The sequence below is a fragment of the Cellulophaga algicola DSM 14237 genome (assembly GCF_000186265.1).
Lineage (GTDB): Bacteria > Bacteroidota > Bacteroidia > Flavobacteriales > Flavobacteriaceae > Cellulophaga > Cellulophaga algicola.
In genome coordinates, this window is sequence record NC_014934.1 from 3,170,578 (window position 1) to 3,285,920 (window position 115,343).

The 115,343-nt window shown below is 34.0% G+C and carries 92 protein-coding genes, 1 tRNA gene and 2 pseudogenes (2 of these 95 only partly in view); 33 read left to right on the forward strand and 62 right to left on the reverse strand.

Annotated elements, in window-relative coordinates; all coding sequences use genetic code 11:
- On the reverse strand, nt 1-827 hold the beginning of the coding sequence (locus CELAL_RS13725) for an amidohydrolase family protein (RefSeq protein WP_013551502.1). 2,122 nt of this gene lie to the left of the window's left edge; only the first 827 of its 2,949 coding nucleotides appear in the window; it begins with the start codon at nt 825-827; its stop codon lies off the left edge, out of view.
- A 143-nt stretch (nt 828-970) separates the two neighbouring features.
- Nucleotides 971-2,038 (reverse strand): DUF3810 domain-containing protein, encoded by a 1,068-nt coding sequence (locus CELAL_RS13730; protein WP_013551503.1) that lies wholly within the window; start codon nt 2,036-2,038, stop codon nt 971-973.
- Nucleotides 2,039-2,116: 78 nt separating this feature from the next.
- On the opposite strand from CELAL_RS13730, the gene CELAL_RS13735 reads away from it, so the two are divergent.
- The gene (locus tag CELAL_RS13735; protein ID WP_013551504.1) at nt 2,117-3,574 is read left to right on the forward strand and encodes an aminoacyl-histidine dipeptidase; all 1,458 of its coding nucleotides are present in this window, start codon (nt 2,117-2,119) and stop codon (nt 3,572-3,574) included.
- A gap of 60 nt (nt 3,575-3,634) precedes the next feature.
- On the forward strand, nt 3,635-4,402 hold the full coding sequence (locus tag CELAL_RS13740) for a M48 family metallopeptidase (RefSeq protein WP_013551505.1): 768 nt from the start codon (nt 3,635-3,637) through the stop codon (nt 4,400-4,402).
- A gap of 78 nt (nt 4,403-4,480) precedes the next feature.
- Here CELAL_RS13740 and CELAL_RS13745 read toward each other — a convergent pair whose 3' ends face one another.
- The 4 genes from CELAL_RS13745 to CELAL_RS13760 all read right to left on the reverse strand — a co-directional run bounded on the left by CELAL_RS13745 (nt 4,481) and on the right by CELAL_RS13760 (nt 8,390).
- Complete coding sequence (locus CELAL_RS13745) at nt 4,481-5,581, reverse strand: glycoside hydrolase family 5 protein (protein ID WP_013551506.1); 1,101 nt, start codon at nt 5,579-5,581, stop codon at nt 4,481-4,483.
- A gap of 94 nt (nt 5,582-5,675) precedes the next feature.
- A complete protein-coding gene (locus CELAL_RS13750) occupies nt 5,676-6,815 on the reverse strand; it encodes a peptidylprolyl isomerase (RefSeq protein ID WP_013551507.1) in 1,140 nt (379 codons plus the stop codon).
- A 10-nt stretch (nt 6,816-6,825) separates the two neighbouring features.
- Complete coding sequence (gene gldI, locus CELAL_RS13755) at nt 6,826-7,374, reverse strand: gliding motility-associated peptidyl-prolyl isomerase GldI (protein ID WP_013551508.1); 549 nt, start codon at nt 7,372-7,374, stop codon at nt 6,826-6,828.
- The gene (locus CELAL_RS13760; protein ID WP_013551509.1) at nt 7,374-8,390 is read right to left on the reverse strand and encodes a DHH family phosphoesterase; all 1,017 of its coding nucleotides are present in this window, start codon (nt 8,388-8,390) and stop codon (nt 7,374-7,376) included. Before CELAL_RS13760 ends, gldI begins: the two co-directional genes overlap by 1 nt.
- Before the next feature lie 75 nt (nt 8,391-8,465).
- Here CELAL_RS13760 and CELAL_RS13765 point away from each other — a divergent pair, with 75 nt between their 5' ends.
- Nucleotides 8,466-9,509 (forward strand): alkaline phosphatase D family protein, encoded by a 1,044-nt coding sequence (locus CELAL_RS13765; protein WP_013551510.1) that lies wholly within the window; start codon nt 8,466-8,468, stop codon nt 9,507-9,509.
- A gap of 80 nt (nt 9,510-9,589) precedes the next feature.
- Nucleotides 9,590-10,006 carry a nucleoside-diphosphate kinase gene (locus CELAL_RS13770; RefSeq protein ID WP_013551511.1) on the forward strand — a complete coding sequence of 139 codons (417 nt, stop codon included), beginning with the start codon at nt 9,590-9,592 and terminating at the stop codon, nt 10,004-10,006.
- 51 nt (nt 10,007-10,057) lie between these two features.
- On the opposite strand, the gene CELAL_RS13775 is transcribed toward CELAL_RS13770, so the two are convergent.
- The 5 genes from CELAL_RS13775 to recF form a co-directional block, all read right to left on the reverse strand.
- Entirely contained in the window at nt 10,058-13,417 is a 3,360-nt protein-coding gene (locus tag CELAL_RS13775) for a DUF3427 domain-containing protein (protein WP_013551512.1), read from the reverse strand.
- Nucleotides 13,410-13,808 (reverse strand): (deoxy)nucleoside triphosphate pyrophosphohydrolase, encoded by a 399-nt coding sequence (locus CELAL_RS13780; RefSeq protein WP_013551513.1) that lies wholly within the window; start codon nt 13,806-13,808, stop codon nt 13,410-13,412. Before CELAL_RS13780 ends, CELAL_RS13775 begins: the two co-directional genes overlap by 8 nt.
- Nucleotides 13,809-13,827: 19 nt before the next feature.
- Nucleotides 13,828-14,124, reverse strand: coding sequence for a DciA family protein (locus tag CELAL_RS13785; protein ID WP_013551514.1), 297 nt, complete (start codon nt 14,122-14,124; stop codon nt 13,828-13,830).
- Nucleotides 14,124-14,546, reverse strand: a complete 423-nt coding sequence (locus CELAL_RS13790) for a hypothetical protein (RefSeq protein ID WP_013551515.1) — start codon at nt 14,544-14,546, stop codon at nt 14,124-14,126. Before CELAL_RS13790 ends, CELAL_RS13785 begins: the two co-directional genes overlap by 1 nt.
- Before the next feature lie 506 nt (nt 14,547-15,052).
- The gene (gene recF / locus CELAL_RS13795) at nt 15,053-16,138 is read right to left on the reverse strand and encodes a DNA replication/repair protein RecF (RefSeq protein WP_013551516.1); all 1,086 of its coding nucleotides are present in this window, start codon (nt 16,136-16,138) and stop codon (nt 15,053-15,055) included.
- A 124-nt stretch (nt 16,139-16,262) separates the two neighbouring features.
- Between recF and CELAL_RS13800 the strand changes: the two genes are divergently transcribed.
- From CELAL_RS13800 to CELAL_RS13830, 7 genes are all read left to right on the forward strand, one after another.
- Nucleotides 16,263-17,039 (forward strand): tetratricopeptide repeat protein, encoded by a 777-nt coding sequence (locus tag CELAL_RS13800; protein WP_013551517.1) that lies wholly within the window; start codon nt 16,263-16,265, stop codon nt 17,037-17,039.
- A 2-nt stretch (nt 17,040-17,041) separates the two neighbouring features.
- The gene (gene ribH, locus CELAL_RS13805) at nt 17,042-17,524 is read left to right on the forward strand and encodes a 6,7-dimethyl-8-ribityllumazine synthase (protein ID WP_013551518.1); all 483 of its coding nucleotides are present in this window, start codon (nt 17,042-17,044) and stop codon (nt 17,522-17,524) included.
- 360 nt (nt 17,525-17,884) lie between these two features.
- On the forward strand, nt 17,885-18,115 hold the full coding sequence (locus CELAL_RS13810; RefSeq protein ID WP_240927747.1) for a hypothetical protein: 231 nt from the start codon (nt 17,885-17,887) through the stop codon (nt 18,113-18,115).
- The gene (gene mutL / locus CELAL_RS13815) at nt 18,115-19,968 is read left to right on the forward strand and encodes a DNA mismatch repair endonuclease MutL (RefSeq protein ID WP_013551520.1); all 1,854 of its coding nucleotides are present in this window, start codon (nt 18,115-18,117) and stop codon (nt 19,966-19,968) included. Before CELAL_RS13810 ends, mutL begins: the two co-directional genes overlap by 1 nt.
- Nucleotides 19,969-20,724 (forward strand): rhomboid family intramembrane serine protease, encoded by a 756-nt coding sequence (locus CELAL_RS13820; protein WP_013551521.1) that lies wholly within the window; start codon nt 19,969-19,971, stop codon nt 20,722-20,724.
- 6 nt (nt 20,725-20,730) lie between these two features.
- A complete protein-coding gene (locus tag CELAL_RS13825; protein ID WP_013551522.1) occupies nt 20,731-21,597 on the forward strand; it encodes a rhomboid family intramembrane serine protease in 867 nt (288 codons plus the stop codon).
- A 166-nt stretch (nt 21,598-21,763) separates the two neighbouring features.
- On the forward strand, nt 21,764-22,621 hold the full coding sequence (locus CELAL_RS13830; protein ID WP_245529632.1) for an endonuclease/exonuclease/phosphatase family protein: 858 nt from the start codon (nt 21,764-21,766) through the stop codon (nt 22,619-22,621).
- Here CELAL_RS13830 and CELAL_RS13835 read toward each other — a convergent pair.
- The 11 genes from CELAL_RS13835 to udk all read right to left on the reverse strand — a co-directional run bounded on the left by CELAL_RS13835 (nt 22,607) and on the right by udk (nt 33,119).
- Nucleotides 22,607-22,933, reverse strand: a complete 327-nt coding sequence (locus tag CELAL_RS13835) for a DUF6122 family protein (RefSeq protein WP_013551524.1) — start codon at nt 22,931-22,933, stop codon at nt 22,607-22,609. The genes CELAL_RS13830 and CELAL_RS13835 overlap by 15 nt on opposite strands.
- The gene (locus CELAL_RS13840) at nt 22,926-23,561 is read right to left on the reverse strand and encodes a WbqC family protein (RefSeq protein ID WP_013551525.1); all 636 of its coding nucleotides are present in this window, start codon (nt 23,559-23,561) and stop codon (nt 22,926-22,928) included. The genes CELAL_RS13835 and CELAL_RS13840 overlap by 8 nt, the downstream gene beginning before the upstream one ends.
- Nucleotides 23,562-23,570: 9 nt before the next feature.
- Entirely contained in the window at nt 23,571-25,271 is a 1,701-nt protein-coding gene (lepB, locus tag CELAL_RS13845; protein ID WP_013551526.1) for a signal peptidase I, read from the reverse strand.
- A 32-nt stretch (nt 25,272-25,303) separates the two neighbouring features.
- A complete protein-coding gene (gene dapB / locus CELAL_RS13850; protein ID WP_013551527.1) occupies nt 25,304-26,005 on the reverse strand; it encodes a 4-hydroxy-tetrahydrodipicolinate reductase in 702 nt (233 codons plus the stop codon).
- 5 nt (nt 26,006-26,010) lie between these two features.
- Nucleotides 26,011-26,637 (reverse strand): DUF5683 domain-containing protein, encoded by a 627-nt coding sequence (locus CELAL_RS13855; RefSeq protein ID WP_013551528.1) that lies wholly within the window; start codon nt 26,635-26,637, stop codon nt 26,011-26,013.
- Nucleotides 26,627-27,532, reverse strand: a complete 906-nt coding sequence (locus tag CELAL_RS13860) for a ParB/RepB/Spo0J family partition protein (RefSeq protein ID WP_013551529.1) — start codon at nt 27,530-27,532, stop codon at nt 26,627-26,629. The genes CELAL_RS13855 and CELAL_RS13860 overlap by 11 nt, the downstream gene beginning before the upstream one ends.
- Nucleotides 27,532-28,305 carry a ParA family protein gene (locus CELAL_RS13865; RefSeq protein ID WP_013551530.1) on the reverse strand — a complete coding sequence of 258 codons (774 nt, stop codon included), beginning with the start codon at nt 28,303-28,305 and terminating at the stop codon, nt 27,532-27,534. The genes CELAL_RS13860 and CELAL_RS13865 overlap by 1 nt, the downstream gene beginning before the upstream one ends.
- Nucleotides 28,306-28,648: 343 nt before the next feature.
- Nucleotides 28,649-30,802 (reverse strand): methylmalonyl-CoA mutase, encoded by a 2,154-nt coding sequence (gene scpA, locus CELAL_RS13870; protein WP_013551531.1) that lies wholly within the window; start codon nt 30,800-30,802, stop codon nt 28,649-28,651.
- Nucleotides 30,795-32,159, reverse strand: coding sequence for a methylmalonyl-CoA mutase subunit beta (locus CELAL_RS13875; protein ID WP_013551532.1), 1,365 nt, complete (start codon nt 32,157-32,159; stop codon nt 30,795-30,797). The genes scpA and CELAL_RS13875 overlap by 8 nt, the downstream gene beginning before the upstream one ends.
- The gene (locus tag CELAL_RS13880) at nt 32,152-32,484 is read right to left on the reverse strand and encodes an FtsB family cell division protein (protein WP_013551533.1); all 333 of its coding nucleotides are present in this window, start codon (nt 32,482-32,484) and stop codon (nt 32,152-32,154) included. Before CELAL_RS13880 ends, CELAL_RS13875 begins: the two co-directional genes overlap by 8 nt.
- Nucleotides 32,485-32,510: 26 nt before the next feature.
- The gene (gene udk, locus CELAL_RS13885; protein ID WP_013551534.1) at nt 32,511-33,119 is read right to left on the reverse strand and encodes a uridine kinase; all 609 of its coding nucleotides are present in this window, start codon (nt 33,117-33,119) and stop codon (nt 32,511-32,513) included.
- Nucleotides 33,120-33,314: 195 nt separating this feature from the next.
- Between udk and CELAL_RS13890 the strand changes: the two genes are divergently transcribed.
- Nucleotides 33,315-34,523 (forward strand): multidrug effflux MFS transporter, encoded by a 1,209-nt coding sequence (locus CELAL_RS13890; protein WP_013551535.1) that lies wholly within the window; start codon nt 33,315-33,317, stop codon nt 34,521-34,523.
- Between the two features lie 39 nt (nt 34,524-34,562).
- Here the strand turns inward: CELAL_RS13890 and CELAL_RS13895 are convergent, their stop codons facing one another.
- The 10 genes from CELAL_RS13895 to CELAL_RS22620 form a co-directional block, all read right to left on the reverse strand.
- Nucleotides 34,563-35,294, reverse strand: coding sequence for a M949_RS01915 family surface polysaccharide biosynthesis protein (locus CELAL_RS13895; protein WP_013551536.1), 732 nt, complete (start codon nt 35,292-35,294; stop codon nt 34,563-34,565).
- A gap of 52 nt (nt 35,295-35,346) precedes the next feature.
- Nucleotides 35,347-36,558: a DUF4272 domain-containing protein gene (locus CELAL_RS13900; protein WP_013551537.1), complete on the reverse strand. Its 1,212-nt coding sequence runs from the start codon at nt 36,556-36,558 to the stop codon at nt 35,347-35,349.
- A 55-nt stretch (nt 36,559-36,613) separates the two neighbouring features.
- A complete protein-coding gene (locus tag CELAL_RS13905; RefSeq protein WP_013551538.1) occupies nt 36,614-37,333 on the reverse strand; it encodes a hypothetical protein in 720 nt (239 codons plus the stop codon).
- Nucleotides 37,334-37,805: 472 nt separating this feature from the next.
- Nucleotides 37,806-39,713, reverse strand: a complete 1,908-nt coding sequence (locus CELAL_RS13915; RefSeq protein ID WP_013551539.1) for a hypothetical protein — start codon at nt 39,711-39,713, stop codon at nt 37,806-37,808.
- A 277-nt stretch (nt 39,714-39,990) separates the two neighbouring features.
- Nucleotides 39,991-41,898: an acetate--CoA ligase gene (gene acs, locus CELAL_RS13920; protein WP_013551540.1), complete on the reverse strand. Its 1,908-nt coding sequence runs from the start codon at nt 41,896-41,898 to the stop codon at nt 39,991-39,993.
- A gap of 260 nt (nt 41,899-42,158) precedes the next feature.
- Nucleotides 42,159-43,235 (reverse strand): anhydro-N-acetylmuramic acid kinase, encoded by a 1,077-nt coding sequence (locus CELAL_RS13925; protein WP_013551541.1) that lies wholly within the window; start codon nt 43,233-43,235, stop codon nt 42,159-42,161.
- 10 nt (nt 43,236-43,245) lie between these two features.
- A complete protein-coding gene (locus tag CELAL_RS13930; RefSeq protein WP_013551542.1) occupies nt 43,246-44,820 on the reverse strand; it encodes a glycoside hydrolase family 3 protein in 1,575 nt (524 codons plus the stop codon).
- A complete protein-coding gene (locus tag CELAL_RS13935) occupies nt 44,813-46,087 on the reverse strand; it encodes an MFS transporter (protein ID WP_013551543.1) in 1,275 nt (424 codons plus the stop codon). Before CELAL_RS13935 ends, CELAL_RS13930 begins: the two co-directional genes overlap by 8 nt.
- Nucleotides 46,080-47,594 carry a glycoside hydrolase family 10 protein gene (locus CELAL_RS13940; RefSeq protein WP_013551544.1) on the reverse strand — a complete coding sequence of 505 codons (1,515 nt, stop codon included), beginning with the start codon at nt 47,592-47,594 and terminating at the stop codon, nt 46,080-46,082. Before CELAL_RS13940 ends, CELAL_RS13935 begins: the two co-directional genes overlap by 8 nt.
- A 251-nt stretch (nt 47,595-47,845) precedes the next feature.
- Complete coding sequence (locus CELAL_RS22620; protein ID WP_052304001.1) at nt 47,846-48,187, reverse strand: hypothetical protein; 342 nt, start codon at nt 48,185-48,187, stop codon at nt 47,846-47,848.
- Nucleotides 48,188-48,553: 366 nt separating this feature from the next.
- Between CELAL_RS22620 and CELAL_RS13950 the strand changes: the two genes are divergently transcribed.
- Complete coding sequence (locus CELAL_RS13950) at nt 48,554-49,447, forward strand: IS1595-like element ISCal1 family transposase (RefSeq protein ID WP_013548995.1); 894 nt, start codon at nt 48,554-48,556, stop codon at nt 49,445-49,447.
- 19 nt (nt 49,448-49,466) lie between these two features.
- Here the strand turns inward: CELAL_RS13950 and nagB are convergent.
- Nucleotides 49,467-50,726 (reverse strand): annotated as a pseudogene (gene nagB / locus CELAL_RS13955) (glucosamine-6-phosphate deaminase); the annotation flags it as partial.
- 186 nt (nt 50,727-50,912) lie between these two features.
- Between nagB and CELAL_RS13960 the strand changes: the two are divergent.
- From CELAL_RS13960 to CELAL_RS13975, 4 genes are all read left to right on the forward strand, one after another.
- Entirely contained in the window at nt 50,913-51,662 is a 750-nt protein-coding gene (locus CELAL_RS13960; protein WP_013551546.1) for a DeoR/GlpR family DNA-binding transcription regulator, read from the forward strand.
- A gap of 4 nt (nt 51,663-51,666) precedes the next feature.
- Nucleotides 51,667-52,482, forward strand: coding sequence for an N-acetylmuramic acid 6-phosphate etherase (locus CELAL_RS13965; protein WP_013551547.1), 816 nt, complete (start codon nt 51,667-51,669; stop codon nt 52,480-52,482).
- A 657-nt stretch (nt 52,483-53,139) separates the two neighbouring features.
- Entirely contained in the window at nt 53,140-61,731 is an 8,592-nt protein-coding gene (locus CELAL_RS13970; RefSeq protein ID WP_013551548.1) for a T9SS type B sorting domain-containing protein, read from the forward strand.
- Nucleotides 61,732-61,859: 128 nt separating this feature from the next.
- Nucleotides 61,860-61,934: transfer RNA gene (locus CELAL_RS13975), tRNA-Pro, on the forward strand.
- Nucleotides 61,935-62,043: 109 nt separating this feature from the next.
- On the opposite strand, the gene CELAL_RS13980 is transcribed toward CELAL_RS13975, so the two are convergent.
- Nucleotides 62,044-63,030: an ISAon1 family transposase gene (locus CELAL_RS13980; RefSeq protein ID WP_013551549.1), complete on the reverse strand. Its 987-nt coding sequence runs from the start codon at nt 63,028-63,030 to the stop codon at nt 62,044-62,046.
- On the reverse strand, nt 63,017-63,370 hold the full coding sequence (locus CELAL_RS13985) for an ISAon1 family transposase N-terminal region protein (protein ID WP_013548879.1): 354 nt from the start codon (nt 63,368-63,370) through the stop codon (nt 63,017-63,019). Before CELAL_RS13985 ends, CELAL_RS13980 begins: the two co-directional genes overlap by 14 nt.
- 292 nt (nt 63,371-63,662) lie before the next feature.
- Here CELAL_RS13985 and CELAL_RS13990 point away from each other — a divergent pair, with 292 nt between their 5' ends.
- Nucleotides 63,663-64,436, forward strand: coding sequence for a glycosyltransferase family 2 protein (locus CELAL_RS13990; protein WP_013551550.1), 774 nt, complete (start codon nt 63,663-63,665; stop codon nt 64,434-64,436).
- On the opposite strand, the gene CELAL_RS13995 is transcribed toward CELAL_RS13990, so the two are convergent.
- From CELAL_RS13995 to CELAL_RS14025, 7 genes are all read right to left on the reverse strand, one after another.
- A complete protein-coding gene (locus CELAL_RS13995) occupies nt 64,437-65,252 on the reverse strand; it encodes a glycosyltransferase family 2 protein (RefSeq protein ID WP_013551551.1) in 816 nt (271 codons plus the stop codon).
- 256 nt (nt 65,253-65,508) lie between these two features.
- Nucleotides 65,509-66,195 (reverse strand): hypothetical protein, encoded by a 687-nt coding sequence (locus CELAL_RS14000; protein ID WP_013551552.1) that lies wholly within the window; start codon nt 66,193-66,195, stop codon nt 65,509-65,511.
- 12 nt (nt 66,196-66,207) lie between these two features.
- Nucleotides 66,208-66,651, reverse strand: a complete 444-nt coding sequence (locus tag CELAL_RS14005; RefSeq protein WP_013551553.1) for a hypothetical protein — start codon at nt 66,649-66,651, stop codon at nt 66,208-66,210.
- Between the two features lie 24 nt (nt 66,652-66,675).
- Entirely contained in the window at nt 66,676-66,876 is a 201-nt protein-coding gene (locus CELAL_RS22865) for a lipopolysaccharide assembly protein LapA domain-containing protein (protein ID WP_013551554.1), read from the reverse strand.
- A gap of 198 nt (nt 66,877-67,074) precedes the next feature.
- On the reverse strand, nt 67,075-68,337 hold the full coding sequence (locus CELAL_RS14015; protein WP_013551555.1) for a cation:proton antiporter domain-containing protein: 1,263 nt from the start codon (nt 68,335-68,337) through the stop codon (nt 67,075-67,077).
- Complete coding sequence (locus CELAL_RS14020) at nt 68,337-69,053, reverse strand: hypothetical protein (protein ID WP_013551556.1); 717 nt, start codon at nt 69,051-69,053, stop codon at nt 68,337-68,339. The genes CELAL_RS14015 and CELAL_RS14020 overlap by 1 nt, the downstream gene beginning before the upstream one ends.
- Nucleotides 69,054-71,420: a P-loop NTPase family protein gene (locus tag CELAL_RS14025; RefSeq protein WP_013551557.1), complete on the reverse strand. Its 2,367-nt coding sequence runs from the start codon at nt 71,418-71,420 to the stop codon at nt 69,054-69,056.
- A gap of 585 nt (nt 71,421-72,005) precedes the next feature.
- On the opposite strand from CELAL_RS14025, the gene CELAL_RS14030 reads away from it, so the two are divergent.
- The 4 genes from CELAL_RS14030 (at nt 72,006) to CELAL_RS14045 (ending at nt 86,344) form a co-directional block, all read left to right on the forward strand.
- Entirely contained in the window at nt 72,006-72,971 is a 966-nt protein-coding gene (locus CELAL_RS14030) for a bile acid:sodium symporter family protein (RefSeq protein ID WP_013551558.1), read from the forward strand.
- A gap of 323 nt (nt 72,972-73,294) precedes the next feature.
- Nucleotides 73,295-83,410 carry an Ig-like domain-containing protein gene (locus CELAL_RS14035; protein ID WP_013551559.1) on the forward strand — a complete coding sequence of 3,372 codons (10,116 nt, stop codon included), beginning with the start codon at nt 73,295-73,297 and terminating at the stop codon, nt 83,408-83,410.
- 13 nt (nt 83,411-83,423) lie between these two features.
- Nucleotides 83,424-84,380 (forward strand): PorP/SprF family type IX secretion system membrane protein, encoded by a 957-nt coding sequence (locus tag CELAL_RS14040; protein ID WP_148229680.1) that lies wholly within the window; start codon nt 83,424-83,426, stop codon nt 84,378-84,380.
- Between the two features lie 2 nt (nt 84,381-84,382).
- Nucleotides 84,383-86,344, forward strand: coding sequence for an OmpA family protein (locus CELAL_RS14045; protein ID WP_148229681.1), 1,962 nt, complete (start codon nt 84,383-84,385; stop codon nt 86,342-86,344).
- A 28-nt stretch (nt 86,345-86,372) separates the two neighbouring features.
- On the opposite strand, the gene CELAL_RS14050 is transcribed toward CELAL_RS14045, so the two are convergent.
- Nucleotides 86,373-87,359: a helix-turn-helix transcriptional regulator gene (locus CELAL_RS14050; protein WP_013551562.1), complete on the reverse strand. Its 987-nt coding sequence runs from the start codon at nt 87,357-87,359 to the stop codon at nt 86,373-86,375.
- An 82-nt stretch (nt 87,360-87,441) separates the two neighbouring features.
- On the opposite strand from CELAL_RS14050, the gene CELAL_RS14055 reads away from it, so the two are divergent.
- From CELAL_RS14055 to upp, 5 genes are all read left to right on the forward strand, one after another.
- Complete coding sequence (locus tag CELAL_RS14055) at nt 87,442-89,781, forward strand: TonB-dependent receptor (protein WP_013551563.1); 2,340 nt, start codon at nt 87,442-87,444, stop codon at nt 89,779-89,781.
- A gap of 12 nt (nt 89,782-89,793) precedes the next feature.
- On the forward strand, nt 89,794-90,510 hold the full coding sequence (locus CELAL_RS14060; protein WP_013551564.1) for a DUF4198 domain-containing protein: 717 nt from the start codon (nt 89,794-89,796) through the stop codon (nt 90,508-90,510).
- A 422-nt stretch (nt 90,511-90,932) separates the two neighbouring features.
- Nucleotides 90,933-91,232: a hypothetical protein gene (locus CELAL_RS14070; RefSeq protein ID WP_013551566.1), complete on the forward strand. Its 300-nt coding sequence runs from the start codon at nt 90,933-90,935 to the stop codon at nt 91,230-91,232.
- On the forward strand, nt 91,232-92,749 hold the full coding sequence (locus CELAL_RS14075; protein ID WP_013551567.1) for a PepSY-associated TM helix domain-containing protein: 1,518 nt from the start codon (nt 91,232-91,234) through the stop codon (nt 92,747-92,749). Before CELAL_RS14070 ends, CELAL_RS14075 begins: the two co-directional genes overlap by 1 nt.
- A gap of 91 nt (nt 92,750-92,840) precedes the next feature.
- A complete protein-coding gene (upp, locus tag CELAL_RS14080) occupies nt 92,841-93,494 on the forward strand; it encodes a uracil phosphoribosyltransferase (protein WP_013551568.1) in 654 nt (217 codons plus the stop codon).
- 36 nt (nt 93,495-93,530) lie between these two features.
- Here the strand turns inward: upp and CELAL_RS14085 are convergent.
- Nucleotides 93,531-93,959 (reverse strand): annotated as a pseudogene (locus CELAL_RS14085) (RraA family protein); the annotation flags it as partial.
- A gap of 609 nt (nt 93,960-94,568) precedes the next feature.
- Nucleotides 94,569-94,808, reverse strand: coding sequence for a hypothetical protein (locus CELAL_RS21565; protein ID WP_052304004.1), 240 nt, complete (start codon nt 94,806-94,808; stop codon nt 94,569-94,571).
- Nucleotides 94,809-95,142: 334 nt separating this feature from the next.
- Here CELAL_RS21565 and CELAL_RS14095 point away from each other — a divergent pair, with 334 nt between their 5' ends.
- The 5 genes from CELAL_RS14095 to CELAL_RS14115 all read left to right on the forward strand — a co-directional run bounded on the left by CELAL_RS14095 (nt 95,143) and on the right by CELAL_RS14115 (nt 98,800).
- Nucleotides 95,143-96,417: an Nramp family divalent metal transporter gene (locus CELAL_RS14095; RefSeq protein WP_013551569.1), complete on the forward strand. Its 1,275-nt coding sequence runs from the start codon at nt 95,143-95,145 to the stop codon at nt 96,415-96,417.
- A gap of 123 nt (nt 96,418-96,540) precedes the next feature.
- Nucleotides 96,541-96,972, forward strand: a complete 432-nt coding sequence (locus CELAL_RS14100; RefSeq protein ID WP_013551570.1) for a response regulator — start codon at nt 96,541-96,543, stop codon at nt 96,970-96,972.
- A gap of 11 nt (nt 96,973-96,983) precedes the next feature.
- The gene (locus CELAL_RS22180; RefSeq protein WP_013551571.1) at nt 96,984-97,145 is read left to right on the forward strand and encodes a lmo0937 family membrane protein; all 162 of its coding nucleotides are present in this window, start codon (nt 96,984-96,986) and stop codon (nt 97,143-97,145) included.
- Nucleotides 97,146-97,175: 30 nt separating this feature from the next.
- Complete coding sequence (locus tag CELAL_RS14110; protein WP_013551572.1) at nt 97,176-98,048, forward strand: DUF808 domain-containing protein; 873 nt, start codon at nt 97,176-97,178, stop codon at nt 98,046-98,048.
- Nucleotides 98,049-98,059: 11 nt separating this feature from the next.
- The gene (locus CELAL_RS14115) at nt 98,060-98,800 is read left to right on the forward strand and encodes an alpha/beta fold hydrolase (protein WP_013551573.1); all 741 of its coding nucleotides are present in this window, start codon (nt 98,060-98,062) and stop codon (nt 98,798-98,800) included.
- Here CELAL_RS14115 and CELAL_RS14120 read toward each other — a convergent pair.
- The 4 genes from CELAL_RS14120 to CELAL_RS14135 all read right to left on the reverse strand — a co-directional run bounded on the left by CELAL_RS14120 (nt 98,797) and on the right by CELAL_RS14135 (nt 102,597).
- On the reverse strand, nt 98,797-99,606 hold the full coding sequence (locus CELAL_RS14120; protein ID WP_013551574.1) for an SDR family NAD(P)-dependent oxidoreductase: 810 nt from the start codon (nt 99,604-99,606) through the stop codon (nt 98,797-98,799). The two genes, CELAL_RS14115 and CELAL_RS14120, sit on opposite strands and share 4 nt — an antisense overlap.
- A gap of 111 nt (nt 99,607-99,717) precedes the next feature.
- Nucleotides 99,718-100,383: a hypothetical protein gene (locus tag CELAL_RS14125; protein ID WP_013551575.1), complete on the reverse strand. Its 666-nt coding sequence runs from the start codon at nt 100,381-100,383 to the stop codon at nt 99,718-99,720.
- 10 nt (nt 100,384-100,393) lie between these two features.
- Nucleotides 100,394-100,879, reverse strand: a complete 486-nt coding sequence (locus CELAL_RS14130; RefSeq protein ID WP_013551576.1) for a hypothetical protein — start codon at nt 100,877-100,879, stop codon at nt 100,394-100,396.
- A gap of 692 nt (nt 100,880-101,571) precedes the next feature.
- Nucleotides 101,572-102,597, reverse strand: a complete 1,026-nt coding sequence (locus CELAL_RS14135) for a hypothetical protein (protein ID WP_013551577.1) — start codon at nt 102,595-102,597, stop codon at nt 101,572-101,574.
- 302 nt (nt 102,598-102,899) lie between these two features.
- On the opposite strand from CELAL_RS14135, the gene CELAL_RS14140 reads away from it, so the two are divergent.
- Entirely contained in the window at nt 102,900-103,292 is a 393-nt protein-coding gene (locus CELAL_RS14140) for a hypothetical protein (protein WP_013551578.1), read from the forward strand.
- A 105-nt stretch (nt 103,293-103,397) separates the two neighbouring features.
- Here the strand turns inward: CELAL_RS14140 and CELAL_RS14145 are convergent, their stop codons facing one another.
- From CELAL_RS14145 to CELAL_RS14205, 13 genes are all read right to left on the reverse strand, one after another.
- Nucleotides 103,398-104,210: a VanW family protein gene (locus tag CELAL_RS14145; RefSeq protein ID WP_013551579.1), complete on the reverse strand. Its 813-nt coding sequence runs from the start codon at nt 104,208-104,210 to the stop codon at nt 103,398-103,400.
- A 76-nt stretch (nt 104,211-104,286) separates the two neighbouring features.
- Nucleotides 104,287-104,700 (reverse strand): hypothetical protein, encoded by a 414-nt coding sequence (locus CELAL_RS14150; protein WP_013551580.1) that lies wholly within the window; start codon nt 104,698-104,700, stop codon nt 104,287-104,289.
- A 159-nt stretch (nt 104,701-104,859) separates the two neighbouring features.
- The gene (locus CELAL_RS14155) at nt 104,860-105,645 is read right to left on the reverse strand and encodes an SGNH/GDSL hydrolase family protein (protein WP_013551581.1); all 786 of its coding nucleotides are present in this window, start codon (nt 105,643-105,645) and stop codon (nt 104,860-104,862) included.
- 113 nt (nt 105,646-105,758) lie between these two features.
- Nucleotides 105,759-106,340, reverse strand: a complete 582-nt coding sequence (locus tag CELAL_RS14160) for a hypothetical protein (protein ID WP_013551582.1) — start codon at nt 106,338-106,340, stop codon at nt 105,759-105,761.
- Between the two features lie 239 nt (nt 106,341-106,579).
- On the reverse strand, nt 106,580-107,215 hold the full coding sequence (locus CELAL_RS14165; protein WP_013551583.1) for a hypothetical protein: 636 nt from the start codon (nt 107,213-107,215) through the stop codon (nt 106,580-106,582).
- Nucleotides 107,216-107,302: 87 nt separating this feature from the next.
- Nucleotides 107,303-107,647 (reverse strand): hypothetical protein, encoded by a 345-nt coding sequence (locus CELAL_RS14170; protein ID WP_013551584.1) that lies wholly within the window; start codon nt 107,645-107,647, stop codon nt 107,303-107,305.
- A gap of 62 nt (nt 107,648-107,709) precedes the next feature.
- The gene (locus tag CELAL_RS21570; protein ID WP_013551585.1) at nt 107,710-109,530 is read right to left on the reverse strand and encodes a leucine-rich repeat domain-containing protein; all 1,821 of its coding nucleotides are present in this window, start codon (nt 109,528-109,530) and stop codon (nt 107,710-107,712) included.
- A gap of 82 nt (nt 109,531-109,612) precedes the next feature.
- Nucleotides 109,613-110,260, reverse strand: coding sequence for a hypothetical protein (locus CELAL_RS14180; RefSeq protein WP_013551586.1), 648 nt, complete (start codon nt 110,258-110,260; stop codon nt 109,613-109,615).
- 168 nt (nt 110,261-110,428) lie between these two features.
- A complete protein-coding gene (locus CELAL_RS14185; RefSeq protein WP_013551587.1) occupies nt 110,429-110,836 on the reverse strand; it encodes a hypothetical protein in 408 nt (135 codons plus the stop codon).
- On the reverse strand, nt 110,829-111,122 hold the full coding sequence (locus tag CELAL_RS14190; protein ID WP_013551588.1) for a hypothetical protein: 294 nt from the start codon (nt 111,120-111,122) through the stop codon (nt 110,829-110,831). Before CELAL_RS14190 ends, CELAL_RS14185 begins: the two co-directional genes overlap by 8 nt.
- A gap of 138 nt (nt 111,123-111,260) precedes the next feature.
- The gene (locus CELAL_RS14195; protein WP_013551589.1) at nt 111,261-112,145 is read right to left on the reverse strand and encodes a hypothetical protein; all 885 of its coding nucleotides are present in this window, start codon (nt 112,143-112,145) and stop codon (nt 111,261-111,263) included.
- A gap of 274 nt (nt 112,146-112,419) precedes the next feature.
- Nucleotides 112,420-113,247, reverse strand: a complete 828-nt coding sequence (locus tag CELAL_RS14200; RefSeq protein ID WP_013551590.1) for a hypothetical protein — start codon at nt 113,245-113,247, stop codon at nt 112,420-112,422.
- 213 nt (nt 113,248-113,460) lie between these two features.
- On the reverse strand, nt 113,461-115,343 hold the 3' portion of the coding sequence (locus CELAL_RS14205; RefSeq protein WP_013551591.1) for a DUF6493 family protein. The gene runs 892 nt beyond the window's last position; 1,883 of the gene's 2,775 nt are visible here — the last part of the coding sequence; its start codon lies off the right edge, out of view; the stop codon is at nt 113,461-113,463.

Below are 115,343 nucleotides of genomic sequence, written 5' to 3' on the forward strand. Positions count from 1 at the left end.
ACAATCGCATATTGTATGCCATTAGCGTCTCCTATTTTATCGGCTAATAGATCATTGCCTTTGTCTTTAGCTTCAAAAATTTGCACTAAATTTTTATTAGCAATTAGAGCCTCTAGGGAACGGTCTTTAGTTTCAGATTTTCCTTGAGCATACCAGCTCATATCGCTGTACATTTGGCGCAATAGGGCAGTAGTACCCATTAATGATGTTGGATACGACTGATTTTTTATCACACTACGCTCAAAAGAAAAGTATTGTGCAGATTTATCATCTAATACACGGTTGGCATCAGTGCCATCTGTATTTAATGCGATTAAGACTCCAGTACCTCTAGCAATTCCGTCTTGAAGGTGACTGTTTACAACGCCAAATCCAGCTTCTAATAATTCTTTTGCTTTTTTAGTATCATATTTAAATTCGGTGATGCCATTTTTCTCTGGCATAATATGATCATTCCAGTAGAAACCTTCTCTTGTAGGTTCGTAGGATGCTGTTCTTCCGCTTCTAGATGGTCGCTTTGGTTTTTCAATTCCAAAATCAGAATAGATATCAATAAAAGAAGGGTAGATAGACTTTCCGCTCAAATCAATAGTAACGGTGTTTTTTGGTACCATAACTGTTTTACCAGCTTGCACTACTTTACCATTTTGGATTAAAAGTGTTCCGTTCTCAATAATTTGAGTTGGCGTTACATAAATTTTAGCGTTGGTAAAAGCCGTGTAGTTGTTGTTTTTAGATTTTACACCATCATTTTTAGGAAAATAATCTTGCGCAAATAGATAACTGCTGCACCATAGGAAGGTGAGCACGAGTAATCGCATTTTCATATATGTAGTTTTAGTTAATTAGTCTGTCTTAAAAATAAGTTAAATAGCAAGTATATGGAAAGTATCACTTTGATTTTAACAGAGTATTGGCATCCTTATATCAACTTATAAAAAAAACAGCTTTAAAATTGAAAATAGATATTTTACAACGGATATTTTTGATGATAACTTACGAGCAAGAAAACTACTTTACTATAGCTTTTAATGCCATCGTCTTGTTTATTCGCTTTTAGAAAAGAATTAAAAACCGCTTTAAATAGGGGTTCTGTTACGTTTTCATACTGCAACCAAAAGGTGTTTAATTCCTGATAATTCTGTAAAACACCAGCGTTTACTTTAGCTATTAATCTTTTAAAAAGTGCATTATCATTCTCTTTAATATTGCTTAAACAGTAACTCAATGCATACGCATATGCTGAATATTTAAATTGTATATCGTCATTATTTAAGGTTACTAAATAGCCGATTAAATTGGTTTCATTTTCTGCAGAATATCCTAATTGATGTCCTATTTCATGACCAGTAATAACCGGAAAACGGAATGCTGGAATAAGCGCGTTTACTTGGGCTTCATTGGTAAACGGATTTAGATACCCACCATAACCCATGTAACTTAAAGGGTAACTAAATAAAGATTCCTTTATACTTTTTTGATGGTAAGCTAGTATCGGATGAATTTTTTCTAAGCTTTTGTATCCTTCAATTGTTTTTTGGAAAATTTCTGTATTGGAATAGGGGATTTTTACCATTTTAGTGGTGTCTCCCGTAATAGTCATTTGGGTTTGGTTCGTTTTTATAATTAATTGTTCTACAAAAGAAATAAGTTCTTTTTTTGAAGTCTTTTCTTCTAATGCTAGTTTTTTTGAAATGGGTTCACGGTGGTAGTTGAGCCCCCAAGAAATATTAAAGGTGAAATAAGCAACAGCAAGAACCACCGCAATATTTCTTAAGAAAAGTAGTTTGTGAGAACAAATATATGTTCTTTTAACAATTAGATACCTAAGGGCATATAAAATTAAGAAGGCATACAACACATCGCCTACAGAAAAAGGAATCCATCCTATAATAAAGCGAAAAAATTTAGAAGAATAGGGGTAGATTCCTGTACTGAAATAGTTTTCAATATATTCAGGATAGTTACTTAGCCATTGAACTAGAAGAAACTGCAACGGTAGGCTTAATGCAATTACATTTTTAAATTTATTATTCATTAATCAAATTAAAAATTTCCAGTCTCAAAAATACGGTATTCTTTAAGTATCCGTATTTTTGAAGAAGATAAAAAAATTATGAGTAAAGAGATAAGACAACTAGAGCCTAAAGCTGTTTGGAATAAGTTTGCAGATTTGAATGCGGTACCAAGACCTTCAAAAAAAGAAGAACGTGTTATTGAATTCATGTTAGATTTCGGAAAAAGTTTAGGGTTTGAAACTTTTAAGGATGACGTAGGGAATGTAATTATTAGAAAACCAGCAACTAAAGGTTTTGAAAAGCGTAAGATGGTAACGCTTCAATCTCATTTAGATATGGTACATCAAAAAAATAACGATACCGTTTTTGACTTTGATACACAAGGTATTGAAATGTTTATTGCAGGTGATTGGGTAAAAGCAAAAGGGACAACTCTTGGTGCGGATAATGGTATGGGAGTTGCTACAATCATGGCACTTCTAGAAAGTACAGCTATTGCTCACCCAGCTTTAGAGGCATTGTTTACCATAGATGAAGAAACTGGAATGACAGGTGCCATGGGGTTAAAAGGAGGTGTTCTAAAAGGAGATATCTTACTTAATTTAGATACGGAAGAAGATGATGAAATAGATATAGGATGTGCGGGTGGTATTGATGTTACTGCCAAACGAAACTATAAAGAACGATCTAAACCAATGGGCGCTGTTGCTTTTGAAATTAAAGTAAAAGGGCTTACTGGCGGACATAGTGGAATGGATATTCATAAAGGTTTGGGTAATGCCAATAAATTAATGAACCGTATCTTGTATTTAGGATCAGAAAAATATAAGCTTAGCATATCAGAAATAAATGGAGGAAGTCTCCGTAATGCAATACCAAGAGAAAGTGTTGCAATAGTTTGTTTGAAAAAAGCGAATGTTGAAGATTTTCAAAAAGATTTTGAATTATGGGCGAATGCAATCAAGGCTGAAAAATTAGGTACAGAACCTAATATGGTAATTAGCTTATCTGAAGCTGAAAAACCGAAGTCGGTTATGAATTTTAAAACGCAAGCATCATTATTAAAGTCTTTATACACGGCACACAATGGCGTGTATACGATGAGTGCTGCTATTGATGGTCTAGTAGAAACTTCTAATAATGTTGCACGTGTAAAAGTAGGAGCCGGAAAAATACATATTGGTTGTTTGACACGTTCTTCTGTAGATTCTTCAAAAATAGATCTATCGAATGCTTTAATAGCAGCTTTTGAACTGGCGGGTTGTAAAGTAAGCTTAAGTGGCGATTATCCGGGATGGAATCCTAATCCTGATTCTGCTATTTTAGAGGTGCTAAAGGCACAATATAAGACGGTTTTTAAAGAAGAACCAAAAGTTGTAGCGTGTCATGCAGGTTTAGAATGTGGAATTCTAGGGCAGAATTATCCAGACCTTGATATGATTAGTTATGGTCCAACCATTAAAGGGGCACATTCTCCAGACGAACGGGTAAGTATCTCATCTGTACAGAAGTTTTGGAAGTTTACTTTAGATATTCTTGAAAATATTCCAGAGTAAATAAACCATAATTGCACTTTTAAAGTTAAATTTGAAACTTAAATAATTAAACCATAGATAATGAAAACAAGTATTTTGATGGCTGTTTTTGCTTTAGGAACAATTAGTTTACAGGCACAATTCGGTAAAATATTAAAAAAAGGAAATGTTGACGCAGGAAAAAAAATGGTAGCTGCTGCATCTCTATCTGATGAGGATATGGCAAAGTTGTCATTAGAATCTGTTGTTTGGATGGATGAAAATAATCCTGTAGGGGAAGCAGGCGATCCGTATGCAGATCGTTTGGCAAACTTGGTAAAGGGTTTTGAAAGCGAAGATGGCCTAGATTTAAACTATAAAGTATATTTAGTAGTAGACATTAATGCTTTTGCTACGCCTGATGGTAGTGTACGTGTTATGGCTGGATTAATGGATTTAATGACAGATGATGAAATCTTAAGCGTTATTGGTCATGAAATAGGGCATGTAAAATTAGGACACTCAAAAGAACGTTATAAATCTGCTTACAAAATTTCTGCAGCTAAAGATTTAGCGGTTGCCAATACAAGTTCTGGTAAAGTTTTAGCCGATGGAGAAATTGGTGGTTTCGTAGAAAATGTATTAAATGCACAATTTTCACAGACGAATGAATCAGAATCTGATAAATACGGATTTGAGTTTTTAGTACGTCATGATTTAAATTACCATGCTATGGAAGGTGCTTTTCAGAAACTAGCTTCGTTAAGTGATAATGGAGGTAAAGGTTCTTTAACTTCTTCTCATCCAGGTTCTGCAAAACGATCTGAGAGAGCTAAAGAATGGGCTGAAAAAGAAGATGCTAAGAATTAATTAGAATTCTATAGTATAGAAAAGCTCCTTACAAATTAGTTGTAAGGAGCTTTTTTTATGTGTTAATTTAACCTCTTCTTAGTAGGTAGGATTTTTTTCTAACATTTCTGAACGGACTAACTTTCCAGAAACAGTAAGCTCACTTTCAGCCCAATTTCCTGAGCCACTAGCTCCTGGTGTTAATGCAGCGGCACTCTCATTTTTATCTGCAATAGACCAATTACACCAAGAAATTTTATTTTCGTCTAAATAGCTCCACCACGTATTGGTAGACGCTTCATCAATATACCCATTTCCAGAAGCTTCTGTAACACCATACTCCGTAACAAAAATGGCGATATCATTGTTTAAAGCTATTTGCGCTATCTCTCTTAATTCTTCTTTATGGGTAGAAGCATAGTAATGTAAGGTGTACGCTACATTTGCGTCATTAATCTTATTACCTACCACTTCATCTACACGTTGAGACCAAGTTCTAGTACCACAAATAACAAGATTGTCTGGATCATACTTTCGTATCTCTGCGATGATCGTTTCGTGGTACGGTTTTAAAACTCCAGTCCATGAAACATCTAAAGGCTCATTATACGTTTCATAGATAATATTTGGTTGGTCTCCGTATTTCTGAGCAACTTCTGCAAAGAAAGCTTTAGCCTCAGGGATATGATCTTCTGCATGGTGGCTATGCCAATCTACAATTACATAGATACCAGCATTTATAGCAGCATCTATTACAGCAAATACTTTGGCTTTTTCAGTAGCAGGGTTGCTGATGTAGCCATCTGCATCCTCAACACCCATAGCAGCTCTAACTACGGTAGCATTCCAATCTGTTTGCAGCCAGTCCACCGTTCCTGTGGTGTAGTATTGTCCCATCCATTGGCTCCAAAATAAAGACATACCTCGTAGTTGAATAGGATTGTTGTTCTTATCTACAATTTTGTTTCCTGAAACACTCAGCTGTCCATAAGCTTCCACAACATTGGTAGCTGTTGCTGTATCAGTTTCAGGTTCAGGGGTGTTTTCTGGTTCGGGAGTAGCGGGTTCTTCATCCGTAGCATCTGAAGTTTCTTCGGTGTCTACAGGGTCAATAATTTCAGGCTCTGCATCGCTGCTACAGGAGACTATAAAAAATAGGCTTAAAAATACTGTTTTGAAAAGGGGAATTCTCATCATCATTATGTGTATAGGTTAAGGGCTAAAGATATAGTAAATAAAAAACACCTGCATAGTGCGGGTGTTTTTCTATTTTTTAGTAAAAGAAGGTTTTTAATTACTCCCCAATACTTACCATTTCTAAATCGAAAACTAAATCAGTACTAGCAGGTATTGGACCACGACCAGATTCGCCATAGGCTAAATGCGAGGGAATAAAAACACGTATTTTTTGACCTACTTTCATGGTCATTACAGCTTCTTTGAAACCTGCAATCATTGGTGCATCCATGCTTATTTGCATTGGCATTGGCTCATAGCCACCTTGATCTCTTCTGTTGAAGTTAAATTGGCCATATAAGGTAGATGTTTCTTCAACGTTACTATCAAACAAACGACCATCTTCAAAATAACCGGCATAATATAAATTTGCAGTCTGACCAACTTTAGGTTTATCGCCTGTTCCTTCCTCTAGCGTAAATATCTTTAAACCAGATGCAAGAGTTTTTGCTGTTTTTTTCTGACCTTCTATAGCTTCAACGAAACTAGATGTTGCAAGATTTAATTTTTCTTCGCGTTCTGCTTCTATCCTTAAGGCTTCTTTTTCTCTTACTTCTTCATCAGCAAAATATTGTTTCATTATGGCAACAGCATCAAATTTTCTAGCTTCTTTACCATTTCTGATAATTTTCACTTTGTTCATGATCACCGCATCAACAGGCTTGTTATTCTGGCCTACAGCTACATTAGCAATACTATCGACTACTTCTATTCCGCTAACAACCTCGCCGAAAACAGTATGTTTGTTGTCTAGCCAAGGTGTAGCTTTATGGGTGATAAAAAACTGACTCCCATTTGTTTTAGGTCCTGAATTAGCCATAGAAAGAATTCCTTTTTTGCTGTGGCTTAAAGAATCTGCAAATTCATCAATAAAACGGTATCCAGGGTTTCCCATTCCACTTGCTGTAGGGTCACCACCTTGAATCATAAAATCTTTCATCACACGGTGAAACGTAAGTCCGTCATAATAATTTTTACCTTTTAAGCTATCGGTCACAAAAGGATTTTTTCCTTCGGCAAGAGATACAAAATTAGCAACAGTAACTGGTGTTTTGTCAAATTCTAATTTTACAATGATATCTCCTTGTGTTGTTTCAATATCTGCAAAGATACCATCACCTAAATCTGCCGTTTTACTAGATTTACAACTGCTTACTAAAACAGTAGCTATAAGAAATAAACTAAGAATGTTTTTCATTTTTTTAAGACTATTTATTTGTTGTGTATTTATCAATTTTTAAAATCTCTACTGATGATTTAATAGGGGTATTCGGATTAATTTTATTGTCATCTCCGTGGTATCCAAAAGCCAATGAAGACGGAAAAAGAAAAGTAGCCTTTTCATTTTCTCGCAAAAGGGTAAATGTTTTTCGTAGGCCTTTAAATAAGCTAGGTTTATTCACCTTTATATGTTGTATTCCAATTTCCTTTGCAGAATAGATGGTGTCATTAGTAAGTGTCATGATGTTGTAGGTTAGTGTAACCACATCTTCTTCTTGGGGCAGGTAGGGTAAAGAATCATTTTTAGTTTCATAATAAAACCATGATCCAGTGGTGGTTGGTATATAGGTATGTGCAGTATCTTTTTTTACCAACCCAGCTATAATTTTTTCTTCTAGTGCTAAAAGGTCTTTATTACGCTCTACTGTAGATTTTATAAGTTTTGGTGTAGAAACACGAATAGGTCTGCGCGCAACAGGCTCTTCACAGCTAATAAAAAGTAAAAAAAAGGCGCTTAAATAAAACAGATATTTCATTACTTGGTTAATTCTTTTAGGTGTTTCGGTAGCAAGTTTACAAAATAGTCTGCAGTTTCTTTTAAAGATAAGTCGCTTTTTCCTCCAGCAGCATTATTATGTCCGCCTCCATGAAAATAAGCACGCGCAAATTCATTCACAGAAAAATCGCCTTCAGACCTAAATGATATTTTGATAATACCTTCCTCTTTATTTTCAATAAAAATTACGGCAAAACGTATTCCGTTTAACGTAAGTCCATAATTTACGAACCCTTCCGTATCTCCTTTTTGATATTTATAAGTATCAAGCTCGTCTTGACTTAAGGTGATATATGCGGTATTAAATTCCTCTAAAATCACCATATTTTTTAGGGCACAACCTAAAAGATGTAATCTACTAGGAGAATTGGTATCATAAACTAGATTGTGTATGCGGGTGTTTTCTGCACCTTTATCAATAAGTTCTGCAACAATTTTGTGTGTTTTACTGGTGGTAGATGAAAATTTAAACGACCCAGTATCCGTCATAATTCCTGTGTACAGGCAATTTGCAATTTCTGGCGTAATTTTAGAGGTATCGTCTAAATAAGCAATAAAATTATAAACCATCTCGCAGGTAGAACTCATCGTAACATCAGAGTAGGTTACCAAAGCATAATCAGAAGGCTCTTGGTGATGATCAATCATAATAAAAGTAGCTGTAGCTTCTTCTAAAAAAGAGTGCATTTGACCTACTCTACCTAAATGATTAAAATCTAAGGTGAAAATTAAAGTTGCTTCTGTAATTGCTTTTTTAGCCTGTGAGTTTTCTGCCTCAAAATTTAAAATATCAGCACTGCCAGGCATCCATTTTAAAAACTTTGGCGCATCATTAGGACTAATTACGGTAGCGTCTTGCCCATTGTTTTTTAGGTAATGCCAAAGTCCTAAAGTAGAACCAATAGCATCGCCATCAGGGTTTTTATGTGGTATAATAACAATTTTTTGTGGAACGCTAAGTAGCTCCTTTATTTTACTGATGTCCTCTGAATTCATGGCGACAAAGATACTATTTTATACTATAGTGGTTATATTGAAATTGCTATTTTTGTAAGGAAACAATATTTGAAAATGAAGAGATTACAAAACATATTTTATGCTGTGTTTATTTTATTCGGATTTTCCCCAGGGAAGGCTCAGACAGACACAACGGCTATAGCTACAACTAAGATGGCAGATTTTACGATTGCTTTTGGTTCTTGTAATAAAAATTCTATCCCTAATTTATTGTGGGATGATATTTTAAATACCCATCCCGATGTATGGATTTGGGGAGGTGATAATGTGTATGCAGATACGGATAACATGCAGAAGCTTCAGGAATTTTACGAAGCGCAAGAAAATGTTGAAGGATATAAAAAATTAAAGGAAAAAGTTCCTGTGATTGGTACTTGGGATGATCATGATTACGGTTTAAATGATGGTGGAGTAGAGTATAAATCGAAGAAAGAAAGTCAGCAAGTATTCCTAGATTTTTTTAAAGTACCTAAAGGGAGTCCACGTAGAGCCCAAGAAGGCGTGTATGCTGTGCATAATTATGAGACGCCTAAAGGAACTGTAAAAGTAGTGGTGCTAGATACACGTTATTTTAGAACGGCGCTTACTAAAGATACGGTAACTAAGAAAAGAACAAAACCGAATACCTATGGGGAAGGTACTGTTTTAGGAACAACACAATGGGAGTGGTTAGCGAATGAACTGAATACCAGTACGGCAGATTTTAATATTTTAGTGAGTAGCATACAGGTATTATCTAATGAGCATGGTTTTGAAACATGGGGTAATTTTCCGCATGAAGTAGATAAATTACAAAAATTGATTGCTGATTCTAAAGCAAAAGGCGTTGTGGTGCTCTCTGGAGACCGGCATATTTCTGAATTTTCAAAAACGCCTATTGAGGGGGTAGCATATCCTTTGATAGATTTTACGAGTAGCGGACTTACCCATGTGTATTCTTCCTATTCAGGAGAAGCCAATCCATATAGGGTAGGAGCGGTGGTTTCTGAGGTAAGTTTTGGTACTTTGAGTTTTAATTTTGAAACCAGTCATATTATTTTCAAAATGATAGGCGATGAAGGTAAAGTCTTGGGTATCTTGGAACAAGGGTTTAAATAATCGTTAACTTACCTTCAGTTTTTTATTAATCTATTGTAGAATGTATTTAAAATAGTACTTTTGCACAAAATTTAAAGAAAATGACAAATAGAACATTTACAATGCTTAAGCCAGATGCTGTTCAAAACGGACATATTGGTGCTATTCTAGACAAAATTAATGCTGCTGGTTTTAAGATTGTAGCTATGAAATATACGCAATTAAGCAAAAGAGATGCTCAAGCGTTTTACGCTGTTCATAGTGAGCGTCCTTTTTACGGAGAATTGGTAGACTTTATGTCTAGAGGACCAATCGTTGCTGCTATTTTAGAAAAAGATAACGCTGTTGAAGACTTTAGAGCTTTAATTGGTGCTACTAACCCAGCTGAGGCTGCGGATGGTACTATCCGTAAAATGTTTGCTACGTCTCTTGGTGAGAATGCAGTACACGGTTCTGATAGTGATGAGAATGCTGCTATAGAAGGAGCTTTCCATTTTTCTGGAAGAGAGATTTTCTAAGGAAAATAACATAAGATATATGAAAGGCTACTCAGTGATGAGTGGCCTTTTTTAGTTTAGAACTTTAATAAACTCGCCAATAACCCTCATTTCATTACTGTTGTCTTCATTGATAAGGATATTTTTAAAATTATCATTATAAGAGTTAGGTTTCAATATAATTGAATTGTGCTGCCAACCTTCTTCTGTAATAATCTTCTCACTCGTATAGGTTTTGATGGTAAAAGCAGAATTAAAATCAGGGTCTAGGGCATCTCTGTTTTCTATGAGTAAAATTTTTCCATTGCGAGAACCGGTTACGTTTTTTTTGAATAAACATATTGAGTTATTTGGAATGATCTTGTTCATTGATTCTCCTATAACTTTACATGCGAAAAATTCTTGTGTAGCAAATCTTTCTTGCACGGGAAGCAAACTGTAATCTTTTTCATCTTGCATTTCACTAAAGCTACCAGCTGCTGCGTGAAAATCATATAGAGGGATTGTGAATTCAGATACTTTTCCTTCTTCTTTTGATTTTATTTCGAAATTAAGATTATTTGGAGCGAGTTTCTCTTCTTTTACTGCAGTTATGTAATTGTATAAGTCGTCTTTTACTGGTTGTTCTAATTGAAACTTAAAATGTACGACAGGTTTACTTGATTCAGGCATTTCTGCTTGTTGGATAGAATTCTTTATAATTGATACATCTCCCATGAAGTAGAAGTCAGTTCCTTCTGCATCTTCTTTTTTTACGAATAATAATATCCGCTTTGAAGCGACTACATTTTTTATTTCTTGACTTGATAATTTTCTGTTTGACCGGGATTCCCATGCGAAAACCGATGGGGAAACGAAGTAGTCATTATACTTTATGGTGTCTTCAATATCATCAGATTTATGATAAGTTACAAAACAAGGAGTAATTTCATTTCTTGTTCTGTAACCGTATACAGTACTACTAACATCATTTTCCCAGTTCAATAATCTACAAACATCTTTACGACTATATTTATTGAAAAGAAGCAATCCATCTCTGTAATAATCTTTGTTGAAATTTTTATTGAAGGTGTGTATTGAGTAAGTTATAGAATCAAGTAAGAACTCCTTAAAAGTAGTGTTTGAAAGTAAAGTAATAAATTCATCATAAAATTTGAAAGTTCTATTTTCTATAAAAATAATTTTCTCTTCCTTTCGGATAAAGCTGAAATTAATATTTGAAATACAGGATTTTATAGTTTCAGCACTTGGTTTGTAGTGATATTTCTCAAATATCAATTCATTTAAATTTGAAATACTTAACTCGTGATTATTTAATAGTTCCTTTAGAATAATACTTTCTTCAACTCTTTTTGCGTTGTTAATTTCTTTTGAAAAAAGCTCTAATAATCCAGAAAGATTTTTGTCTAAAAATTTATCAAATGTTTTGTCTACTTTGTTGATGAAATTAAAGTACGACTTCGAGTATTCAATGAATGAGAAAGGCTCTCTCGCTTCATTGTTTACAAAGTCCATCATCATGGGAATACGTCCAATCCTACTTTTTAAATTATTGTAATCTATTTTTAGATCAGATAACAATTGCATTTTCGCTGAATCAATGGAAGCATAGATTTTTTCTTTAGTGATTTCATCAAAATTAATAGTTGATTCTCCTGGAATCATACTACTACCCTCAGAAATTAATTTTCTTATTTTGTCTTTATTAAAGGAGGTGTCTCCATATAAAGCTATTGGTATTAAATAATTATTTTTATAGTTGCCAATAAAATCAATGATTGTTAAATAATATTTGTTGTCTGTCTTTCTTAATCCTCGTCCTAATTGCTGTATGAATATTATTGCAGATTGGGTTGGACGAATCATTATGACTTGATTGATTTTTGGTATATCAATTCCTTCATTAAAAATGTCAATAGTAAATATGTAATCTAATTTTATTGCTAAATCATCACTTTCTAATAATTCAATGGCATTTGTTCTTTCCTGTTCTGAACTATCTCCTGTTAAAGCAACTGTCTTGTATCCTTTTTGATTGAATTTATCTGATAATTCTTTGGCTTCATCTTTTTTGGAGCAAAAAATTAAACCTCTTGTAATTCCATTATCAGAACCATAAAATTCAATTTTAGAAATAATTTTACTAACTCTTTCGTCGGCTGTTAAAAGTCTGAAGTCTGATTCATTTTCAAGTATTTCATCATTAACAGATAAATCTGTGACTCCATAGTAATGAAAAGGAATAAGCATATTCTCTTCCATAGCTTTATTAAGTCTTATCTCATAAGCTATATTGTGGTCATATAAGGTATAAATGTCTTTATCGTCTGTTCTATCAGGTGTTGCAGTCATCCCAAGAAGAAACCTTGGGTTGAAATAATCTATTAATCTAATATATGAATCTGCTCCAGAACGATGGGATTCATCAATAATAATGTAATCGAAGAAATCTTTTTCAAATTGTTCTAAATGGTTTGATTTAGAAATTGTTTGTACAGTTGAAAACAAAAAGTCTTTGTCAAGTTCTCTTTGTTGACCAGAGTACAGACCCATTGTTCTGGTGTCTCTAAAAATAGTTTGAAAAGTTTTCATTGCTTTTTTTGCAATGTTTAGTCTATGAACAACGAATAAAAGCTTTTTAGGATTAAAATCTTTGGCATCAAAAGCTGCTAAATAGGTTTTACCTGTTCCGGTTGCCGAAATTATAAGCGCTTTATTATTTAGTTTTCTTAAGTTTTTTAAATTCTCTAATGCTTCAGTTTGCATAGAGTTAGGAGTTATTTCTAAATTTAACTCTTTTGATAATTCTTCTTTACTTTTTTTATATACTAGCGATTGCTTTTTGTATATGTCTTCATATTTTTCAATATAAGTTTCATCTACAATTTCGCCTATTTCAAAATCATCTTGAAATTCGTTAATCACTTTATCTACTAAGGAGCTTGAGTATCTTGCTGAAACTTTCATATTCCACTCTTTATTAGTAGATAATGCGGATGAAGTTAAATTACTACTTCCAATAACTAAGTTGTAGTATTCAGAGTGCTTAAAAATATACCCTTTGGAATGTGAGTCTTCTTTGGTTATTATTTTTAATTCTATATTTTGAAATTGTAAAAGTCTTTTTAACGCTTCGGGTTGTGTGAAGTTTAGATACTGAGAAACAAGGATTTTTCCTTTTACACCTTTTTCTTCAAGTGTTTTAAATGTGTTTATTAAAGTAGCAACACCGCTTGTTGTAACAAAAGCAACAGATATATAAAAGCTTTCGCAGTTTTCTAATTCTTTAATAATAGTAGTTAGAACTTTCTTTCTAGGAATTTTTCGATTGACAAGTAGTTCTGGTTGATATAAAGCGTCGGATTCTAAGGATTTATCAATGAACCCAGTTAATAGGCTATCTCTAAAATCATTATTAAATATTTTATCCATGCTCAATTAATCTATTAACTATAGGGATATCTGCTGCTGCCCAGTCTAATTTTTTTAAATTTTCTAAAGAGAGCCATTGAGAAGAAATATGTTCATTTAACTGAATTTCACTTTTATCAGATAAACATTTGAAAACATGCATTATTAATTTGAAGTCTGGATACTGATGATTGACTGTTAAATATAGTTCATCCATAATGATTGGTATGAAGTTTAATTCTTCTTTTAATTCTCTATATAGAGCATCATTTAATGATTCCCCATTTTCTACTTTTCCTCCAGGAAATTCAAATTTTTCGGAAATATAAGTCAATTTGTTTTCAGGTCTTTGAACGCACAGAATCTTATCTTCAAAATAGATTATTGCAGCAACAACTTCTATCTCTTTCATTTCTTTTCAAATTTATAATCTATCGCAACACCAACTTCTTCACCACTTCTTTTTTTAGTTCTTCATTAAGCATGGAAATAATTTTAGATTTTCCGAGGCTTAATTCTGACCGTAAAACAGAGGAAGAGAGTGACACGAATAAGGTGTCTCCGCGTAATTCTATAGCCGTGGTATAATTATTAACGCCATTCCCCATAAGATTGGTCCATGCTTCTCTAACATCAACCCTATCTATACCTTTCTGTAGCTTGTTGGTGTCAATAAAGTCTTGTAAAGCTTCACTTAATGGAATGTTTTCTCTGCGTCTTTTAGCCATTATTTGCTAATGTTTATCGGTTCGTAGCGTTTGTAAAAGTACGTGATATTATCTTCACTAGTGACTGAAAACTGATCTTTAGAAATGGATTTTAAGGTTTCTGTCCATTCGCTAATAGCTGTCTTGTACGTTAGCAAATAAGAGTCTCCTGTATGGAAAATCGTAAAGGTCTCAGCATCATCACTTGTCGTGTAAGTGCCGCTAAAATTAGGTTTCATTTTTTTTCTAAATCCTTTTAATCCGTCTAGTTGAATGTAATCAATTGTTTCATTCACTTTATATTCTTTCTTTTGTCCGTCAGAGAGTGTTACTTTCTCAATTTCCCAATACCCGTTTAAGCCAGACAATTGCGCTTCTGTAATCTTTTCAGAACAGGAAGTGATTAGGAATAGGAATACTATGGCGCTTATATTTTTTATCATTGCGTTGCTTTTTCTAGGATTGAACTTTTTTATTTGGCATCTGTTCTCGATACTATTTTTGTTACGTTGCCCTGCACAAAAATCACTCGAACTGACATGGTTTTTTATTTTGAACTTGACACTTGCACTTGATTCTTACCCTTTTTTATTTGGCATCTGTTCTCGATACTATTTTTGTTACGTTGCTCTGCACAAAAATCACTCGAACTGACATGGTTTTTTATTTTGAACTTGACATTTGGACATGATTCCTACACTTTTTTATTTGGCATCTGTTCTCGATACTATTTTTGTTACGTTGCCGTGCACAAAAATCACTCGAACTGACATGGTTTTTTATTTAGAACTTGACATTTGGACTTGATTCTTACCCTTTTTTATTTGGTATCTTTTCTCGATACTATTTTTGTTTTGTTGCCCTGCACAAAAATCACTCGAACTGACATGGTTTTTATTTTGAACTTGACATTTGGACTTGATTCTTACACTTTTTTAATTACCATCAATTAACTCCCTAGCTTAAACATCTTATAAGATTGATGAATGTTTTTTATAACATTTTCTGTTCTGTCAGCATGTGTATCACTTATAAAGAGCTGTCCGAAATTTTCATCATTAACCAAGCTGATAATATGACTCACCCTATTTTCGTCTAACTTATCAAAAATATCATCTAATAATAAGATAGGAGTAGTGCTAGATTGTTCTTTGATAAAATGAAATTGTGCTAGTTTTAAGGCAATCAAGAATGATTTTTGTTGTCCTTGGCTCCCAAATTTTTTTATAGGATGCTCGCCCAAGTCAAAATTTAAATCGTCCTTATGGATTCCGACACTCGTGTATTGTATGGCCCTGTCTTTCTCTATGTTTTTTTCGAGTAATTCTAAAAGGTTTGTTTCCAGTATCTTACTGTCATAAATCAAAGAGACTTCTTCGTTTCCGCCAGAAATAACTTGGTATTGTTCTTTAAAGATAGGAATAAAGGTTTCTAAAAAAGCAACGCGTTTGTTAAAAATAACAGTGCCATAGGTGGTTAATTGCTCATTGTATACACTTAAGTTTGTTTTATCAAATGTGTGGTTTACCGCAAAATATTTTAAAAGCGAATTCCGTTGGCTAAGAATCTTATTGTATTTAAGTAAAGTTTGCAAGTAGTCTTTATCGGACTGAGAAATTACGCCGTCTATAAATTTTCTTCTGGTATCACTTCCTTCTGTAATTAAATCTCTATCGGAAGGCGAAATAATGACAAGAGGTAAGAATCCAATATGGTCAGAAAGCTTGTCATATGCTTTGCCATTTTTCTTGATAATTTTCTTCATGCCTTTTTTAAGACTGCAGACTATTTTTTCTTCTCGGTCTAATTTTTCGAAGTTTCCTTCGATTACAAAGAAATCTTCACCGTGTTTTATGTTTTGAGTGGCTATGGGGTTAAAATAACTTTTACCAAACGATAAGTGATAAATGGCATCGAGGATATTTGTTTTTCCAATTCCATTCTGACCAACGAAACAGTTGATTTTGCTGTCAAAATCGAAATTTTCGGAACTAAAATTCTTGTAATTTATAAGTGATAATTTCTTCAGAAACATGCTCTGTAGCCCTAATTTTTAGATTGAATAATAGATGAAGGTGCAAATTATCGAAAAATAACGAATAAGAAGCTTCCGATTTTGAATAAAAACTTTATTTTTGCCCGATTATTAAAATTAAATAATGGCTACATACAAGAAGCGAGGATATAAAGCAAAAGAAGTAAATATTGATTCTACAGACGAAGTTGAGTTCAATGAACAAGACAGTACAACGGCTGAGGTTTTTAGTACCTTAGATGAAGGTGCGAATAAAACTGAAGAGTGGGTTTCTAAGAATCAGAATTATATTCTTGGCGTTATTGGTGCAATTGCAGTAGGGGTCTTAGGATATTTAGCCTATGATCAGTTTGTAAAAAAACCACAAGAGGCAGATGCTGGGAACGAGATGTACTATGCAATGCAGTATTTTAATGAGGCTTTACAAAACCCAGTAGCACAAGATTCATTATACAATTTAGCACTTAAAGGTGGTAATGGTAAATATGGTTTAATTGATGTTATTGATAACTACGGTGGTACAGAAAGTGCAAACCTTGCTTCTTATGCAGCGGGTATGTCTTACTTAAATACTCAGAAATACCAAGAAGCTATTGATTATTTAAATGATTATACAGCTCATGATGCTATTACAGATGCTATAGCTAAAGGAGGTATTGGTGATGCATTCATGCAATTAAATCAGCCAGAAGATGCTTTAGGGTATTATGAAAAAGCGTTAAGTGCAAATACAAATGAGTATAGTACACCGATGTTTTTACAAAAAGCAGGTATCGTTGCTCTAGAATTGAATAAAAATGATGCTGCTTTAAAATATTTTGAAAGAATTAAAGTAGAATTTGCAAAATCTCCAGAAGCTAGTTTGGTAGATGCTTACATTGCAATGGCTAAAAATAAATAAGTATGGCTACAGCCAATAATAATTTATCGGTTTACGATAAAGCTACAATCCCAAATGCGAAAAATTTTCGATTTGGGATTGTTGTTTCTGAATGGAACACGAATATTACAGAAGGATTGTTTAACGGTGCTAAAGAAGCTTTATTAGATTGTGGCGCTTTAGAAGAAAATATTATCCGTTGGGATGTTCCCGGTAGTTTTGAGTTAATATTTGGTAGCAAAAAAATGATAGCAACACAAAATGTTGATGCTGTTATTGCTATTGGAAGTGTAATTCAGGGCGAAACGAAGCATTTCGATTTTGTATGTGAAGCTACAGCACAAGGCATAAAAGATTTGAATATACTGACGGATACTCCTGTTATCTTTTGTGTTTTGACCGATAACAATCTTCAGCAAGCTATTGATCGTAGCGGAGGTATACACGGTAATAAAGGTACTGAAGGCGCGATTGCGGCAATAAAAATGGCTGCCCTAGGGAGATAGTTGTTAAATATTAAGTTAGAAGTGTAGTACGGAAAGTATTACGTCAGAATATTGATTACTAATAGAACTAAGGTTTACTTCATATTTTAAATAGTATACAGAAAGGTCCTTGAGGCCAATATAAAGGTTCTAATTTGTGCTTTTTACAGCACACAATATAAGTCTAAACGAGCATGATACATAACGCTGTATTTCATGCTCGTTTTTTTTTGATGTGAATGTTAACAATTTTTAGCATTGGAATTCAGGTGGAGTCCTGTATTTGTAGTATTTTTGATGCTGAATAATAACATTCTTATCTTGAGATTAAAAGGATTTAAACTTCGAACAAATACTAGTTTTAAATACGTACCACGTTACATGGAGAACGATGGTGTGGAGAATCCTTATAAATTTGATTCTAAATTTTCCAAATATAAAGATGCATCCGTTTCTGGCGATTTTCGCGGCAGTTGGGGAGAAGCACGAAAAGCAGGGAGAACTAAAGGAAATAGAGATATTAACTTTAGACTAATTGCCATTATTGCGGTGCTGGTTTTTATAGTTTGGTGGTTTTTTGATTTTGACTTATCCCTATTTACTAGATTTTAATGGCTGACATAATTCAACTTTTACCTGACCATGTTGCAAATCAAATTGCTGCTGGCGAGGTGGTGCAACGACCTGCTTCGGTTGTAAAAGAACTTTTAGAGAATGCTATTGATGCTGGTGCAGATGCTATAAAATTGATCATTAAAGACGGTGGTAAAGCATTGATCCAAGTGGTAGATAATGGGGTTGGAATGAGCGCTACAGATGCGCGTTTGAGTTTTGAACGCCATGCAACATCAAAAATTAAAAGTGCAGATGATTTGTTTTGCTTGCATACGAAGGGGTTTAGAGGCGAAGCACTTGCTTCTATTGCTGCAATTGCACATGTAGAGTTGCTTACCAGAACAGCAACCGATGAAATAGGCGTACAATTAAAAGTTGAGGGTAGTAAAATAAGTTCTCAAGAACCAACGGTAACCCCTAAAGGAACTTCGTTTTGTGTAAAGAATCTTTTTTTTAATATTCCTGCTAGACGTAATTTTTTAAAATCTAATCAAGTAGAGTTTCGGCATATTACCGATGAGTTTCATCGGGTAGCTTTAGCGCATCCAGATATTCAATTTCATTTTTACAATAATGGGAGTGAAATTTTTCACCTTCCTAAGTCTAATTATAGACAGCGTATTGTTAATGTATTTGGTGCTAAAACTAATGAAAAGTTAGTTCCCGTAGAAGAAGAAACACAAGTAGTTAAGATTTCTGGCTTTATAAGCAAACCAGAATTTTCTAAAAAGAGTAGAGGAGAGCAGTTTTTCTTTGTAAACAATAGATTTATCAAGAGCCCCTATTTGCACCATGCAGTGGTTAGTGCTTTTGAAGGCTTAATAAAATCTGAAAATCATCCAGGATATTTTTTATACCTAGATGTAGACCCAGCTTCTATTGATATCAATATACATCCAACAAAAACGGAGATAAAGTTTGATGATGAGCATACGGTTTACGCCTTATTGCGTTCGGCTATTAAACATGCTTTAGGGCAATTTAATGTGGTACCAGCTTTAGATTTTGAAGCAGATCAGAACCTAGAGACCCCTTATAATTATAAAGCAAAGTTAGCAGAAGTACCAAGAGTCTCTGTAGATGCTAGTTTTAATCCTTTTGCAGACGATACTCCTAAAGCCAGTCATAGAGCTTCTAATTATGAGAAGCCTAGTGCTAAAGGATGGGAGAATATGTATGTTGGTTTGGAGTCTAAGGTAGGTAAAGAAGCAGATTTTAGTAGTGTAAGCTTTGAGTCTGAAACGATTACCGGGTCTATTTTTGATACAGGAACAGAAACTATAGATTCTGTTTCTACCACGTTTCAATTAAAACGTAAGTATATTGTAACTACGATTAAGTCTGGAATGATTATTATAGACCAGAGTAGAGCGCACCAACGTGTTTTGTATGAAAATTTCTTAAAAAATATTACGATAAAAGAAGGGGTGAGTCAGCAATTACTTTTCCCTTTGCAATTAAATTTTTCAATAACAGAGGTAAATATCATCAAAGAAATAATTGATAGCTTAATAAATTTAGGTTTTGCCTTTGATGCTATCGATGAAGAAAATGTTTTAATTTCTGGAGTACCTTTACTGGTGCCAGAAAGTGAAGTAGGAATGGTATTAGATCAACTTATTTCTGACTATCAGATGGATACTCCTGAAGATAGTTTCTCTCAGTCTGATATTGTGGCTAAAACCTTAAGTAAAACTTTAGCCGTAAAAACAGGGGAACAATTAGATAGTGAATCGCAATTGGCACTGGTGAATAATTTATTTGCGTGTAAGGAATTTAAGATTAGTCCGTTTAATAAACCAATATATATAACCCTTACGGGTGAAGATATAGATAAAAAATTCTTTTAAATGATTAGAATTACTGAAGCGGTAAAGCATTTAATTATCATTAATGTATTGTTCTTTGTTGCCACACTGGCCATAGGAGATCAAATGTATGAGTGGTTTGCTTTGTGGTTTCCCAAGAATGAAAATTTCCGAATTTGGCAAGTAATTACCCATATGTTTATGCATGGAGGTCCAGCGCATATTCTTTTTAATATGTTTGGTCTTTGGATGTTTGGTTCTTCCGTAGAAGAATATTTAGGGAAGAAACAGTTTCTATTTCTGTATTTTTCTGCAGGATTAGGTGCGGCGTTATTTCAACTAGGTTTTTACTATTATGAATATTTACCAATTCATTCAGAATTGATAAATCTTGGGTTAACTAGTGATCAGATCGTAGATATGATTAGTACGAATAGAACTATTGATGGATTGAGTGAGGTACAAGTCTCTAAGCTACAAGAGGCTTTTCCTATCTATAGAAATACGTACTTTGCATCTATGGTAGGTGCTTCTGGGTGTATTATGGGTGTTTTAGCAGCCTTTGGTGTTATGAAGCCTAATGCAGAATTAATGTTGATGTTTTTGCCGATACCTATAAAAGCGAAGTACTTTATCCCTGGGATTATTTTATTAGACCTCTTCTCTGCACTTTCGGGAAAATCATATTTTAGTCCTAGCAATACCGCTTTTATGGCACACGTAGGGGGTGCTGTTGTCGGATTTATTATGATGTGGTATTGGAAAAAAAATTCGTTTAATAAGAATCGTTGGGACTAATATAATATGGCAGTAGATTTAAAGTATCAGTTTGCGCGATTGAATATTGCTGAAAAGCTTATTGTAGTTAATGTAGTGATCTTTATCATTACCCGATTGGTAGCCGTACTTTTTAGTATAGAACCTGGTGTTATTGTGCATTGGTTTGAGCTTCCTAAAGATTTTGGAACCTTTATTTTACAACCTTGGTCTATCGTTACATATGCCTTTTTTCATGGTGATTTTGGTCATATTTTTTGGAATATGGTAATGCTATACTTTACAGGAAGAATATTTATGAACCTTTTTGGGGAGCGTAAATTTGTAAATGTATATTTCTTAGGTGCTATTTTTGGTGGACTCTTATTTATACTGAGTTATAATATATTCCCAGCACTCATTGGTTTAAATAATTCTTTAATTGGTGCCTCTGCTGCGGTAATGGCGGTACTTATTTTTGTTTGTACCTATACGCCAAACCAAGAGGTAAGGGTCATATTATTTAATGTAAAGCTTTGGCATGTAGGGGTAGTTTTTGTACTTATAGATTTATTTTTTATAGGTGGAGGCGTTAATATCGGAGGTAGATTATCTCACCTTGGTGGTGCATTTATCGGGTATTTTTATGCGAGCCAACTAACTCAAGGGCGTGATATTGGTTCAGGATTTTCTAAAATGTTAGATAGTATTCAAAATCTATTTAAAAAAGAAAAGAAGGCACCGTTAAAAACGGTATACAGGAAGCCAACTTCAAATGTGAAAAATACGGTAGTATCAGACCAAGTAAAACATCAAAGGCAAATAGATATTATTTTAGATAAGATTAGCAAATCTGGATACGAAAGTCTTTCTAAAGCAGAAAAAGACTTTTTATTTAAAGCAGGAAAAGAATAACTAGGTGCGTATACAGACTTTTTTTAACAAGATTTTTTTTGGACTTAACATTCTTCTTGGAATATTACTTCTGTTATCTTGTCTAGTACCTTATATTTCTATAGAAACAGTTCCTTTTATTGCTTTTTTTAGCCTAACAATCCCTATACTAGTACTATTAAATTTATTGTTTTTATTAGGTTACCTCTTTGGGAGAAACAAAAGAGCATTATTTTCTTTCTTTGTACTGCTAGTTAGTTATGTATCCTTAAGTTCTTTTTTTAAACTTCGTTTTTCTAATCCTACGGATACCACTGCAGATTTATCTGTAATGACGTTTAATGTTCGTAGTTTTAATAAAAATATGAATATAAAAAACACCGCAGTTTTTGAAGAAACTTTGGAGCTTATAACTACAGAAGATCCCGATATTATTTGTTTTCAAGAGTTTTATTACAAAAAGCAGAAAGATTTTAAGAACTATAAATACATGTATTTAGAGTATATAAAAAATCCTGGGAAAGTAAAACTTGGTTTCTATTCTAAATACCCTATTATCAATAAAGGTTTAATTAATTTTCCAGAAAGTCCTAATAATGCAGCTTTCGTAGATATAGTGGTTAAAAACGATACTGTGCGGGTTTATAATCTTCATTTAGAGTCTTTACGTGTAATCCCAGATAAAGATATTATTGCCCAAGAAGAGTCTAAGAAGCTGTATAGGAGGCTTACTAATTCATTTAAGAAACAACAACAGCAGGCACAGATAATAAAAGAACATAAAGATAAATCTCCTTATAGAGCCATAATCTGTGGAGATTTTAATGGCACGCAATATTCTAATGTCTATAAAACTATTCGAGGAGACATGCAGGATACCTTTCAAGAGAAAGGCTCTGGATATGGGAGAACATATAATTTTAGATACTACCCCGTTCGTATAGATTTTATTTTAGTGGAGGATAGTTTTAACGTGTTGTCGCATAAGAATTACAACGTAAAATTGTCAGATCATTTTCCTGTAATGACCTCATTCAATTTCTAATTGCATTAAATAACAGTCTGTAGTATCTGCAAGCATATGCAGCAAGAGTGTAATACCGAAAATTCTCGTCTTTTTAAAGAACAGTAATCCAAAATAAAAAACGATAGCCCAATATTGATGCAAAAAATGAAAGTTGATGCTACACCTATTAGGATCAAAAATTCGTGCAGCAAATAGATGATCTACATCAATTAAAATAGCCGCTAAGAGTATGATGATAGCACGAGCTCTATCTTCTTTCTTAAAAAAAATAAACCCTATGGCAATAGGTATTATAAAATGAATTCCGTAATGGATTAAAAACCTAAGCATCTAAAAAGTCAATAGCAATATGCTCTAAATACGTTAAAGCATTGGTGCCTTCATTAAAAAGTAAATCTAGAATACTTAAATTTTCTATAAAACCATTTCTGTCACCAAAAACTTGTACATAAGGTTCTAAATTTATTTTCACATTGTTTTTAGCACTAATTAAAGCACGAGCATCTATGTGGTGGCTGTCAACTGTTTTATGAAATACACTTGTATGTGTGGTGGGCATCTCTAATTGCAAACAGTCGCAAATAATCTCGATTGTTTTAAGATTAAATTCTAACAAAGAATCAAATGTATTGGTGTACAATACGGAGATTTCATCTTCATAAAATTCAAAGAATGGAGATGTTCTATAAGCTGTTTGTAGGGTTCGCCAATGTTGGCGTTGCCAAGCATACTTATTATCAATTAATACCTCTGCATATGCATTTGTTCCTTTATTTTTTCCGCTGTGTTTTATAGGAATACTTAAGGTATGAAAACCTCGGTCATTAGCTATATTGCAACGATTTCTGAAACTCTGCTTTTGGTAATTGCCAGATACCTCCCAAATAATTTCTTTCTGAGCAATAACCGCAAAATTGGTCAGGTTAAGAAAATAACCTGGATGCATTATAACCTTCATAAGTTTGTTTTATTCTTTTTTAGCTTTCTTCTTTTTTCTATAAAAATCAAAACCGAAATAAGCTACTAAAAGGATCAAGAAATATTTGAAATAGGAGGTAGGTTCACCATCACCACTCACGGTTGTGAACACGCGTTCCCAACGAACATTCCAGTTTTTAAATCCTTCTGTAAAGTGATCAATACTCATCCAGATGAATATAGGCGTACCTACTATATGGTCTTCAGGAACATATCCCCAAATTCTACTATCTTCAGATCGGTGTCTGTTGTCTCCCATCATCCAATAATAGCCTTGACTGAAGGTGTATTGGTTGGTAACAGTGCCATCAATGCTAATCTGATTGCCAGAAGCACTAAGCGTATGATGTTCGTAATCACGGATGATTTTTTTATAATACGGTAAATTTTCAAGCGTAAGCTTTACCGTTTGTCCTTTTTCAGGCAAGTACACTGGTCCAAAATTATCTACTGTGCCTTCTAAGTTTTTATTCTGAGGGAAAACAGCTGTACTTGGATTATGTTCGCTAAAACGAAGTACTTCTGTAATGCCAGATTTGCCTACTAGAGCAGCTGCTTCAGCATCGGTCATATTAAACAATGCCATATTCTTTACATTCTCTGCTTTCAGGAATGAAGCGACATTGTTGGCAGAAAAGTTACCTGTGTAGTAATTGTAGGTAGCATCAGACTTTATAAATTCAAGAGAAGTTCTAGTCTTTAAGATTTCTTCTGCTTTATCTTGTAATAAAGCTTCTTTAGCGATTCTAATAATTCCACCTGCGTAATTTTGCATTCCGCCCGCTAATTCAATTATAGTATTGTCAATTTCTTTATCCGCAATTACGGTATGGTAAAATTGTGGTTTTGCTCTATCTGAGAGTACCAATTTTTTTCCATTGATAAATACATCGCCATTTATGACAGAAAGTGAATCTCCAGGAGTACCTACACAACGCTTTACATAATTAGATTTTTTATCAACAGGCTTTATAACACCCTTGTCCTTTTTGAAAAATTGATATACCGTATCTGCAGGCCAGCTAAACACAACAATATCATTCTTTTTTACCTTTTTAAAACCAGGTAGTCTAAAATATGGTAATTGTGGTTTAGTTAGATAGGATTTGGTGCCTATCACAGGAAGGGTATCATGTACCATTGGAGCTGCAATAGTCGTCATAGGGGTTCTTGCGCCATAATGGAATTTACTTACAAATAGAAAATCACCCACCAGTAATGTTTTTTCTAAGGAAGCCGTAGGGATTACATAGGGCTGTACAAAATAAGTATGCACAATACTAGCGGCTACGACAGCAAATACGATAGAGCTAACCCATTCGCCAGCTACCGTTTTTGGTTGCAAGCTTCTGTTTTCAATATAAGTTACGTCTAGAGCGTAATTGACATAGTAGGTATAAAAACCTAAAGTAAGTAATACTAACCAAGTATCTAGTAAAGAGTTTTTACCAAAACTACGGATAGTCTCTACCCATATTACAGGAAACATTAAAAGATTAATGATAGGAATGAATAGCAAAACTACCCACCACTTTGGGCGGTTGATGATTTTCATCAATACGATTGCATTATATACAGGTATTGCTGCTTCCCAACCTTTTCTTCCGGCTTTAATATATAATTTCCAAGTTCCTAAAAAATGAATTACTTGAATAATTAGTATGAATATTAACCACTGCGTTCCGTTCATTATGTGTTTTTATTTAATGCTGTATTTTTTTGTTAATCAATGTGTAGTACGTCTTTCATAGAGAAGACGCCGTGTTTACCAACAATCCATTCTGCGGCTGTTAAAGCACCTAACGCAAAACCTTCTCTATTATGTGCTGTGTGTTTAATTTCTATGCTATCTACATGGCTTTCGTAGGTTACACTGTGTGTTCCAGGAACAGTAGCTTCTCTAATAGCTTTTATAGGTAATACGTGCTCTTTAGTAGCATCTAGTTCCCAGCTTTTATAAGAGGTATTTTTGATAATACTTTCTGCTAAAGTAATTGCCGTACCGCTTGGGGCATCTAATTTTTGAGTATGATGTATTTCTTCTAAAGAAACATGGTAATCTCTAAGATTTGCCATCATTTTGGCTAAATAGTCATTCAGCTCAAAAAATAAATTTACTCCTAAGCTAAAGTTTGATGCATAGATAAAGGCGCCATTATTTTCATTACATAAAATAACCGCATCTTCATAATGGTCTAGCCAACCAGTGGTACCACTAATAATGGGCGTATGGTTTTCTAAGCATCTTTTTATATTATTAAATGCTGCGGAAGGCTGACTAAAGTCTATAGCGACATCAATAGTAGAAAAATCAATTTCTGTATCATCAGCATCTATTTTTGCTACTATGGTGTGGTTTCTTTTTAGAGCCAAAGACGCTATCATTTTTCCCATTTTCCCATAACCAAACAGTGCAATTCTCATGTTTTTTAAAATTTTATTGTTAGTGCCATTCCATAATTTGGTTGGGCGGTAATTTCATTGTAATCTAAATAAGGTTGAAAATCTACACTTAAATCATCATCAACATTAAACTGTTTTAAGTGAGAGTCTACATTGGCATCAATAATATTTAATACATATAAGCCAATAGTAACCAAAACCATTAAATCGCGATCTCGTTGGTAATTTTCTTGTGCATTTTGTAAGTCTCCAATGTCAAATTCAGGAAACTCGTCATTCGTGAAACCAGCCTGTCTGCTTTTAAACGCCGTTCTAAAACGCTTGTAACTCTTGTTGTTAAAATCGTATGCGTAGATGCTGGCTCCTAATGCAGCATATACAATAGGTACTTTCCAATATCTTTTGTTATAGACTTGACCCAATCCAGGGATAATTGCAGAATAAAATGCTGCTTTAGCGGGTGCTAAAGGGTTTATTTCTATCCGTTTTTTAAAAACAGAGTCCTGAACAACAATACCCTGACTTTTTAAGTTGGTTTGTATGCTATCTAATTGTTTGTCTTCTTTTTGCACAGTTTTTTCCTCCTCTTGTGCGAATGTTACACAAGTAAAGCCTACAAAAAACAGTATAAAAAATATAATTTTATTCACCAAGAATTAATTTTTTAATACGCTCAAAATCCTCCTTAGAATTAAAAGGGATTGTTAATTTTCCTTTTCCTTTATCAGTAGCTTTAGCTTCAACCTTTACCGATAAGTATGAATTAAAATCATTCAAACTATTTTCAATAAAGCCTGGAGTTTTAGCTGTTTTTGGGGTGGTTTCTTTTTGGCTGGTACTAGGGTTTTGGTATTCTTTTACCGCTTTTTCGGTATCGCGAACAGATAGATTTTCGCTTATTATTTGCTCGTATAATGAAAGCTGATCATCTTTTTTATCAATGTTAACAAGAGCTCTACCGTGTCCCATACTCAGAAAACCATCTCTAATTCCGGTTTGAATAATAGGGTCTAATCGTAATAAGCGTAAATAATTGGTAATTGTAGAACGTTTTTTACCAACACGTTCACTCATTTTTTCCTGCGTTAATTGTATTTCATCAATTAGACGTTGGTAAGATAATGCAATTTCAATAGGGTCTAAATCCTGCCTTTGGATATTCTCTACCAAAGCCATTTCTAAGGATTCTTGATCGTTAGCAATACGGATGTATGCAGGGATGGTTTCTAAGCCTATTAATTTAGATGCTCTAAATCTTCGTTCCCCAGATACTAATTGGTATTTGTTAAATTCTAATTTACGTACTGTAATTGGCTGAATAACGCCCAATTCTCTAATAGATGAAGCTAATTCATGTAAAGCCTCATCGTTAAAATTAGAACGTGGTTGAAAGGGGTTAACCTCAATAGCCACTAAATCTAACTCTACAATATTACCAACAACTTTATCTGCATTTTTGTCTGATGCAGTTTTAATATCATTTTCAGGGTCTTTTAATAACGCAGATAGACCTCTACCTAATACTTGTTTTTGGGTTGCTTTCGCCATTATACTTTCTCCTTGTTTTTGTTTAATACTTCTTGTGCTAAGCTCAAATAATTTTCTGCTCCTTTACTTGAGGCATCATATTTTATTATACTTTCTCCGTAACTAGGAGCTTCACTCAAACGAACATTACGTTGGATGATGGTGTCAAAAACCATTTCGCTAAAATGCTTGCGAACCTCTTCTACCACTTGATTTGAAAGTCGTAAACGAGAATCATACATTGTTAATAACATTCCTTCAATATCTAAATCTGGATTGTGAATACGTTGTATGCTTTTAATCGTATTTAACAGCTTACCTAGGCCTTCTAATGCAAAATATTCACATTGAATAGGAATGATAACAGAATCAGCAGCTGTTAAAGCATTCAACGTAAGTAAACCTAAAGACGGCGCACAGTCAATTAAGATATAATCGTATTTTTCTTTAAGCGACAAAATACTTTTTTTCATCATATACTCCCGCTCTTCCTTATCTACCAATTCAATTTCAATCGCAACTAAATCAATGTGCGCCGGAATTAAATCTACATTAGGAGAAGTGGTTTCAATGATAATTTCTTCTGCAGTCTTCGTATGTTCTAATAGTTGGTAAGTACCTATTTCGATACTGTCAACATCAATACCTAAACCAGATGTTGCATTTGCTTGGGGATCAGCATCTATTAAAAGTACCTTTTTCTCTAGCACGCCTAGGGCTGCGGCTAGATTTACAGTTGTAGTGGTTTTGCCTACACCACCTTTTTGATTTGCTATGGCTATTATTTTGCCCATAATATAAAGTAAGTTAGGGGCTAAAATACGATTATTTACATTGCTAAAAAATGTATTTTGTTAACAGTTCGTGAATAAACGTAGCTTATAGCGTTAAAAAAAGTTAATATTTTTAGTTTGAAACATACAATATCCTAGATTTTAATAAATAACTTAAGGTATTGTATTGATAATCAAACATTTTTAAAATAAATAGAGAGATGAACGGCTAAAGCTTCATCTCTCTATTTATATAAGGGTAAATTTATTTAATTGGTTCTTTTAGTATATTCTATATTCTCAAATTTTTCATTCACTACAATATTTTTTTATTTCCAAAAGCTTAAATATTCGGGTAAACTTCCTAATCTATTAAAATTTCTAAAATCTCAATAGCCGCATCACTAATTTTGGTTCCAGGCCCGTAAATAGCAACAGCCCCTGCATCATATAAAAATTGATAGTCTTGTTTTGGAATTACACCTCCAACAACCACCATAATATCTTCACGCCCGTATTTTTTTAGTTCTTCTAGTACTTGAGGTACTAATGTTTTGTGCCCTGCAGCCAACGAAGACACTCCTAAAATGTGTACATCGTTTTCTACAGCCTGTTTGGCAGCTTCTGCTGGAGTTTGGAATAATGGACCTATATCTACATCAAATCCAAGATCAGCATAACTTGTAGCAACTACTTTTGCTCCACGGTCATGGCCATCTTGTCCCATTTTTGCGACCATTATTCGTGGTCTTCTACCGTCTTTTTTTGCAAAAATATCAGCTAGTTCCCGCGCTTTTTTAAAGCTTTCGTTATTTTGAATCTCTTTAGAATACACGCCTGTAAATGTTTTAATTACCGCTTTATGCCTGTTATAAACTGCTTCAAGAGCATCACTAATTTCACCCAATGTAGCACGTTCTCTAGCTGCTTCTACCGCTAAAGCTAATAAATTTTTATTCGTTTCGTTGTCTTCGGTTTTAGCATCTGCTTTTGCTATGGCCGCATTCGTTAATTTTAAAAGTGCAGCTGCTACTTTAGTTTCATTTCTATCTTTTCTAATTTGTGCTAAGCGTTCTAATTGTTGTCTTCGTACCTCTTGATTATCAACTTCTAAGATATGAAGCGGATCTTCTTTTTCTAAGCGATAACTATTAACGCCAATTATTTTATCCCGATTGCTATCTATTCTAGCTTGTTTTTTAGCCGCAGCTTCTTCAATACGCATTTTCGGAATTCCCGCTTCAATAGCTTTGGTCATTCCGCCTAATTCCTCAACCTCTTCTAATAAGGTCCAAGCTTTCTCTGCAATTTCATTGGTTAGCTTTTCTACATAATAACTGCCTGCCCAAGGATCTACCGTTTTGGTAACCTTAGTTTCTTCCTGAATATAAAGCTGTGTATTTCTTGCTATTCTTGCCGAGAAGTCTGTGGGTAATGCAATTGCTTCATCTAAGGCGTTGGTATGTAAGCTTTGTGTGCCACCTAAAACAGCAGCCATAGCTTCAATAGTAGTTCTGGCAACATTATTAAAAGGATCTTGTTCTGTAAGACTCCAGCCACTAGTTTGGCAATGGGTACGTAGTGCTAATGATTTATCTGTTTTAGGGTGAAATTGTTTTACCAATTTAGCCCAAAGCATTCTCCCAGCTCTTAATTTGGCAATTTCCATAAAATGATTCATTCCAATTCCCCAAAAGAAGGATAATCGAGGAGCAAATTCATCTATTTTAAGGCCAGATTTTAATCCGGTTCTTATGTATTCTAATCCGTCTGCTAAAGTATATGCTAATTCAATATCTGCAGTAGCTCCGGCCTCTTGCATATGATAACCAGAAATACTAATGCTGTTAAATTTCGGCATTTTCTTACTTGTATATTCAAAAATATCAGCAATAATTTGCATGGAGGGCGTAGGAGGGTAGATGTACGTATTACGTACCATAAACTCCTTTAGAATATCATTTTGAATAGTTCCAGATAATTGCTCCAAAGAAACACCTTGTTCTTGTGCCGCAACAATATAGAAGGCCAGGATAGGTAAAACAGCTCCATTCATGGTCATGGAAACCGACATTTTATCTAAGGGAATACCGTCAAACAAAATTTTCATATCTTCTACAGAATCAATGGCAACACCTGCTTTTCCAACATCACCAACAACACGCTCATGGTCACTATCATATCCTCTGTGGGTAGGTAAATCAAAAGCTACAGAAAGTCCTTTTTGGCCTGCTTCTAAATTACGCCTGTAAAAGGCATTACTTTCTTCCGCAGTAGAAAATCCTGCATACTGTCTAATCGTCCAAGGCCTTAAAACATACATGGTAGAATAAGGGCCTCTTAAATAAGGAGGGATACCAGCTGAAAAATTTAAGTGTTCTAAATTTTTTAAGTCTTCTTTGCTATAGGATGATTTTATATCAATTCCTTCCGCAGTTTCGAATGTACTGGGAGTTGTTATTTTTTTATCTTCAGAAGAAGTATTTAATGTGATATGTTGAAGGTCTTTTCTATTCATTTTCCAACCTTTTTTGTTCTATTGCTTCCGATAATCTTCTTTCGATAATTGGTTCTATACTGCTTTTTCTAGGCTTGTTTTTAGCAAAAGGAAATAATTCTAAATCTCCTTTCATTTTGTCTAAGCTAGATTCGTATTTATTGGTACCTACTAGAATCAATTTTTTACAATCAAATAAATCTTGCTCTTTTTGCGCGCTTTCCTTAATTTTTTTCTGAATGGTATTCGCTTTTAGCTGACTTAAGAATCCGCCTCCTTTTTCTAGTTCTTTAAAAAGTTCTAGTGCTTTATCGGCGAGTTGTTTTGTTAAGCTTTCTATATAGTATGAACCGTCTGCAGGGTTGTTAGTTTTATCAAAATAACTTTCTTCTTTGAGTATAATTAATTGGTTGCGTGCAATACGTTCTGCAAAATCATTAGATTTATGATAAATAACATCATAGGGTAAATTGCAAACTGCATCAGCACTGCCTAATATGGCCGACATGCATTCCGTTGTACTGCGGAGCATATTGGAATTATAATCATAAAGTGTTTTATTTCTTTTCGTAGTAACAGCCAAAATATGACAATTTTCGGGAGCGCCATACGCAGCTGCTAATGTTTTGTAGAGTAAACGTAAGGCTCTAATTTTTGCAATTTCAAAAAAATAATTGCTGCCAATAGCTATTTTAAAATTGATGCTGAAACTAGAGATGTTCGCTTCTGGAATTCTATTTAGATATTCATTGGCATGGGCTAAACTGTACGCTAATTGCTGTACAAGATTTGCTCCTGCATTTTGGTAATTGGTAGCATCCAGTGTTAATGTGTTTGTGTTAGCTGCAACAGCATCAAACTGTAAAAAATCTTCTTCAGAATTTGTATGCCAATTACCAGATGTTGTAAGGTGATGAATAATATCAACATTAAAATAAAATTTGGCGCCTACGCTACTTAAAAATTCATTAGCTATAGTACTGTACGTTGCAGAAATAAATTGAAAATCGAAATAAAACACGATCTGTTGGGGATCGATGTTTTTTAAGAGTAGCGCTATAGATACCTTTTCATTTGGAATGGTAAATAAAATGCTCTCAGCTCCTTTTTGTAGTGCTTTTATAGCTTTTTTGTTTGCTATTTCTTCATGACCAGCATAAATTGCTTGCGTAATACTCCAAGGTTTTAAAGGCGTGGGGATAGCATTTTTAATACAAGTATCTTCAGAATTATAGAAAGGTTTTACTTTTATACCTTCTAGAGATTCCCATACTACACATTCGTTGTAATCTTTTCCTTTTAAATCAAACTGAATTTTTTGCTTCCACTGTTGGGTAGAAACATCATTAAATTCACTAAAAAGGTTAGATTTACTCATCTTCATTGGTTTTTAAGCTATCTTCATATTCTATCAAATAGATCTCTTCGTTTTTTCTTTTTAGATAGTATTGCTCTCTTGCAAATTTTTTAAGTTCGTCTTTATTAGATAATTTTTCTATAATTATTTTATCCTTTACTATTTCATTTTGCAAGTACTCTTTAGTTTTCTCGAGTTTATTAATTTCTTTTTTCAGCTCAAGATGTATCAAATAAGAATTTGTATCAAAAAAAAGCATCCAAATAAGAAACACAGTAAGCACCAATACATACATGTTGGTGACAATAGAAAACCATTTTTTCTTTTTTAACTCCTTAATTTTCATCGAGTGTGTATCGTGAGGTTACTAAATTACACCAATTTTTCGTTTATAATACTCTTTACTATTTCTACGGCAACAGTATTATATTTATTGTTGGGAATAATAATATCTGAGTATTCTTTAGAGGGTTCAATAAACTCTTCGTGCATAGGTTTAATTATAGACTGATACTTGCTGATAGTTTCATCAAGATCCCAACCACGTTCATTTACATCTCTTTTTAAGCGTCTAATGAGGCGTTCATCAGAATCTGCATGTACGAATATTTTAATATCGAACATTTTTCTAATTTCAGGATTGGTAAGAATTAAAATACCTTCTACAATCATAACTTTTCTAGGATGTGTAGGCACCGTTTCATCTGTTCTATTGCATTCTAAAAATGAATATACGGGTTGCTGTATCGATTTACCATCACGTAAATCTTTTAAATGTTGTGTTAATAATTCAAAATCTATGGAATTAGGATGGTCAAAATTTGTTTTACGACGGTCCTGAAGTGTTAAATGTGATAAGTCGTTATAGTACGAATCTTGAGAGATAACGCCAACTTCGCCTATTGGAAGTTCGTTAATTATCTGATTTACAACCGTAGTCTTTCCACAGCCAGTTCCTCCCGCAATTCCAATTATGAGCATTTCAATGAATTTTGTGACAAAAATAGGTATTTGAAATAGAATACAAAGTACGAAATGATAAATAGGATTGTGGATAATAGCTTAAAGCATATAAAAATAAAAGCATCTTAAAATTCTAGTAATTAAACATTATTTTAACAGAAATGATTAAGTAAAAGAACCTTCTTAGACTGCGCTTATTGCTACTTTTGCAGGATGAAAAAAGTGAGTGCCAAACCTAATTTTGAATTTATTGCTTTAATGGCATCTTTAATGTCTATTGTAGCCTTGTCTATAGATGCATTATTACCGGCATTGTCTGATATTGGTGTAGCTATTAATAATGTGAATTCTACAGATCATCAGCTTTTAATTACCATGATTTTCTTAGGTCTAGGTGTAGGGCAGTTATTTTTTGGACCATTATCAGATAGTTTTGGTCGTAAACCCATTGTGTATATTGGCTTTTTCATCTTCATCATAGCAAGTTTTATTTGTGTGTTTGCTACCTCATTAGAAGTAATGATTATCGGTAGAATTTTGCAGGGTATTGGTTTATCTGCAGCTCGGACTATTTCAATTGCTATTATTAGAGATACTTATGAGGGTAATCATATGGCTAAAGTAATGTCTTTTGTTACAGCATTCTTTATTTTGGTTCCTGTTATTGCGCCGGCATTTGGAAAAATTATCCTAGAAACCATGGGCTGGGAAGCAATTTTTTATATGCAAGTATTTTTTGCATTAGTTATAGGGATATGGTTTTGGAGAAGGCAAAAAGAAACCTTACATCCAGAATATAAAGTAAAATTTACTAGTCGCGTTTTTATAAGTGGCGTAAAAGAATTGGTAAAACATAAAGAAACATTAGCGTGTACCACAATTTCTGGTTTAATAACGGGAGCCTTTTTAGTGTATTTAAGTTCCGCACAACATGTTTTTGAAGATCAATATAATTTAAAAGAAACCTTTCCTTATTTATTTGCGGCATTAGCCGTTTTTATAGGAACCTCTACTTTTTTGAACGGAACCTTAGTATTGCGGTTCGGAATGCGAAAATTGGCTTTTATAGCCCTCATTAGTTTTACTACGTTGTCTTTAGCTTATGTGGTGTTATTTTGGGGAAGTGCGAATCCAAGCGTTATTATCGTGATGATTTTTTTATCCTTGATCTTCTTTTGTTTAGGATTTATATGGGGAAATATGCGTTCTATTGCTATGGAACCAATAGGGCATATAGCGGGAATAGGCGCAGCTATCACAGGATTTATTTCTACGGTAGTTTCAATCCCTATAGCAACATTTATAGGGAGTTACGTAACCATTACCGTGTTGCCATTGTTTATAGGCTTGAGTGGATGTGGAATACTAGCCTTACTAATTTTCTTATCCTTTAGACAAGGACCATCAGAAGTGGTAATTTAAGGGTAAACCTTATCTTGTTTTTTCAGTGCGGCAAGCGTATTAAAACTGCATGCCGTCTTCACATTTGGTACTATCCCACCGTTGAACTAAGAAATTTTTGAAGCTTGTATTGTTTTGTACAGTATCACTCATCGTAAAATCACCACCATATGAGTCTTCTGATCCACACATGATCATGGTTTCGCCCCTTAATGCATATTTTTCATTGTCCTCATACATAATTATTTTTAAGGAACTAGGATCCATTCCTCCACGACAAACAACTAGGTAAGGTATGCTGATTTCTGAAATGCCATCCTCATCTATATCCGTAATGGTGGTTGCTTTCGCTAAAAATCCAATATGCCAATCTACTCCAAAACATGCTGTATAATCGTAGATTTTCCATTTTCTTTGATAAGTAGATTCTCCCTTTTTTTTGGTGAATAAATAGGCGTAGAGCTCTGCTTTATCTTGTACCATATAGTCTGTTCCATTATCCTCATAATCTTTCCAGTTAAAATGGCCTGTTACGGTTTGTATCAAAATGTTATTTCCTAATGCATCTTCCCAGTGTAACGCTTCTACAACGGTACCTCTAAAATCTAGCGTCTTAGGAATATCATCATAACTTAGCGTATCTATTTTAATTTTAGTACTAGAATTAGCACTATCCCAAATGCCCAACCACAAGTCGGGTTCTAAGGTGCTAATTTTTTCTAAATGTGTTTCTGATTGTGCGATTGTGATACTGGTAATTGTAATAAAGAATAGAGTTATGATACTTTTCATTGTACTAAGGTTGCGGTAATTATATGTATTTATAGTTGCTTAAAACTTACGTTTATGTACTGGTTTGAACAGCATCCCAATCTTGGTTTTGGTGGTTCGTAAGCCAGTTTAATGCATAATGTCTTTCATATACAACACTTGGGTTTATGCCTCCTGAGACTTCGGTGTCCTTTATTCTAGCAGCTACACAAGCCCAATTCATTCGGTACGTTTTGTCTAATTCGTCTAGAATCTGCAAAATATGTTTTGGTTGTACTAATTTTTCAAATTCTGCTCTTGAAGGCTGAAAAATGAAACTTACAATAGCGCTTACATCGCAAATTTCGTCAGGATATTTTAATTCTTCGGTTACGCCTAAGGCCCATAAGACTACATACAAGCTTTCATAGCGCCAAGTGGCGTAAGCTCTTTCTTGATCGCTTAAGGTTGCTGTGGTGTATATAAAAGTTTCATAGGGCGAAAAACTATCAATTTGCTTAGCTTCAACAGTTTTTATCAAATGTTCTTGTTCTACGCCTTCTCCTTTAGCAGCAATTACGAGTAAGGCATAGGCTCTATCTATTAGCTCTTTTTTAGTTCTAAGTATAGTTTCTGTAGAAGTGGGGGAGCAGGGTAAATTATTATTGACTTTAATACCTTTATTTTCTAAGAATGATGCTGATTTTTCTTTGCGTTCTATTTGTTCCTTGGTATAGCTTTCTGCAGGTTGATCGTGATATTTTGCATCTACATTAACTTCTAATTCTTGAATTTCACAAGCACCAGTGCTATCAATAATTAAATCTAAGTTCTTATCAGCAAAATATTGCCCGCTAGATTTTGTGAAAAGCGTATTGGGTTGTGCAAAAATAAAGGCATCTAATTCTTGTGCCATTTCTCGTAAAACAACTTCAAATTCATTAGTTATATCTGGTTCTGCCATAAAAGAAATTTCGCAGTTAGCGGACTTTACTTTATGTAAAAATTTATTTTTTATAGCTTCATTATCTGCCGGAAATGCTTGAATATAATTTACCATACCGTCTAAGTTTTGTGTAAGACTACACGTAACCTTATCTAAAGTGTAGGAAGGGTTTTTTCTTTGATGGTAGTTTATTTTTAAAGATTTAGACTTGCTGAAGAAACCCCCTTTGAGTATGGCTGTTATAGATTTATTTTCTTCCTGATCATTTAAATCAATATGAGCTTTTGGCAGGTGTTTTTTGAGCAATTCTACAATTTTCTCAAATTCTAATTTGTGGCTATAAAGGGTGCAATTTTCCATGTACTCTGTAGATTTTTTTTAATAATGTGCAGTTATCTAGGGTAAAGAGTTTGAGTTATTTTCTGAATAATCTAATTTTATTCTCCAATTCCTTAGAAGATACGTTTAATTTGTCAATGTTGTACTCTATGTCTTGTTTTGCTGTGATACGCGATATCACTAAATATTTAGAGACATGTTTTTTGGGTACTTTTTTTAGAGATATCATTAAAATATCTTGCCAATAAATAATACTTTGGTCTATAATTGTAATGCCATTAGCATCGATTAATATTCTAGTCTTATTTAGTTTTTTTTGAAAATACTTAAATGGTTTAATAATGCTGAGAATTAAACCAATTATGGCACAAATTAAGATTGCGTTAGTGGAAGATATTGAGTTAATAGTACCTTTAGCAAGAGGAAAGAGCCTTCCTATAAATAATATTATAACAAGGAAACTAAGAAGTTGATAAAAAGAAAAACTATTTTTTAATTCAATTTTTTTAGGAGCCTGAGTTTTATTATCAGGAGTTGTTTTGGGATATTCATAATATGTAACTCTAGTTTTAAACAGGTTGTCTGTAAAATTCTCAGATCTGCTTACCAAGTTTTCATGAAATAACCTTTTCTCTTGTAATAATTTATTCCTTTCTTCCTCATCAAAATTATAGTCAGGACAATATGTTTCAAAAGTAGGAGCAGCATCTGTTATGCTACAATAGATGCCCTCTTGGAGTGTATAAGTTCTATTTTTGCATACCATACAGAATGATAGTTGGTAATCTTTGCTCATGATTATAGGCTATAATGTAGTGTTAAATAGAAACAATTAATTTTTGTAAAGAGTTCATTTAATAGGATAACGCTATCTGTTAATTTTTATTTTTCTTTTTTTTTATGTTGAATAGATGCTAAAATTTAATGGTTCTTAATGATTTTTAGTCAATGTCTTTTATATACCATAGTCTAAGGCGCTCCCGTTTGTTGGTAATTGAAAGAACCGAAAATTGAACGATGGTCATTTTTTACATTAACCGTTATTCTATAGGTAGTTATGGGGTAAAACTAGGATCAAATTTTACACCAATTTTAAAAGTGCTAGGCTACGCTCTACATCATCAAAATTATACGGTATTCTTTAAAAGTTTTATTTTTAAATGGGATGGTTTTAAACTTCACTTTTTTTATTTTATTGTTCTGCTAAGACTTCGTCTAAAAAATCATCAAATTATACTTCATTTTTCTGTGCTTTTCATTTTGGTAATTTAAAAACCATAGAAATCTTGTAAGGCATTTATGCGTTTATCTAGGCTACTATTTCCGGTGTTGAGCCTACTCATTTCAGATAGGAGAATGAAGTATTCTTCTAATTTTTCTTCACTCAATCGTTTTTCTTTTTTTTCTCCAAAAATTTTTTTCTTTAAAAATAGCGCCATAGTAGGTGTATTATCAATGTCATTCTTTTTTTGTTCATGCTCTAAGTTTTTCAATAAATAATCAAGCAGTATAGCTCCATCTTCAGTAGCTCCAATCTTATAGGCTATTTCAGTGATATCCATGGTCCAATAATGTGTTTGTAAGTATAGGTCTTTAGCGTAAAACTCGATAAATTTTGATATTAATTCTTTGCATTTTTTTAGATCGCCCACCGTATAATAATGATTTAAAAGAATTTTATAGCTTGAGGCATAGCCTATCATAACAGATAACTTTGTACCTACATGCGTTTCCGTGATTTTATGAAATTTAAAGTCGTTTATTAATACGGAATAGGTTTTCTCAGCATCAATTCCTGCTAAATAAGAATCATTTTCAATGCTGTTTTGTGGTTTGCCAGTCAGCTTATATACGAAACCAGATACTTCTAAATAATGGGATAAAATTGGTATTTCGTTGAATGCGCAATAAACGGGTCTATTTTTAATATTAGCCTGTATGATATCTAATGCAAGTATTTCGCCTTGCACTAAATATTGTGTTTTAAACATTACTTTTAGAGTGTCTTGGTTCGTTATTTTAATACCTAACTGTTTTGAGGGTAATTGAGCATATTTCTTGTCTGCTTCGTATAGGGTAGTAGGGTCATTGGAATTTAATAATTTTAATATGTTTTTTAAATCTGGGAAAGGTATGGAGGGCGTTTCATTACCTATAATAATGACGTCAAGCTTTTCCAGTGCATATGTTTCTGGTGATAATGTGAATTTAATAGGAGGGGTACCCATTACGACATCATTTCTCAAATGATTTACATAGCTGCTCTGATTTAATAAACTAGTATTTATTATAGTAACATCTTGGCGGTATTTTAATTTAGCTTGGGCATACAAAAGCGGGTAAGTGTCATTATCGCCCGTGGTAAATAAAATAGCATTAGGAGCAACGGAGTTTAAGTAGTTTTTGGCGTAATCTATGAAAAAGTCGGAATAAAGGCCTTCTGGTAAAAAAGCTAAAGCCTCTTCTTCATTCTGGTAAATGCTAAGATTCAGGTATACATCAACATATTCATTATGGAGTTTGTTGCAGATTCCACCAACTATAGTAGGGTAGTTAGGGTTTTTGTGACAAAGAATGGTATAGTTTTCGATAGCCTTTTCTTCATATTTTTTATATAATTTTAATTGTTCTTCAGAAAATTGATTTTTTCCTGATTCTTGCAAATGAAATTGAACGCTAGTATCAGCAAATGCAGAACTATTATTTAATAAATGACTGGCACTACTGCTATAAGCTCTTCCAAGAGCATAATAATCAATCTCTTTGAGGTTAGATTTCTCTTCTAAAAATGTAATAACATCTTTTGGCCAACCGGTGTAACCGAAAAATGGTAGTGTATTAAATCTTTCTTTGTAATAATCAGTCAGGTAATGCTCAATATGTTGGGTATCCAAATTGCTGTCTTCTGGAAAGCTTATTTTTTTATAAGTTTTTTCATCAGCGTTCCAAAAAAGTGCTCTTCTTCCAAATTCATTCGTGTTGTAATCGTATTCTTCGATATAATATCCTTCTTTTTTTTTGACAAATCGTATGTCATCAGAATCTTGTCCTGTTCTTAAATCATAGGTAGTGAAAAAGGTATGTACAATTTTATCAAAAGAGGGAAAATTATCTTGAGCATTGGTATACTTCCCTAGAAAAATAAAACATAATAAAAGGGTATATTTTTTAATCATTAATAGCGTTTTAAAATTAGGTGTTTTAGTCCTTTTAAGGTTTGGTGCTAGAATTATGAAACATAAACTACTAGTGTGCCGCAGCACTCTGTTATTGTGAAATTTATGATTTATATGTAATTATTTTTTAAACTCTTTTTATTAGAATAGTTTTAAAACTAGATGTATGCAAGATGGCTAGAAACAACAACGGGATAATGACATTATTCATTATCCCGTTTATAAAAATATAAAAATAAATAATAAGTTCACTTATTTTCTAAACATACATAATATACTATAAGGCATCTTTGATAATCTCATCAACCACTTCTGGATTCAAGAGTGTACTGGTATCCCCTAAATTAGAAACATCCTTACTCGCAATCTTACGTAGAATACGGCGCATAATTTTTCCGCTGCGTGTTTTTGGAAGGCCAGAAACAAACTGAATCTTATCTAACTTGGCTATGGGGCCTATATGTTCTGTAATCTGTTGGTTAATTTCGTTTCGTAAATTATCCCGATCTCTAGTTTCTCCAGTTTCTTTTAAAATTACATATCCGTATAAGGCATTTCCTTTTACATCATGAGGGAAACCTACAATAGCAGATTCTGCCACTGCTGGGTGTTCATTGATTGCATCTTCAATAGGTGCAGTACCTAAGTTATGACCAGAAACAATAATAACGTCATCTACACGCCCGGTAATTCTATAATAACCTACAGCATCACGTAATGCACCATCACCCGTAAAATAATTATTTTTATATGCGGTAAAATAGGTGTCTCTGTATCGGTCATGATCTCCCCAAATTGTTCTTGCAATAGAAGGCCAAGGAAATTTTATACACAAACGGCCCTCTACTTGGTTGCCTTTAATTTCATTGCCTTCTTCGTTCATTAATGCTGGTTGAATACCAATAAAAGGTAAGGTTGCGTATGTTGGTGTCGTTGGTGTTACATAAGGGATTGGGGTAATCATGATTCCACCAGTTTCAGTTTGCCACCAAGTATCTACAATCGGACTTTTTTTCTTACCTACGTTGTTGTTATACCAGTGCCATGCCTCTTCGTTTATTGGTTCTCCTACAGAACCAAGTACTTTTAAACTTGATAAATCACGGTTTTCTACATACTCTAAATTTTGTTTCGCTAGAGCTCTAATAGCTGTAGGAGCAGTATAAAACTGACTTACTTTATGCTTTTCAATAACGTCCCAAAAACGCCCAAAATCTGGGTATGAGGGTACGCCTTCAAACATTACTGTGGTTGCACCATTCGCTAAAGGTCCATAAACAATATAGGAGTGGCCAGTGATCCAACCAATGTCTGCAGTACACCAATACACATCATTCTCACGGTATTGAAATACATTTTTAAAGGTATAGGCGGTATACACCATATATCCTGCGGTGGTATGTACCATTCCTTTAGGCCTTCCTGTTGAGCCAGAAGTGTATAAAATAAATAGCGGATCTTCTGCATCCATTATTTCAGGAACACAATCGCCATAGGCAGCATCTAAAAGCGGCTGTAGCCATACGTCGCGATCTGCTTTCATTTCAATAGGACTATTTGTTCGGTTTACTACCAATACATTTTCTATGCCTGGACATTCTTCTAAAGCTTTATCTACAATGCCTTTTAAATCTATAGATTTATTCCCGCGAAATGAACCGTCTGAGGTAACTATAATTTTACAATCAGAATCATTTATTCTGGTTGCTAAAGCATTGGATGAGAATCCTGCAAAGACAACAGAATGTATAGCACCAATGCGTGCACAAGCAAGAATGGTAATCGCTAATTCAGGAATCATAGGCAGGTAAACACATACGCGATCTCCTTTTTTAACTCCTTTCTCTTTCAAGACATTTGCCATACGACATACACGATCATGTAATTGGTAATAGCTAATATGTTGCGCTTCTTCTTCTGGGTTATTAGGTTCAAAAATAATAGCTGTTTTTTCACCTCTTGTCGTTAAATGACGATCTATACAATTCTCTGTAATATTGAGTTGTGCACCTTCAAACCATTTTACTTCTGGTTTAGAAAAATCCCAGCTTAAAACTTTATTCCATTTTTTACGCCATAAAAAATGTTCTTCGGCAATTTCTTCCCAAAAAGCTTCCGGATTACGGACAGATTTTCGGTAGACCTGAAAATATTCTTCTAAGTGTTTGATGTGATAATTACTCATTGCGCTGCCTATTTTAATTTTTTAATACTCTTTTGCGATTTTGTGCTATTGAGTATTTAGATATTTTCTAATTTTCTGTTCTTTTTGAAGTATATTTCAGGATGACTAGTAAGGCTAGTCGGTAAAGAAATCCTATCAAAGCCTTGGGGGTGATTTTATGTTATAAATTTAATTAATAAATGTATTTTAATGAAATTATACTTTAATTATTTATAAATATCTTAAGATAATAGTTTATATAAATGTAAATAGGCAAAATTTTAACTTGGCAAGTAAATAACACCGCTAGAAGAATTTCTTTTTGCACCTGTTACAGAGGCGAGAACATTTATATTTTTAGTAAGGCGAAGCACTCCCATTAATGCAAAAACTAAAGCTTCTTTAAATTCGATAATTTGTTGGGTAGGCACTACGACATGTACACTATTACCTAATTTTTCTTGTAGCATTTCTATCAGAAAAGTGTTTAATACTCCGCCACCTGTTGCTAATAATTCATTCTCAGGTTTTATGGTGTTTTGTAAAACTTCTTCCGCAATTTTAGTGCTCACATGGAGCACCATGGTATGTAATAGATTTTCTAAAGTATCTTCTGTTGCATCAATTATGGGGATTACTTCATTTACAAACCATTCAAAGCCAATAGATTTAGGGAACGGCAACTCGTAAAACGCTAATTTATTTAAGGCAGATAACATGGTTTGATTAGGTATCCCTTTTCGAGCCAATTTACCCGCGTCATCAAAATTTAGGCCTTCTTTTTTTGTAATATAATTGAGCCCCATATTCGCTAAGCCAATATCATAAGCGATTCTTTTACCATGAAAATCAAAAGATATATTGCTGATGCCTCCTAAGTTTAAACAGAAGTCATAATCATTAAAAAACAATTGATCTCCAATAGGCACTAATGGCGCACCTTGCCCTCCAAGTGCAACATCATTAGTTCTAAAATCACAGAGCACAGGAAGTCCTACTTCATTCGCTAAATGTTGACCAGAACCTATCTGAAACGTTAATCCATTTTGAGGTTGGTGGTGTGTGGTGTGTCCATGACTTGCAATGTAGTCTACCTCTAAATTATTCTCACTAATAAATACTTTTGCTTCTGTGCCAAGCCACTCGCCATAGCTATTATTAAATTTCAATAAATCTGATGCTGATAGAAAAATAGAATTCTTTAGCTTTTCTTCCATCTCGGCGGTATAAGAAACACTTTTAGTCGCTATAATTTTAAAATTCCACATAGAATTTTCTTCCCAGATGTGGCAATAAGCGAGGTCTAATCCGTCTAAAGAGGTACCAGACATTAACCCAATAATTTTATATTTTTTCATAAAACTTATTTTAACGTTTAATGGTAACAGGCGTTTTTCCTGGAGCGAGGTTATGGCCTAAAAAATGCAAGGCTGCATTCTCTTGAAATACTTCAAAATTCTGATATGCAATAACTACCGCTTTTGTGCTTTCTGTTTTAAGGTGATTTAATACATAAGGATTTCCAAAGAGATAAATCACTACATTTTTTGTTGCACTAAGGGTATTAATTAAATCTAACTGTTCTTGAGGAATATCAAATAAGTTTGCGGGTTTAGCCTTCGGCGGATAAATTGCAATCAGTACATTGTCAAATTTAGATAAATTAGCTTCGGATTGTTCTAAGTCACTAACCTTTTCAAAACTTAGTTCTTTGCCGATAGCATCAAAAAAGGCGGAGTTTTTAGTTGAACCTATTGTTAAACCAATAAAATGCTGCTTTTTGAAATCTGCGACTGAACCTTTATAAATAGTTAGACTTTCTTTGGCTATAGCTGTATTTAAATCCGAAGCATCAGATAGTGTAATTGAGGTAGCCTCTTTCATGAAAGCTTTTTCTTTTAGATGCCAAATACGTTTAAAACTTTCTTCAATTTGCTTTTCCGATGCATTTTTAAGAATAGCTTCAATACCTTCTTGTGCATATTCTGAAAAGCATAAAACATCATTTCCTGCGTCAAAAGCTAACCATTCTAGTTCTCCTTTAGTGGTGTAGTTTTTAGATATGGCATGCATATTTAGCGCATCAGAAATTACGACTCCTTTAAAATTCATTTCATCACGCAACAAATTTTTAAGCATTTTTTTTGATAGACTAGAAGGGATAGCATCTCCATCTGCTAAGGCAGGAATAGATAAATGTCCTGCCATAATACTATCAACTCCTTCATTGATTAAGTGTTGGAAAGGAAATAATTCATTCTTAAGTAATTCTTCTTTAGATTTTTCAATTAACGGAAGTCCTAAATGTGAATCTACGGCAGTATCCCCATGTCCTGGAAAATGTTTTATACAGGTAAGTACACCTTCCATTTCTGTGCCTTTGATAAATGCAGCTGCTTTTAGGGTAACGAGGTATTTATTCTCACCAAAAGAACGGTAACCTATCACTGGATTATTAGGGTTATTATTGATATCTACAACGGGAGCTAAATTCCAATGGATACCTGCAGCTTTGCAATCGGCAGCAATTTGCTTGCCTAATTTAAAGAGTAGATTTTCATTGTTTTGTATCGCTCCTAAGGTAATGGCGTAAGGGTACTGTGGTGTATTTTCAATCCGCATCGCTAAACCCCATTCCGCATCAATACTCATTAAAAGTGGGTATTTTGCAGCTTTTTGATAGCGCTGGATCAGTTTATTTAATGTTTCAAAACTGTTTTCATTATACACAATTTTCTTTTGACCTTCAAAATTAGTTGCGGCACTTGCACGACTATGAAAAAAACATAAGCTGCCAATGGCATACTCAGAAATCAGCTTTTCTATCTGTAAAATTTCTTCTTCCGTATCATTGATGAAGGCTGCGGGCATGAATAACTGTCCTACTTTTTCCTGCAAAGAAAGTGTTGTTATAGCCTTGCTATATGCGATAATATTATTCATTTTTAATGACATCTTTTTTTCCGAAATCTGCCGGATATTTTAAATATTTTAATAAAAATAAAGAGGGTAAGGCAGCAATAACAACCCACACAAAGAAGCCGCCGTAGCCTAACCAACTTTGCATAAACCCACTAATCATTCCTGGAACCATCATGCCTAAAGCCATAAACCCTGTAGCAATTGCATAGTGAGAGGTTTTAGATTTACCGTCTGCGATATAAATTAAGTACATAAGAAATGCTGCGAAACCAAACCCATACCCAAATTTCTCAAGTACAATAGTAGCAGAAACAGCAATGATATTTGTAGTTTTTGTAAGTGCCAGAATAGCATAGAAAAAATTTGGGATGTTTAGCGATAATACCATAGGGAGCATCCATTTTTTTAAACCATCTTTAGAAATTAATATTCCACCTAATATTCCGCCTACAGTAAGGGCAACCACACCAATAGTACCTAAAACAATTCCTAATTCTTTTGTCGTAAAACCAAGACCTCCTTTTTCAGGGGTATCTAATAAAAAGGGAGAAGACATTTTTACCAGTTGAGATTCTCCTAAACGATAGGTAAGAATAAATGCTAGAGCAATTGCTATCTGAGGTTTCTTAAAAAAGCTACGAAATATTTCTAAGAAGCCTTCTGGTTTTTGAATCGGTTCTTCAGATGAAGATTCGTATTTGGGACTTGCAAAAAAGTTAGCTACAGTTAGTGCGAGCATTAAGACCGCTGTTGCGGTCATCGTAATACTCCAAGCTTTTGTAGAATCGCCATATTTTTCTTCTAAAAACCCAGCGCCAAAAACAATTAATCCTTCTCCTGTAACCATAGCTAATCGGTAGAAGGTACTTCTTAACCCTACAAAAAAGGATTGTTTTTTTTCTGTTAGGCCTAGCATGTAATACCCGTCTGAAGCAATATCATTGGTGGCAGATGCAAAAGCCGCCATCCAAAAACAAGCTAGGGTAGTGGTAAAGAACATATTGGTAGGAATGGTTAAGCCAACACCAAACAATGCTATGGCGATGAGTAATTGCATGCCTAAAAACCATTTTCTTTTAGTACTTTTTAAATCTACAAGCGGACTCCAAAATGGTTTTAAAACCCAAGGGAGGTATAGTAGACTAGTATAGAGACCAATATCTTCATTACTTACCCCTAGTTTTTTATACATGATTACAGATACGGTAACCACCAAAACATAAGGTAGGCCTTGTGTAAAATATAAAATGGGCACCCAAGCCCATGCTCCTTTATCTTTTTTAATCATACGGTACGATTTGATCTAAATTTATAAAAATAGGCTGTGTTTCTTGTCCGAATTTATCAATAAATACTAACGCAATTTTCTTTTTATTTTTAAGAATTGTATTAGAAAGTGTTATAGAATTTAGAGATAACGGAATCTTAGTACGTAGTAGTTTTTTTAATTTAAGCTGATTTTTTCCACTCTTTTTAGCACCAAATGCTAATCCATATCTAAAATTCTCAAGGCCGTTAAATTGAATGTTAACGGAGGTGTTTGTCTTATGAATACGTACTATTTTAGGAATAGCAATTTTATTTCCTATACGGTTAGGTGTACTTGGGTTCAAAGCAATTTTACTATAATATTTTCTTTTTAATATGTTGACTACATCTTCATGGTCATTCATTAAGCTTTTGGCACTAAAAAATGCATTTCCTTGTATGTTAGGGGTCTTGCGACCTAATTTTATTTGATTAGGGAGTTCCTTTTTATTGTCCCAAGCTTTGTCGCTATTATTTCTAATTTTGTATGGGCCGTTACCCATATAAAGATTGGTATTTGGGCTATTTGCCGCCCACCACTCCATAATTGTCTTGTGTGAGGCAACAGGTAGAGCTATGCTCCAATAGGCTTGTGGAATAATGTAATCAATCCAGCCTTCTTGCATCCAAAGTAACGGATCGGCATAGAGGTCATCATAGGTAGTTTGTCCGGCTTGAGTATCAGAACCTCTAGAATCTGTAGCTTTATTTTTCCAAACTCCAAACGGACTTACTCCAAATTGGACCCAAGGTTTTTCTTTTTTAATGGCATAATGTGTTTTTCTAATAAGGGAATCTATACTACTACGTCTCCAATCTTCAATGGTTTGATTAGGTAATTTATACAGATTGAAAGCAGCTACATCATTAAAAGTTTCGCCAGTTATTTTATAGGGATAAAAATAATCATCAAAATGAATAGCATCAATCGTATAGTTTTTTACTATTTCATCTATAAGCGCTATCATGTGATCTTGGACTGCTGGTTCTCCAGGATTGTAATAATATTTTTTACCGTATTTTACCATCCAATCGGGATGCGTATAGTAGTCATGTTGTTCGCTTAAAAGTGTGGTGTTAAGATCAAAAGTGGCTCTATATGGATTTAACCAAGCGTGAAACTCCATACCTCTTTCATGTGTTTCAGAAATCATCCATGCTAATAAGTTCTCTTCTGTATCAGGAGCAATACCTTGTTCTCCTGTTAAATATTGTGACCAAGGTGCATAATCAGAAGGATAAAAAGCATCTCCCGCTGTTCGTATTTGAACAATGGCTGTATTAAAGTTTAGCTGGTCATAAAAGTCTAAAATTTTAAGATAGTCCTCCTTTTGCTTTTCAATAGCATCTTTACCATTTTTTGGCCAATCAATATTTACGACAGTAGCTACCCAAAAACCTCTAAATTCCCTCTCGGGTAATTTTTGTTTAAGAGCGGCGCAAGAGGTAAATAATGCGAGTAGTACTATTAAAAATATTTTTTTCATTTACGGTTTTATTAGCCAAGGTAAGATATTCTGTTTTTTTAAAAAACCCAGCACAACAGAGTTGTAACTGGGCATCTTTAAAAATCAACTCACAAAACACTATTTACTTACTATGAGGAACTCCATCGGTAGCATGTACTGTACCTGATACTATTGTTGATTGTGCAAGAAGGCCTTGCGCAAAAAAGAGCATCAGAAAAAATGAGAATGAGAGTTGCATTTTTTTCATCATAAAAGTGAGTTAGTTAATATTAAAATTTATAGCGTACAAAGCTTTCCATTGCTTCATATTCTGCAAGACCTAATGCATTGTATTTTCTTGCAGTTTCTTTATTTCTTTGCTCCGCACGTTCCCAGAATTCACGATCATCATTCCCAGGAAACATTGCTGCATCTTTTTGAGATTGGTGCTTAAAAATGGCATTCTTTTTACGTTGCATATCTTTAGGACCAATAGGAACGGTCATTTCCATATCGGCAATATCCCATTCTTGCCATGCACCACGGTAGAGCCATAAGTAACAATCTTCTATCCAGTCTACTTTATCTTTTTTAAGTTGGGCAAAAGCTTCAAATACTATTTTAAGGCACACTCTATGTGTACCATGAGGATCAGATAAATCTCCTGCAGCAAAAACTTGAGTAGGTTTTATTCTATTAAGTATGTCATACGTAATTTGGATATCTTCTTGTGAATGTGGTTTTTTCTTTACCGTTCCAGTTTCGTAAAAAGGAAGGTTTTGAAAATGTGCATTGTCTTCTTCAACGCCACAATATCTGCAAGCAGATAATACTTCTCCTTTTCTAATTAATCCTTTTATTTTCTGAATTTCGGGACTGTCTATTTCGCCGGGTTTTTTATTTTTTAAAAAGCCTCTAACTTTCTCAAATTGTACTTTTAATTCTTTAGAGGTCAGTAGCTAACTTCGTATCTTGATACTCAGTAAATATATTAAATTATGGATATTTTCAAGGGTCAAAATCTTCTAGAGTTCTCTGATTGCTTCAAAACGGACAATGATTGCAAAGAATATTTAGCAAATATTAAGTCTAAAACCCCTTTTAAATGTTCTAGATGCAATCATATAGCCTGTCAAACACGTGCTGATTTCTCTAGGCAATGTAATATTTGTAGACATACAGAATCCGCAACAGCAGATACATTATTTCACAAGGTAAAGTTTGGTGTTCGCAAAGCATTTTTTATTTGTTTTGAGATGGCTACAAGCACGAAAAGCTTATCTGCAAGTTATATGGGAGTACGTTACGGAGTAACAGAAAAAACAGCTAGACTTTTTATGCTTAAGGTCAGAGAAGCTATGTCTTCGAGTGGGAATAATCCTATGGACGGAGTTGTTCATGTAGATGAATTTGTTTTAGGGGGCAGAGAAGAAACAAAAGTTGGCAGAAGCTACAATGCTAAGAAAAAGAAGGCGGTTACAGCTGTACAGCTTACAGAAGATGGAAAGGTAAAAAGAATGTATGCTATGAAAATAGATGATTTTTCAGCACAATCCTTACAATATATTTTTGTCAACCATATCAGCCGAAACGCAAAGATTACTACAGATAAATGGAGAGGCTATAGTCCTATTGCAAAGGCTTACGACATCACACAAATAGAAAGTAATGGAGGGTTAAATTTTAAAGCGCTTCATACAATGATACATCAGGTTAAATCTTGGATAAGAACAACTTATTCTTGGGTTAGTGACAATAATTTAAATAGATATTTCAATGAATTTTGTTTTAGAATAAACAGATCTCAAAGTAAAGCTACAATATTCAATAATCTTATTGTTAAAATGGTCAATAATGATAAAATCAATCAAGCTGAATTAATAAGTAATTAACTACTGACCTCTATAATTCTTTATTATTTGGTTGCAAGTCTAGAGCGAAATCTAGAAAACGAATTACTTCATCATCAAAAACGGCTATATTTCCTGAAGTTTGGTAAGCTACATGAACATGATGGCCTTGGTCTACCAAACGTAATAATGTTCCTCCCATAGAAATAACGTCATCGTCTGGGTGTGGACTAAAAATTAAAGATGTTTTTGGGTAGGGATCTTTACGTTCTGGTCTATTGCTATCATCAGCATTTGGTTTACCACCAGGCCAACCAGTTATGGTGCTTTGTAAGGTGTTAAAGACTTTAAGGTTAATGTTTTCTGCAGAACCTATATCAGCTATTAAGCTGCCCATACCATGTTCATTGTAATCTTCGTTGGTAAGTTTTAATATAGCTTTATCTAGTTTTTCTGATAACCAAATAGTAGCTTTTTTAATTAAATCATCTGTCCAAATACAATCACTTACTAACCAAGGGTTGTATGTTCTGGTAAGTCCTGATGCAGCGGCACTATCTAAGATAAAATCACAATTGGCATGTTGTTGTAAGAAGGTCGCAGGAATAGATTCACGAATTTCTCCTTCTACGGCCTGTTTAATTATTTGAGCTTTGCCTTCTCCCCAAGCCATTAAAATAATGCGTCTAGCAGCCATAATAGTACCAACTCCCATGGTGATTGCTTTAGAAGGGACGTTTTCTAGCCCAAAAAAGTCGCTAGCGGCATCTAATAGCGTTACTCTGTCAAGTCTAACCATACGTGTTTTACTAGATAAAGAGGAACCAGGTTCATTAAATCCAATATGACCTGTTCTACCAATACCTAAAATTTGAATGTCTATTCCGCCAGATTTTTCGATATTAGCTTCATAAGCTTCGCAAAATTCTTTTACGTTTTCTATGGTTCGTGTGCCATCAGGAATATGAATATTTTCTTTTTTGATATCAATATGATCAAATAAGTGCTCATTCATAAAACGGACATAGCTATGAATAGATTCTGGATGCATTGGAAAATATTCATCTAGATTAAAAGTAATTACATTGCTAAAACTTAAGCCATCTTTATGAAATTGGACTAAGTACTCATAAACTTTGGTAGGAGTAGATCCAGTAGCTAATCCCAATACAATAGTTTTATTTTCTTTTTGTCTTTCTTTAATAAGGTGAACAATCTCTTTTGCAACATATAAGGATGCCTCTTCAGAACTATTATGAATAATAGTATTAATTTTTTCAAATTTGATAATCTCATTATCTTTTTCAAGTGTTTCCTGCATAATCTATCGTGCTTTAATTGTCTTTGGTTTACTAGTAGGTAAAACAGTATGACTCAAAAATAAACAAAAAAATTGTATTTGCTGTTTTTTGCTGTTTTTTATTTTAAATTTATTAAAATAGCAAAAAACAGCAAATATATATTTATATTTGTTGTATCTTTTCAAAGATTAAAATGATTAATTAAAATGTTAAAAGAAGAACGACATAAGTTTATTCTTAATGAAGTAGAACTGCACAACCGCATTTTACTTACAGATATTGCTGAGCAATTAGAGGTGTCTATAGATACAATTCGTAGAGATGTAAAAGAATTGGATGCAGGAGAACAATTAAAAAAAGTACATGGAGGAGCTATAGCATTGGGGTTTACCAATTATGCTACGACAAATAAAAATATTTATGCTCAGGATGATAAAATAATCATAGCAGAGAAAGCGTTGTCTTTAATAAATTCAGGAAGTACAATTCTTATTCATGGTGGAACAACCTGTTTAGAGTTGGCTAAAGCAATTCCGAATAAATTAGAAATTACATGCTTCACAACCAGTCTTGCTGTTGCGATGGAGTTATTAACTAAAAAAGGGGTAGATGTTTTATTTATTGGTGGTAGGTTGTCAAAGGATTCTCAGTTAGCTATTGGTGCTAGTGCTATTCATCAATTATCAGAAATTACTTTAGACTATAGTTTTATAGGTACAGGATATGTAGCTGTAGATTATGGTTTAACGGAATTTGATTTGGAAAGTGTGCAAGTAAAAAAAGCAATCATAAAATCATCTAAGAAAACTGTACTTTTGCTAATATCAGAAAAATTAAATTCTAAACATCGTTATAAGACTTGTGAGATTAATGCTATTAACACAATGATTACCGAAATAGATCCCAAAAATACTTTATTAGATAATTTTAGAAAACAAGACATTCGTTTGTTATAAACCTATGAATTATAAAAAAATCACAGAAACAGCTTCAAATTATGATAATTTGGAGCAAATGGATACACAATTAGTATTAGAAAATATTAATCGTGAAGATCAAAAAGTTGCAGAAGCAGTACGCTTAGTTATTCCTTCAATAACTAAATTGGTAGACGAAATAGTCCTACGTTTTAATAGGGGAGGACGCTTATTTTATATAGGTGCTGGTACTAGCGGTAGATTGGGGATATTAGATGCATCAGAAATACCGCCAACTTTTGGAATGCCACATGAAAGTGTTGTTGGAATTATTGCTGGTGGCGATATTGCGATTAGAAAAGCAGTAGAAAATGCTGAAGACAATGCGGAACAAGCTTGGATAGATTTAAACGAGTATAATATTACTAAAGATGATGTTTTAATTGGTATAGCAGCCTCCGGAAGTACTCCTTATGTTATAGGCGGAATTTATGAGGCAAGAGCAAATGGAATATTAACAGCGTGTATTACTAATAACCCAGGTTCTCCTTTAGCACAAGCAGCAGATATTCCTATAGCAATTAATGTAGGTCCAGAGTTTGTAACTGGGAGTACGCGCATGAAAAGTGGTACCTCACAGAAATTAGTATTAAATATGATTTCTACAACACTAATGATTAAAATTGGTCGTGTACGAGGTAATAAAATGGTAAACATGCAATTGAGTAATGATAAATTAGTTGATAGAGGGACTAGATATTTAGTCGAAGCTTTAGCTATTCCTTATAATGAAGCAGAAAAGCTGCTTAAAATACATGGATCTGTACATAAAGCAACCGAAGCTCATAACGTAAAATAAGGTAGTACTTAAAATAAACTACGTATTCCAGACTTATTATTCCATAGCCTTTTCTGTTCAGGGAAAGGCTATGGAATAATTATTTATGTTATTTCCTCAATGATAGATTTTGCATAAGTAGCTTTTAGCTATGAGCCCTCTAATTTTACTTTCTTTTCTATACAACCTTTTTTTGTAGGTGAGAATGTATGGATTTTATACTATATACAACTTAAATTTTAGGATAATAATTAGAGTAATTAAGGCGCTTTTAAAATTATCTTTACCACATTATTTCTTTAGATATTTCTCGTAATCCCTTAAATTTCTCCTTTTTTGCTATTTAAAATACGATATGATTTTTTCTTTATCGGTGGCTAGAATATTTTAGTGAAGCAGTATGGTTTTGCCCTTTGAAACAAATGCTTTATCGATAAGTAACATTATCTAATATAGCGAGTCTACGCTATTTTTCTATCCTAGACCGTAAGACTTGTTAAGCGTTACAACGATAAAATAGATGCAAACAATACTATTTTTCATACCTTGACGTTTAAGTTATATATAAGGAATATAAGTTCATTTTAAAGATAAAAGAAATATTAAGTAAAAATAATTACACATAAGATTATTGTTGATCCCAAGTCTTACAATTTTCACAAATAACCTACGTAACCTATGTCATTCAAAAAATCAAGAAAATCTTGGTACTTTTTAGTGCTACTTGTTTTCTTTTTCGTCTTTTCTTCACTATTGGCTGAGACCAAAATTTTTAACTATATCGGGGAATTTTCTGCGAATATTGTTTCTTCTATTGAAGAAAGTTTTACAAAAAAGAAAACTCAAGAACAGAATCAATCACAACTTAATTCTGAACAAACAGGAAATGCTCTTGCTGCGGCACCTTTCTTTGCTACAATTATTGCAAATGCAGATGAAACGGTTACCTGTTCAAATGATGGGGCTACGCTAGCTCGATTTAATCTATGTGGTAATTTTGATACGCGCGTAATTGCTTTAGATCAAGCGTATAGTTCTTATCTATGGGAAAGATTAACGGTGGCTTCATGTCCTAGTTTTAATGCGGATTTACAATGCCCAACATATACCTGTTCCACAGCATGGGTTCCTGCGGGAACATCTCCAACATTAACTATAGATCCAAATTCAGTTCCAGCAGGAACAGGAGCAGAATTTAGGGTAAGAGTTAATGGGGGACTACCTTATTATATTAAGGTAAAGAAAAGTACCATTAGTCAGACTTATGTTAAACGCGATTATATTTGTGGGGTTGCTGGTAGAATTCAAGTTACCAACTTATCAAGTGCTTATGAATATGCCATTAATGACGGTAGCGGATTTGGCGCATGGCAAGGTGCAATATTTGATGATTTAATTCCGGGTACTTATATTGTTAAAGCAAGATTAAAAAATACACCAAATACCTGTGAATATCCGTATGAGCCAATTGTAATTGAATCTAAAGAAATAGATATTGATGTTACAGTAGTTGATGCGCAATGTTTTGGAGAAAACGGTAGTATCTCGGTTCAAGTTAATGATGTTCCTGGTCCTTATAAATATACCTTGTTAGATAGTAGTGGGTTCCCTCAGGAATTTACATCTTTTATAGCAAGTGATACTTACAATTTTGCTGCTGTAGGTTTTGGTACCTATAGTGTGCAAGTAGAAACACAACAGTGTAAGGCAGACCCAGCAAATGGTATTGCAGCTCCTAGACAAGATGTAGATACGAGTGGAAATCCTATAGTTATAGGAAATGGCTTGGTAGCTTTGTCCGCCTCCACCGAAGTGAATAGTAGTTTTGGCTGTGCAGATATTACCAGTGTAGATATTATTGTGCGTACCTCTGGAGGTGCCGCACCATATACCTTTACCGTAAATGGAGCAGCAGCAGTTAGCCCAACATATACAGGACAAACAACGTATACGGTTACTGCTTCAGGTGATTACAATTTTTTAATTACTGATACCAATGGTTGTACCATAACAGCTTCAGCAAACGTAAAAGAATTAACGCCTCCCGTAGTTTCGGCCTCAGGGGTAGATGGTACCTGTACCAATGGAGGAGCTAAAATAAATTTCAATGTAACCGATGCCAAAGGGTATAATTTATCATTTAGAACACAACCATCAGATCCTTGGGTAGCTTCTACTCAGATTTCTGTAGTAGATGGCACTTATAATAACTTAGAAGTTAGGTATGAGCAAGGAAGCTTTTCGTGTACGATGACTTTACCGTCAGTAACCGTAACAAGTGATGCGAGTATAGCAGGGACCGTAACAAAATTAGGTGATGAAACCTGTGATGGTATAGGAGGCACCGATGGCGGTAGTATTCAATTTGGAACAGCAAGTGGAGGTTCTGGTAGTGGTTATGAATATAGTGTAGACGGAGTTAATTATACGACTACACCATTATTTTCTGATTTAGCAGCAGGAACCTATACACCTATAATTAGAGATGATAGCGGTTGTAGATTAGAACTGACTCCAATAGTAATAGATCAAGTAGATCCGCCAACAAATTTAGATTTTCTTCAAAGTAATATTAATTGTGCTTCTGGAACAACAGATCTTCAATTAACGCCTACGAGTGCAGTAGCAATTGCAAATTATAGCATTATAAGTCCTAGTACTGTAAATAATGGTGGTAGTGATACGTTCACAGGGTTGAGTACATCTACAACATATACGTTTAGAATTACAGATGCTAATGGTTGTATTTATACCGAAAGTTTTACTCCCGTAGTTATCAGCTCAATTAGAGCTCGTGCAAAAGCAGGAGGAGATTTAAAAGTGTGTAATGGTGCTGGTGATGGTAGTGGCGCCTTCATTATTGATGGATTCAGTACTAATTATACGTATCAAATTAATGCTGAGCCTGTAAGTGCTTTACAAAGTGCTGCGCAAGTAGATATTTCTTCTAGAGGCGCAGGAACGTATACGATTACGGTAACTGATGGCGATACAGGATGTACAGATACCGCTTCTGTAACCGTAGAAGAATCTGCGGCAATTACCTTAACACCAACAGTAACGGCTATGAGTTGTGCTAATGGTAACATTGGACGTGTAGTAGCAAATACAACCGGAGGATGGGGTAGTTACAGATATACCTTACAGCGTCCTAATGGAACAACGGTGGGGCCTACTTCAAATAGAACATTTGGAAACTTGACACAGGCATCAACGCCAACTACACCTTATATTTTGTCTGTAGAAGATGCAGAAGGGTGTACCACAACATTTGAATTTCAATTAACGCCACTTACTTCACCAACTATTTCAATAGCATCGTCTAGCTTATGTTATGAGCCAGTTGCAGGAGCTTCTGCTACGGTAGCAGCTACTGGAGGAGGAGGTAGCTATGAATATAGAATTAATAATGGCACGTATCAAGCGAGTCCAAGTTTCACAAACTTAACTCCAGGTACATATACTTTTGAAGTAAAAGATGTAAATAACTGTACAGATACCGTTCAACTTACCATCAATGCACAATTAAGAGTGAGTATTGCTGTAGAAACGGAAATCCCTTGTGGAGGAGCGCCAGGAGAAATTCGCGTAAATATTTCTAATGGATATTTAGCTAATGCATCGCCAAAACAATACCAAGTGAGTGATGATAATGGAGCTACGTTTGGAGCTTTCCAACCATTTACTTCAAATTCATTTTTATATCCTGTAACTACAGGAGGAGATTATATTTTCAGAGTAACTGATAATGAAGCTTGTGTAGCTGTTTCTGAACCATTGGTAGTTGAAGATCCAGCAAATATTATAGCAGCGCATACGGTAATTCCAGCAAGTTGTGGAGATCCAGATAGTGGTGGGGTACAAATTATTCCAGATGCAACAAGCGGGATACCTCCTTTTGAAATTGATTTTGGAAATACAGGAACCTATTCTTCTCAAACCGTATATACTGGTTTAACAGCAGGAACCAATTATGGTTATACCGTACGCGATGCAAGAGGTTGTGTTACTTTAGGAAATTCGGTACTTATCCCTGCAGCAATAAGTGCAGCGCCAGATGCTACAGTTTCATCAACAGATACCACATGTAATCCTTCAGGAGAAAATTCTGGAACTATTGAAATTACAGCAGTAACAGACGGAACTCCAGAATTCACCTATATTGTATATAACAGTTTTGGTGTAGAAATTTTAAGAGTAGGACCAACAACAAGTACAGTAGAGTCTATATCTAGTCCATTATTAGTTGCTGGGGATTATACGGTAAGAACGGTAGATGCTTTAGGGTGTAGTGATGTTGATGCAGTTACCATTTCTCAAATTGATTTAACGGTGGTTCCTGATCCTATTTCTGTTCCACCAAGTTGTAGTGTTACAGGTTTTACGAATACTGTTTCTATAATTGGAGGAGTAGGACCAAACTTTTTAATCAGACTAACTAGTGATACATCAGCACCAATTACTCCTAATGATCCACCAAGGAGACATGAATTTACGGGCTTACAATTTGGAGTTACATATACTGTTGAAGTAACGGATCTAGGAACAGGATGTATTTATTTTCAGGAAATTCCACCAACAGAAGGGGCAAGTCCTTTAAGTATTGGGGCAACATCTCCTACAGCATTTTGTGATGATGCAGGGAATGGTAGAACAGAATTTACAGTATCTGATTTTGTTGGACCTATAACCATAGACTTAATAGATCCATTAACTGACGCTGTATTACAGACAGATACTGCACCTACTGCAACGCCAGGAACAGATTATTTAGGCTTTTTTGATATTGTCCCAGGAAGATATACCATACGGGTAACTGATGGTGATACGTGTACAGATGCCACGATTATAGATGTTATTTTAAACACGCCAAATCTTGATATTGTTTCTAATATACCAGCAAACTGTAATGCATTAGGTCAGTTAACGGTACGTGGTAGTGGTGGTGCAGGCGGACCTTATAGTTACGCTTTTGTGCCAGCGGGAACTCCTCCGGATAAAGATGGTACTTTAACACCAACTGATGATTCAGATGATTTTACGTCAGCAACTACTGCAGTATTACAAGGTAGTATAGCGGGTATTGCCTATGATATCTGGGTAATAGATTCTAGAGGCTGTACGTTTAATGTATCGGAAGATATTATTTTGTTACAACCGCCTTTACCAGCGCCAATTGCTATTGTAAATAATCAATGTGCTGCTTCGGCTTCATCATTTGATATTACGGTAACTATGCCAGGAGCTACAGATACGCCTAACTTTACCTTAAATGGAGAAGAAAAGTTTGGAGTGTACAACGCTGTCGATGACGTTTGGGAAGCACTTTATACAGTAAATACACCGGGTTCTTATGCTATAAGCGTAGTAGATGCTAATGGGTGTATAGGAACAGGTACTGCAGATGTTTATGAGTTCTTATCAGGAACAGGAAAATTCACTGGAATACCAATATGTAATAATAATGATGGTACGATAACCATAGAGACCAATGGAGGTAGTGGTAATTTTACCTTTGAATTACAAGATGACCTAGGAAACCCAATTGGAGGTACTCCAATAAACACAACAGGAGTTTTTGTAAACCAAAGTCCAGGAGAATATCTAGTGTTAATTACAGACGATATTGTTGGAGATGGTACACGCTTATGTACAACACTAGTACCTGTAAACTTAGATATCGCTGTTCCTCCGGTAATCGATATTGAATTTTCGGAAGATATTAGTTGTAATAATTCAAATGATGGTAGCATCACAATTATTTTACAAGCAGGTACTGATGTAGATGGCCCAATTGATTATATTTTAAGAAATACAGTAACCAATGCCGTTGTTCAAACAAACACGAATGGCGTATTTAATGTTTTGTCAGAAGGCACTTATCAAGTAGAAGTACTTTCAGCTCGCAATTGTAGTACGCTTTCAAGTGTATTTACGATAACAAATCCAGCTATATTTGAAATTTCAGCGACAAGTACACCATTTACCTGTGAGATTGGCGCTAATCGTTTTAGCTCTTCTGTAATCACAGTGGCTATAGATCAAGTGGGTACAGTAGGTAGTGGTTATCAGTATAGCATCACTGGATATGAAAATTATCAAGATTCAAATACTTTTGAAATTATTGATGATGGATCTACGCAAACAATAACGGTATATGCTATAGACGGTAACGGGTGTAGAGATGAGTTTACATTGCCAGCTATAGCACCACCTTCAGAAGTGCAAAGTGTTTTGGTTGTGTTATCTCCATTAAATTGTGAGGACCCTGAAACGGTTAGAATTACCGTAACAGGTACCAATGATTTTACTGTAGAAACTACTTCTGCAGTTGCTGTTGCCGATGTTACAAATTCAGGTTCAGATCAATTTGTAGATATCAATTTGCCAGCATCTGGGGAATATTTATTTGTAGTGCGAGATAATGTTACAACATGTTTATATCCATTACCAAGACATGATGTGGTAGATCCAATAAATCCACTAGCAACAATTTCTGAAGCAAAACCGGTACAATGTTTTGGAGATTCTAATGGAGAATTGTTCATTAGTGTTATCAATTATACGGGTGAATATGAATATAATGTTTACAGGAGTGATGATTTAACACAAACAACTTCAATTGCTAACGGTACTTTTAATACTGTTGATTTTCCAGATGTTAGTGGAGATGATGCGCGTATTACAGGATTGCCAGGAGGAAATTTCTATGTAAGAGTAAGGGCTATAGATAACCCTAAATGTATAGATGACAGTAATGTTACTAATATTCGTACGCCTAATGGAGCATTATTAGTTTCAACGGTTGAAATAGATAATGTAAGTTGTACTGATAATACTGGGAAAATTGTAGCCACTGGTGTTGGGGGATGGGATTCTTCTCCTTACAACTATAGATTATTAAGAAAAGATGCAACAGGAACTATAACTATTGGTTCAGATACTTATATTGAAGTGGTAGCTTATGGAACTGCAAATGAATTTACAGATTTACCAAGTGGAGATTATCGTGTAGAAATACAAGATGTAGAATTATGTGCTAACTTCTCTGAAATTACTTTGGCACCTGTAGATCCTATTATTGTAGGAATTAGAGAACCACAAGGTTTAGTTTGTCCAGATGGTAATGATGCTGTTTTAGAAGCTTATGATACCACCACAGGAACTAGTGATACAGCTACGGCTGGTGCTAGCGGAGGTGTTCCAGGAGCAGGATATAAATACCAATTGCTGTACTTAAATAGTGATGATAATACAGACGTACTTTCAAGGAGTGGTTTACAGGATACACCAACTTTTGATGGGGTAGCTGGCGGATTTATAAGTGAAGGTTGGTATGCAATAGAAGTCTCTTCTAGTTACGAGTGTGTAGGTGTTTCTATTCCTTATTATGTTATTGCACCACCACCATTAGATCCTAAATTAGTTCAAGTTACCGCACCGGGTTGTGGTGGCGATGGTCAAATGAGATTGAGTGTAGAGAATCCTCAAGTAGGCTTTACCTATGAATACCGTTCTATTGATGCAGCGGCATCAGATCCTTTTACTCCAATGTCTGGAACTTCTGTTTTAATTGATGGAGGCCAAGGTTTTTATCAATATGATGTTCGTAAAGTTGGTGGAGCAGGTGCTTGTACCAGTTTACGTTCGGAAGGGATTACTTTAGTAGATGCGCAAGCAATTGATTTAGTCGCTAATTTACCTGATGATATATCGTGTGCCACGGAGAATGATGGTAGAATTGAATCATTCTCTTCTGGAGGAGTTGGTAATGAAATGTATACCTTGTATTTAGGGAACCCAACACCAACAGGATCACCATATACAGGGTTTAATCCAGATCCAGCGGCTACTGTTGTTAGAGCAGCTCAAACAGATGGTACTTTTGAAGGTTTAGCAGATGGTACATACTACATTGCGGTAACTAGCGGACTTACCTGTTATGATGTGGAAGGACCTTTAGTAATTAGTAGACCAGAAGCAATTGTATATAACATTATAACAACAAACGTCTTATGTAATGGGGATGATAATGGTACGATTACCATTGAAGTAACTAGTGGAGGTGAAGGTTTGTTACAATTTGCAATTAACCCTAATTACAACGAATTCTTTAGTGATCCTAGCAACCCTGGAGTATATACTTTTGAGAATTTAGCTGCCGGTGCAGATTATGAAATCTTAATTCAAGATACACAAGGGTGTGGTGAATTGGTTATGGTAGCACCCATAACGGAGCCAGATGTGCTGTCAATTTCTGATGTGGTAACACAACCAGAGATTTGCCTAAATGCATATGATGGTGAAGCTAGGTTAACCATCATAGGAGGTACACCGTTCACAGATGCACTTACTTTTGCTCGGTATTATGAAACAAGAATAGAAGGTATCAATATTCCTTTACCAGACCCAGCAGATCCAACAGAAGGATTTGTAAGAAATGATGACTTAATATTTCCTAATTTACAAGGAGGAGAATCATACACCATATATGTTCGTGATTTTAATAACTGTACTACAGAGAGAGTTGTTAATATTGGACTGGGAGTAAATCTAGAATCTGTTGCTATACCACAATACGGTTGTGAAGGAATATTCCCAAATAGTACGGTGACTGTAGAAATGACAGATACATCAATACTATCAGAGTTGTTGTTTAGCTTAGACGTTGATGATATGACACTGGCTACAAGTACAAGAATCTTTGGAGATTTACCAGCAGGAGATCATACGGTATATATTTACCATAGTAATGGGTGTATGGATCAAGTGAGTTTCACGATTGATGAATATATGCCATTAACATTATCGGTTACTAAGACAGGACCAGATGAAATCACAGCAATTGCAACAGGTGGATATGGAAATTATGAATATTCTTTCCAAGGCAAGTCTCAAGGAAGTGTCAATACTTTTAATCTTATTGTAGATGCTACTGTAGATGTGCGTGTTGAAGATGAAAGAGGTTGTGTGGCTTTAGTGAAAATACCGTTTAACTTTGATTCGATGGTAGAATTCCCTAATTTCTTTACCCCTAACGGTGATGATAAAGGAGATACCTGGGCGCCATATAATCGGGAGTATTTTCCATATATTGATGTAAAAATTTATGACCGATACGGTAGAGTAGTAGCTGTCCTAGATCAAATAAAAACATGGGATGGAATGTATGAAGGCAATGAATTACCAACAGGAGATTATTGGTACGTAGTAAATGCTAATGATGCTGATAAACAACAGTATGTAGGTCATTTTACCTTGTACAGATAGGCCTTAAGTAATAGGAATAAAAAAGACATCTAGAAATAGATGTCTTTTTTTTGGTATTATAGTTTGTTATGTTAAGTATTGTTGTATATTTGCAGTCCGAAAATAAGGATGTTTTAGGGCATCATTTTCGGGGTGTAGCGTAGCCCGGTTATCGCGCCGCGTTTGGGACGCGGAGGTCGCAGGTTCGAATCCTGCCACCCCGACAAAAAAGCTTCTGTGAAAACAGAAGCTTTTTGTCTTTATAAAAGTATCGAATTCCATATTTTGGCTCAAGTGTAAAGGCTCAAAAGGGATCAGGCTCAATTGTTGTGTTTATGCAAATATTTTAGTTAATCTGAATAAGAAGAATTCTATATTTCTAACACCTCTGAATTGACTTCTGAATGCCTTTATCTTAGCGTTGAATGATTCTGCCGATGCATTTGTACTCCTGTTTATAAAATAGTTCAGGATAGATCTATAGTTGAGTGTTATGGTGTTTGCGATGGTGTTGAACGCCCTAAATCCTGTGTTTTCTACATCCTTGTACCAATGTGCGAGTTTTGTATAGGCGGTCTCTATGGACGTTGCCGTATTGAATATGTTTCTGAGTCCTTGGGCTAGGTCGAAGGCAATCTTTATATCGGGATATTGATCGAACAATATCCTGCTTCTTATGTATTGGTTCTCTGTCCAGTTATTTGGAGCTTTGTACATTAAATACCTGCTGCGGGCCAATAGTTGCTTTCTTGTATCTCCGTTATTGAATTCTTTTGGGACGAATGTCTTGTTCTTTGCCCTTGGCTGTTTTATCTGTTCGTTCTCCAGGTCTATTGCGTCCCATCTGTGTTTGATCCGGATATCCTGAAGCGCCTCTAGGGCAAGTTTTTGTACATGGAAGCGATCGGTGACCTGTATTGCCTTAGGGAAGCACTTCTTGGAGATGGTCTTCATCGAGTTTGCCATATCCATAGTGATCTCCTTGACTTTGGCCCTTTCCTTTGCCGATATCTTCATTAGTTGTTCTATAATCGGTCCCACCTTGGTGCCGGAGAATATGGCCACTATAGATCCTTTCCTGCCCTTGGCCTTTTTGTTGGTGATTATCGTGTAGAGTTCCCCTTTGGAGAGTGCCGTTTCGTCAATGGACAGATATGGCCCGATATTCTCGGGAAAGATGAGCCATTGTTTGGCATGTCCCTTTTGATCCCAATCTTTAAAATCGCTCAGATAATCCTTGTACTGTCGCTGGAGTTTCTTTCCGTCGACCCCATAGAAATGGCCTATGGTGCGGCAGTCCGAAGCTTTAGTATCGACCAAGTACTTTTAAAAAAGCAGCGAACTCGATGGTCATTCGTGTTCCCTGTGCGACCAGATCCCAATCTCTTTGCACTATTTCGTTAGTGCGCTTATCAAGCCAACGGCGTCGCTTAATGTGGAGATAAACTGACTTTCCCCGCAATGGAAAGTCTTGGACTACTATCTCTGTATGAAAACCATGGGCTATTAAAATGCGATGTTTTTCTTCTTTAGGGGTGTCCTTCTTTTCTTCAAAAGATAAATGGAGCGTACCGTCTTCCGTTTTATGGGTGACTAGGTCGAAGTGGGTTAGTAATAGTTCAGGTAGTATAAGCTTTAATAGGTCTATAGATAGTTCCAAGGAAGATCGTTTTATTGCAAAGATCGAACTCCTATTTCAATTCACACACAACTTTTGTGATTGATCCCTCAAAAGCATAATTCTCAATAAAATTTATTTAAAACAAGTCTCTTTTTTTTATTAAAAACTCTTTGAGTTATTGATAAGGTTAAGAAAAGATGAAATTTAAGTGTATAGAGGTTTTATGTACATCATATATACGTATTTCGCTTTAGAATGATAGCTACCTAAATATTTTGGGAAAAACCAAAATGCTTATTGTCAAGGTATATTCAATTTTTAAAAGCTAAATATGGATCAAAAGAGGAAAGTAAAATTATCAGCCCTTATAATCACCTATAATGAGATTGGATATATTGAAAAATGTATTGCTTCAGTTGCATTTGCAGACGAGGTTATTGTAGTAGATTCTTTTAGTACAGACGGCACTTATGAGTTTTTAAAGAAGCATCCTAAAGTTGAAGTTGAGCAACATCCCTTTAAAGATTTTACAAGTCAAAAATCCTATACATTAAAAAAAGCAACTAATGAATGGATTTTGTTTCTCGATGCAGATGAAGAAGTAAGCCCCTCATTACAAAGTGAAATTTTACAATGTATTAATTCTGAGCAGCATCATAATGCGTATTGGTTCTATAGAATTTTCATGTTTAAAACTTCTCCTATGCGATTTAGTGGAACACAAACAGATAAGAACATCCGTCTATTTAAAAGAAGTTGTGTAAGCTTTGATGAAGGAAGATTGGTCCATGAAAAATTAGAGGTTGAAGGTGCAATTGGATTTATGAAAGAAAAGTTGATTCATTATTGTTATAAAAACCATGAAGATTATAAAGACAAGATTATTAAGTATGGAAAAATGAAAGCTTTACAACAGTATAAAAAGAAAAAAAAGTTTGTCTATATAATGTTGATTTTCAATCCAATATGGAAATTTTTACAAAGGTATTTTATAAGATTAGGCTTCTTAGACGGTACAAAAGGATTTACTATTTGTTACCTCAATGCCTTAGGGAGCTATAAAGGATACAAAGAGCTACGAAGATTAGAAAAAGTTGTTAAATAGTTATTTCATTATGCCATAAGGGCTCCAAATGCTTTTAGAAAATTTTGTTTCTTTTCGTATTTTCTTGTTTTTATGAATGGCTTCTTTGGTCACATACCCTCTTTCATGGTCTAAATGTATACATACAGCACTGTATCGAATTTGTTTTCCTTTAATTCCTCGATGAAACAAACGATGTCCCATTTCTCGATCTTCGCCACCATATTCCATGCGTTCATCAAAACCATTAACCGAAAGAATATCTTTTTTCCATCCTGAAGCGTTATGACCATTCCAAGATGCTTTGGTTGTAGTTATTTTATTGAATAACTTGGCTTTTTCCGCATCATTACCTAATTTTTTCTTTTTAAATTTTTTAGGTAAACCTTGTTCTTTAAGCCATTTTAGATTAAAACAATTTTGATTCTCTATATCTTGTTTTGTAATTTGTTGTGAGATATCTAGTGGAAGTTTGGAGTAGCCACCAGAAAGGAAATAACCTTTTTGCCTATTCTCATAATGTACTTGTACAAAATCTTTACGAGGAATACAATCACCATCTGTCATCAATATATACTCTGAAGAACAAACAGTAAGGGCTTTATTTAAAATTTTGCATTTTTTAAATCCATCATCTTTGTGCCAAACATGGCGTATCTCATAGAAAACTTCTTTTCGTAATTCATCTATTAGATGTTTTGTAGCTTCTTTAGAACCATCATCTGCAATTACCACTTCAAAATTTTTATAGGATTGAAGGTTATAGCCCCAAATTACTTTTTGTAACCATTCTTCAGAATTGTAGGTACTTATAATTATTGAAAGTTTATCCTCCATTAGAATTTTATGATATATTTTAAATCTTATGCTAATGTAGCATGTACTTAAAAAGAAGAGGTTATGCCTACTTTACTAAAACTTACAGAGCAGGTTATTAAAAAATCAATTTTATGTTATATGAAAAGGGATTATAGCTTAGCGTATTTCTAGATAGATGATTTAATTCTAAAAAAAAAAGACTAGAAAACTTGTACAAACAAAGCCTCAGTTTTTTTACAGAGGCTTTGTTTTCTTCTAAATCTTAACAAAGTACTTACGCTTCAATATGCGTTAATTCTGTTTGGTAATCTTCTACATATTTAAAATCATGAAACCAATACGTAGAAGAGATGATTTCTAGTTGATATTTGTCACCATCTTTAGACTCTTTTTTATACTGCCAAATTATATCTTTTGCATCTGGAAAATCTTCACCTTTTAATTGATTTTCAAAAAGTCTTTTGAGTAATGTATTCTCTGGCATTGCATCGGCTAGCAACCGAATTAAATTAGCTTCAATATCAGTGGTTAATGACTTTTTATTTTTGGTATCGCCAGGAATTATATCAAAATTAATTAAAACGGCTTCAGGATGGGGGAATTTACCATTGTAAGCCTCGTAAAGCAATTGTGTGGCATTGAATAGTGCTTCATGTAAAGACAAATCAGCATATTCTTCCCAAAGCTTCTCTTCTATTATTTCATTTGAAAGATTATCTATTTGACCTGAGTTTAATTGCTCCTCAAAAAGATAAGTTAAGATCAGATTAGCAGCGTCTACCGGTTCATTGTCTGATAGTGATAATAGGCACATTTCCTTTAATTCTTTAGAGTTTAAATCAGAAATATCTCCGTAATCCATGATGTCAAGCAATTTTTTGTAGTCTTCATCTGTCCAAGCATTTGGTAACTCATGAATAACTTTAAAACGCTGTGGTTGTATTGTAAATGATAATTTCATAAGATTAAAAAATTAGTGAATTATTTGAGAGGTAAAGGGTTCTGACCATTTTGAAGCGCTACTAATAGCAGGAGTTATCGTTGTAAAAGCTTTCAATTTTCTTGATATATAATTTGTATCTCTGTTTACATGACCTAAATGTAATGCAATTGGAGTTTTAAATATCATAATTTCTGGAGTTGCCGTAATTATGGTTTTTTTACCGCCAAGATAATCATCTTTTCTTCCTAATGAAATAGGGTTTACATCGCTCTCATCCCAATTTGGTAAAACGAAAGGTGTGTCTAAATCACCATGAATATCATAAATATAAACATGCAAACAATATTCCATTCCTAAAGAAATATCTAACGGATGAAATTCTATTTTTGTCTCTACAGTAATATCACTAATATTATCACTAACATTAATACACTCCGGAATTGATGTTAAATTTACAGATATAATTTTAGCCATTTTAGATTGTTTTTATCTAGATTTTTACTTGGGTAATCTATTTTTTTTTAATGAAATTAATAGGCCCACGACAATACCAAATGCAAAACTTCCGAGAATTATTAAAACCCTTGACAGGGATAATTTCCAAAATAAAAATTTTATATCGGTCATTTCTGCATTTTGCAATGAAAATATGGTAATTAGGATAGCCATTACTATGGCAATTATAGTTTTTGTTTTCATCTAATATTAAGAGCGTAATTATAAATTGGAATATTTTTTTATACAATACTTTGTATACATATTGGACACATAAATAATAGGAAAGTCACAATTTTATTACATAAAATTTTTAAAGTGGCATTGCGTTATTAAAATTACTGCAAAAAAAACCTTTGAATTTTGTTCAAAGGGTTTTTGTAAAAGCAGTGTGTGTTTATGCTACTCTTCTTTTAGGGTAGGAGCTACCCATTTTGTAGTTCCTACTTTATTTAGGTTCGCTTTATTAATAGCCACATTAGAACGCCTCTTATCATAAATCATAGCAAAAGTCATAATTAAACTGGTAGCAATAATTACGAATAGCAAAATTCCAGAATCAAACCCTTCTACTTGAGCTTCTGCGGGTATGGCATAAAATAATAATACAGTAATAAGTCCTCTAGGTGCAATAAATAATTGTGGTAACATATCCTTCCCAACAAAAATGAGCATCAAAACAGCTCTTATGGCATAGATAGAGACAATAATCAAGGAACTTATGATGGCTACGTTTATATTGAATATGGATGTAATGGCTATGGTCAACCCAAAAATAACAAAGAAAAAAGTACGTACTACAAATGCTGTTTCTGCCGTTATCGTGTGTAATTCATGATAGATATGATGTGCTTTTTTATAATCTAAGAGTTTGGACAGCTTACCTTTGAAAAACAATTTCATATTGGCAATTACTAACCCGAATATTAAAATGATGATGAGTGATGATAAATGCATCTTCTTGCCTACCGCATATAGTAAGAGCAGGACTGCAATTAATAAAAACAATTTTACTTGGCTTTTTATATTCTGGAATATAAGAATTATGGCATAACTAGCAACCAATGAAATTACAATAGTTAATAATAAATTACTAGTAAAACCAACGATGCCAGTATCTTCTGCAGGGTTAAGTTTTCCGGCTAGAAAATAGAACATCATGATACCTATAATATCAGAAAAGGTACTTTCATAAATATGAAACTCTTTTTTATGAGATTTTAAATCATTTACACTTGGTATAATAATAGCACTAGATAAAATTGATAATGGGGTAGCATATAGCCATGCAGAATGCATATTCATATCAGGAATAAATTGATATAGAATTAAAGCCGCAATCCAAGCAGATAAAAACAGGCCTAATAGTGCAACTACGAATGACTTTAGAATGGGCACTAATTTTTCTCGCTTAAGTTCTAACTCAAGCGCAGCTTCTAAAACAATCATAATAAGCCCAACAATACCTAATATTTCAAGAATTGGAAAAAAATCAATGGCATCACTATTTACATATTCTAAACCAAATTGTAAACCAACCCCTAATACAATAAGCATTAATACGGCAGGAATATTCGTTTTTTTAGCTATAGAATTAAATAAAAATGATAAAATTATGATTACAGAAACTTCAATTATAAGATTATAAGAAGATAATATTTCCATTATGCAATTGCGGTATTAGTTAAACTTGTTTCTATTTGATGTGTTGTTAAAAAAGCGATCAAACTTTCTGCTTGTATTCCTTTTTCTAAGTTGAATTGTAACTTTAAGGTATCAGACCCTTCTAGTTCTTTTAAAACAGGTGCTTCTTTATAATTCAATAATGGATTATCAAAAAGTAAATCAAGCAATTCTGATTTTGAAAGAAGCGTTTTGATAAATAAAGTTTGCCTTAATACCGTATCGTGTTTTGAATTTACAGTATACCCAGATTCATCTATGGTGGTATAATTTATAAAACTATCTCCTTTTTCTGTGTTCACTACAATCCCAAATGGAAGAAACTTTTTTATTTCCCCGGTTTTATCATTAATTGTTACGGATACTCCTTTTGCCAAAATAGAATTGATTTTGTACAAAACACCACCAACATAATTTCTTATAAAAGGATACCCTATAGCACTTATAAGAAGCAAGAAAATTCCGTGAACTATATAATTAATAGCTAAAAAACCTAATAGGATAAGTAAAATACTTATGGGTTTATATAACAATAAAATTTTATTTAAGAAGCCTAGTACGTCCTTATTTACCCTTTTGGTAACTATTTTTTTTTGAATTAAAAAGGCTATTAATTTTAAAGCCCAATAACCAAAAAATAAAATTAGTATTAGATTTCTGAAACCTAACCAGGTGTAGAATGTAAATGTATTTTCCATTTAGTTAATGATATCTCTATATTTTAATATTTGGTATATATCGTGGTTTAATACCGGATTAATACTTAAAAGTCCAACTTCGTCTCTTAAAATTACCTTTGTGTTTATTAATCTTTTTAAACTAGATTTTAGATTAGTTTCATAAAGATTTCCTGTAAATTCCTTTAATATTTTCTCGCTAATATAGTTGTATAATAAAGTGTACTTAATGATTATAGTTTCTTCTTTTGTGAAAAAATCAGGGAAAGTTAAATAGGTGTCCTTGTATAAAATAGAACCATCTTCTGTAACTGTTGTTCCGTAGGTCCAAGCCTGTAAAACTTCACCAATATTATAGTCTAATTTTTTACTTAGCTTAGCTACATTAGCACTAATTTGAGATTCTGTCAAAGGTTCATTTCTATTATTTATTACAGACCTATGGGTTGCACTATGGCGAATTATTACAGCTTTAAAAATCTCTTCTTGAGTGCATTTGTTTATCGCTATATGTGTGCTAAAAACACTAGAGAAATTACATCTGGTATTCAAATGAATACTCATAGAGGGGTTAGTAGTTACTATAACTAGTACATTATCAGATTCAGATTCAATAAAATCTATGAGTGCTCTAGTATTATTTAACAAGGAGTTTTTTTCATCGCGCCAAAGTTCTAAATCATCAATTAACAAAATTCTTTTTTTAGTAAATGAACTTCTCTTTACTTCATCAAGTGCTTCTTTTAAGTTTTTTGTGGTTTTAAATTTTCTCCCCTCAATAGTCACACTATCATTAGGATTTAACTTTATAGTTTTTTGGTGTATTAGTACTTCTGTTGAATGATGAATAAATGTAGATTTACCAGAAAGACTATTCCCTAAAACTAGAATAGATTTGTTAAAGCCTTCGTTCCATTGTGCGATAGCATCTTTTAATTTATCTTCTTGAGCTGTTCTAGAAACCAAAAACAAATCTCCTATAAATTTTTTATTAAGGAACAGTGTGTCATAATCGGCATTTACTTCTTTGTACATTCTTTGAGAAATACAATTTGAGGCTTTATCTATTTTAGATTGTGGATCTTCTAATACAACCTTCTCATAACTCTGATTAAATTTAGCCACTAATTGTTCAAAAACACTCTTAAAACCAGCAACTACATTATTTGTTTCAGAAGTATACTGATTTATGGAATTTTGAATGGTGATTTCAAGAAATTCATCACTGTTGTAGCAGTTACTTACTAAAAAGTCTGTAGCTAACATTTTCTGTATTTGAGAAACAATAGCTTTCTGGGTTTCAATATTCTCTAATAAGGATTTTTTTATTTTTTTATAGGATTGTAGCTGTATGTCATACACAATCAAATTATCATTTTCTTTACCTAGTTTTAAGCTAGATTTTAAATTTAAAAGGGAGAGTTTTATAAAGTGGTTTAAATTACTATTGCCATCCCAAAGATCCATTAACAATGGAAGTAGGTTATAATCCATCCATTTTTTTACACTTTTATTAAAGTTTATTTTTTTCTCTAATAAATACCCTTGGTTGGTGCCAATAGGTATAGCATAAGAATCTAGGTTATTTATTTTGTTTTCAATGTTTGTTGTAAATTCTTCCTTGCTATTTAAATCGGTAGCAGCAATAAGAGTTAAACTATTTTCTATCCAGGAAAGTAAATCTTGACTATCTTCTTTTGCTTCAATTTTAGTGACAGCAGTATTTGACACCTCTAATAAAACCTCAGATTCTTTAATAATCAATTCTATAACACTATTGGTATGTTGATTTATTTCGTTAAAAGTTGTTATGTTTTTTTGAGTTTTTAAACTAGTGTTTAAGATATGAGAAAATTGTGCGAGTAAAGTTTTGAACTGTTCTCTGTATACTTCCCAAGGAGATAAATGATGTTTTGTTTTGTCTTCTATATTTTTAGAAGTAGCTAAGAATAGGTTTAGTTCTTTCGCTTCTTTTGCAATATCCTCAATGAAATATGAAAGTGCATTTGTTAATAGTTCTTTTGATTCATCTATAAGGGTTTGCAGTGACTTATCAGATGCTTGTTGTTCTAAGTTTTTATGCTTGCCAATTTGTAATTGTACTAATACATCACGGTGTAAAATAATAAGATCCTTTAAAGATTCAGGAAGTGCATAATGCAATAAATACATTTCTTTCTGATCAGTGCCTACTTCCTTGTTTTCAGAAGTGGCATAACTAATATATTGATTGCAAAGTTTAAGAAAATCAAAAGACATTAAGTTATTGATAGCAGCTATGGCTGTACTGTTATTTAGTGCGTTTTTATAAGAATCAAATTTTTCGCTTAATGGTTCTAATACAGATTTTACTAAAGGGGCATTAACTACGGATTGGTTATTCTGCATATAAAATTATTTCAGAAATTTTTTATATAAATATAAGTTCAATGAATATAAGTATATTTTAAGGTATCGCTTATTTATTCAATAGCATTTGGTTAGTACTAGGTTTATTTTCATCTTTTTCAGCAATACTATTGACGGAATCTACTAATTTATGCATAATTAACTAAAATTAGACCAATAGAATATTAATTATATTAGAATAATGGATAACCCGTTCCTTTAAAAAAGGAGTATTTAAACGAATGGTTTAGAGTTTTTTTTCTGGGGCATTTCCGTATTAGTATAGAATAGCTGCGTATTTTTTGTCTTTTGTTTTTATACACTTTTCCACGATGTTACTTTGAAAATTTTGAAGGTTACTAATCTTTAATAAATAACGCTTTTCTAACGACTTCGGTATACGAGGGAGGTGTTTTTAATATAAAAATGAACATTAGCTAATATTAGAGGAGCTTATTTCTTGAAATGAAAGATTCTTATCACTTTTTGAAAATCTCATTTAAGTTAAAAATAAAAACATATTGAATAAAAGTTAACCTTAATTTTACGGCATCGTAAGTCTCAACCCAAAGTCGCACCACAGCAATGAATATAAAGCTCGATAAATTTGTAGTAAGCATACTTTTTATCATCGGATTAGCCTATGTTTTTCCACAATGGGGAACAGCATCAAGTCCTGTTCCTATCAATACCATCAGTACAATAGGAATATCATTAATTTTCTTTTTTTACGGTTTAAAACTGAGCCCCACTAAAATAAAAGAGGGACTCAAAAATTGGAAGTTGCATGTGTTGATACAATCCACTACGTTTTTGTTTTTTCCATTGCTAGTGCTATTATTTAAGCCTTTAATGCTAACAGAAGAGCAAGAACTATTATGGTTGGCTATCTTTTTCTTGGCAGCATTACCTTCTACCGTGTCTTCTTCTGTAGTGATGGTTTCTGTAGCCAAAGGAAATATTCCGGCAGCAATTTTTAATGCGAGTATCTCTGGAATTATAGGCATCTTAGTGACCCCGCTTTGGATGGGATTATTTGTCCAAACATCAGATGCTGGATTTGACTTTACGGCAATTTATTTACAATTAATAGGACAGATTGTAGCACCGGTTGTAGTAGGATTATTTTTACAACGATTTTTGGGCAAGTATGCTCAGAAATATAGCAAGCAACTCACACTATTTGACAAATCTATAATTTTAATTATCATATATAAAAGCTTTGTGTCATCTTTTGAAGAACAGATATTTAGTAGTGTATCGGTATTAGATTTGCTACTGTTATTAGGTATTGTTTTAGTATTATTTGGTGTGGTTTTTTACGGGTTAAAATTTATTTCTAAAAGATTAGGCTTTACTGAAAAAGATCAGATAACAGCTACTTTTTGTGGTACTAAAAAATCTTTGGTACATGGCACGGTTTTTTCGAAAATTGTGTTTGGAAACATGGCTACTTTAGGAATTATTTTATTGCCATTAATGATTTTTCATGCCGCTCAGATTTTGATTATCAGTATTATTGCGGGTAAATTGGGAAGAAAGGAAACCTAATTAGGGCACTTATTTTATTCTATATTTCTTAGTTGCTTTCCTATTTTTCAGCTTTGCAGTTTATCGGGTAATAATTGTTTTTAAAGGCACTTCATGATATTTTTTTTACTATTTTATTATAGAATATTTACAATCTTGTCAATGTAAATGTTGTGCATTCTTGGTTTCACACCCATTTTTAACAAGCTTCACAACATTTGTTTTCACTATTGATGAGATTCTTCTTTTTTTACGTTTGATTTATTGCATTTTAGGACTTGATAGCCAATTGTTTACTACTGTCAGCAACTAATGAAAACAATGCAATTCTAAAACTCATACGATTGAAAGCCCAAAAATCTATATTTAGAAAATTTGTTTTTCTATGCTTTGTTTTGATAGGTATACAAGTAGCAACTGCGCAAACCACGGGTACGTGGACCAATGTGGGTTCTGGCGTTTGGGAAGCTACAAGTTCTGACGGTCTTGTTCGCGTTATAGCAGAGCGAACAGGAAATGCTACAATTACAGGTGCTGCAACTATGGGGTGCGATTCTGAAGCTTTCAGTGATCCTACTATTTTGGGGAATCCGTCTTTGGCTTTAAATATAGATAACTCAGCGGGAACTCTAAGCTTTAGTTTTATAGAAATTGCAACGGGATTTTCCGTAGAAATACTGGAGCCTATGCTTCATATAGATAAGCTTGGAGCATTAGCGCTTTTAGGGGATTCATCTGCTACACTTGAACTATCAAGTGGATCTTGGACTGAATTGAATTCGGATACTATTGCGTTTGAGTCAACTGCAACTACCGTACAGGCTAATTTAGGGTTTTTACTTACGGGTGCAGGTGATGAATGTTCTGCCATTACTGGAGGAAGTTTACAATTAGATGGATTGGTTAATTCATTCATTCTAAAAACAGATGTTGATGGGAATATTCTTTCAATTAGCGAAGATAACATTGAAATAGTTTTATCAAACTTAGTCATCAATCCATGTACCTATGGTGCAACAGCGGGTACACCAACTGCCGAAGATCCTGATGGAGACGGCATTAACAATAGTTGTGATTTAGATGATGACAATGATGGAATATTAGATACCGATGAAGGGAAGTGTACACCAAGCCTTTCTGGAAATTGGACTCTTTCTGGAACCACAGCTTCTTTTGATTATGGGAATGGGGTAAAAGCAGTGGTTACAACAACTAATACAAAAAATTTTTCATCAGGAAATTTTACAAACACTGGTACCAGTTTTTGGTCAGAATCCTTATCAACGAAAACCTCTTTACAAGCAATATACGATTGGAACAGTACCGTTACCGTAAGCTTCGTAGATGCTTTTGATAACCCTATTGAAGTAGATAAACCAATACTGCATTTAGATCGTATTGGAGGAGCATCGGACGGAATACAAAATTCAGCTACAATTACATTATTGAACGGGAATACTTGGTCTAAGCTATCAGGAACGTTTGATTTTGCGACTACATCGAATACGGTATATGATGGGGGAACGGGACTTGCTTCCTCAGGATATTCTGCAGAAAGCACACAGAATGACGAAAACGGAACAGCAGCACGGACACTTAGAATTAATGAAAAAGTGAGCTCGTTTACCTTGCAATTTGTGCAAAGAGGAACTGGCGGTGTTGGAGATGAAATAGAATTAATTATTGCAGCTTGTAAAGACTTAGATTCTGATGCGGATGGGGTTCCAGACCCAATGGATCTCGATACGGATAATGACGGAATTTATGATGCTGTAGAAGCAGGACATAAACAAGCACATAGCCAAGGTCGGTTAACAGGCGCCGTTGGCACAGATGGCGTTCCAAATGCAGCGCAAGCTAGCGGAAGCGAAAACAGCGGAACCGTAAATTATACGTTAGCAGATTCAGAAGCTACTCCAAATGGTATTCCAGATTTTATGGAGTTAGATGCCGATGGTGATGGGTGTAATGATACGGAAGAAGCGGGATATACGGATTTAAACGGAGACGGAATTTTAGGAGAATTACCAACTACGGTAAATGCAAATGGTGTAGTGGTAGGTACCAATGTAGTTGATGGCTATGCCACCCCTTTAAATGCAGATAGTGTTTCAGGAAATACGCAGTTCGATTTTCAACAAGAGGGACAAGATATTTTGATTCCTAATGCAGCAGGACAGCCCAAAGATGTAACTGCAAATGGAAGTACGGCGATAAATTTTACGGCAACAACAACCGGAAATTTTTTACAATACCAATGGCAATTAGATGATTTAACCGGAAGCGGTTTTGTACCTATTGATCCAACAAATACAACAGATATATACACCAATAGTGATACAGCAACACTGACCTTGACAGGAGTAACGCTCGCTAATGATGGATTTAAATACCGGGTGCTCATCACCGATGATTCTTTTAAATGTGCCTTTCTTACTTCAGATGAAGCAATTTTAACTTTTAATGATACCGCACCAGAAGCACCGATAGTTACTATCATTGAGGATATAAATAACGACGGTGTTTTGAATAGTACAGAGCTTAGTGGAGCTATAGATGTAATAATTACGCTGCCATCAGTTGCCGTTGCTGGTGATATTCTTACCATAAATACGATACCACAAACACTTACAGCTACAGATATTCTAAATGGAGAAGTCACGACTAGCTTTACAAGCCCTGGAGAAGGAAATACACTCACGGTTACTGCATTTGTGACTGATATTATAGGAAATATAGGTATAGCCGCAGATGATTCTGTTTTGATAGATACTACAGCACCAAATGTGCCAGTGGTTACTGCTATTAGTGATGATACAGGAAGTAGTACAACAGACGGTGTCACTTCTGATCAAACCTTAATAATTAGAGGAACCTCAGATGCAAATACTTTGGTCGATATATTTTTAGAGGGTTCAAAAATAGGAACAACAACAAGTAATAGCTCCGGAATTTGGATATTTGATTATACAGGTACAAGTTTGGCTAATGGGGATTATAGCATTACGGCAAAAGCATTAGACAATGCAGGGAATGCAAGCGCATTCTCAACAGATTACCCAATCACAATAGATATAACAGCTCCTAGTACGCCTCTAATATTTAAAATAACAGAGGATACCGGGAGTAGTGCTACAGACGAAATTACATCAGATAATACTCTTATAATTACTGGAGCTGCTGAGAAAAATGCTAATGTAATGGTATTTTTAGATGGAGTGAGCATAGGTTTTTCTACAGCAAATACAGTAGGGCAATTGATTTTTGATTATACAGGAACCGTAATACCAGATGGTAGCTACATTCTAACGGCTAGAAGCATGGATGCAGCAGGAAATTTAAGTACTATTTCACTAGATTTTCCAATTACGATTGATACTGTAGCACCAGATGCTCCTATAGTTACAGCAATTTCAGATGATAACGGCAGTAGTGCTTCAGATGCCATAACGTCTGACAATACTTTGGAGTTTTCTGGTACGGCAGAAGCGGAAAGTTTTGTAGAAGTTTTTTTAGATGGTGTTAGTTTAGGTACTGTAGGAACAAATAGTAGTGGAGCTTGGAGCTACGATCATACAGGGACTTCTCTTGCAGATGGTGATTACATCTTAACAGCCCAAGCAACAGATCTTGCAGGAAATAGTAGCATCGCTTCATCAAATTTCCCATTTACAGTAGATACAAGTGCTCCAATAGCACCTATAGTTACAGCAATAACAGAGGATACAGGCAGTAATACAACAGACGGAATCACCGCAGATAATACCTTGATTTTTAGTGGTACAGCGGAACCTAATAGTACTATTGAAGTTTTTGTAGGTGGTACAAGTATCGGAACCACTATTACCAATGGAACTGGAGATTGGAGTTTTGACCATACAGGAATTACACTTGCTGATGGAGATTATAGTATTACAGCACAAGCTATAGATTCATCAGGAAATGCTAGTGTTATATCGGCTAATTTTCCAATTACGATTGATACTTCAGTGCCAAACTTACCGGTGATCACGGCAATTAGCGTGGATAATGGAAGCAGTACTACAGATGGTATCACTTCAGATAATACCTTAGTAATTTCAGGTACATCAGAAGCCAATAGCACTCTTGAAGTTTTTCTAGACGGAACAAGTATAGGAACCACTACTACAGATGCTTCTGGCGACTGGAGCTATGATCATACCGGAACAACCCTTGCTGATGGCGATTATATCATAACAGCACAGGCTACTGATATTTCGGGAAATGCGAGTACGATAGCAAATGATTTTCCAATTACTATAGATACCACCCTACCAGGCGCACCTGTAGTTACAGCAATTAGCGATGATAATGGAAGTAGCAGTACAGACGGCATCACCTCAGATAATACCTTGGTAATTTCAGGTACGGCAGAAGCTAATAGTAGTCTTGAAGTTTTCCTAGATGGTACAAGTATAGGAACTACTGCTACAGATGCTGCTGGCGATTGGAGTCTTGATTATACAGGAATTACACTTATTGATGGAGATTATAGTATTACAGCACAAGCTACAGATCTATCAGGAAATGCTAGTGTTATATCGGCTAATTTTCCAATTACGGTTGATACTTCTGCACCAACGACACCCCTAGTTACTTCAATTAGTGTGGATACAGGAAATAATACTTCAGACGGAATTACCTCAGACAATACCTTGATTTTTAGTGGTACCGCGGAACAAAACAGTAGTCTTGAAGTTTTTCTAGACGGTACAAGTGTAGGAACGACCACTACGGATGCTTCTGGCGATTGGAGTTTTGATTACACTGGAATAACACTTATTGATGGAGATTATAGTATTACAGCACAAGCTACAGATCCATCAGGAAATGTTAGTGTTTTATCACCTAATTTTCCAATTACGATTGATACTTCTGCACCAACGACACCCCTAGTTACTTCAATTAGTGTGGATACAGGAAATAATACTTCAGACGGAATTACCTCAGATAATACCTTGATTTTTAGTGGTACCGCGGAACAAAACAGTAGTCTTGAAGTTTTTCTAGACGGTACAAGTGTAGGAACGACCACTACGGATGCTTCTGGCGATTGGAGTTTTGATTACACTGGAATAACACTTGCTGATGGAGAGTATAGTATTACAGCACAAGCTACAGATGCTTCAGGAAATGTTAGTGTTTTATCGGCTAATTTTCCAATTACGATTGATACTTCCGTGCCAACAACACCCGTAGTTACCGCAATAAGTGATGATACAGGGAATAGCACGACGGATGGTATCACTTCTGATCAAACCTTAATAATCAGAGGAACCTCAGATGCAAATACTTTGGTAGATATATTTTTAGAGGGTACAAAAATAGGAACGACAACAAGTAATAGCTCCGGAATTTGGATATTTGATTATACAGGTACAAGTTTGGCTAATGGGGATTATAGTATTACTGCACAAGCAATAGACAATGCGGGTAATACAAGCACATTCTCAACAGATTATCCAATTACAATAGATGTAACAGCACCTGGTACACCTTTGATTTTTAAAATAACAGAGGATACAGGGAGTAGTGCTACAGACGAAATTACATCAGATAACACCCTTGTAATTACTGGAGCTGCTGAGAAAAATGCTAATGTAGAAGTCTTTTTAGACGGAGAGAGTATAGGATTTACAACTTCAAATTCAGTAGGACAATTAATTTTTGATTATACAGCAACCGTAATACCAGATGGTAGCTACATTCTAACGGCTAGAAGCATGGATGCAGCAGGAAATTTAAGTGCTGTTTCACCAGATTTTCCAATTACGATTGATACGACAGTACCAAATGCCCCTATAGTTACAGCAATTACAGAAGATAATGGGAGTAGTGCTTCAGATGGCATTACCTCAGACAATACTTTGGAGTTTTCTGGTACGGCAGAAGCGGAAAGTTTTGTAGAAGTTTTTTTAGATGGTGTTAGTTTAGGTACTGTAGGAACAAATAGTAGTGGAGCTTGGAGCTACGATCATACAGGAACTTCTCTTGCAGATGGTGATTACATCTTAACAGCCCAAGCAACAGATCTTGCAGGAAATAGTAGCATCGTTTCAGCAGATTTCCCATTTACGGTAGATACAATTGCTCCAACAGCACCAATGGTTACTGCAATTAGCGATGATACAGGAGGTAACACATCAGACGGAATTACCTCAGATAATACCTTGCAAATTACAGGAACAGCGGAAGCAAATAATACGGTAGAAGTTTTTATAGATGGTATTAGCATTGGAACAGTTTTAGCAAACGGATCCGGAGATTGGAATTTTGATTACACAGGAACTACTTTAGCAGATGGCGATTATATAGTAACCGCTCAAACCATTGATTTGGCAGGGAATAGTGGGCCTACGTCTACTAATTTTCCAATTACGATTGATGCTACAGCGCCTAGCGTTGGTATTAGTATAGATAATATTACGGCAGACAATACCGTAAATGCCGTTGAAGCATCAGGTAGTATAACAATTACAGGCAAAGTTACAGGAGAATATACTACAGGGGATATCGTTACACTACTCATTAATGCAATGTCTAGTACTGGGGCAATTGATGCCTCGGGCGATTTTATGATTGTAGTTTCTGGTAATGATCTAGCGCTCGATTCAGATACCACCGTTGCAGGAAGTGTTTCTTCGGCAGATTGTGCAGGAAATATTGGAACCGCTACAGGGGCCAAAGTTTATAATGTAGACACTACCTTACCAGTGCCTATCCTTACCATAGATAACATAACGGCCGATAATATTATTAATGCTTCAGAAGCGTCAGCACCCATAACTATTACAGGTACAGTTACAGGAGATTTCGTGGCAGGAGATCTTGTGAATTTAATCATCAATGGTACAACAACGCAAGGGGCAATAGATGCATTGGGCGCTTTTAGTATTGTGGTTGATGAAAATGACCTTCTAACGGATGCAGATACAACGGTTGAAGGCAGTATTACAACAACCGATAGCGCAGGGAATTCAGGAACAGGTACAGCTACAAAAGTATACAATATTGATATTACACCACCTATGGCTACCTTAGTCATAGATGATATTACCGCAGATAATGTGGTAAATGGGAGTGAAGCTTCTGGAACTATAACCATTACAGGAACTGTTTCTGGAGAATTTTCTACTGGCGATACTGTAAGTTTAGTACTTAATGGAGTTACCATTACAGGAACCATAGATGCTGCAGGTATATTTTCTATTGTGGTATCTGGAAATGATTTGTCTTTAGATGTAGATACCACAGTTTCAGGTTCTGTAAATGCTACAGATGCTGCAGGAAATAGTGGAGTAGCAACAAGTGATAAAATGTATAATGTGGATGTTGATGCTCCAATACCAACATTGATTATTAATGATATCACATCAGATAATGTGGTCAATATCATAGAAGCCTCTGGCCCTATAAGCATAACAGGTGTTGTTGCAGGAGATTTTAATACAGGTGATATCGTAAGTCTTCTTATTAACGGTACAACTATAAGCGGTGCTATTAATGCAGCAGGAGCATTTACGATTGCTGTATCGGGAGCAGATTTGTCTTCAGACTCAGATACTACAGTGGTTGGGACAATTTCATCGACAGATACTGCAGGAAATGTAGGAACAGGAACGTCTAATAAATTATATAACGTTGATACCATGGCACCAATAGCCACAGAGGTTACAACAATTAGTACAGATACAGGAAGCAATACCTCAGATGGTATAACGTCAGATAACACCTTACTCATTAATGGAACCGCAGAAGCAAATAGTAGTGTCGAAGTTTTTATAGATGGAGTCAGTATAGGGACGACCACCACAGATAGTTCTGGGAATTGGACCTTTGACCATACGGCCCTATCACTACCAGATGGTGATTATACTATTACAGCTCAAGCAACAGATATAGCAGGTAATACAGGTGTATTATCAACAGATTTCGCTATTACCATAGATACTGCTTTACCTATACTCACGCTGATTATTGATGATATTACAGCAGATAACGTTATAAACGCTAGTGAAGCTGCGGGATCTGTAACCATCACAGGAACTGTAACAGGAGACTATACTTCTGGAGATACCGTAACGCTTGTTATAAATGGGGTAACTTCAATAGGAAATATTAATAGTTCTGGAGTATTCAGTATTGATGTTTCTGGAAACGATTTAGCTTTAGATGTAGATACTACGGTTTCAGGGAGTGTTCTAACTATAGATGCTGCAGGAAACTCTGGTATTGCAACTGAAGATAAAATATACATGGTAGATGTGATGGCTCCATCACTAACTTTAATAGTTGACGATATTACAATAGATAATACTATAAATGCCAATGAAGCCTCTGGATCTATTACTATCACAGGAACAGTTTCTGGAGATTTTATTGCAGGAGATATGGTGAGCTTAGTCATAAACGGAGTAACCACTGCGGGAGCTGTAGATGTTGCAGGAATGTTTAGTATTACCGTTGCTGGGAATGATTTATCCTTAGATGGCGATACTACAGTAGCAGGAAGTATAACAAAAACAGATGCCGCCGGTAACATTGGAACAGCAATAAATAATAAACTATATGTAGTAGATATACAACTGCCAGTACCAGTTTTAACTATAAATAATATTACAGTTGATAATACCATCAATGCGATTGAAGCTAGTGGAAACATTACCATCACAGGAACAGTTTCTGGGGATTTTAATACAGGAGATACGGTTAGCTTAGAAATTAACGGAATAACGACAACAGGTCCTATAACTAGTTCGGGAGCCTTTAATATTATTGTTCCAGGAGCAGATCTTTCAAATGATACGGATACTACTGTAAATGGGAGTGTCAGTACAACAGATACTGCTGGTAATACAGGTACAGCAACTACAACCAAAAGCTATACCGTAGATGTTACCTTGCCTGTAGTAACGATTACCCTAGCTAATATTACCGCAGATAATGTGGTGAATAGCATAGAGGCCTCAGGTGTTATAACTATTACAGGAACAGTTTCTGGAGATTTTAATTCTGGAGATACTATAAGCTTATTTATTAACGGCGTTACTGTAACAGGTACCGTGAATACAACTGGTGAATTTAATATTTCAGTTTCAGGAAACAATCTAGCTTTAGACACAGACACTACGGTAGATGCTACATTTTCAACCACAGATATAGCTGGCAATACAGGAAGTACTACAGCAATAAAAAGTTATAATGTTGAAGTAGGAACAGTAAACCCTCCAACGATTACAGGGATAAGTACAGATACAAATATTCCTACAGACGGTATTACTTCAGATAATACACTGGATATTTTTGGACTAGCAGCTACAAATACAACGATAGAATTATTTTTAGACGGGGTCAACATCGGAACAACGACAACAGATACTGCAGGAAATTGGACCTTTGACTATTCTGGAACCGCGCTTTTAGACGGTAGTTACACCATTACCGCAATAGCTTCTGATGCCTTTGGAAACTTTAGTAATCCATCAATAGATTTTACGGTAGTGATTGATACGCAAGCACCACTGCTGAATGAAGACATTACAGATGACCTGACCCCCGTAATTACAGGACAAGGTTCTCCGAATGAAACTATTAGCGTTGCGATAGATACAGATGGAGATGGTATTCCAGAAGTGACTTATACAGTAACTACAGATAGTTTGGGAACCTGGTCATTAGATACGGAAACAGCAATACCTACTAGTGGAGTGTTACCTGCATTAGATTACCCAACAACAATAATGGTAACCGTTACAGACGTTGCTGGTAACACGGTAGCAGGAATTATTCTTGTTACCAATGATTTTGATAATGACGGATTAACCAATAGTGAAGAAAATGCTTTAGGTACAGACCCTAATAATCCGGATACAGATGGCGATGGTGTTGAAGATGGTGAAGAGGTTATGGATAATACCAATCCATTAGATGATTGCGATTCATTGAACGGTACACCGCTACCAACAACGGATTGCGATGCAGACGGATTGACAAACGCTGAGGAAGAAAATTTAGGGACAGATCCTTTTGATCCTGATAGTGATAGCGATGGTATCAATGACGGTCAGGAAGTAACAGACACTACAGATCCTTTAGATGCGTGTGATTCTGTTGGCGGTACACCACCTATAGATGTGGCTTGTGATATTAGTATCGCTAGTGATTTAATAACACCTGATTCTAATGATGGCGTTTTCCGAATTATTAATATTGAAGCATTCCCAGAAAATACGGTAGAAGTATTTAACCGTTGGGGAAATAAAGTATATGGAACAAGAGCATACAACAATAGTTCAAATTCATTCTCAGGATTGTCTAACGGACAAGCAGTAATTAAAGCCAACGATTATTTACCTGCTGGCACCTATTTCTACATGATTAAATATGTAAAACGTGGTGAAGCAAAACAAAAATCGGGGTACTTATATATAAACAGATAATATAACGAAAGTCATGAAACTTCGTAACTACATAAAAATAACAATGCTATTGGTGCTTATGATACTTCCGTTTTTCGGGAGTCTTAAGGCGCAACAAGACGCTCAGTACACACAATATATGTACAATACGTTGGCCGTAAATCCTGCCTATGCAGGTTCTCGTGGTGCGTTGAGTATTGCAGCTTTGCATAGATCACAATGGGTGGGTTTAGATGGTGCTCCTACCACGCAAACGTTAAATATTCATAGTCCAATTTCCTCTAAAATAGGAGCAGGGCTATCTATTGTGAATGACGAAATTGGAAATGGAACCAATCAAGATACGTATTTTGATGCTACATTTTCCTATACAATTTTAACTTCGGAAACGAATAAGCTTAGTTTTGGATTAAAAGCAGGGGGTCATTTTTTAAATATCGATTTTAATAAATTAAGAAACTATAATCCGTCTACTGCTCCTCCGGGAGTAGAATCTATTGATAAAAAGTTTTCTCCAAATTTTGGCGCAGGAGTTTATTTCCATAATGATCGTTTTTATGCGGGACTTTCAGTACCTAATTTTTTAGAGACCGAGCATTTTGACAATGCATCAGGTTCTGCATCCACAGTAGGTACAGAACGGATGAATTGGTATCTAATCTCTGGGTATGTATTTGATTTGAGTTACAATCTAAAATTAAAACCTGCAGTATTGGTAAAAGCTGTAAATGGCGCTCCTTTGCAAACAGATATTTCTGCCACAATGTTATACAATGAAAAATTTTCATTGGGTGCAGGGTATCGTTTAAATGCCGCATTAAGTGCCTTAGTTGGTTTTCAACTCTCAGAACGTTTAATGGTAGGTTTAGCGTATGATAAAGAAACAACAGCTTTGGGAGATACCAGTTTTAATGATGGTTCTTTTGAAGTATTTATCCGTTACGAATTTAAGGCCAAGACTAGAAATGCATTAACCCCAAGATTCTTTTAAGTATGAAAAAGACACTATACTGCTATCTATTTTGTTTTTTTGGAATGCTAACTTTTGGTTATGCACAACAATCTAAATTAAAAAAGGCAGAAGAAAATTTCAATAATCATTCGTATGCCTTAGCAATAAAAAGTTACGAAGAATTAATAGCCAAAGGGTATGAATCTGAGGTGATTTATAAAAACCTTGGTGATGCTAATTTTAATAATGCTAATTATGCTAAGGCGGCGGAATGGTATGGTAAATTATTCGATTTAAAATCGGATGACATAGGCGCAGAATATTATTTTAGGTATGCACAGTCTTTAAAATCCATTGACGATTATAAAAAGTCGGACGCCTATATGAAGAAATTCCAAAAAATAAAGGTTTCTGATTCAAGAGCGCAGAAATTTGCAGAAAATAGCGATTATTTAGAGCAAATAAGGTCAAAAACAAAGCGATTCACCTTAAAAAAAATTTCTGTCAATTCTAAGAATTCAGAATTTGCCCCATCAATATATCAAGGGAATTTAGTTTTTGCAAGTGCACGGGATACAGGTTTGTTAGTAAATAACATACATAAATGGACCAATGCTGCTTATTTAAATTTGTATCAAGCAGACTCTACTAATGAGGAAGGGACTTTTAAAACACCAGAAGTTTTTTCTAAACAATTAAATTCAAAAACCCACGAATCATCAACAGCATTTTCAAAAGAGGGTAGCACGGTTTACTTTACTAGAAATAACAGTAAAAATGGTAATTTTGTGGAGGATGAAGCAGGCTTAAGTCGCTTAAAAATTTATAGAGCGAACTTAGAAAATGGTGTTTGGGGTAATGTAACAGAGTTACCTTTTAATAGCAATGAATATTCTACTGCGCACCCTAGTTTAAGTGCCGATGAAAAAACATTATACTTTGCATCAGACATGCCGCCAAGTTTTGGTGCTTCTGATATTTTTAAAGTAACCATAAATGAGGATGGTACTTTTGGCACTCCAGAGAATTTAGGAAATACGGTCAATACAGAAGCTCGGGAAACATTCCCGTTTATGGCAGCAAGTGGCGATTTGTATTTTTCTTCGGATGGACATCCAGGATTGGGAGGATTAGATGTGTATACAGTATCCGCTAAAACCGGAGCTGTTTCTAATGTAGGTGTTCCTATAAATAGTAAACAAGATGATTTTTCTATCATTTTAGATGAAGATAAATTAAACGGATATTTTGCGTCAAATAGAACAGGCGGAATGGGGGATGATGATATTTACGCATTTTCCTTCGAAAAAATAGAAACAGAATCAGAAGAGTTTGCTTCAAAAATAAATGGTTCTATTATAGATAAAGTAACAGGAGAACTGATTCCTTTTGGTAAAGTTTCAGTGTATGATTATACCAACAATAATCTGTTTGAAATTAATGCTGATATTGAAGGTAAATTTTCTTCTCCTATAGAATTTCCAAGTAAAAAATACCGTTTTGTTGCTGAGGTAGATGGCTATAATGATGAGACCGTATATTTAATAACCCCAATGGGTACCGTCGATGAAATTTTAGAAGAATTAAATTTTATCATAGCCATGGAGAAAGGAGATAAATCTTCCGTAATTGGTGCAGATTTGGTAGAAATTTTAAAACTTAAAACTATCTTTTTTAATACGAATAGTTCGTATTTAAACGCAAATGCTTATCCAGAATTAGATAAGGTAGTTGCTTATATGAAAGAATTTCCAAATGCTCGTGTAGAGGTAGGTTCACATTCCGATAGTAGAGATAGTGATCGTTATAATCTATGGTTATCAGACCGTAGAGCTAAATCTACCGTTAGCTATATTGTTTCTATGGGAATTTCTGAAGACCGCATTACAGCAACCGGCTACGGAGAAACCTTATTGGTAAATAAATGTATTAATGATGCACCATGCTCAGAAGCAGAACATGCGTTGAACCGTAGATCAGAATTTATAGTTTTTCAGAATTAAACTTTTGGAGGCAAGAGTAAACTAAAGCTTACAATTGTTTTTTATACTGTTTGGGCGTAGTTCCTGTTTTCTTTTTAAAAGCTGCGGTGAAATGGGTCGCATTTTTATACCCCACTTCTTCAGCAATTTGATAGACCATTTTTTGGGAGTTTTCTAATAAAAGTTTGGCTTGATCCATTTTTTCTGTAGTCGTATAATCGTGTATAGAATACCCAAAAACCCTGATAAATTCTTTATTTAATGCCGGGCCTGTGATTCCCACTTCATCTCCTAAATCTGTTAACGTGATGTTCTTGTGTATGTTTGTTTTTATGAACTGTTTTACATCATATAAAATATTTAGAATCTTAGTTTGATTTGTTTTAGTAGGACTTACTTCATTTTTTTTATAAAGTTCCATTTGTAACGCAATAAGCTCAAATACTTTTGCTCTCAAATACAACCGATTGGCTTTTTCAACACTATCTTTTTTTTCAATACTTAAAAGAATACTTAAAAGTTCTTCGGTAATAGGAAGAATTAATTTTTCATCCGTTAATTTTTTAAAATCATAATCGTTTATAAAACCATGATTAATTAAAAATGTTTTTGGCACCACGATCCTAATTTCTTTAAATTGTTTCTTCCCTAAAATTCTACTATATCCACTAAAATGATCAATGCTCGCCATATAGGATGCTCTGTTTTCATAAAATATTTGTTGGATGTCATCAATATAAATAATTTTTTCACCTGTAATTAGAAAACATATTTGCAAAATCTCCTTAGCAATTTCTGGCTTATACAGAAGGTCTTTATGCAATTGAAACCTGCTCAGGGTAATTTCAATGTCTTCTGAAATGAAATAATTTATAGTGCCATCACCAAATTTAGGTAGCAGATGGTATTGTTGTAAACTCACGCCTTTACTAGAGTAATTGTTTATTTCTACGCCAATTTCATCTCTAAGACATTTCACGGATAGCCGTAAATCACACACTTCTTCATTGTTGCAATTGCGTCTTTTTTTTATCATAACTCGTCGTTTGAAATTAAGCAGTCCTTTTTAAGTTTGCAGCCACAAACTTATTTAGACTAATTAAAAATAACAAATTATAATGCTTAAAAATTTATTTGCGTTTGTAGCAATTTTCGGAATAGTATCTTTTTCTGTAGCTCAAACCAGTACCGTAAAGGGTAGTGTAGTAAATTCACAAAACAAACCAATAGCAGATGTTACTGTTGTATTAGAACATACGTCTTATGGGGTGATGACCAATGCTAAGGGACTGTTTAATATAACCTCTGTCCCTGCAGGGACTTATACGTTAGACGTATCTTGTATTGGGTTTTCTACAGTAAAAAAGACAATTACAGTTGTAGCAAATAAAACAACAAACGTAGCGTCTATACAACTTACGGACCATGAAGAGGCTTTAGAAGAAGTGGTCGTTAATGGGCGCCAGAATAAATATAGCGTTAAAACGCCTTCTACCTCTTTGCGTCTAAAAACGGAAATTGTAAACCTACCTCAAAATATACAGGTAGTAAGTAGTGATTTACTTAAAGACCAACAAGTAACCAATATTATGGATGGTTTAATTCGTAATGTAAGTGGGGTCACCATGTTAGAGCATTGGGGGAGTTTTGCACGGGTAAATATGCGTGGCTTTCGATTGCCAGCGTTTAGAAACGGAGTAAATATTCAAGATTCTTGGGGGCCACTATCTGAAGATATGAGTAGTGTAGAACGGATAGAATTTGTGAAAGGACCAGCAGGGTTTATGATGTCTGCAGGAGAACCTGGCGGATTTTATAATGTTGTCACTAAAATGCCTACCATAAATCGTGTAGCAGAAATATCTGTAGCTGCAGGTAGTTTTGATAGTTACAGAGCCACGGCAGATTTTGGTGGTAAACTTACGGAGAATGGTAAATTATTATATCGTTTAAACGGAATGTACCAAACAGCAGATTCTCATAGAGGAGGAGAAGACGCGGAACGTTTTGGAATATCTCCTTCAATAACCTATAACGTTTCAGATAAAACTTCTTTAACAACGCAGTTAAGTATACAAGATGCCGAGAGTTTTTTAGGATCGGCCTATGTTTTTGCTCCTGTAGATGGTGGGTATGGTAGTTTAGATCGAGATTTTAAATTTACAGATTCAAATTATCCAGCGACAAATATTCAAGAAACTTCTTTATTTACAAATTTTAACCATGATTTTTCCAATAACTGGAGTGTAGCATCTCAATTTGCATACATGAGATATGATCAAGTAGGGAATTCTATTTGGCTATCGAGTTTAGATTCTGATACAGGAGACGCTGCTCGTTATATAAGTATTTGGGACGCTTTATCTGTTGGGAAGTATTTTCAGACTTATGTAAATGGAAAATTTAACACTGGAAATGTGAGTCATAAAATTCTTGGAGGTTATGATTTTAGTCAAAAAGAATATTGGGCAGACTTTAGTCAATCTGCAGTAATCGATGTAAATGAGCCTTTTAATATTTACAATCCAACGTATGGTAATTCTGTCTTACCAAATTTTGATAGATCTGTAGATTTGAAATTTAGAGATGGTGTTTATAATTACGGTACCACCGTTAGCGCATTTTATTTTCAGGATGAAATAGGTTTATTTCAAGATAAGCTTAGACTAACATTGGCGGGTAGGTATACTAATTTAAAGACAATTGGTAAAGATGAGAGCGATGAGAAATTTACCCCTAGAGTAGGATTAAGTGTAGATGTACTGCCAACACTAAAAGCCTATGCCTTATACGATCAATCTTTTCAAGGACAAACGGGAATTAGTGAAGCAGGAGCTTATTTTGATCCTGAAGAGGCTAATGATATTGAAGGAGGTCTTAAGAAAACTTTTTTTAATGGACGTTTAAAAACATCTTTAGGAGTATATCAAATTACTAAAGAAAATGTATTGGTAACGGATCCTGATAATGTCAATTTCTCTATTCAGTTAGGGGAGATACAATCAAAGGGTGTTGAGTTTGATTTGCAAGGGGAAATTACGCCAGAATTGAATATCATTTTAAATTATGCCAATACCAATGTTGAAATCACAGAAGATACCAATCCAGACAATATAGGAACAAGAGTGGCAGGGCATGCAAGGCATATGACTAATGGCTGGTTGAACTATAGTTTTCCTGAAGCTTCAAAATTAAGAGGTTTTGGCGCATCACTGGGGTATCAATATCAAATAGATCGTTCTACTTGGGCTTGGGGCGCAGATAATCAAAGTGATTTACCTGATTACTTCAGATTAGACGGCGGACTTTCTTGGCAAAATAGCAAGCTTAGAATACAAGCAAACGTAAATAATATCCTGAATGAATACTTGTATTCAGGCTCTAACTATGGAACTTATTTATACTGGCAATCAGAACCAGGAATTAACGGAAGGCTTACAGTAACCTATTCATTTTAAACGGAACTAATTATGAAAAAATCAATTTTAACTTTTGCAATACTCCTATTTGCTACCGCGCAAAGTTTCGCACATTATTTGTGGATCGAAGCAAATCCGCAAGGGGAGAAAGGAAAAAAACAGGAAGTAAGAGTGTACTTTGGAGAATATACCTACGGCGTTATTGAAAAAGTAAATGGAGAAGCTTTTCCTAGCGTAAAAGATTTTACACTTTGGGTGGTAGACAGTGAAGGAATAAAAAGTGAATTGTCTGTGCGCGCTAAAGAAGACTATTATGTAGGTTATTTTACACCAAAGCAAGAGGGAGTGTATACTGTAGTCTTAAATAATGATGCTATTAATGTTATTGATTATACCGAGTATGATTTCGGAATTTTCAAAACACATTACAATTCCATCGCAAAAATAGCCATAGGAAAAGCGAAAGGAGAAACAGCAATCTTAAATGACTCAGGAATAACAGTTAAAGATGTTTCCGAAAATAAAGAAGAAGTAAAACTACAGGTTTTATTTAAAAATGAGCCTTTAGCAAAAAATGAATTTAAAGTATATGTGGCAGATTTATGGACCAAAACACTAGAAACCGATGAAAATGGGTATGTGCAATTTAAAAAGCCATGGGATACCAAGTACATCATTGAAACTACAGTTGAAGAACGCATACCCGGGACGTACAATGGGGATGCTTATGAGTTTATTTGGCATTGCGCAACGTATTGTATTCAATAGCATTATTTAAGTGAGTTAGTTTATTTTTTCTCAAACAATTCTGGATGAGCTCATGCATCCAGGGTTGTTTTAATGGTTCAATTTATGATTTCAATTGCAATATTTCTTGTTTTCATTTCCTTCTATATGTTTTATAATACGTCAAAAAGAGCGGTAAAACATGTTGGTTTCGGCTTCGAAAACTGGATAGAAACTCATCGTAGTTTCGGAAAAATATTTGCTAGTATTTTAATAGCTATTTCTGTTTTTTTACACAGTTACTTATTTGGCTTAGGAAGTGGACTTCTTGTTTTTCTAATTACACTAATGCTCCTTGCTAGCTTTATTGTTTTATTAGCCCCTTTACACTTAATCACGTATAAAATTGCACTTCTAATTTTCATTCCGTGTTTTTGTTTTGAAACCTTTCTATTATAAGTACTATGCCAGCAAATAAAAAATACTTATCCTCTAATTGGCAACGTTTTGCTAAGATCACAGCCGGAATAGTCGGAGGGTATTTAGTGAGCATTTCTTCTCATATAGCACTTGCTTATGTAATTAACCATACCGCAATAATAATCACAGCTACCTTTACGGGGTTCATACTTTGGGTGGTATTAATGATTGTTGCTTTTTTAGCTAAAAACGGTTGGAAAATATGGGCAGTTTATCTCTTAATCACTTTAGTATTTTCCTTTTTAATTTACATAGGTAAAATTTACAATCCAATTATAGCCTAATGAAAAACCGAACTTATAATATTCTTTTTCATACCCATACCGTAAGTGGTATTGTAATAAGTGTAGCTCTTTACGTAATTTTTTTTGCAGGTTCTTTTTCTTTTTTTAGAGATGAAATTGTGAATTGGGAGCGCAATCAAACTGTAGAAATTACAGATGATATGCAATTTAATGTAGATGCTGTTCTAGATACCATTACTAAAACGCACAATTTATATGGCAGGGATATTGAACTAAAAAAATATTTTAGAGAACAGCAAGTGGGAGTTTCCATTGCCGCTTCAAAAGATTCAGTAGCGCCAGAAGAAACTAAGAGTGCACAATTCTTCTACATAGACACTAAAAATTTTAAAGAAAATACCTATTTAGAGTCTTATTCATTGGGCGAATTTCTATATCGTTTGCATTTCTTTGCTCAAATACCCTATCCTATGGGGTATTACTTATCTGGTTTTGTGGCGCTATTTTTTTTGTTTGCCATTATCACAGGAGTACTCGTTCATTGGAAGAAGATAGTCTCAAATTTCTATGTTTTCAGGCCACTAGAAAAATTAAAAACAATGTGGACAGATGCACATACTACATTAGGGATGTTAGGGTTACCGTTTCAATTTGTTTATGCAGTTACGGGAGCATTTTTTATGATAAAACTACTTTTAGTGGCTCCTAATGTTTTGATCATGTATAATGGGGATCAAGCCAAATTTTATGAGGATTTGGGCTATGCGCATCCTAGTTATCAACCTGTGTATAAAAAACTAATGGCAGATGTTTCTGTAGCTAATTATATGGAACAGACCCAAAAAAAATGGAAAGACTTTGAAATTTCTGAAGTACATATTTTTAATTATGGCGATGAAAATATGCATGTTTTGCTCAATGGACATTTAGCATATACAGCTAGTTTTAATGGCATGGGGGAAGTGATCTACAAGGCTAAAACGGGAGAAATAGTTTCAGAGAAAAACCCGATTACGGAGCAAAGTTATGTAGAAGCCGTTAAGAATATCTTGTATAGAATCCATTATGGAGATTATGGAGGCTTGGCGTTAAAACTATTAAGTATGTTGTTAGGTTTTGTCACCTGTTTTGTTATTATCTCTGGAGTTATGATTTGGTTGGTTGCTCGTGATAAAAAAAATATACCAGAGAAAAAACGCCGTTTTAACGAGAGGGTAGTTCAAATTTATTTGGCAATATGTTTAAGTATGTTTCCAATTACAGCACTGAGTTTTATAGCGGTTAAACTAGTAGAACCTGCGAGTCAATCTTTTATTTATAACTTTTATTTTATAGGTTGGTTAGCGTTAACATTGGTGTTTGTCTTTAAAAAAGACAATGCGTTTACGAATAAAACGTCTTTGCTTTTAGGGAGTCTTTTTGGTTTGCTAGTACCCGTGTGTAATGGTGTTGTTACTGGTAATTGGTTGTGGGTTAGTATTAAAAATGGGTATACACAATCATTTATTGTAGATGTGATTGTTGATCGCTATTTTTGGTTTTTTGGTCTTCTATAAAATGAATAAGAATGCAAAAAAACAGAAAAGGAATTAAATAGATTTTTTAATCTCTTATTAAATAGTGTAATTTTAGAGAAATTTACGCTTTATGACTATTCATAATTTTGAAACTAAAAATTCAGTTTTAAACAAATTTATTGCAGAATTACGTGATGTAACCATACAAAAAGACAGTATGCGTTTTCGAAAAAATATTGAACGCGTAGGAGAGGTTTTAAGTTATGAATTAAGCAAAACCTTAGCCTATACAGATCAGTTAACTACAACGCCATTAGGAGAAAAGACAATACCTTTAGCGCCCTCAGATATTGTTATCTGTTCTATACTTAGAGCGGGTTTACCTTTTCATCAAGGAATTTTAAATTATTTTGATGATGCCGAAAATGGTTTTATTTCAGCATATCGTCATCATGAAAATGATTCGGACGATTTTGAAGTTATTGTAAATTATTTTGCGGCTCCAAATTTAGAAGGCAAGACACTACTTCTTGTAGATCCCATGTTGGCTACCGGAAGAACATTAGAAAATGTTTTAAAAGGTTTAGAAGGTTATGGTACCCCTAAAGAAATTCATATTGTTTCGGTGATAGGATCAGAAGAAGGAATTACCTACGTAAATTCAATATTTCCAGAAAGTACCCAACTATGGATTGCAGCAGTAGATAAAGAGCTTAACGCTAAAGGGTACATAATTCCAGGTCTTGGCGATGCAGGAGATTTAGCTTACGGATCAAAACTTTAAGCTTTTTTCTAAGCTTCAAATGCTGCACGAATTTTATCATTGGTTAATGGGTAAAAAATCATTAATAGGGTAATCTGCATCTACTTTTCTAAGACAAATCTCATATAGCGTCATTTCACTTGCTTCTTGAGCTACAGATGCAGCAATAGTTGCCGGAATTACCATAACGCCACCATCTTCTCCTAGAAGAACATCACCAGGAAAAACAGCAACATCACCACAGCCAATAGGATTATTAGTAGCAATAGCTTGGTGTACGGTTAAATTGGTTGGAGCAGAGGGCTTTTGATGGTAAGAAGGCATCGCTAAAGCTGGTATTTCTGCGATATCGCGAAAGCCACCATCAGTGACTAGACCAGTCACTCCAGAAACCATTAATCGCGTAGGTACTATAGGACTTGCAGATGCAGCTCTTGCATCTTTTCGGCTATCAATTACCAAGATGCTTCCGGGAGGACATTCTTCTACGGCTAAATGCTCTGGGTATTTTGGGTCTTGAAAACGGTAATTTCATTATAATTCTTATTCTGCTTGACGCCAAGCATTTTTAAGAAATTCTAGATCTTTTTTGATTCGTTTATAGACCTCTTCTTTAGTAATTGATATCTCTTTAGCAGCTTGTTCTGCACCTCACCAATCATACCCACAATCTAATGAAATTGGAATATCCATAAAGTTATATTTTTTAAGCAATGAGAAATAGTTTTTAAAATCTACCATTCCTTCACCTAAAGGTACATTTATAGGGTTCCATACCCCATTTTCTTACCTCCATTTAAAATTTTTGATTACAATACATTTTATATGTGATTGTAGTATTTGTAATCCTAATGGCCAACTGGTGCCACCTTCTACTATAGCATGTTTAATATCATATTGAGATGCCATAAATTCTGGATTTCTAGCTTTTATAATTTGATGGATATCCCAGACAGGAGCACCCACATGTACACCTGCATAATTTTGATAGGAACCCGTAAGTAGTAGTGTTTTATTTAAATTCTCAAGTTCTTCAAATTGAAGTTTAAAATTTTCAATACTCTCAGGAATAGAAACAGCTTTAGGATATTCTAATCAATATATCCTGTAATTCGTAAATTCCAGTTTGCTAGCGGTTTCTAAAATACGTTTAGTTTTAGGAGTTGTAGCATCTGTAATATTGGTAGTAATTAATGTTGTAGAAAGACCAACTTCCTGCATGGCCTTTGCAACCTTCTGTAAATCAGTTTCTACATGTTCAGGAGCTACGTGCCCGCCTTTTCTAACGGTAATATCTAAGCCATTAAAACCCATTTCTACAGCGGCTTTAGACATTTCTGTATACTTTAAAAACTGTAAATGTTTAGAAAATAAATGAACAGTTGGTTCCCTACTTGAAAATGGTTTTTACATGTTCTACTACATTCATTCCTAGAAGTGGAATTGCAGCCATACCCAATGCTGATAATTTTAGAAAATCTTCACGAGATAAATTATTCATATAATAGTGTATATTATTTTGAGATTATAAGTGTAATTTATGCTCAAAAACTTGAATGTGTCAATAATATTTCTATTTTTGGTGAACCAATCTGGGTAACCAATTTAAGTAGATTTTATTAATTTAATGATATTTATTTATAGTTATCCATTTTAAAACAAGCATTTTATGGAAAAACTGACAAGCAAGCCCTCACTTTTAAAAAAGATTTTAGCATTAGTTTTAGCCTTCGGACCTGGAATATTTGCCATTGGCTATACCATAGGAACGGGGAGTGTTACCTCTATGATTGTTGCGGGGAGCACCTACGGCATGCAATTACTTTGGGTTTTACTATTGAGCTGTATTTTTTCAGGTATCTTAATGTATGCCTACGGAAATTTTGCCTTAGTTACAGGAGAAACTGCATTGTATGCCTTTAAAAAGCACTTAAAATATGGAAAGCTTATTGCCGTACTAATTATTGTCGGAATATCTTTAGGGCAATGGAATTCTTTAATGGGTATTCTAGGGATCTCATCAAATATTATTTTTGAAATCATTGTCATCTATTTTCCTGATTTGTCTGGTAGTAGGTATGAAGTAGTACTTATCGTTGCTTTAGTTGTTATCGCCATAATGTACAGTCTATTACTAGTAGGGAAGTATACATTTTTCGAAAAAATACTGGTTATTTTTGTTACGATCATGGGATTATCGTTCATTATATCCTTATTTATGGTATACCCATTACCTATCGAAGTCGCGCAAGGGTTAATTCCTAGTGTGCCACAAGTTGAAGGGGGTAAAATGATGGTAGCCGCTTTTGTGGGGACTACTATGGCAGCAGCAACATTTCTATCAAGACCTTTGTTTGTAAAAGGTAAAGGATGGAATATGAGTAATAGAAGTCAACAAAAGAAAGATGCTATTATTGCGGCAATTTTAGTGTTTATAATAAGTGCCTCAGTAATGGCGGTAGCCTCTGGAGCTTTATTCCACCAAGGGAAACCAGTAACCCAAGTTTTAGATATGGTTAATACACTAGAGCCTGTTGCTGGTAAATTTGCCTTAACACTTTTCTTTTTTGGAACGCTAAGCGCCGGGCTTTCTTCAATTTTTCCATGTTTATTGATTGCTCCAATTTTACTTGCCGATTATCAATCTGGGGAACTAGATACTACCTCAAAACAATTTAAAATCATTACAGGAATAGCTTCTTGTTTTGCCTTAATTGTTCCCATTTTTGGTGCAAATCCAATACAAATGCAAATATTATCACAAGTATTTAATGTTTTTGTACTCCCTTTAGTAATTCTTGGAATTATTCTTTTGGTAAATAATAAGGGCTTAATGAAAGAATATAAAGCAGGTTTGGGCCTAAATATTGGGCTATTCGCAGCTTTATTTTTTGCTTGTGTTATCTCCTACAATGGGGTAGTAGCCTTGTTTGATTTTTTCTAAAAAAAAATCATTTGAGTTAATTTCTAGTTTTTTAAAGTTAGTATCTTATCAAAACACAGCCTATTTTTAATCTTTTAAAATAGGCTGTGTTTTTTTGCATTTGCCATAACCTTTTACTGCCTTATGAGAGTTTATTTAGCCGATGATGATCAAGATGACCGTCAATTTTTTTCAGATGCTTTACAAGAATTGCCTATCAATATTGAGCTAACAACATTTCAAAATGGGGTAGATTTAATGGCAGATTTGTTTTCTGAAGCCGCCTTACCAAAAGCCATATTTTTAGATCTAAAAATGCCCATGATGGATGGTTTTGAATGTCTTGCGGATATAAAGGCAGAAGAAAAATTTAGAGGTATTGATGTAATCATTTATTCCACATCATTTAATGATTGGGAGGTTGAAAAACTTCAAGAAATGGGAGCCAATAGCTACTTACAGAAGCCTAGTTCTTTTAATCAATTAAAAACAGTGCTTTATCAATGTTTAGATACGATTAAAACTAATTTAGGGAAGGCAGAGGAAGAGCGACTTCAATTTACAGTATTAAAATAAAAAACAAAAATATGAATAAGATACTTTGGGGTATAGTAGTACTCCTTTTTGTAGGATGGATTCTAGGTTTTTTAGTATTTAAAATTTTAGGAGGTATCATTCATATCCTATTAATACTCGCTATAGTTCTAATTATTTACAATTGGTTTAGTGGAATAAAGGAAAAAGGTTAATTTGCAACCTGAAATTTATACACAACAACTATGGCATCAGGTTTTTTTGCATTACTAGACGATATCGCAGCTTTAATGGACGATGTTGCCGTAATGAGTAAAATAGCAACAAAAAAAACAGCAGGTATTTTAGGAGATGATTTAGCCGTGAATGCAGAAAAAGCTTCAGGTTTTATGTCCGACAGAGAAATTCCTGTATTGTGGGCAATTACAAAAGGCTCTTTTTTAAATAAATTAATCATTCTGCCTTTTGCCTTTCTATTAAGTGCATTTCTACCCGCAGCAATTACAGTTATTCTGGTTTTAGGGGGCATCTATCTTGCCTATGAAGGAGCAGAAAAAATATTAGAATATTTAGGAGTACTCAAACATCATGAAAAGAAGAATTTGGATGTTGATATGACTAATGAAGAAATTTTAGCTTTAGAAAAAGATCGTGTAAAAGCAGCTATTGTAACCGATTTTATCCTTTCTGTAGAAATAGTAATTATCGCGCTAGGTACAGTTACAGAAAAAGAAATTTCCATTCAAATAATGGTAGTAACTATAATTGCTATTTTGGCAACCGTTGGCGTGTACGGCATCGTAGCATTGATAGTTCGTATGGATGAGTTTGGTTTAAAATTAATAAACCTAAATGAGCAAGAAGATAGTTTCTCTGATAAAGTAGGGCATGTATTAGTAAACGCTTTGCCATGGGTGATTAAAATTTTAGCTATAGTAGGTACTATTGCTTTATTATTAGTTGCAGGCGGAATTTTTGTTCACAATATCCATTGGCTACATGACCATTTTAATAGTGTGCCAAGTATGGTAAAAGAGTTTGTTGTGGGGCTGGTATTTGGAGCAATAACTGTATTGTTTGTAGAACTGTTTAAAAAAATAGTTAAAAAGAAAAAATAAAACGGGAACCTATGGAGAAAGACAAAGCTGTTAAGAATTCGAAAAAAGCGATTGTGTTTCTCCATTATTTTGGGGGTGATGCAGGAAGTTGGCAATGGGTATCTAAACACTTAAAAAGCGATTATACCTGCTTGCCTTTAACTCTTCCAGGTTTTGGAGGCACCTCCGTATCCGAAACTCCGTCTATTTCCAGTTTTTCAAAATTTATTAATGATGAAATTGCGACACTAGAGCTTAAGGATTATATCCTAGTAGGACATTCTATGGGAGGTAAATTAGCGTTACATGCGGCCTTACAGAATGTTGATAATCCACCAAGTAAAATTATATTAGTTGCTCCCTCTCCTCCTACAACAGAAGACATGTCTGCCCAAGAAAAGAAGCGCATGTTGAAACATACTGATAGGGCAGAAGCCATACAAACAGTGAAGAATGGAATTGTTAAATCTTTAAAAAAAGAACGCTTTGATTATGCCGTAAACTCGCAACTGAAAATAGCAGAAGTTTCTTGGCAATGGTGGTTAAACACTGGAATGAATAATTCTATTGCAACTCAAGTTATAAATTTAGAGACTCCAGTAAGTGTTATTTTTTCTATGGATGATTCTGTTATTAAAGATGTAGCGATACAAAAAGAGGTGTTGCCTTATCTTAAAAAAGCAACACCTATTCCATTAAATGGTATCGGTCATCTGATACCTCTAGAAGCTCCTAAAAAATTAGCACTTCTTTTAAAACAAATTATAGCTTAGAAAGCAGATTCTACCGCTCCACCATCCACGCGTATATTAGCTCCGTTGATGTAGGTAGCATGCTCAGAACATAAAAATGCAATAGTAGACCCAACTTCTTCAGGTTTTCCTCTACGTTCCATGGCAATATGTGGTCTCTTATTTTTTACAAACCACGCTACAGCTTCGTCTACAGAACAATTACGTTCTTCGGCTAAATCTTCCATCATAGCGTCTGTCATTGGTGTTTTTACGTATGCAGGTGAAACACAGTTAAATAAAATATTTTCTTTGGAGTAAGAACGTGATAAACACTTAGATAAGTTGATAATTCCTGCCTTACATGCGTTATACGGACTCTCTTCTTCGTAGGGTTGGTAGGCATTTTCGGAAGCAATCATAATCATTCTACCCCAGTTAAGCTCTTGCATTTGCGGAATAAAAGCCCTGGCTATACGTACGGCTCCCATTAAATCTACATCAATGGTTTGCATCCAGTCATCATCAGAAAGACTTAAAAAATCTCCCGCAGCTCCACGTGCACCTGCAGCATTAACCACAATGTGCGCTCCACCAAAATCATCTTTAATTTTTTTAGCTAAGGCTTTTACTTCTTCATTTTTAGTGATATCTGCCGTAATTCCGAAAATTTTAGCGTCTTTACGGGTTTCTTTTAATTCTTTAATAGTCTCATTTAAGGCTTCTTGATCTCTATCAGATAGTATGATGGTAACTCCCTCATCGACTAAAAAACCAGCGGTAGATTTTCCTATTCCTGAATCTGCTCCTGTTATAAGAGCAGTTTTTCCTTCTATATTAAATTTCATAAGCTTTTTTTTATTAATACTCTAAATTAGAGCCTAATAAAAAAGCAGACTAACTTTAAAACTATAGATGTTAACACAATAGGTTTTGCATTAATTTCTCAATGGATAGGGTTATTTGTTGCTCTGAGAAAGTTCCTTTTCCGTAAGTTTTCTAAAGGCGTACTTGTAACCTTCAAAAGTAGCTATGGCATAAAACAAAATATCCATAGGACTAAAAGTTTCAGACATAATAGGAATGGCTTGCGCATAGTCAAAAAGAACTAATGTTTCTAAATATCCTAATTCCTCATAGGTGGCGATAGCTCCAATAACACTCAAGAAATTCCCTAGAATACAACTTAATAAGGCTATCCCACCACCTAATAATCCAAATATTAGGTCAATTCCTTTGCCAAAATATCCTGTGGCAAGCCCTACCATTGCACCAATACCTATGGCCATGAATCCAATTTGATACCCAGTAGCAGTGGTGATGACAGCCCATAGTAAGGCTCCTATTATACCTGCACAAAGTCCGCCAAAAATAGCTGCTGGTAAATTTTGCTCCGCTTTTATTTTTACTAGATTTTCATCTGAAACTAAGGTTATTATGTCTTCACGCTGTAAGTGCTTGTCGTCATTTAAGCGCTCTTCTATACTAGTATCTAGGCTGTAATTTGAACATGTGGGGGCAAAATCTGCTTTTAAACCGGTAAGGTTACAAAGCATTCCTTGTTGCATATCTAGGGTACGATTGGTACATTTTTTACAAAATACTAAATGCTCTTCTCTAGTCATAGGGAGGGTTTTATTGAATGAGATGGGGTTTTAGTGTGGATGCATCAGTATGTAGGTTGCCAAAAAAAGTAAGCGTTTTCTTTTTGTAACTTAACTTGATTTTATTGATATTATTTTTTTTGATGTTTTTGAGTTGCTCTTTATTAATAATGTAATTTATCTTAGTGATCCAACATTTTGAAATGTTTGAAAAATTAGAATTTATTTCATCGCTATCAGAAGTAATCATAAAATTATTCTGACCATCACAAAACATAAGCTTAGTGCCTTTTGTGGTTCTAATTTTAATATGAGAAAGTACGGTTGTGTTTAGGAAATAATAGCCTGCTAAATTTTGAAAGCTCGTCCAAATTTGGCCTTCGTTTGATTCAGCTATTTTATTTCCGGGTATGTTTTGTATTAAATTTTCTGTAAAAGTATCTACATGGTTTCGTTCTAAAGCACGCATGTTACCAAATGCGGCCAGAACTTTATCAATTTTTTTTAAAAATTTCATTAAGTCTTGTGTGGGTTGAGAAGTGGTTGATTTTTTGTTTTATGCGGTGTTTTATTTTTACATAGATTGATGTGTATTTATTGCTTAGTTACTATCTAACACTATTCTTAGTGAGCTATGTTTTCTTTATTATTAAATATTTTTAAATGATATATAGAACCAATAACATGATGAGGTAGACGATGAGTTGTGCCATAAAGAAAAGTTTTTGGTGTACGTTCTTTGTAACAACTATTAATACATAGTGCTAGTTGGGGAGTAGGAACAGAACAAAGTACGTTATTGGTCATTACAGTGGTTGATAGCTGTTTTTAAGTTATTTCTTACGTATTTTATTTTGAGGGTAAAATTTCGTACGAAATTAAGTTATAACAATATTCGTGTGTATTTTCTGTATATTTCCTATTTAATCGATGAAGCGCATATTTTAACGATGAATAGGTGTTGTGAGTAAGCTACTTAGGGATTGTTTCTTTTTTATATAGAAAATAGAAAATACACGGATAGCTTGTTATTTACGTAGATTTACGTAGTGTTTATTTGTAGGAAAAATTTAATAAACAGGTAAAAAATCCTAGTAGGTTCTTGATGAGGAGTAGGATTATTTCAAATTTAACGAATCAAAATTCACATCTTTTTTAATTGGTTAGAACAATTAGTATCTCCCATTTTATTTAAAGTACAGTACCTATTTATTCTTTATTGTAGAATTCTTTAAACGTTTTAATGTCTAACCATCCTTCTTTTCCGTTTTTGGTAATTCGGTAAAACGAATTTGTTTTCTGACTAAACTGATTAAAATCTGGAATTAGGTGCTGAGGGAATATTCCAATCTGATCATCACTGTAGAGGTATATTAAGTGGTCTATAGTATTCTGCTCAATTTGATCATATACCTCAGGAGTAACTCTTTCAAGAGTTACACTTCCTTCTTCTTTAGAAAAGTTGGAGGGTCTAACTGGAGGAAAGAAGATGGTATCTTTAGTACTTTTACTAATAAAATAATCAGGTTTTTCTTTGGCTGACTTTTGATAAATTGCTTTATCAAAATCATAATAATAAATTTCACTTTTGCCGTACCGTATAATTTTAATATGATTGGGGAATTTTTTATATTGAGTATTTACACTCACTGAAATATAATTACCTCCGTCTAAAAAACTTAAACTATCTATAGCATCTGGTATGCCTTTGAAATGAAGTGTTATTTTTTCTTTTAATAGTCCAAAATTACCTTTAGTAATGATGAGAACATATTTTTTTAAATCTTTTAGATACTTTATGGAGTATTCTGTAGAATAGACCGTGCCACATGAAAATAGATCTGGTTCGGGAAAGGCATTAATTTTTGAGATGGAATTATCATAATAGTGCGGTCCAGTAGCAGTAAGAACCTCTAATCCGTCTTCTATAAAATAGACCTCTTTTAGTTCTGGTATTTTAATTTCTTCAAGCGTACAGGTTTTGTATATAGCAATAGAATCACTAAGAATAGCTTTTATAAAATTTGGAGTATAAAGAATAGTGTCATATTTTTTTTTCAAAACATTAATTCCTTTGGGATTAGTTAAGATATATTGATGTCCTTCTTTTTCAAGATTATAATATAGTGAACAGTAGGAATCATTATAGTTTTCTTGATTGGCTGTAAATGATAAGGAATACAGGTCATTTTGAGCATAACCGTTTATACAGCTAATACTATAAAATAGAAACAAAAAAAGTAATTTTAGGAGTGACATTTTATTTTTTTTCAAATTTCAGCATTTTTGATTTATTCTTATGGCATAAGGTAAAATGTTTATACTTATAAATACCACTAAAGGTTAACTTGTTTATTTCAGTTTACAATAGTTTACAATTTTTCTATAGCTTTTCTCATTCGTCTGTTTAGTAGATTTCTTTTTTTAAACCTGGTTATTCTAAGTAATTTCCTGATTAGTGGGGAATCGGATTTATGAATTGAATTATTAGTAGTATTTTTGAAATTCAAAAAAAAATCATTTATAATCCTTAGTTTATGCCATACCAAGATATGTTTGTTCTTTTCTGGGAACAAGTAAAAGAAAGTGTTCAAGAAGGCCGATTTGCTAAGTTAACGATGGCAAAGACTATTGGTAAGCCCGACTTGAAAAATATATTTTTGAGACCAATCTATTCTGATAAAGGCTTTAAAGTGTTGCTTAAATTTCGTTACAGATCTAGAGAAACAGAGGATCAGGAAGAAGTGCTAACCTTAGAGGAAGCTTTAGTAGTCTTAAAGCCATACCTTAGAAAGTCTTTTTTATCGGTGCTTTTATTTACTACAACAAAGGATGTTATGTTCAAAATAAACAGGAAAGGTATAGGTAGCATGACCGAAACTTCTCCTTCATTTCATCATGTTACCCAAGCTAAGAGTGATCTAGATTAGGGTTTACAGCATTATCAGTCTCTTAGTTTATATTGTTTTACATGACAAACCTATCTTAACAGGTAATTAGGAGGGTATAGTTGTAGTGGTCAGCTATAGTAGTGGTTATTCTTTTTTATTTTGAAGGAACGGATTGTACATCATGATGGCATGGTTTTCTACAATCATTGATTCTGTTTCTGCTTCACCCGTATTTATAATTTTAAATATTTGGTTGTGCCTAGAGTAGCCTCCCCAATATTGTTGTTTAATTTGATGATTGCGTTCTTCAATTTTATAAGATTCCTTTATTTCATTATTAGAAAATAATTCTCCGTTTAAATGTGTTTTGTCTAACCATAGTTTAATTATGAAACTATGCTCTGTTTCATTTTTCACCTGCAAGTCAATATAATTATAGGAGAGTGTTGCTCCCGCACCAAAAGGTACTTTTCTATTCACATCAGGGAAAACATCAAACCCATGCCTGTAGCGTTCTGTAATGGTCAGTGGACTATGAGCAAAAACCCAAAATAGGAGATTACCTAACTGACAGAGTCCGCCACCAATATCACGATCTATGGCCCCGCTTTTTAAAACCAAACCTTCTAAATATCCTTTTCTCTTGGTGGGGCGACCAACAAGTTTCCAGAGTGAGAAATATTCATTGGGTTTTATCTCTATCTCATGCAAATGTTTTATAGCAATACTAAGGTTTGTTCTTTTATTTTCTTGAAGATACATATCCACATCTTTAAGCGGTCTTAGCACAAGAGATCTGTGTTTAAATACAGAATGGGTAAAACTTGTATTGCTGGTTGTGTTCGCATATTTACGGTCAGTAAAAACCCAATGATACCTTCGTTTAAGAATAAAATATTCTTTGCCCAAAAGTTGTCTTAATTGCCCACGTTGTTTAGGTTTTTCAATTTCGTTCAAGAGTATGTGTTTTTAAGTTTTTAGCTCAATCTAAATATGTAAAGGTCTTATAAAGATACGATTTATACGTTTTTGGCTAGCTCCATTTTTGTAACGTATTTTTTATTTGCATTCGTTCCATAGAGAATGTTTTTGATTTTTGGTCCAATAGGGTAATCATCTGGATGTTTTTTATAATTAATTCTGATGCATCTAAGTTTAAATTCCCATGATGCTCTCTACTTTTTTTAATAAGTTTAAACACTAATTCTATTACCTTTTCAAGGTGATCTTCATTCATGTTTTGAATTAGGGTAGTGAAATCATCAGGCGCTATTTCTGAAATTTCTGATATAGAAATATTAAATTCATTTTTTAATGTTAGCTTAATATGGTCCAATGCGCTTTCTTCATTTCCAGTTTCAAAATCATTAACCTTACGGATAAGATTTTTAAGAACTTCTGTTAATCGTTGTACTTCACGTAAGATAAAATCCTTTTCTTCAATCAAAATTTTTAGGTTTTAAATGGTACTATTTTTTTAGAACAACTGAATTATAGAACTTTCAGTAGTCTCGAAAAATAAAAGTAATCGTTATTTCTTTATGAGCTTGTAGTTTTCTTTGAAAATTAAAAACGTCAATAATTAGTTGAAATGATTTATACCATTTTATCGCTGTAGTGCAATTTTAATATCTGGAGATTCAAGTATAAAATTAGAAATATCTTTTGCCCAAATTTGATATGTAGTTTTTGAGGGATGCACCCCATCACTAAAAAAATTAGAAGAATGTATGTTAAGGTTATAGCGGTTGATGAGATCTACAGAGCTTACTGGACGGGTATAATAGTACACATTATCAAAATTTTTAACCACTTTTTCTAATTCGTTACCTAGAATTGTAACTAGATTACCAATAATAAACTTTATTAAAGCTGTAAATGCAGGAAATTCTTTAATAGGGGGCATATTGGTAAAAACCACAGGAACTCCTTTAAATTTTAGTTGGATACTTTTTATAAGAGTACGTATATCTCTATTCCATTTTTTAGGAGAGTTTAATTCAAAGGCATCATTGCCGCCGAGTCCTATCACAATAATATCAATAGATTTTTCCGTAATAGTGCCTATAATTTTATCACACACTTGTTTGGCAGTGTAACCACTTTTGGCATAAACTTTCCATTCAATATTGGTCTGTAATGCTATAGCTAATTCATTAGCTAAATTACCTGTAAAACCTTCTTGATGTGTAGCGACACCTACACCAGCAATAGTACTTTCTCCTATGGTTAGCATGCGGAGAACTTTTTTAGAGGCAATAGAAGTTATCCCTTTAGGTCCTCTTGCTTCCGGTAATCTAGGAACATTTTTTTTTATTTTTTTTCCTTGAAAATAGAGTAGGGGTAAAAGAGGAATGGTGATGATGGCTCCTAGAATATAATTTAGGTTCATTTTTTTAAGTATAGGGTCAATATAACAATATGAGTTGTAAAATGGGTACTAGCTTCTTTTTTTAGGTCGTGTGTATTTCTTTTTTATCTCCCAATCAACGCCAATGTTCTTCTCTATTGTTGTAGACCAAATAGCAATGTTGATAAGAGTCCCAATACCAGCCCTCCAAAAATTAAACCAGCAGAAATTATAATTAAAAGAATTAAGAGTATGGTTATGTAAAAGGGTTGACTTTTTTTAAGTTGAATAAAAAATGAATTTTCGGGAGTACTATTCGGGAGTACCTGTGATATAAACCCTTCAATTTTTGAGCTACTAGAACCCTCAAGTATTCGTATTTCATAATCGCCCTCTTTTACCGTAAAATAAAATAATTTTATCTGTCCTTGCTTATAGCTGTTTAACTGTGTCCGAAAAAGGGGTGTATTAAGCGTTACGTTCATTTTAGTAGCGGTATTTATGATACGTGGCTCAAACTTGGTTACAGGCGTTTTTTTAAGTAATGGCCCTTTAAGCCAGATCGCATATATCCCAGCTTCTTTTATATGAAAATGGTGACTGGTATATTGGTATGGAAATTCTAAAACTGAGTGTTGATTAAATTTTTTTCTCAATTTTTTGATGGCGAAAACTAATAAAATGATACCTAAAGGAATGCAAGAGAAGAATAGTATTTTAACAAGTATTGTGATCATTAATAAGGAGTTAATTTAGTGTAGGTTGTATCATTTTATAAATGATAGCAACAGACTTATTTCTGTCTATTTCAATGGGTAAGTTTTAGAAGCGTTAAGATAGTCTATAGTAGAAATTGTTGCAATAGCTAACTCATTTACATTTGTGAGTACTATATCTTGATTTTACCATCTTTTCCATGCTCTTCTGCAGCTCTTTTATATTATCTACAAACGATAGCTAAGAATATAGTTATTATTTAATGCTTACTGTTTTTGCCATACACTTCTGCCCAATAGCCAGTGTTCTCTTTTATTTTAGCTTTTAAAATTTCTCGTACTTCTTGTTCTAGTTGTTGCTTTTCTGCTCCTAATACAAAATGACTTTGGTACATTTTTTCAGCTTTAGCTATATAATCGTTCTTTAAGTTAAGTTCATGCTCCGATTTTGGATTTGTATTTAAAAACGTCATCCCTTGGTGTACCGTCCAATCATCTACATACGTTTCTATGTATAATTCAGTCGTTCTTAGCACTAATTCACCATTTGTATCAAACCTATACTGCTCTTTTCTAAAACCATACGGATACTTATTTTTTTGCATTCGGTCTGCACTTGCCCAATAGGAATAGAAAATGATGCTGTTTTCAATTATTTTATAGGTGCCTAGTTCAATATTCTCACTGCTACAATCCCCATCAAAATCTGAAAGAATAAGTGAAGCTAATTCTTTATCGCCTGTAAAAAGAGTTAAAGTTTCTGTTTGTGTATCCTCATTAGTGCTTGTGGTCCTAAATTCTACTACCTTTCCTTGAATGTTTATCCTCTCTACTTGTGAAATAGATAGCTTAGGTAGCAAGAGTATTAAAAGTATTAAAATTTTTAGATAGGTCATTTTAGTTTTCTATTTTTTTTGTTTCAGTTGTGTAGAAGTGAAACTATCTCTTTAAAGTTTCGCAAGCCTCTTTTTAAATTTAGGGTTTTAAAATACCCTATTCATAAAATTAATATACCCGTTACAAAAATCATCACAGCAACCTCCCATTTGGCAATTTATGTATAAGATAGGGAGTATAAATAGGGATAGAAAAGAGAGGTCTATGAAAGCAACTTTATAGTGTTTTTTATGAAGTCTCTTAATTAAATCTATACTAAAACCAATCACTAAAACTGTAAGGATAAAAAATAACATAATGGCAATGCCTAAACCTACATCTGTAGGGTGTTCTTTACGGCTATTTGCTTCGGACTCCATTAGAAAATAAGCGTAGAGTGTCACCAATGGTAAAGCAATGATGACTATCCTTACTATTATTTTTTTTAACATTTCCATTTTATTTAAAAGTACATAAATTGTTTAATGTTTAGAAACGAGTCTAACCACTATAGTTATTCTAACGCAATAGATGTTAATATTATTTTCATATCGGCTTTTGAACTTTTATAGGGACCATCAAAGAAAGTATGTGTATTGCCTCTAAACGTAATGTCATAAGAACCATCATCATGTATTTTAATGGTTTCTGCAGCAACAGCTATATCCTCTTTAAGTTGTTTTTTATCTTCATGTACTGCGTATTCTTTTATAAGCTTGTCATAATCGCCATACCCAGAACTATTGATAGTATTTGCCAGTAAATAGAGGAATGCTATATTTTTAGTATTCAATGAAGAATAGCTTTTAGCAAGGTCTGTCCTAATCCTTAAGCGGTCTTTGTTCACTGTAGTACCACTAAAGGAATGATAAGGATAATCAACCAAAGCTAAATTTAAATATTCAATAGCTTTTGGGTAGTTTTTAGCAGAAAGATATGAGTCTGCCAAAGCATGGGCAGCAAGGTGACTTATGTTTTTAAAGTTGATGATTTCTGTGTTTGAAAGAGAATGTATGGTTTTAAAATTATCAGGAATCTCTGAAAGATGCATAAGATAATTTAAGGGTGTAATATATTCAGACACGTTATATCTATCAATATTTACTTCTAAACTGATGACTATTTCTTTGTACTTTATATTTGAAGAAAAGGGCGCTAATTGGCTTAATTCATACGCATGCATACGAAGGGCATCTGTTACTACATTATGGTATAAACGAAACTTCTCTTCCTTCTTTAATTTCTCTAAGCGAATTCTTTCTAGTTCAGTATACTCTTGTTTTTCTTCTAGGCTACGTTCTGCTGCTTTTTTCTCTCTCTTGGCTTTTAATCGCTCTCGGTCTTTTATCATTAATTCGGCTCTGGAAGGATAATACACTTGAGGGTCTTTTTCAACATCATAACATCCCATCGCAATAACAGCTTCTGGAAGTTCTGTAATATCGTTTTCTTTCAGGTATAAGGCGCTAAGCTTTAAATTACCCAAAGAGGCAGGTATACTCGTAAGTTTATTGGTGTTTAAATTTAAACGTTTCAGTTTTGTCAAGTTACCAATATCGGCTGGCAAGCTAGAAATTAAATTTTTTTCTAAGCTCAATGATTCAAGGTTTTTAAGTGCTGTTATCGTAGCAGGAATACTTTTTAAATGATTATACCCAGCGCTTAAATCTTTTAAATTAGATAATTTTCCTATGGAATGTGGCAATGAAGAAAGCTCCGTTTTATTAAGCCAAAGTGTTTCTAATGAAGCTAAATTGCCTACTTTTTCTGGCAATTCTTTTAACGGATTAAATTGTAATTGTAAGACCGTTAAGCTCTGTAGCTTTGAGATATCCTTAGAGATTTGTGTAATTGTATTACTTGTTAGGTCTAACTCTTTTAAGTTTAGAAGATTATAAAATGATTTAGGAAGTACGCTTAACCGGTTGTCTCTTAAAGTTAATTTTTCAAGTTTAGCTAACTTATCAATTTTCTTAGGGAGCGTTGAAATCTGGTTTTTATCTAATCTTAGGTCCTTTAACTCTTTTAAATTTAAAATAAATTCTGGTAGTTGGGTGAGTTTATTTTTATTGGCAACTAGTTTTTCCAAATGTTTTAAATTACCTATTTCTTCTGGTAGTTGGGTTAACAGATTATTGCTTATATCTAGCGTTTTAAGATGTATTAACGCTCCAATACTGCTAGGTATTTCCGTTAAGTTTTTAGAAGATAAATCTAAATACTCAATACGTTCCGGAGTTTGTAGCGCCTCTTCTAATGAATAACTGTTTTTTTGTGCTGTTGCACTATGCGAGAAAATGAATAGAAACGTCATGAAACCAAGTATTTTAGTCATGTATTGTTTTTATGCTTAGCCTATGAATTATAGCTATTTAGTAAATATAGAAAAAGATAGAAAAAAAGGCAGGTATCTACTTTTAATATTGCTGCATTTTATTCAATTTGTCTTTTCTCATGGCACGTCTGTCATAACTTTGTATATACAAATTGCTTATTTCGGGATATTGTTTGGCAACAATAAGTGCTATTGTAGCTTCTTTACATTCTCCTAAACTTCCACAGGGGAGACTGTCTTTATGAATTCTGGTTCTAAAAGAAAATTCATTACGTTTAAACGTGTACTTAATATATAAGTCGGCGTAGCTATCAGATACGGGAAATACCTTAGTTACTTTAGCACTTATAGTGTCTGCATACGCTAAAAGTTCAGATTCATGTTTTGGGAAACCATCAATTATTATTTTTGAATTAGAAGGATCTTTTCGGTCATAGGCTACGTTGTAAAAACCATTAATTATAGGATTTGCAGTTCTAACATAATCGGGCCATCCAGCGTCATCCGGATCACTAGCCTCATATAGTATGCCGTTAACATAAAATCGATAGTCAAAAGAGCCACCTTCACCGTAAGATACTTCAGTAAGCTTTCCTCGCGTAATGCTTTTGTTTTCTAGGAGCGAAGCCTCACCTTTATACGTGCTATACAATCCAAAGAAAATAAAAAGCACTAAAGCAGGGAAGACAATGTCACGGAATTCAATATTTTTAAGGGTAATACTATTCACTCATTACTATTTAATAAGAAACTATGCAAAAGAGGGGGCGTTACTGAAAATGAATATAGAACACAACTCAATATTTTCTATAAGATCCTATTTAGATTAACTACTAATTTAACTCTTTAGGTACCAATTACGCCATAAAAACCAAGCTAGGCATATTTTGTAATAAAGTTACTTTTTTAGCAATAAATCTAGCTTTCTTTGTAAGACAGTAATATCTTCATCTGCAATGATTTCTTTTAAGAGCTTAAGCGACTTTAATTTGCCCGCTTCTTTATAATGGATAATTATTTTTCGTTTCTCAATATTGTAACCTTCTAAATCTTTATATAAAACCATTTTTTTATTAATAAAGCCAGCCTGAAAAACTAAGTGTTTTTCATAAAATTTAAATGCTTTTATATTCATATTTAAAAAACCAATAACAATAAAAAGTATCCCAAAAATTAATGGCATTAGAACCAACGTTTTTGTCATAGCAGAAATAATTAATGTTCCCACAAGGAAAATTCCTCCTAACATAAAGGATTTGTTTTTTGCTTTAGAGCTTAATTCTATTTCTTCAGTTATTTTATCCATAGTTTTCTTTATTAAATTTAATTTCTTCTAAATCGTTGACTGTTTTTTTGACGCCCATTATTCCTACCATTCCTAACGGTATAAATAAGACGCTTCCAATATAAAAAATGATACTTCCTACTTTGGTTTTGTTTAAAATCATTAAAACAATACCCGCAATACAAAAGAGATAGGCTATAAGTGTTGGTATAAAAAGCATACTATAGTGCTCTGAAAACCCTGTGTAGGCTAAAATTAAAGCATTGAGTGCTAGTCCTAAATAAGCTAATGCATTTATTTTATACATATTAATTTTTTTGTACGTATGTTTTACTTTTCATCGGTCTAGACATAAATTCTTTGTTCGATAAAAAGTATATTGAGAAAATAGAACGTATTGCGGTAGGGTTTAGTGTTTAATAATGGTTTATAAACACAATATTTTTTAGATCACCACCTCTCCATTAGCGATTTCATTAATTAAAATAATCAAGGGTGCTACAAATTCAGCATAATAGGGAGGAATTATGTGGTTTTCTTTTCCTGCATTAATGACATCTTTCTTATCAGTAACAGTTGCTAAATTGGAGCGAATTGCATCCCAAGTAGAAGTAACACTATCTTGCATTAAGTCACGACTTGTGATACCTTTTGGAGTAAGAACTAAACCATAAGCGCCCCCAAATAAAGGTTTGTCAACCATTCCAAATTTTATGTCAGAAACACTATGTTTTTCAGAAAATTTCCTCATTTTCTTTTCATTTTCTACGTAACTTTTTAAAACATCTTCTAGTTCTAATTCTTTAATCCGTTCTTTAATATTAGACGTTTTTATAATCTTTTCTGGAAGATAATTTAGTTTTTGAAGTTGCGGTAGGGCAATGCTTAAAACATTTTTTAAAGCAGCTTGCATTGCATTTAATTGTTCTTCTGGTACTGATAATTTATTCTTAATTAGAAAATTTTTCCAGACGTTTGTATTTATTTCTTCTGGTAAATTCGTCTGAGTGAAAAAATTGACTGCTGCCTTTTCTGCTTTTAACAAGCCTGGCATATCTGTTTGTGATAAAACTCTAAAGTTGGTAATTAAAAAACCTACACTATCTCTTTTTCCGGTAATAAGCGTTTTTGCATGTACTCCAATAAACGCTAAAATGTGCTCATTAGGAATAAGACCTAAAGGCTCAAGTATTTGTTTGTTTGCTATTTCAATTATCTTTAAGTAATCATCCCAAATAGGATGTTCCACCTCTGAAAGAAATAAGATTTGTTGTGTAGCTTCAGTACTGTTTTGGAAGTAATTAATTAGATCATTTGTGATATTTTCCATAGTGCTTTTTATCTTTGGTATTTGGTTTAATTATTAGAACAAAACGGTATTCTGGATAAAAATAACTGTTATTTTCTATTCTTGTTTCTGATTTTTAGTAAATACAGTTACTTGTTACTAACATTAGTGGTTTGTAACTTTCATTTTACCTCTTAAACGCTAGAACAGACTACTAGTTTTGTTATAAAACACTTATTACTTCAAACGGGTTTTTTAAAAACGGTGGTAGAGAAATAAGTTGTATCGAGAAATCTTTTGAGTTTTCAATTTGTTTTTAATCCGAACTATAGGAATCAATAGATTCTTCTTCTTCTTCTTCTTCTTTCCAATCTCCAACCCATCTATTGGGAGCTACCTGTACCATAACAGGAACCCCTTTTGCGTAGGTCGTTTTTAAGTATCCAACGATGGCTAAAGTAAGTACAACGATAAAAAAAACTAACACGAGAGATACCCAAAAAGGAACCTCATTTCCATTTAAAAGGCCATAAATAAGCAGCGCATCAAAACCAATCATTAAAAAAGGCAAGAAGAAATAGAAGCCTGCTTTTTTTACGATAGAATAGTATGTATCCATGTTTTTGTTAAAAGCAAAGAGTAGTTCACCAATAAATAGGAAGGAAAAAATAAAGCAGAAAATAAAAGTTCCTGCTAGTTTAATAAATAACATAAACCCTAGAGTAATGACCTTATCATCTAATTTGTTGTAATTGATTTTATAGGCATCTCCAAGCTCTAAATTTGTGGTGGAGAAGTCCAGTTCTCTTTCAATAGTCTGACCATATTTGGTAGTAAAGCTTACTGTTGGGGTGTACATTGTTTCATATTTATCCTCGTCAGAATCATAAACTTCTTCTTTAGAGTAACTACTAACCGTTGCGGTGTAATTTTCGCCAGATACTAATACAGTAAAGGTGTCTTTGAGCGTACTTATGAAAATACTCCCTGAGAAGATAAAAAAAATATTAATACTAAATAAAATTAAGCCTATATAGCCATAGGTAATACAACCACTTTGGGAACCGAGTCTCTTTACAACTAGAATAGTAAATATGGAGGTAGCTAGAATAAAAGCGGTGGAATAGATAGGGTCAATGGCCATTTTTTTTATTGAAATTAGAGCTAATTTTAAATCTTTAGTTGGTATTGTTAATTAAGAACGAAAAATTCTGGATTAAATTTTCAGTCATTTTTTTGTTTTAATTCCGAGCTTTATGTGTAGTTTAAAATAAAGTGAGACCACAAAACAAAACATACAGACCTTTGGGAAAAACCCTTAGCTAGTATCGTTTATTGCTATCGTTTCTGATAATTACTAAACTGCTAATATCTTTTTAACCTCTTTTTTTACTGCATTCTTATCTGACATAGCTTCTAATTTTTCTTTTATTTTTTCTGGAATTTCTGAGCCAGTAGATTTTAAGATTTCATAGTAGAAATGTAAAATGTTTTTAAAACTTTTTGGTAGGTTTTCAGGATCTATATGCGCTAAAATTTCTTGAAGTGTATGGTGAAGAACAGCTACATATTTTCCGCCCATTTGGTGCAATTGTTCAAACTGTTCGCTGACTCTTTTAATTGGGAAAGGATGATGCTCATTACATAGCATTTGAGTAACGAATTTAGAAAATAGCGGTAGGTCCAAATAGTCCGCTTCAATCAATTCTAGTAGCCATTCTAATGCAGTATTTCTTACTGTGGTATTCCCTGCAAAAAGACTTAAGCATAGAAACATCATTCCGTTTTGTTCAAGTGGAATTGGGTTTTTTATACTCTCAAGCAGTGCTGCCATGGTAGATTTACTTTCACGTGCTTCCATCTCAGAAAGAAATCTGTAGTTGTTCAGTATCAACGAGAGGTATAGAGGTTCTTGGTAATAGCGGTCTTTAAGAAACCAATGTGATACATCTGCAATTATGTATTCATAATTTAATAAGTAATAAGAAAAATGATTTACGTCAACCACTGTTTCATCATCTCTAGTGTATGCTAAGTCAAATGTTATGTTAGCCCATTTATAGCTGCTACTGTCAGAATATCGCATTCCGAATTTAAAGAGATCTTTAGCTTCTGCCGTCCACCATTTTGCTTTTTTTGTTAAGAAAAAGTCTATGGCTTCTGGGCTTTTAGATTGGTTTTTGATGACAAAGGCAGTGAACCAGCTATTTTCTAAATTCTTTATTTTTTTAGGGTCAAAAGTTGCTTTTTTATCTAAAATATAGTTCAGTATATCTCTATACTCAGATTTGTTTTCTTGAGGCTTATTATACTCAGACCACCTATTTAGTCGGTTTAATGCAATATTAAAATCAGTTTCATTTATAGATATTTTGTTTTGCTCGTATACATAAAGTCTTTCAAAAAAGACATTGATATCTATTGATCCATTTGTATGTGTTGGGGTACTAAAAAGTACTATATCTTTATCTTCTCTAATGGTTTTTGCTATAAATGACAAGCGCCCCAATAACCTATAAAAGGTCAAGAATCTAACCTCGGTATAGTCATGTAAATATTTACCTGTCCCTTTTTGGGTTTTCCAGTTTTTTATTTCTTCTTCAATGGTTACTTCTTCAGGATCTAGCCAAATACAGATTAGTTTGGCTACAAAAATATGATGAACACCTTCTCTAGCAGTAGCTTCGATATGCATGCTCTCTGTCATTCTCTTTGCCATTTTTAGAGCAGAGCCTAAAGCCTTTTTCTGCGTGTCCTTTATATGGTAAAAGCGTAAAAGTCCTTCTAGAAATAATTCATAATCTAAGGCATCTTGACTTTTTAGCACTTTGGTACATAGAAATATAAAATCGTCTTCAGTGGCTATATATTCTAATTTTTGAAGCGCAGAACTAGGTAGGGGAGTGTATTTTTCTTGTTTATATTTTTCATAGGGAATCTCTAATGCTAAATCTTCGCTAGATAATAGAAATGCCAAGGCAGATTTTGTTTCGCTGTGCATGGTACTTATAAAAGGCTCTAAAGCTTCACTTAAAACCTCGTTGTTATTTTCTAATAAGCTAAACACTTTAACAGCTTCTTCTTGAATACTAGCTTCTTCTTGAACAAATATGGGGACTAAATTTATACACGTTTTTTCTAAAAGAGTTTTGTCTTTCTGAAGCTTTTTATAAAGCATGCCCAGTGCAAGTCTTAATCCGCCATTAAACTTTTTGCGATACACGATACCATCTAAAGAGT

What these genes read in the sequence shown, in the direction of transcription:
- CELAL_RS13730 (WP_013551503.1), bottom strand. Translation starts at nt 2,038, where the DNA reads ATGAATAATAAATTTAAAAATGTAATTGCATTAAGCCTACCGTTGCAG.
- CELAL_RS13735 (WP_013551504.1), top strand. Translation starts at nt 2,117, where the DNA reads ATGAGTAAAGAGATAAGACAACTAGAGCCTAAAGCTGTTTGGAATAAG.
- CELAL_RS13740 (WP_013551505.1), top strand. Translation starts at nt 3,635, where the DNA reads ATGAAAACAAGTATTTTGATGGCTGTTTTTGCTTTAGGAACAATTAGT.
- CELAL_RS13745 (WP_013551506.1), bottom strand. Translation starts at nt 5,581, where the DNA reads ATGATGATGAGAATTCCCCTTTTCAAAACAGTATTTTTAAGCCTATTT.
- CELAL_RS13750 (WP_013551507.1), bottom strand. Translation starts at nt 6,815, where the DNA reads ATGAAAAACATTCTTAGTTTATTTCTTATAGCTACTGTTTTAGTAAGC.
- gldI (WP_013551508.1), bottom strand. Translation starts at nt 7,374, where the DNA reads ATGAAATATCTGTTTTATTTAAGCGCCTTTTTTTTACTTTTTATTAGC.
- CELAL_RS13760 (WP_013551509.1), bottom strand. Translation starts at nt 8,390, where the DNA reads ATGAATTCAGAGGACATCAGTAAAATAAAGGAGCTACTTAGCGTTCCA.
- CELAL_RS13765 (WP_013551510.1), top strand. Translation starts at nt 8,466, where the DNA reads ATGAAGAGATTACAAAACATATTTTATGCTGTGTTTATTTTATTCGGA.
- CELAL_RS13770 (WP_013551511.1), top strand. Translation starts at nt 9,590, where the DNA reads ATGACAAATAGAACATTTACAATGCTTAAGCCAGATGCTGTTCAAAAC.
- CELAL_RS13775 (WP_013551512.1), bottom strand. Translation starts at nt 13,417, where the DNA reads ATGGATAAAATATTTAATAATGATTTTAGAGATAGCCTATTAACTGGG.
- CELAL_RS13780 (WP_013551513.1), bottom strand. Translation starts at nt 13,808, where the DNA reads ATGAAAGAGATAGAAGTTGTTGCTGCAATAATCTATTTTGAAGATAAG.
- CELAL_RS13785 (WP_013551514.1), bottom strand. Translation starts at nt 14,124, where the DNA reads ATGGCTAAAAGACGCAGAGAAAACATTCCATTAAGTGAAGCTTTACAA.
- CELAL_RS13790 (WP_013551515.1), bottom strand. Translation starts at nt 14,546, where the DNA reads ATGATAAAAAATATAAGCGCCATAGTATTCCTATTCCTAATCACTTCC.
- recF (WP_013551516.1), bottom strand. Translation starts at nt 16,138, where the DNA reads ATGTTTCTGAAGAAATTATCACTTATAAATTACAAGAATTTTAGTTCC.
- CELAL_RS13800 (WP_013551517.1), top strand. Translation starts at nt 16,263, where the DNA reads ATGGCTACATACAAGAAGCGAGGATATAAAGCAAAAGAAGTAAATATT.
- ribH (WP_013551518.1), top strand. Translation starts at nt 17,042, where the DNA reads ATGGCTACAGCCAATAATAATTTATCGGTTTACGATAAAGCTACAATC.
- CELAL_RS13810 (WP_240927747.1), top strand. Translation starts at nt 17,885, where the DNA reads ATGGAGAACGATGGTGTGGAGAATCCTTATAAATTTGATTCTAAATTT.
- mutL (WP_013551520.1), top strand. Translation starts at nt 18,115, where the DNA reads ATGGCTGACATAATTCAACTTTTACCTGACCATGTTGCAAATCAAATT.
- CELAL_RS13820 (WP_013551521.1), top strand. Translation starts at nt 19,969, where the DNA reads ATGATTAGAATTACTGAAGCGGTAAAGCATTTAATTATCATTAATGTA.
- CELAL_RS13825 (WP_013551522.1), top strand. Translation starts at nt 20,731, where the DNA reads ATGGCAGTAGATTTAAAGTATCAGTTTGCGCGATTGAATATTGCTGAA.
- CELAL_RS13835 (WP_013551524.1), bottom strand. Translation starts at nt 22,933, where the DNA reads ATGCTTAGGTTTTTAATCCATTACGGAATTCATTTTATAATACCTATT.
- CELAL_RS13840 (WP_013551525.1), bottom strand. Translation starts at nt 23,561, where the DNA reads ATGAAGGTTATAATGCATCCAGGTTATTTTCTTAACCTGACCAATTTT.
- lepB (WP_013551526.1), bottom strand. Translation starts at nt 25,271, where the DNA reads ATGAACGGAACGCAGTGGTTAATATTCATACTAATTATTCAAGTAATT.
- dapB (WP_013551527.1), bottom strand. Translation starts at nt 26,005, where the DNA reads ATGAGAATTGCACTGTTTGGTTATGGGAAAATGGGAAAAATGATAGCG.
- CELAL_RS13860 (WP_013551529.1), bottom strand. Translation starts at nt 27,532, where the DNA reads ATGGCGAAAGCAACCCAAAAACAAGTATTAGGTAGAGGTCTATCTGCG.
- CELAL_RS13865 (WP_013551530.1), bottom strand. Translation starts at nt 28,305, where the DNA reads ATGGGCAAAATAATAGCCATAGCAAATCAAAAAGGTGGTGTAGGCAAA.
- scpA (WP_013551531.1), bottom strand. Translation starts at nt 30,802, where the DNA reads ATGAATAGAAAAGACCTTCAACATATCACATTAAATACTTCTTCTGAA.
- CELAL_RS13875 (WP_013551532.1), bottom strand. Translation starts at nt 32,159, where the DNA reads ATGAGTAAATCTAACCTTTTTAGTGAATTTAATGATGTTTCTACCCAA.
- CELAL_RS13880 (WP_013551533.1), bottom strand. Translation starts at nt 32,484, where the DNA reads ATGAAAATTAAGGAGTTAAAAAAGAAAAAATGGTTTTCTATTGTCACC.
- udk (WP_013551534.1), bottom strand. Translation starts at nt 33,119, where the DNA reads ATGCTCATAATTGGAATTGCGGGAGGAACTGGCTGTGGAAAGACTACG.
- CELAL_RS13890 (WP_013551535.1), top strand. Translation starts at nt 33,315, where the DNA reads ATGAAAAAAGTGAGTGCCAAACCTAATTTTGAATTTATTGCTTTAATG.
- CELAL_RS13895 (WP_013551536.1), bottom strand. Translation starts at nt 35,294, where the DNA reads ATGAAAAGTATCATAACTCTATTCTTTATTACAATTACCAGTATCACA.
- CELAL_RS13900 (WP_013551537.1), bottom strand. Translation starts at nt 36,558, where the DNA reads ATGGAAAATTGCACCCTTTATAGCCACAAATTAGAATTTGAGAAAATT.
- CELAL_RS13905 (WP_013551538.1), bottom strand. Translation starts at nt 37,333, where the DNA reads ATGAGCAAAGATTACCAACTATCATTCTGTATGGTATGCAAAAATAGA.
- CELAL_RS13915 (WP_013551539.1), bottom strand. Translation starts at nt 39,713, where the DNA reads ATGATTAAAAAATATACCCTTTTATTATGTTTTATTTTTCTAGGGAAG.
- acs (WP_013551540.1), bottom strand. Translation starts at nt 41,898, where the DNA reads ATGAGTAATTATCACATCAAACACTTAGAAGAATATTTTCAGGTCTAC.
- CELAL_RS13925 (WP_013551541.1), bottom strand. Translation starts at nt 43,235, where the DNA reads ATGAAAAAATATAAAATTATTGGGTTAATGTCTGGTACCTCTTTAGAC.
- CELAL_RS13930 (WP_013551542.1), bottom strand. Translation starts at nt 44,820, where the DNA reads ATGAATAATATTATCGCATATAGCAAGGCTATAACAACACTTTCTTTG.
- CELAL_RS13935 (WP_013551543.1), bottom strand. Translation starts at nt 46,087, where the DNA reads ATGATTAAAAAAGATAAAGGAGCATGGGCTTGGGTGCCCATTTTATAT.
- CELAL_RS13940 (WP_013551544.1), bottom strand. Translation starts at nt 47,594, where the DNA reads ATGAAAAAAATATTTTTAATAGTACTACTCGCATTATTTACCTCTTGC.
- CELAL_RS13950 (WP_013548995.1), top strand. Translation starts at nt 48,554, where the DNA reads ATGGATATTTTCAAGGGTCAAAATCTTCTAGAGTTCTCTGATTGCTTC.
- CELAL_RS13960 (WP_013551546.1), top strand. Translation starts at nt 50,913, where the DNA reads ATGTTAAAAGAAGAACGACATAAGTTTATTCTTAATGAAGTAGAACTG.
- CELAL_RS13965 (WP_013551547.1), top strand. Translation starts at nt 51,667, where the DNA reads ATGAATTATAAAAAAATCACAGAAACAGCTTCAAATTATGATAATTTG.
- CELAL_RS13970 (WP_013551548.1), top strand. Translation starts at nt 53,140, where the DNA reads ATGTCATTCAAAAAATCAAGAAAATCTTGGTACTTTTTAGTGCTACTT.
- CELAL_RS13990 (WP_013551550.1), top strand. Translation starts at nt 63,663, where the DNA reads ATGGATCAAAAGAGGAAAGTAAAATTATCAGCCCTTATAATCACCTAT.
- CELAL_RS13995 (WP_013551551.1), bottom strand. Translation starts at nt 65,252, where the DNA reads ATGGAGGATAAACTTTCAATAATTATAAGTACCTACAATTCTGAAGAA.
- CELAL_RS14000 (WP_013551552.1), bottom strand. Translation starts at nt 66,195, where the DNA reads ATGAAATTATCATTTACAATACAACCACAGCGTTTTAAAGTTATTCAT.
- CELAL_RS14005 (WP_013551553.1), bottom strand. Translation starts at nt 66,651, where the DNA reads ATGGCTAAAATTATATCTGTAAATTTAACATCAATTCCGGAGTGTATT.
- CELAL_RS22865 (WP_013551554.1), bottom strand. Translation starts at nt 66,876, where the DNA reads ATGAAAACAAAAACTATAATTGCCATAGTAATGGCTATCCTAATTACC.
- CELAL_RS14015 (WP_013551555.1), bottom strand. Translation starts at nt 68,337, where the DNA reads ATGGAAATATTATCTTCTTATAATCTTATAATTGAAGTTTCTGTAATC.
- CELAL_RS14020 (WP_013551556.1), bottom strand. Translation starts at nt 69,053, where the DNA reads ATGGAAAATACATTTACATTCTACACCTGGTTAGGTTTCAGAAATCTA.
- CELAL_RS14025 (WP_013551557.1), bottom strand. Translation starts at nt 71,420, where the DNA reads ATGCAGAATAACCAATCCGTAGTTAATGCCCCTTTAGTAAAATCTGTA.
- CELAL_RS14030 (WP_013551558.1), top strand. Translation starts at nt 72,006, where the DNA reads ATGAATATAAAGCTCGATAAATTTGTAGTAAGCATACTTTTTATCATC.
- CELAL_RS14040 (WP_148229680.1), top strand. Translation starts at nt 83,424, where the DNA reads ATGAAACTTCGTAACTACATAAAAATAACAATGCTATTGGTGCTTATG.
- CELAL_RS14045 (WP_148229681.1), top strand. Translation starts at nt 84,383, where the DNA reads ATGAAAAAGACACTATACTGCTATCTATTTTGTTTTTTTGGAATGCTA.
- CELAL_RS14050 (WP_013551562.1), bottom strand. Translation starts at nt 87,359, where the DNA reads ATGATAAAAAAAAGACGCAATTGCAACAATGAAGAAGTGTGTGATTTA.
- CELAL_RS14055 (WP_013551563.1), top strand. Translation starts at nt 87,442, where the DNA reads ATGCTTAAAAATTTATTTGCGTTTGTAGCAATTTTCGGAATAGTATCT.
- CELAL_RS14060 (WP_013551564.1), top strand. Translation starts at nt 89,794, where the DNA reads ATGAAAAAATCAATTTTAACTTTTGCAATACTCCTATTTGCTACCGCG.
- CELAL_RS14070 (WP_013551566.1), top strand. Translation starts at nt 90,933, where the DNA reads ATGCCAGCAAATAAAAAATACTTATCCTCTAATTGGCAACGTTTTGCT.
- CELAL_RS14075 (WP_013551567.1), top strand. Translation starts at nt 91,232, where the DNA reads ATGAAAAACCGAACTTATAATATTCTTTTTCATACCCATACCGTAAGT.
- upp (WP_013551568.1), top strand. Translation starts at nt 92,841, where the DNA reads ATGACTATTCATAATTTTGAAACTAAAAATTCAGTTTTAAACAAATTT.
- CELAL_RS21565 (WP_052304004.1), bottom strand. Translation starts at nt 94,808, where the DNA reads ATGTCTAAAGCCGCTGTAGAAATGGGTTTTAATGGCTTAGATATTACC.
- CELAL_RS14095 (WP_013551569.1), top strand. Translation starts at nt 95,143, where the DNA reads ATGGAAAAACTGACAAGCAAGCCCTCACTTTTAAAAAAGATTTTAGCA.
- CELAL_RS14100 (WP_013551570.1), top strand. Translation starts at nt 96,541, where the DNA reads ATGAGAGTTTATTTAGCCGATGATGATCAAGATGACCGTCAATTTTTT.
- CELAL_RS22180 (WP_013551571.1), top strand. Translation starts at nt 96,984, where the DNA reads ATGAATAAGATACTTTGGGGTATAGTAGTACTCCTTTTTGTAGGATGG.
- CELAL_RS14110 (WP_013551572.1), top strand. Translation starts at nt 97,176, where the DNA reads ATGGCATCAGGTTTTTTTGCATTACTAGACGATATCGCAGCTTTAATG.
- CELAL_RS14115 (WP_013551573.1), top strand. Translation starts at nt 98,060, where the DNA reads ATGGAGAAAGACAAAGCTGTTAAGAATTCGAAAAAAGCGATTGTGTTT.
- CELAL_RS14120 (WP_013551574.1), bottom strand. Translation starts at nt 99,606, where the DNA reads ATGAAATTTAATATAGAAGGAAAAACTGCTCTTATAACAGGAGCAGAT.
- CELAL_RS14125 (WP_013551575.1), bottom strand. Translation starts at nt 100,383, where the DNA reads ATGACTAGAGAAGAGCATTTAGTATTTTGTAAAAAATGTACCAATCGT.
- CELAL_RS14130 (WP_013551576.1), bottom strand. Translation starts at nt 100,879, where the DNA reads ATGAAATTTTTAAAAAAAATTGATAAAGTTCTGGCCGCATTTGGTAAC.
- CELAL_RS14140 (WP_013551578.1), top strand. Translation starts at nt 102,900, where the DNA reads ATGCCATACCAAGATATGTTTGTTCTTTTCTGGGAACAAGTAAAAGAA.
- CELAL_RS14155 (WP_013551581.1), bottom strand. Translation starts at nt 105,645, where the DNA reads ATGAACCTAAATTATATTCTAGGAGCCATCATCACCATTCCTCTTTTA.
- CELAL_RS14160 (WP_013551582.1), bottom strand. Translation starts at nt 106,340, where the DNA reads ATGATCACAATACTTGTTAAAATACTATTCTTCTCTTGCATTCCTTTA.
- CELAL_RS14165 (WP_013551583.1), bottom strand. Translation starts at nt 107,215, where the DNA reads ATGACCTATCTAAAAATTTTAATACTTTTAATACTCTTGCTACCTAAG.
- CELAL_RS14170 (WP_013551584.1), bottom strand. Translation starts at nt 107,647, where the DNA reads ATGTTAAAAAAAATAATAGTAAGGATAGTCATCATTGCTTTACCATTG.
- CELAL_RS21570 (WP_013551585.1), bottom strand. Translation starts at nt 109,530, where the DNA reads ATGACTAAAATACTTGGTTTCATGACGTTTCTATTCATTTTCTCGCAT.
- CELAL_RS14185 (WP_013551587.1), bottom strand. Translation starts at nt 110,836, where the DNA reads ATGGATAAAATAACTGAAGAAATAGAATTAAGCTCTAAAGCAAAAAAC.
- CELAL_RS14190 (WP_013551588.1), bottom strand. Translation starts at nt 111,122, where the DNA reads ATGTATAAAATAAATGCATTAGCTTATTTAGGACTAGCACTCAATGCT.
- CELAL_RS14195 (WP_013551589.1), bottom strand. Translation starts at nt 112,145, where the DNA reads ATGGAAAATATCACAAATGATCTAATTAATTACTTCCAAAACAGTACT.
- CELAL_RS14200 (WP_013551590.1), bottom strand. Translation starts at nt 113,247, where the DNA reads ATGGCCATTGACCCTATCTATTCCACCGCTTTTATTCTAGCTACCTCC.